Here is a 112,701-nt window from a genome sequence, read left to right as displayed (position 1 = left end):
CCTGCTTGGCCTGCTTGACCAGGCTGTCGTACTGCGGGTCGCACCACAGCGAGTAGTTGTTGCTGCCGATGGCGTCGCAGTTGTAGAGGGTGCCAAGCCAGTTGTCCGGGTCACCGTTGTCGCCGGTCCAGCCGATCAGGGCGATGTCGTGCTCGCCACTCTTCATGCGCTTGAGGTATTCGCCCCATTCGTAACTGACGATGCGCACCTTGAAGCCGAGCTTGTTCCAGTCGGCCTGGAGCATCTCGGCCATCAGCTTGGCATTGGGGTTGTACGGACGCTGCACGGGCATGGCCCACAGGGTGACCTCGGTACCCGGCTTGACCCCGGCCTGCTGCAGCAGCTGCCTGGCCTTTTCCGGGTCGAAGTGGGCGTCTTTGAGGCTGCTGTCATAGGACCACTGGGTCGGCGGCATGGCGTTGACCGCCAGCTGGCCGGAGTCCTGATACACCGCCTGGATGATCGCTTTCTTGTTCACCGCCATGTCCATGGCCTGGCGCACTTCCAGGCGGTCGAACGGTGGGTGCTGGGTGTTGTAGGCGATGTAGCCGAGGTTGAAGCCCGGCTGCTGCATGACCTGCAGCTTGCCATCGGCCTTGAGCGCCGGCAGGTCGGCCGGGCGCGGGTGCAGGGTGACCTGGCATTCATTGCGGCGCAGCTTCTGGATGCGCACCGACGGGTCGGTGTTGATCGAGAACACCAGGTTGTCGATCTTCACTTGCTCCGGCGCCCAGTAGTTCTTGTTCCCCTTGAAGCGGATCTGCGAGTCCTTCTGATAACGCTGGAACACGAACGGCCCGGTGCCGATCGGTTGCTGGTTGATGTCGCTGGGGCGACCGCTGGCCAGCAACGTTTCGGCGTACTCGGCCGAGAGTATCGAGGCGAAACTCATGGCCAGGTTCTGGATGAAGGCGGCATCGACCTTGTTCAGGGTGAATACCACGGTCAGCGGGCCAGTTTTCTCGACCTGGGCGATGTTCTTGTCCAGGCCCATGCTGACGAAGTAGGGGAATTCGGTGGGGTAGGCCTTACGGAACGGCTGGTCCTTGTCGAGCATGCGGTTGAAGGTGAACAGCACGTCGTCGGCATTGAAGTCACGGCTCGGCGTGAAGGCCTTGTTGGCGTGGAACTTCACCCCGGGGCGCAGGTGGAAGGTGTAGCGCAGGCCATCGTCGGAGACTTCCCATTTTGTCGCCAGCGCCGGGTGCACGGCCGTGCCGCCGCGCTCGAACTCCACCAGCCGGTTGTAGATCGGCTCGGCGGCGTCATTGTCGGTGGCACTGGTGTACTGGGCGGTGTCAAAGCCGGCCGGGCTGCCTTCGGAGCAGAACACCAGGTTCTTGGCTTGAAGGGCAGGGGCCTGGCTCAGCAGGCCGAGGGCGAGCAGGGTCGAAAGGCGGGTGACGTGGCGCATGGCGGTTCCTTTTCCAGCTGTTCAAGCCGCTTCGGGGTACGAATGGCGGCAACAGTTTCCCGACCCCGTCGCGGGTAGCGTCGGAGCGGGTGTGCAGTGCTTGGTTGCGGTGAAACGGCCCCCGCCGCGGTCGGGCGGGGGCCGGGATCTACCCTATTTGTCCACGCTGACCCCGTAGAAGGAGTTCAACGCGAACGGGCTGATCTTGAAGTCCTTCACCTTGGCGCTCATCGGCTGGTACACCGTGGAGTGGGCGATCGGGGTGATCGGCACCTGTTCCTTGAGGATGTGCTGGGCCTTCTGGTACAGCTCGGTGCGCTTGGCCTGGTCGGACGTGGCCTTGGCCTGCTTGATCAGGTCGTCGTAGGGCTTGTAGCACCACTTGGAGAAGTTGTTGCCGTCGATGGCGTCGCAGCCGTAGAGGGTGCCGAGCCAGTTGTCCGGGTCACCGTTGTCGCCGCTCCAGCCAATCAGCATGGCGCCCTGTTCGCCGCCTTTGGAGCGCTTGATGTACTCGCCCCATTCATAGCTGACGATCTTCGCCTTGATGCCGATCTTGGCCCAGTCCGACTGCAGCATTTCGGCCATCAGCTTGGCGTTAGGGTTGTATGGGCGCTGCACCGGCATGGCCCACAGGGTGATCTCGGTGCCTTCCTTGATGCCGGCTTCCTTGAGCAGTTGCTTGGCCTTTTCTGGGTCGTACGGCGCGTCCTTGATGCTGGTGTCATAGGACCACTGGGTCGGCGGCATGGCGTTGACTGCCAGCTGGCCGGCGCCCTGGTAGACCGATTCGATGATCTTCTTCTTGTCCACGGCCATGTCCAGCGCCTGGCGGACTTCCAGCTTGGCCATCGGGTTGGGCTCGTTGCTGCCCTTGATCTTGTCCATCACGTTGTAGGCGATGTAGCCGAGGTTGAAGCCGGCCTGCTGTGGCATCTGCAGGTTCTTGTCGGCTTTCAGCGGCTCGATGTCGGCCGGCCGTGGGAACAGGGTGACCTGGCACTCGTTCTTTTTCAGCTTCTGCATGCGCACCGAGGCGTCGGTGGTGATGGCGAAGATCAGGTTGTCGATCTTCACGTCTTCGGGCTTCCAGTAGTCCTTGTTGCCCTTGAAGCGGATCTGCGCGTCTTTCTGGTACTTGCTGAACACGAACGGGCCGGTGCCGATCGGCTTCTGGTTGATGTCGGCGGCCTTGCCGTCCTTGAGCAGCTGATCGGCGTATTCGGCGGACTGGATGGAGGCGAAGCTCATGGCCAGGTTCTGGATGAACGCGGCGTCCACTTCATTGAGGGTGAACTTCACCGTGTGATCGTCGAGCTTCTCCACCTTGGCGATGTTCTTGTCCATGCCCATGTCGGTGAAGTACGGGAACTCGGTGGGGTAGGCCTTACGGAACGGGTGGTTCTTGTCGAGCATGCGGTCGAAGGTGAACAGCACGTCATCGGCGTTGAATTCGCGGGTCGGCTTGAAGTAGTCGGTGGTGTGGAACTTGACCCCTTCGCGCAGGTGGAAGGTGTAGGTCTTGCCGTCGTCGGCCACGTCCCATTTCGTTGCCAGGCCCGGGATGACCGCGGTACCGCCGCGTTCGAACTGGGTCAGGCGGTTGAACACGGTCTCGGCCGAGGCGTCGAAGTCGGTTCCGGTGGTGTATTGCCCCGGGTCGAAGCCGGCCGGGCTGCCTTCGGAGCAGAACACCAGGTTGGACGCGGCGTGGGCTAGGGGAGCGCCGGCGAGCAAGCCTGCACCGAGCAGGAACGGAATGACTGCGTGTTTAAGCATGGTGGCCTCATTGTTGTCATTTTTGGTTTGAGGTGGCCTCGTGAGCCGACCTGCGGATACTTATGCAGGGGGTATTCCCAATGCAACAGGCAGAAGGATAGTTGGCGCCAGAAAAGTAGTACGAGCGTACATGGATGTCGCATTCGTATAACTTTCAGCGAAGTTGAACGTTTGCGAGGGCAAAATGATGGCTTTTTGCGGGATGTTTCGGGGCAGGAAAGGGTGTAGGAAGCACCTCAATGGTGCGTAGGAAATTTCTCGGTAGTTTGAATTTGACGCGGTCCCTGTGGGAGCGGGCATGCCCGCGAACACGGGCAGAAGCCCGTGCCATCCACTGCGGTGGCTTCTTCGCGGGCATGCCCGCTCCCACAAGGTACTTCGTGGCTTTACGGCATCTGCACTTCGATCAGGCCATCGGCATTCATGCTGACTTCACTGGTACCCGCCTCGATATCCGGCGCGGGCGCCGCCTCGTCTGCCGCCTTCGCCATCATCGCCATTGGCGCGCTGCGCAGGTAAGGGCGCGGGTAGCCGGAACTGTTGAGGTTCAGGCTGACCACTTTATAGCCTTTGCCGCCTAGTGCCTCGGTGGCGAGCTGCGCACGGGCCTTGAACGCATTCACCGCATCCTTGAGCAACTCGTCTTCGCTGGCCTTGCGCGTGGCCGGGGCAATGGAGAAGTCCATGCCGCCCATTTTCAGGTCCTGCAGCAGGTCGGCGGTGAGCTGGGACAGGGCCGGGAAGTCGGCACCTTCCAGGCGTAGCTCGGCGCGCTCGCGCCAGCCGGTGATCTTCTGGCCTTTGCTGTCATACACCGGGTAGCTGTTGCGGCTGCCCTGGCTGATCTTCACGTCCTTGACCTGGCGCGCCTGCTGCACGGCCTTGTTCATGGTTTCGGTGATCTGCTTGGCGAGCTTGCCCGGGTCGGTATTCTGCGCTTCGCTATAGAGGGTCACGACCATCAGGTCGCGCGCCACTTCCTTGCTGACTTCGGCGCGCAGCGATACCTGGTTGTAGCGCGGTTCGTCGGCCGCCAGGGCCGGCAGGCTGGCGAGCAGGCCGCAGGACAGAATCAGGGCCGCGCCGCGACGTGGAATGTGCATGTGTTACTCCTTGGCAATAATGGGCGTGGGTTCTGGCCATCCATCCCTCGCATGGCCCATCAGACCGGGACCAGTGTAGTGGGTTCAAAAGTGCCACTATGAACTTGTGACAAAGTGTGGCGCTTTGCCGCATCGCTGCAGCGGGGCGCCCGGCTTCGGTATACTCCAGCCGATTTTCCTGGAGCACTCATCGGGAGAGCGCATGCTCGCCGCCGCACAACCGTTGTCCGCAACACGCCAGAACCTCTGGCGCCTGACTGTCATTCGCGTTCTGGTCCTGGCTGCCCAGGCAGGCTCCGTGGGCGTTGCCTACTGGACCGACCTGCTGCCGCTGCCGTGGCTTTCGCTGGCCGCGACCCTGGCCCTGTCGTCGCTGCTCTGCGCCTTCACTGCCTTGCGCCTGCGCCTGTCACTGCCGGTCACCGAGACCGAATATGCCTTGCAGCTGGCCTGCGACCTGTTGATCCACAGTGCCTTGTTGTACTACTCAGGTGGCTCGACCAACCCATTCGTGTCCTATTACCTGGTGCCGCTGGCAATCGCTGCGGTGACCTTGCCGTGGCTGTATTCGCTGATCCTCTCGGGCATCGCCCTGACGGCCTACAGCCTGCTGCTGGTGCAGTTCTACCCGCTCGAAGGGCTGCCGATGGCGCGGGACAAGATGCAGGTCTACGGCATGTGGCTGAGTATCGCCCTGGCCGCCGCCGTGATTACCTTCTTCGCCGCACGCATGGCCGAGGAGCTGCGCCGCCAGGAGCAACTGCGTTCCGAACGCCGCGAAGAAAGCCTGCGTGATGAACAGCTGCTGGCCGTGGCCACCCAGGCTGCCGGTGCGGCCCATGAGCTGGGCACGCCCTTGGCGACCATGAGCGTGCTGCTCAATGAAATGCGCCAGGACCACACCGACCCACTGCTGCAGGAAGACCTGCAGATCCTTCAGGACCAGGTCAAGCTGTGCAAGGAAACCCTGCAGCAGCTGGTGCGCGCCGCCGAGGCCAACCGCCGCCTGGCCGTGGTCGAACAGGACGTCACCGCCTGGCTCGACGAGGCGCTGAACCGCTGGCACCTGATGCGCCCGGAGGCCAGCTACCGCTTCCAGCGCCTGCGCGACGGCCAGGTTCCGCGCCTGACGCCGCCACCGGATTTGACCCAGGCGCTGCTGAACCTGCTGAACAATGCTGCCGATGCCTGCCCCGATGACCTGCAGGTGACCCTTGACTGGGACGCCCAGGACATCCTGATCAGCATCCGCGACCATGGCCCCGGCGTGCCGCCGGCCATTGCCGAAGCGATCGGCAAACCCTTCATTACCACCAAGGGCAAAGGCTTCGGCCTGGGCCTGTTCTTGAGCAAGGCCAGCGTGACCCGTGCGGGCGGTTCGGTGAAACTCTATAGTCATGAACAGGGTGGCACCCTGACCGAACTGCGCCTGCCCCATGGCAAGCGAGGAGATGAATGATGAGCGAAGAAAACCAGGTCGAAGGCGAAGAACTTCCGCACCTGCTGCTGGTGGACGATGACGCCACCTTTACCCGGGTCATGGCCCGCGCCATGAGCCGCCGTGGTTTCCGCGTAAGCACTGCCGGCTCCGCCGAGGAGGGCCTGATCCTGGCCCAGCAGGACCTGCCGGACTACGCCACGCTGGACCTGAAGATGGAAGGCGACTCGGGCCTGGTGCTGCTGCCCAAGCTGCTGGAGCTGGACCCGGAGATGCGCGTGGTGATCCTCACCGGTTACTCGAGCATCGCCACCGCTGTCGAGGCGGTCAAGCGTGGCGCCTGCAACTACCTGTGCAAGCCGGCCGACGCCGACGATGTGCTGGCAGCGCTGCTGTCGGAGCATGCCGACCTGGACTCGCTGGTGCCGGAAAACCCGATGTCGGTGGACCGCCTGCAGTGGGAGCACATCCAGCGCGTGCTGAACGAGCACGAGGGCAATATCTCCGCCACCGCGCGGGCGCTGGGCATGCACCGCCGGACCTTGCAGCGCAAACTGCAGAAACGCCCGGTCCGCCGCTGAGTCAGCGTTGGCTTCTTCGCGGGCGCGCCCGCTCCCACAGAGATCGCGTAACCCTGTGGGAGCGGGCGTGCCCGCGAAGAAGCCGGTGCAGACAGAAACATGTTTAAAGTCCCGCTCGATCCCCGCAATTCCTGACGCGTTGGCGTATCATTAGCCGCCTAACGGCAACCCCATCAGGACCGCTTGCGCATGCTCGCCCTTCTTATCCAGACGCTGAACATCACGGCGCCCGTCTTCGCCATGCTGTTCATGGGCGTGTTGCTCAAACGCATCCACCTGATCGACGACAATTTCAACCGCGTCGCCTCGCAGCTGGTGTTCAACGTCTGCATGCCAGCGTTGCTGTTCCTCGGCATCTACCACGCCGACCTGGCCACGGCGGTGCAGCCCAAGGTCATCCTCTACTTCGTCGCCGCCACCCTGGTCGGCTTCGCCGTGTCCTGGGGCATGGCAATCTGGCGCAGCCCGCTGGCTGACCGCGGTATCTACACCCAGGGCGCGTTCCGCGGCAACAACGGCGTGATCGGCCTGGCCCTGGCTGCCAGCCTTTATGGCGATTACGGCATCTCCCTCGGGGCGGTGCTCGCCGGCCTGGTTATCCTCATGTACAACTCGCTGTCGTCGGTGGTGCTGGCGGTGTACAGCCCGGATCTCAAGTCCGACCCCTGGAGCATCTGCAAGAGCATTTTCAGCAACCCGCTGATCATCAGCGTGCTGGTGGCCACGCCGATGGCTTACGGCCAGGTGCCGTTGCCCAACTGGCTGCTCACCTCGGGTGACTACCTGGCGCAGATGACCCTGCCGCTGGCGCTGATCTGCATCGGCGGCACCCTGTCGCTGGCGGCGCTGCGCGACAGCGGCAGGCTGGCCATCGATGCCAGCCTGGTGAAGATGGTCTGGCTGCCACTGATCGGTACCCTGGGGGCCTGGTTGTGCGGTTTCCGCGGAGCCGAGCTGGGCATCCTGTTCCTCTACATCGGCAGCCCGACGGCGGCGGCCAGTTATGTCATGGCCCGCGCCGCCAACGGTAACCATGAACTGGCGGCCTCGATCATCGTGATTACCACGCTAATGGCGGCGATCACCACCAATATTGGTATTTTCATCTTGCAGTGGGGCGGATGGATCTAGATCCTTGACTGCAAAACAACAGCAATAACACTGCCTCACTGAGCCAAAGGACACTTCATGCAAGACCAGAGCACGCCCGAGCCGCTGAAGCGCGGGTTGAAGAATCGCCATATCCAGCTGATCGCGCTGGGCGGTGCCGTCGGCACCGGGCTGTTTCTGGGCATCGCCCAGACCATCCAGCTGGCCGGCCCCTCCGTTTTGCTGGGCTACGCCATCGCCGGCCTGATGGCCTTCTTCATCATGCGCCAATTGGGTGAGATGGTGGTCGAGGAGCCGGTCGCCGGCAGCTTCAGCCACTTCGCCCACCAATACTGGAGCGAGTTCGCCGGTTTCGTCTCCGGTTGGAACTACTGGGTGGTGTACGTGCTGGTCGGCATGGCCGAACTCACGGCCGTGGGTATCTATGTGCAGTACTGGTGGCCGGAGTTCCCGACCTGGGCCACGGCGGCGATCTTCTTCGTGGCAATCAACCTGATCAACCTGACCCAGGTGAGGGTCTACGGCGAGATGGAGTTCTGGTTCGCCCTGGTCAAGGTGGTGGCCATCGTCAGCATGATCGGCTTCGGTGCCTGGCTGCTGGCCAGCGGCCACGGCGGCCCGGATGCCAGCGTGGCCAACCTGTGGCAATACGGCGGGTTCTTCCCCAGTGGCGTGACCGGGCTGGTGATGGCGCTGGCGGTGATCATGTTCTCGTTCGGTGGCCTGGAGCTGGTCGGTATCACCGCCGCCGAGGCTGACAACCCGCGCCAGAGCATCCCCAAAGCCACCAACCAGGTGGTCTACCGCATCCTGATCTTCTACATCGGCGCCCTGGCCGTGCTGCTGTCGTTGTACCCCTGGCAGAAAGTGGTGCAGGGCGGCAGCCCGTTCGTGATGATTTTCCACGAACTGGACAGCGACCTGGTGGCGACCATTCTCAACATCGTGGTGCTGACTGCCGCGCTGTCGGTGTACAACAGCTGCGTGTACGCCAACAGCCGCATGCTGTTCGGCCTGGCCAGCCAAGGCGATGCGCCACGCCAGCTGCTCAAGGTGAGCCGCAGCGGTGTGCCACTGACGGCGTTGGGCGTTTCGGCCTTTGCGACCGGCCTGTGCGTGCTGATCAACTACCTGATGCCCGGTGAGGCGTTCGGCCTGTTGATGGCTCTGGCGGTGTCGGCGCTGGTGATCAACTGGGCCAGCATCAGTATTACCCACCTGAAGTTCCGCAAGGCCAAGCTGGCGGCCGGGATCACCCCGTTCTACCAGAGCTGGGGGCACCCGCTGACCAACTACCTGTGCCTGGCGTTCATCGTGCTGATTCTGGTGGTGATGTACCTGACCCCACCGATCCGCATCTCGGTGATGCTGATTCCGGGGTGGATTGCGGTGCTGTGGGTGGCCTTCAAGCTGAAGAAGGCTCGCCAGGCCCAATAAGCAAGACAGGTCCGGCCTCTTCGCGGGCACGCCCGCTCCCACAGGTGCAGTGCAGTACTTGTGGGAGCGGGCGTGCCCGCGAAGAGGCCGGACCTGAAAAGGCTAAATCAGGCCTGATAGCTGTCGATGACTTCCTGCGCGGCCCTGAAAGCATCGATCGCCGCCGGCACTCCCGCATAGACTGCGCAATGCAGCAATGCCTCGCGAATCTCCTCCACCGTACAGCCATTGTTCAACGCCCCGCGCACATGTCCCTTCAGCTCCTGCGGGCACTTGAGCGCCGTCAGGGTGGCCAGGGTAATCAGGCTGCGGGTTTTCAGCGGTAGCCCGTCACGTGACCAGACACTGCCCCAGGCATGCTCGTTGACGAAGTCCTGCAGGGGCTGGGTAAAGTCGGTGGCATTGCCCAGGGCGCGGTCGACGAAGGCATCGCCCATCACCTGGCGGCGAATCTGTTCGCCGGTCTTGTTGCTCTCAGCCATGTTGTTTTCCTTAGTGTTGGCGGCGCCAGGCACGCACGGTGGTAAACAACAGCACCACGACGAGCACTGGCAGAACGTAGAACAGCATCAACCGCTCCAGGCGGCCGGCCAGCGGCATGCCCATGGTGAAGGCTGCCACATGCAGGCCATAGACCAGATACAGGCAGAGAAACACCAGCCCCTCGACGCGGGTGACACGGTAGCCGGAGTAGAAAACGGGCAGGCTCAGGGCTGCGACACCCAGCATTACCGGCAGGTCGAACGCCAGCGCATTGGGCGAGATGCTCAGCGGCTCAGGGGTGATCAGCGCCGTCAGGCCGAGCACTGCCAGCAGGTTGAACAGGTTGCTGCCGATCACCGTACCTACCGCAATCTCTCGCTCGCCGCGAATGGCGGCGATCAGCGCGGCGGCAAGCTCAGGCAGGGATGTGCACACGGCCACAACCGTCAGGCCGATGACGCGTTCGGACAGGCCGAGATCGGTGGCCACTTCAACGGCCGCTTCCAGTAGCAGGTGGCCGGCCAGGCTCAACAGGCCAAGACCGAACAGCACCTGCAGCAGTGTTCCGGACCAGAAGCGCCCGGCGCTGGCAGCCCCGGCATGCTGGGCGGGATAGGTGCGGGCATAGTGGCGAGACTGGTGCCACAGCATGGCCAGGTAGCCGGCCAGGGCGAGCAGCAGCAACAACCCTTCGGCCCGGCCCAGGTGGCCATTGGCACAGAGCGCATACACCAGGCCGCTGGCAACGATCATCAACGGGATGTCCAGGCGCACCAGTTGGCGTGATACCCGCAGCGGGATGATCAGCGCGGCCAGGCCGAGGATGACCAGCACGTTGAAGATGTTGCTGCCGATCACGCTGCCCACGGCCACGTCGGGCGCACCTTGATAGGCGGCCTGCAGGCTCACGGTCAGCTGTGGCGCGGTACTGCCGAAGGCCACCAGGCTCAGGCCGATGATCAGTGGTCGCACGTGCAGGCGCTGGGCCAGGCGCAGGGCGGCGCGCACCAGGAGTTCGGCTCCGGCGATCAGCAGCAGCAGGGCAACGCCCATTTGCAGCAGGCTGAAGGTGGGGAGGGTGGCCAGGTCGAAAATAATCGGGCTCCAGTCAGGACGGGTATCAGGTCAGTCGCTCAGACCTTGTACCCGGACGCGCGCCGTTCCGCTACGGAGCATGCCGATTTTTTCTGCTGCGGCACGTGACAGGTCGATCAACCGGCCTCGGGTATGCGGGCCGCGGTCGTTGATGCGGACCACTACGCTGCGGTCGTTGGCCAGGTTGGTGACCAGCACCCGGCTGCCGAATGGCAGGCTGCGGTGGGCGGCAGTGAGGCCGTGCTGGTTGAACGGTTCGCCGCTGGCAGTGCGTTTGCCGTGGTGGCGCGAGCCGTAATAGGAAGCGGTGCCGGTTTCGTTGTAACCGCGCGGGTCGATGTCGTGGCTGGCGCAGCCGGCCAGGAAGGAGAACAGGGCCAGGGTGCCGAGGGATCGTTTTAGCAAGTCAGGTGCTCTCCTATATGGCCATTCGCGGGCGCGCCCGCTCCCACAGGTACATCGCCGCATGTGTTAGCGGCGCTGCACCTGTGGGAGCGGGCGTGCCCGCGAACGAGGGCGAAGCCCTCGCAAGAGTCAGAGGGGTAAAACAATCACCCTTCGAGCTTGGCCTTGAGCAATTGGTTCACCTGCCCCGGGTTGGCCTTGCCTTTGGACGCCTTCATCGCCTGGCCGACGAAGAAGCCGAACATCTTGCCGCGCTTGGCCTCGTCGGCGGCGCGATACTGTTCGACCTGTTCGGCGTTGGCTGCGAGCATCTCGTCGAGCATCTTGTCGATCGCACCGGTGTCGGTGACCTGCTTGAGGCCTTTGCTCTCGATGATGCTGTCGGCATCGCCTTCACCGGCGGCCATGGCCTCGAACACGGTCTTGGCAATCTTGCCGCTGATGGTGTTGTCGCGAATGCGCAGCAGCATGCCGCCCAGGTGCGCGGCGCTGACCGGCGCCTGGTCGATCTCTATGCCCAGCTTGTTCAGCAGGCTGCCCAGTTCGACCATGACCCAGTTGGCGGCCAGTTTGGCGTCGCCACCGATCTTCACCACTTCTTCGAAGTAGTCCGCCTGTTCGCGGCTGGATGCCAGCACGTTGGCGTCGTAGGCCGACAGGCCGTATTGGCTCTGGAAGCGCTCGACCTTCTGTGGCGGCAGCTCCGGCAGGCCGGCGCGGACGGTTTCGAGGAAGCTGTCCTCGATCACCACCGGCAGCAGGTCCGGATCGGGGAAGTAACGGTAGTCGTTGGCCTCCTCCTTGCTGCGCATGGAGCGGGTCTCGTCCTTGTTCGGGTCGTACAGGCGGGTTTCCTGCACCACCTTGCCGCCGTCCTCGATCAGGTCGATCTGGCGCTGGATCTCGCTGTTGATCGCACGCTCGATGAAGCGGAACGAGTTGACGTTCTTGATCTCGCAGCGGGTGCCGAACTCGGCCTGGCCTTTCGGGCGGATCGACACGTTGCAGTCGCAGCGCAGCGAGCCTTCGGCCATGTTGCCGTCACAGATGCCCAGGTAGCGCACCAGGGCGTGGATGGCCTTGACGTAGGCCACGGCTTCCTTGGCGCTGCGCATGTCCGGCTCGGAGACGATTTCCAGCAGCGGCGTGCCGGCGCGGTTCAGGTCGATGCCGGTAGAGCCGCTGAAGTCTTCGTGCAGGCTCTTGCCGGCGTCTTCTTCCAGGTGCGCGCGGGTAACGCCGATGCGCTTGATGGTGCCGTCTTCCAGGGCGATGTCCAAGTGGCCCTTGCCGACGATCGGCAGGTCCATCTGGCTGATCTGGTAGCCCTTGGGCAGGTCGGGGTAGAAGTAGTTCTTGCGCGCGAACACGTTGCGCTTGCAGATCTCGGCATCGATCGCCAGGCCGAACATGCAGGCCATGCGCACGGCTTCCTGGTTCAGCACCGGCAGTACGCCGGGCATGCCCAGGTCAACCAGGCTGGCCTGGGTGTTCGGCTCGGAGCCGAAGGTGGTGGCGCTGCCGGAGAAGATCTTCGACTGGGTGGCCAGCTGGGTATGAATCTCCAGCCCGATCACAACTTCCCATTGCATGTGTGAATTCCTCAGAAGCCGTTAGGGGCGCGGGTGTGCCAGTCGGTGACTTGCTGGTAACGGTGCGCGACGTTGAGCAGGCGGCCTTCCTGGAAGTACGGGGCCAGCAGCTGCACGCCGACCGGCAGGCCATCGACGAAGCCGGCTGGCATCGACAGGCCCGGCAGGCCCGCCAGGTTGGCGGTGATGGTGTAGACGTCTTCCAGGTAGGCGGCGACCGGGTCGCTGCTCTTGGCGCCAAGCTTCCAGGCCGGGTTCGGCGTGGTTGGGCCGAGGATCAGGTCGACATCGTTGAAGGCGGCCATGAAGTCGTTCTTGATCAGGCGGCGGATCTGCTGCGCCTTGACGTAGTAGGCGTCATAGTAGCCGGCCGACAGGGCGTAGGTGCCGACCATGATACGGCGCTGCACTTCGGCGCCGAAGCCTTCGCCACGGGAGCGCTTGTACAGGTCGGTCAGGTCTTTCGGCTCTTCGCAGCGGTAGCCGAAGCGCACACCGTCGAAGCGCGACAGGTTGGAAGAAGCTTCGGCCGGGGCGATCACGTAGTACGCCGGGATCGCGTGCTGCATGTTCGGCAGGCTGATTTCCTTGACTACCGCACCGAGCTTTTCCAGCTCCTTGACGCTGGCCTGGACCAGCTCGGCGATGCGCGGGTCGAGGCCGGCACCGAAGTACTCCTTCGGCAGGCCAATGCGCAGGCCCTGCAGCGAGCCGTTGAGTGCAGCGCTGTAATCCGGCACGGGCTCGTCGATGCTGGTGGAATCCTTGGCATCGAAGCCGGCCATGCCTTGCAGCAGCAGGGCGCAGTCTTCGGCGGTGCGTGCCAGTGGGCCACCCTGGTCGAGGCTGGAGGCGTAGGCGATCATGCCCCAGCGTGATACGCGACCGTACGTCGGCTTGAGGCCGGTGAGGTTGGTCAGAGCCGCTGGCTGGCGGATCGAGCCACCGGTGTCGGTGCCGGTGGTGGCCGGCAGCAGGCGCGCTGCCACGGCCGCAGCCGAACCACCGGACGAGCCGCCAGGCACGTGCTCGAGGTTCCACGGGTTCTTCACCGCGCCGTAGTGGCTGGATTCGTTGGCCGAACCCATGGCGAATTCGTCCATGTTGGTCTTGCCCAGGGTGACCATGCCGGCTTCTGCCAGTTTGGCGACCACGGTGGCGTCGTACGGCGCCTTGAAGTTGTCGAGCATCTTCGAGCCGCAGCTGGTGCGTACGCCGAGGGTGCAGAACAGGTCCTTGTGGGCGATCGGTGCACCGAGCAGTGCGCCGGTCTCGCCAGCGGCGCGGCGGGCGTCGGCGGCACGCGCCTGGCCCAGGGCCAGCTCTTCGGTGACGCTGATGAAGCTGTTGATCTGTGGGTCGATCTGCTTGACGCGCGCCAGCAGGGCGCCGGTCAGCTCTTCGGAGGAAAACGACTTGTCGGCGAGTCCGCGGGCGATCTCGGCCAGGGTCAATTCATGCATGGCAGGCTCTATCCCTTACTCGATGACTTTCGGAACCAGATACAGACCGCTTTCGGTCGACGGTGCGATCGCCTGGTAGGCGTCGCGCTGGTTGCTTTCGGTGACCTGGTCGGGACGCAGGCGCTGGCTGGCCTCCAGGGGGTGGGCCAGGGGCTCGATGCCGGTGGTGTCAACCGCTTGCATCTGGTCGACCAGGCCGAGAATGCTGTTCAGGGCGTCAGTAATGCGTGGCAGTTCGCCTTCATTCAGGCCCAGGCGGGCCAGATGGGCGATCTTTTCCACGTCGCTGCGTTCAAGCGCCATGGTGATCTCCAGGGGAAACAAAGAACCGAATAGGGTCCGCGGTGAGGAACATGTCAGCATTTTGGCGGTCCAACGGCCGCGATCATCTGCTGGCGTGCTCGGAAAAACAGCCAATTTAACATATTGGCTCCTTGCCCAAAATCCCTGCCATTGTTAGAGTTTGCCGCACTTTTTTACCCACGCTTTCCCCAGGGTCACTTTCCCATGTTCAAGAAACTGCGTGGCATGTTTTCCAGCGATCTTTCCATCGACCTGGGGACTGCCAACACCCTTATTTACGTGCGTGAGCGCGGTATCGTCCTGAATGAGCCCTCGGTTGTTGCCATCCGTACCCACGGCAACCAGAAAAGCGTCGTCGCCGTCGGTACCGAAGCCAAGCGCATGCTGGGCCGTACGCCAGGTAACATTGCTGCCATTCGTCCGATGAAGGACGGCGTCATCGCCGACTTCAGCGTTTGTGAAAAAATGCTGCAGTACTTCATCAACAAGGTTCACGAGAACAGCTTCCTGCAGCCGAGCCCACGTGTGCTCATCTGCGTACCGTGCAAATCGACCCAGGTAGAGCGCCGCGCCATTCGCGAGTCGGCCCTGGGCGCCGGTGCCCGTGAAGTGTTCCTGATCGAAGAGCCGATGGCCGCTGCCATTGGTGCCGGCCTGCCGGTCGAAGAAGCCCGTGGCTCGATGGTCGTCGATATCGGTGGTGGTACCACCGAAATCGCACTGATCTCGCTGAACGGCGTGGTCTATGCCGAATCCGTCCGCGTTGGCGGCGACCGCTTCGACGAAGCCATCGTCACCTACGTACGCCGTAACTACGGCAGCCTGATCGGCGAATCCACCGCCGAGCGCATCAAGCAGGAAATCGGCACCGCCTACCCGGGCGGCGAAGTGCGCGAAGTCGATGTGCGCGGCCGTAACCTGGCCGAGGGCGTACCACGCGCCTTCACCCTGAACTCGAACGAAGTCCTGGAAGCCCTGCAGGAATCCCTGGCGACCATCGTCCAGGCGGTCAAGAGCGCCCTGGAGCAATCGCCGCCGGAGCTGGCCTCCGACATCGCCGAGCGCGGTCTGGTGCTGACCGGTGGTGGTGCACTGCTGCGTGACCTCGACAAGCTGCTGGCCCAGGAAACCGGCCTGCCGGTGATCGTCGCCGAAGACCCGCTGACCTGCGTCGCCCGTGGCGGCGGTCGCGCTCTGGAGATGATGGACAAGCACGCGATGGACCTGCTCTCCAGCGAGTGATCCGCGCTGCTTTCGAAAGCCCGGTTTACAGGTAGCACGTGCAGTGCTACCTGTATGCGCTGGGCTGGCGTCCATCCGGGCGTCGTTTCCGTCAACCCGCAACCAGGCTGGTGCGTTGTCCCATGTCCAATGACCTCCTGAGTCGTCCACGAGGAACGGCCCATTAAACCGCTTTTCTCCAAGGGCCCTTCGCTGGGCGTTCGCCTGCTGGTACTGGTGGTGCTGTCGGTCGCGTTGATGGTTGTCGATGCGCGTTTCGACGTGCTCAAGCCGGTGCGTAGCCAGATGGGCCTGGTGCTCATGGAATCGTACTGGATCACCGACCTGCCGCAGCGAGCGTGGCAAGGCGTGGCCGGCCAGTTCGGCAGCCGCACCGAGCTGATCGCCGAAAACGAAAAACTCAAGACCGAAGCCCTGCTGCTGCAGGGGCGCCTGCAGAAGCTGGCGGCCCTGACCGAGCAGAACGTGCGCTTGCGTGAGCTGCTCAACTCCTCGGCGCTGGTCAACGAAAAAGTCGAAGTGGCCGAGCTGATCGGCGTCGACCCCAACCCGTTTACCCACCGCATCCTCATCAACAAGGGTGAGCGCGATGGCGTGTTCCTTGGCCAGCCGGTGCTCGATGCCCGTGGCCTGATGGGCCAGGTGGTCGAACTGATGCCATATACCTCGCGGGTACTGCTGCTGACCGACACCACCCACAGCATTCCGGTGCAGGTCAATCGCAACGGCCTGCGCGCCATCGCCAGCGGCACCGGCAACCCGGAGCGCCTGGAGCTGCGGCATGTCGCCGACACCGCCGACATCAAGGAAGGTGACCTGCTGGTGAGCTCCGGCATGGGCCAGCGCTTCCCGGCCGGCTACCCGGTGGCTACGGTCAATGAAGTGATCCACGATTCCGGCCAGCCGTTTGCCATCGTCCGCGCCATTCCGACCGCCGCACTCAACCGCAGCCGCTACATGCTGCTGGTGTTCAGTGACCGCCGGACCCCGGAGCAGCGTGCCACCGATGCAGCGATTGCCCAGGAAGAGGCCGATCGCAAAGGCACTGGCCAACCTGCCGCCAATGCCGAGCACCCGGCAGCGGCCCCAGCCCCGGCACAGCCGGCGGCTCCGGCGGCTCCGGCTGTGCCGGCAGCTGCGGGGCAGGCGCCTGCAGCCCCCGCCGCCGCACCGGCGGCTCCCGCCCATCCACGGAGGCAATGATGGCCAAGTCGCGCCGTAACCACGGTTGGGTCATCTGGCTGACGTTCGCCATCGGCCTGCTGCTCAGCGTTTCGCCCATGCCGCAGTTCCTCGAAGTGTTCCGGCCCATGTGGCTGGCGATGCTGGTGTCGTTCTGGACCTTGAACGTGCCGAACAAGGTGGGTATGACCACTGCTTTCGTTCTAGGGCTGGCCGAGGACGTGCTGTATGGCACCTTGCTGGGGCAGAACGCGCTCATCCTCACCCTGATCACGTTCCTCGTGCTGTCGCTGCAGCAGCGCCTGCGCATGTTCCCGCTGTGGCAGCAGAGCCTGGTGATCCTGGTGATCTTCGGAATCGCCCAACTGATCCAGCTGTGGCTGAGCGCGCTCACCGGCAACCGCCTGCCAACCCTGGCGTTGGTCTGGTCAGCCGTGATCAGTGCGTTGCTCTGGCCGTGGATCAGCTTCGCGCTGCGCGACCTGCGCCGACGTTTGCGTATCAACTGACGGCGCTGCCACTGACAGGGAGATGTCTAGATGAAACCACTCTACCTCGCCTCCGGCTCACCGCGCCGGCGTGAACTGCTCGGCCAGATCGGCGTGCCGTTCACCGTCGTCAGTGCACCCATCGATGAAACCCCGCTGCCCGGCGAAAGCGCCGAGGCCTATGTCGAGCGCCTGGCCCGGGCCAAGGCCGAAGCCGGCCTGGCCACGCTTGAAGGCCCGGCCGTGGCGCTGGGCGCCGACACGGCGGTGGTGCTCGATGGTCGTATTCTCGGCAAGCCGGAAAACCGTGAACATGCCCTGTCGATGCTGGCCGACCTGGCCGGCCGCGAGCACCAGGTGCTGACCGCCGTGGCCTTGAGCGATGGCCAGCACTGCGAGAGCCTGTGCGTCAGCAGCACGGTGCGTTTTCGCCCTGTCGATGCCGCAGAAGCCGAGCGCTACTGGGCCAGTGGCGAACCTGCGGACAAGGCAGGGGGCTACGCCATCCAGGGCCTGGGCGCGGTGTTCGTCACCGCGCTCGAGGGCAGTTACTCGGCGGTGGTTGGCCTGCCCTTGAGCGAAACGGCCGACATGCTCGCCCGGTTCGGTATCGCCTGCTGGCAGGTACCGGCGCTTTTGCCAGAGGTAACAAACCAGCGGTAGCCAGCTCGGCATGCGCGATCCATCATTACCGAAGACCTTTGACGAGAGCCTGCCATGAGTGAAGAGATCCTGATCAACATCACCCCGATGGAATCGCGTGTGGCGGTGGTGGAAAACGGGGTGCTGCAGGAAGTGCATGTCGAGCGCACCCAGCGCCGCGGCATCGTCGGCAATATCTACAAGGGCAAGGTGGTGCGGGTGCTGCCCGGCATGCAGGCGGCATTCGTCGACATCGGCCTGGAGCGCGCGGCGTTCATCCATGCGTCGGAAATATCCCAGCGCGAAGGCTCGGCGGTGGAGAACATCACCGCGCTGGTGCATGAGGGCCAGGCGCTGGTGGTGCAGGTGACCAAGGACCCGATCGGTACCAAGGGCGCACGCCTGACCACGCAGCTGTCGATCCCCTCGCGTTACCTGGTGTACATGCCACGCAGCAGCCATGTCGGCATTTCCCTGAAGATCGAAGACGAAGCCGAACGTGAGCGCCTCAAGCAGGTGGTCAGCAGCTGCATGGACAGCGAGAACATCAAGGACGCCGGGGGCTTCATCCTGCGTACCGCTGCCGAGGGCGCGCGGGCTGAAGAAATCCTCCAGGACATCCGCTACCTGCGCCGCCTGTGGGAGCAGATCGGTAGCCAGATCCAGACCTGTGGCGCGCCCACGGTCATATATGAAGACCTCGGCCTGGCCCTGCGCACGCTGCGTGACCTGGTCAACCCGAAGATCGAGAAAATCCGCATCGACTCGCGGGAAACCTTCCAGAAAACTACGCAGTTCGTCGCCGAACTGATGCCGGAAATCGCCGATCGCCTGGAGCATTACCCGGGTGAGCGGCCAATCTTCGACCTGTATGGGGTCGAGGACGAAATCCAGCGCGCCCTGGAGCGCAAGGTGCCGCTCAAGTCCGGTGGTTACCTGGTGGTCGACCCGGCCGAGGCGATGACCACCATTGACGTCAACACCGGTGCGTTCGTCGGGCACCGCAACCTCGAAGAAACCATCTTCAAGACCAACCTCGAAGCTGCCACGGCCATCGCCCGGCAACTGCGCCTGCGCAACATTGGCGGGATCATCATCATCGACTTCATCGACATGGAAGACGAGGAGCACCAGCGCCAGGTATTGCGCACCCTGGAAAAGCAGCTGGAACGCGACCACGCCAAGACCAACATCATCGGCATCACCGAGCTGGGCCTGGTGCAGATGACCCGCAAGCGTACCCGCGAGAGCCTCGAACAGGTCCTCTGCGAGCCGTGCATCGCCTGTCAGGGGCGCGGCAAGCTGAAAACCCCCGAGACTATCTGTTACGAGATCTTCCGCGAGATCCTCCGCGAGGCCCGTGCCTACCAGGCGGAAGGTTATCGCGTGCTGGCCAACCAGAAAGTGGTCGATCGCCTGCTGGACGAGGAGTCCGGCAACGTTGCCGAACTGGAAACCTTCATTGGCCGAACCATTCGCTTCCAGGTCGAGTCGATGTATTCGCAGGAACAATATGATGTGGTGCTGCTCTGAGGCTTTCTGATACCTGCCGCGGATGGCGCTGGCTGGCAAAATCGGTACGTCGGGCCATCATGGATAAACGACCTGGAGGGCCATGGCCATGGGACGTCTGAACCGCGTTCTTGTCGCCTTGACCCGCTGGGGGCTGGGCATCTGTGCCCTGCTCGCGGTGCTGGTGGCGTTGTATGTCAGCCTTGGCCGCGAGCTGGTGCCGCTTGTGGCCGAATACCGTGCCGACGTCGAGAGCAAGGCCGAACAGGCGCTGGGCCTGCCTGTGCACGTGGGCGCTCTGGAAGGGCGCTGGAGTGGCCTGGCGCCAATATTGCGCGTGCGTGACCTGCAACTGGGCGAGGGCGCATCGGCCCTGCGCCTGGATGAGGTGAAGGTGGTGCCTGACCTGTGGGCCAGCCTGACCTCCCGTGAAGTGCGCCTGGCGCGCATCGAACTCGGCGGCCTGCAACTGATTCTGCGCGAAGACGAGCAGGGTGGCTGGGCCTTCGAAGGGGTGCCGAAAAAGGACGACGCGCCGCTGGACCCTGCCGAGCTGTTGCAGCGCTTGCGCCAATTGGGCCGCATCGATGTGTTCGACAGCCAGGTTACCCTGCAGCCCTGGCAGCGTGACCCGCTGACCCTCACCTATGTCAGCGTTGGCCTGCAGGCCGGGGCATCACGCCAGGCCCTCGACCTGCGTGCGACCTTGCCCGACGGCCAGCCGCTGGCAGTCAGTGTGCGCAGCCGGGCAAATGCCAAGGCCTGGCGCGATGGCGAGGTCGAGGCCTACCTGAGCCTGCCGCAAAGCGACTGGGCGCAGTGGCTGCCGCCTGCCTTGCTGGGCCAGTGGCGGGCTGAAGCGTTGAAGGCCGGTGGCGAGTTCTGGGTCGACTGGAGCGAGGGTCAGTTGCAGCAGGCGATGGTCCGCCTCAATGCCCCGCAACTGCGCGGTGCCTACGCCGAGCGCAAGGCCGTGGACTTGGACAATCTGGCCTTGGCCGCCTGGTTCCAGCGCCGCGATCAGGGCTTCGATGTGGTGGTCGATTCACTTGCCGCGAGCATCGGCAAGACCCGTTGGGAATCGCACCTGCAAGTGAACCAGCGCCTGGGTGATGACCCAGCGGACGAAACCTGGCAAGTGCAGGCCGACCGCCTAGACCTCACCCCGTTGACCCCCTTGATCGACGCCTTGGCGCCCTTGCCGGACAAGCTCATGACCGTGGTCGATGCGCTGAAGGTCACCGGGGCACTGCGCAACGTTCGCCTGGAAGCACGGCCAAAAGCCGAGGGCGACCAGCGCCTGCAGTTCGCCGCCAACCTGGAGCGGGTCGGTTTCGATGCTTATCACGGTGCACCCGCGGCCGGTAATGTCAGCGGCAGCATCAGCGGCGACCTCGGGCATGGCGAGCTGCGCCTGGATACCGACGCATTCATGCTGCACCTGTATCCGATCTTCGCCAAACCCTGGCAGTACCAGAAAGCCAATGCGCGCCTGACCTGGGCGCTCGACAAGCACGGCTTCACCCTCATCGCACCCTACCTCAAGGTGCTGGGCGATGAAGGCAAGATTGCCGGCGACTTCCTGATTCGCCTGCTGTTCGATGAAGGCGCTGAAAGCTACATGGACCTGCGCGTCGGCCTGACCGAAGGCGATGGCCGCTACACCGCCAAGTACCTGCCCGAAGTGCTGAGCCCGGCCCTCGACGAATGGCTGCGCAGCGCCATCGTCAAAGGCAACGTCGACCAGGGCTACTTCCAGTACCAGGGCTCGTTGAACCACGGTGCTACCCCGGAAGCACGCAGCATCAGCCTGTTCTTCAAGGTTCACGACGCCGCACTGGACTTCCAGCCAGGCTGGCCGCAGGTGCAACAGGTGGACGGCGATGTGCTGATCGAAGACAGCGGCGTGCGCATCAAGGCCAGCAAGGGCCTGCTGCTCGATACCAAGGTCAGCGACGTAAGCGTGAATATTCCCCATGTCGACAGTGGGCAGCACAGCCACCTGTACCTCGACGGCGATTTCGACGGCAGCCTCGGCGATGGTTTGAAGATTCTCAAGGAAGCACCAATTGGCACTGGCGAGATCTTCGCCGGCTGGGAAGGCGAGGGCCCGCTCAAGGGCAAGCTCAAGCTTGACGTACCGCTGGCCCACGGCGAGCGGCCAAAAGTGCTGGTGGACTTCGCCACTGCCGATGCACGCCTGAAGGTGGCCCCGCCGAGCCTGGACCTCACGCGCCTGAAAGGTGACTTCAGTTTCGACCTCGACAAGGGGCTAAGCGGCAAGAACATCAGCTTGCAAGTGTTCGGCAAGCCCGTCACTGCGCAGATCAGTGCCGAAGGCCAGCCAGGGCAGATGCAGACGCGCATCAACGCCAGTGGCCAGGCTTCGCTGAAGTCCCTGACCGACTGGCTGCAGTTCAAGCAGACCTTACCCGCCTCCGGCGATCTGCCGTACCAGTTGCAGGTCAATCTGGGCAGCCGTGACAACAGCTTGAATGTCAGCTCTTCGCTCAAGGGGCTGACCATCGACCTGCCGGCCCCCTTCGGCAAGGCAGCGGCGGATACCCGTGACACCCGTTTCAGCATGAATCTGCAAGGGCCTGAGCGGCGTTTTGATGCGGCTTACGCCGACCTGGCCCGTTTCGCCTACGCCGCACCGGCCGACAAACTCGGCCAAGGTCGTGGCGAATTGCTGCTTGGCGCCGGGCAGGCGCAGCTGCCTGCGGCTCAGGGGCTGCGGGTGAAGGGGCGGCTGGAAAGCCTCGATCTGGGCCCTTGGCAGGAACAGGCCGCACGCTTTGCCGGGGACGACCCCGGTGGCAATGCCCGGCAGAACCTGCAAAGTGTCGACCTGAGCATCGGCCAGCTGAAAGCCTTCGGCATGAGCCTGAACCAGGCCGTGGTACGCCTGACCCGTGGTGGCCCAGCCTGGGATCTGCGCCTGGACAGCAAGGAAGTCATCGGTAACGCGCGCGTGCCGGATGCCAAGGCTGCACCGATGGTCGTGCGCCTGCAGACCCTGCGTCTGCCGCCTGCCGACCCGGCTGAAGCGCAGTCGGAAGAGGGCCCAGACCCGCTGGCCTCGTTCGACCCGCGCAAAGTGCCGGCCCTGGACCTGAGCATCGACAAGCTGTACCGCGGCGACGACCTGTTCGGCAATGCCGCACTGAAGCTGCGCCCGACTGCACGGGGTGTGACAGCGCAGGATATCGACCTCGACTTCAAAGGCCTGCATGTCGATGGCACTGGCGGTTGGGAAGGTGAAACGGGCGCTACCAGCAGCTGGTACAAAGGCCGGCTCGATGGCAAGAACCTCGCCGATGTGCTCAAGGCCTGGGGGTTCGCCCCGACCGTCACCAGTCGCGATTTCCGCCTGGATGTCGACGGCCGTTGGCCCGGTTCGCCGGCCTGGGTCGGCCTCAAGCGCTTCTCGGGCAGCATGGATGCCGCATTGCGCAGCGGTCAGTTCGTCGAAGTGGAAGGTGGCGCTCAAGCCCTGCGAGTGTTCGGCCTGCTCAACTTCAACTCGATTGGCCGGCGCTTGCGCCTGGACTTCTCCGACCTGTTCGACAAGGGCCTGGCCTACGACCGGGTCAAGGGCCTGCTGGTGGCCAGCAGTGGTGTCTACGTGACCCGCGAGCCGATCACCGTGACCGGGCCGTCGAGCAATTTCGAACTTGATGGCACTCTGGACCTGGTGCGTGATCGGGTCGCTGCCAACCTCCAGGTGACCCTGCCGGTGACCAACAACCTGCCATTGGCTGCGCTGATCGTCGGTGCGCCAGCGGTCGGGGGGGCGCTGTTCCTGGTCGATCGGTTGATCGGCGACCGGGTGTCGCGTTTCGCCAGCGTGCACTATCGCGTCGAGGGCCCGGTGAAAGAGCCTAAAATCACCTTTGTGAAACCGTTCGATAAATAATTTCGGGAGTGCCCATGAAGGCAGCGGTCATCCAGATGGTCAGCCAGGACGATGTGCTGGCCAACCTGCAGCGTGCAGGCGCCTTGCTCGAACAGGCGGCCTTGGGCGGTGCGCGGCTGGCGGTGCTGCCGGAAAACTTCGCGGCAATGGGGCGCAAGGATGCCGCGGTCATCGGCCGCGCTGAAACCCTGGGCGAGGGCCCGATCCTGCCATGGTTGAAACGCACCGCACGCGACCTCAGATTATGGATTGTTGCCGGTACCTTGCCGCTGCCGCCACAAGGCCAGCCAGACGCCAAGGCCCATGCCTGCTCACTGCTGATCGACGAACACGGCGAACTGGCGGCGCGTTACGACAAGCTGCACCTGTTCGACGTGGATGTGGCCGACAACCGTGGCCGCTACCGCGAGTCCGATGACTATGCCCATGGCGCCCAAGTGGTGGTAGCCGATACACCGGTAGGGCGCCTGGGGCTGAGCGTGTGTTATGACCTGCGCTTCCCCGAGCTGTACAGTGCCTTGCGCAGTGCCGGCGCGGAGCTGATCACGGCACCGGCTGCCTTTACTGCGGTCACAGGAGCAGCGCATTGGGAAGTGCTGATCCGTGCCCGGGCCATCGAGACCCAGTGTTATGTGCTGGCGGCGGCTCAGGGCGGTACCCATCCAGGCCCGCGGGAAACCCACGGGCATGCGGCGATCGTCGACCCTTGGGGGCGGATCGTCGCAGAACAGGCGCACGGCGAAGCGGTATTGCTCGCCGAGCGCGACATTGATGAACAGGCGTCCATCCGGGCGCGCATGCCGGTCACCACGCACCGGCGCTTTTTCTCGCAGGACGCCTTGCGGCCTGCGCACACCTCGGAGTGACTATGAGCCAGATGTTATCCACCGTCAGCGAGCAGCTCCTGGCCCCGGGCGGACTCACCCTCGACAGCCTGCAGAGCGTGCTGGGCGAACTGGCCGGCCCCGGCATCGACGCCGCGGACCTGTATTTCCAGGGCCAGATCTCGGAAACCTGGGCGCTGGAGGACGGCATCGTCAAAGAAGGCAGCTTCAACCTTGACCAGGGCGTGGGTGTGCGTGCCCAGTCCGGTGAGAAGACCGGCTTTGCCTACAGCAATGCGATCAACCTCGAGGCGCTGACCTCGGCGGCACGTGCTGCCCGTTCGATTTCCCGTGCTGGCCAGAACGGCACGGTGCAGGCGTTCCGCAGCCAGGACGTGGCAGCGCTGTATGCCCCTGACAACCCGCTGGATGTGCTCAGCCGTGCCGAAAAGGTCGAGCTGCTCAAGCGTGTCGATGCCGCCACCCGTGCCCTCGACCCGCGTATCCAGCAGGTCAGCGTAAGCATGGCCGGGGTCTGGGAGCGCATCCTGATTGCTGCTGCCGACGGTAGCCTGGCCGCCGATGTGCGCCCACTGGTGCGTTTCAACGTCAGTGTCATCGTCGAACAGAATGGCCGCCGCGAGCGCGGCGGGCAGGGCGGTGGCGGGCGTACCGACTACCGCTTCTTCACGGAAGACCGGGTCATGGGCTATGCCCGCGAAGCGCTGCGCCAGGCGCTGGTCAACCTCGAAGCTATCCCGGCCCCGGCCGGCACGTTGCCGGTGGTACTGGGTTCCGGCTGGTCGGGCGTGCTGCTGCACGAAGCGGTCGGCCATGGCCTGGAAGGCGACTTCAACCGCAAGGGCAGCTCGGCATTCAGCGGGCGGATCGGCGAGAAGGTCGCTTCGGAACTGTGCACCATTGTCGACGACGGCACCCTCGAAGGTCGCCGCGGCTCGTTGAGCGTCGATGACGAAGGCACGCCGACCGAATGCACCACGCTGATCGAAAACGGCATTCTCAAGGGCTACATGCAGGACAAGCTCAATGCACGCCTGATGGGCATGGCGGTTACCGGCAACGGTCGCCGCGAGTCCTATGCGCACCTGCCGATGCCGCGCATGACCAACACCTACATGCTGGCCGGCAAGAGCGATCCGCAAGAAATCATCGCTTCGGTGAAGAAAGGCATCTACTGCGCCAACCTCGGCGGTGGCCAGGTCGACATCACCAGTGGCAAGTTCGTGTTCTCGACCAGCGAAGCCTACCTGATCGAAGACGGCAAGATCACTGCCCCGGTGAAAGGCGCGACCCTGATCGGCAACGGGCCGGAGGCCATGAGCCGGGTGTCGATGGTCGGTAACGACCTGGCGCTGGACAGTGGTGTGGGTACGTGCGGCAAGGATGGGCAATCGGTGCCGGTAGGCGTCGGGCAGCCGACCTTGAAGCTGGACGCGATTACCGTGGGCGGAACTGGCGCGTGAGAATCGTCCCGGGGCTGCAAGCCAGCCCCAGGCGGCGTGAATCAGCGCAGACCGCGCTGCATCTCGTCGAGATCGCGGATGTACTTGAACACCTTGCGCGCAGCGGCAGGCGGTTTGTTCCGCGCCTTTTCGTGCTGGGCATGACGGATCAGCGAGCGCAGCTGCTGGCGATCGGTCTCGGGGTATTCGTTGACGAAACGCTCGAGGTCTTCGTCGTTGCCGTCGATCAGGCGGTCGCGCCAGCGCTCCAGGTTGTGGAAGCGCTCGTTGTACTGGCGGCTGGAGCTGTCGATCTGCTCGAGCACGGCGTGGATGGCGTCCAGGTCCTGGTCGCGCATCAGCTTGCCGACGAACGACATGTGGCGTTTGCGTGCGCCATGGGCGGTGTGCTTGCTGGCGTCGGCCAGGGCCTTGCGCAGCTCGTCGGTGAGCGGCAGGCGCGCCAGGGTGTCGGCCTTGACCGTGGTCAGGCGTTCGCCGAGTTCGACCAGCGCATGAAGCTCGCGCTTGATCTGGGTTTTGCTTTTTTCGCCGTCGAAGGCGTCGTCGTATGAATCAACCATGGTGGCAGTCCGCTTGGGTTGTATGAAAAGTCGCCGAGCGGCGATCAGGCAAGGCGAAAACAGGCGAGGAAGCGGAGTTTACTGACTGTAAATGAGCATTCCGAGCCTGTTTTCAACGCAGCATGAGCGTCGCGCAGGCACTTTTCGTACAAGGCATAGAAATTGCCGCCATCATAACCAGTCGGGGGCCGCTTGTCCGGCCCGGTCGCTGAATGACCCTCAGCCGAACGCAGAATTTGAGTGGAGAAAACCATGAGTGCAGTCCAGAGCGTAGGCCCCAAGGACCTGCCAGCGTTGCAGGAGCAGGTCGAAGCGATCATTGCAGAAGCACGCAAGCAAGGCGCCAGTGCCTGCGAAGTAGCGGTATCGCTGGAGCAGGGCCTGTCCACCACGGTGCGCCAGCGCGAGGTCGAGACGGTCGAGTTCAACCGCGACCAGGGCTTTGGCATCACCCTCTATGTAGGCCAGCGCAAGGGTTCGGCCAGCACCTCGGCCAGTGGCCCGGATGCCATCCGCGAAACCGTGGCCGCCGCTTTGGCGATTGCCAAGCATACCTCCGAGGACGAATGTTCGGGCTTGGCTGACGCCGCGCTGATGGCCCGCGAGATCCCCGACCTCGACCTCTATCACGACTGGGATATCGAGCCGGAGAAGGCCATCGAGATGGCGCTGGCCTGCGAGGCGGCGGCATTCGATGCCGACAAGCGCATCCTCAATGCCGATGGCACCACCCTGAACACTCATCAGGGGTGCCGCGTGTACGGCAACAGCCACGGCTTCATCGGTGGCTACGCCTCGACCCGGCACAGCCTCAGCTGCGTGATGATCGCCGAAGGCGAAGGGCAGATGCAGCGTGACTACTGGTATGACGTGAACCGCCAGGGCAACCTGTTGGCCGACCCGCGCAGCATTGGCGTGCGCGCCGCCCAACGTGCCGCCAGCCGCTTAGGTGCGCGGCCGGTGCCGACCTGCGAAGTCCCCGTGCTGTTTTCTGCCGAGCTGGCCGGTGGCCTGTTCGGCAGTTTCCTGTCGGCCATCTCGGGCGGCAACCTGTACCGCAAGTCTTCGTTCCTCGATGGAACCATCGGTCAGCGCCTGTTCCCATCCTGGCTGACCCTCGACGAGCGTCCGCACATTCCGCGTGCACTGGGCAGCGCCGCATTCGACGGTGACGGCCTGGCGACCTATGCGAAGCCGTTCGTCGACAAAGGCGAGCTGGTGTCATACCTGCTGGGTACTTACTCCGGGCGCAAACTGGGCTTGCCGAGTACCGCCAACGCCGGGGGCGTGCACAACCTGTATGTCACCCACGGTGTGGAAGACCAGGCGGCGTTGATCCGGCGCATGGGCCGTGGCCTGCTGGTGACCGAGCTGATGGGCCATGGCCTGAACATGGTGACCGGTGATTACTCTCGTGGTGCGGCGGGCTTCTGGGTCGAGAATGGCGAGATTCAGCATGCTGTGCAGGAAGTGACCATTGCCGGCAACATGAAGGATATGTTCCAGCAGATTGTCGCGATTGGCAGCGATCTTGAGACTCGCAGCAATATTCACACAGGCTCGGTGCTGATCGAGCGGATGACGGTCGCCGGCAGCTGATCACTGCCAGAACAGCCAGTGACATTGAAACCCGGCCATCGCGCCGGGTTTTTTCTTTCATCACCTGGCACTTGAAGTGATTCTGTTTATCACTTAATAATGAATATCATTATCCAGTAACTCGGCGATGATGTTCATGAAACCCGTCCTCCGCGAACTGCCCTACCTGGAAAACTGGCGCTGGCTCAGCCGGCGCATCCGCTGCGCGCTCGAACCCGACGAGCCGCGCCTGATCGAGCACTACCTGGCCGAAGGCCGTTACCTGGTGTGCTGCACCGAAACCTCGCCATGGACCGTGGCACTGACCTCCTTCCGTCTGCTGCTGGATACCGCCTGCGACCGCATGTTGCCGTGGCACTGGCGCTGCCTGTGCCTGGACCAGGCCTGGCGCCCACTGCTCGACCTGCGCAACCTCGATCGCCGCGAGCAGAACCAGCGCTGGCAGCCTTACGCCTTGCAGCTGGCCAACTGCCGGCTGCTGCCGTCGATTTCTCCCGATGAACTGATGCAAGGATTTGAAGATGAGTGATACCCGTATCGAGCGTGACAGCATGGGTGAACTGCAGGTGCCGACCAAGGCTCTATATGGCGCCCAGACCCAGCGCGCGGTCGACAACTTCCCGATCAGCGGCCAGCGTATGCCAGCCCAGTTCATCCGCGCCCTGTTGCTGGCCAAGGCCGCCGCCGCCAAGGCCAACATCGAGCTGGAGCAACTGTCGGCAGGGCAGGGCCAGGCTATCGTCAAGGCGGTCGAGCAATTGCTGGCCGAAGATTTCATCCAGCACTTCCCGGTGGATGTGTTCCAGACCGGCTCGGGCACCAGCTCGAACATGAACGCCAACGAGGTGATCGCCACCTTGGCCAGCCGCGTGCTCGGTGAGCCGGTCAATGCCAACGATCACGTCAACTGCGGCCAGAGCAGCAACGACATCATACCTACCACCATTCATGTCAGCGCCGCCCTGGCACTGCATGAGCAGCTGCTGCCGGCGCTGAGCCACCTCGTTCAGGTGATCGAGGCCAAGTCGTCTCAGGTGCATCAGTATGTGAAGACCGGCCGTACCCACCTGATGGATGCCATGCCGGTGCGCATGAGCCAAGTGCTCGATGGCTGGGCTGCGCAGATCAATGGCGCCAAGGCACACCTCGAAGCGACCCTGCCGAGCCTGCAGGCACTGGCCCAGGGCGGTACCGCCGTGGGCACCGGGATCAATGCCCACCCGCAGTTCGCCGCCGGCTTCGCGCGTCAACTGAGCGGGCTCACCAAAGTCGAGTTCACCCCCGGCCATAACCTGTTCGCCCTGATCGGCTCCCAGGACACCGCCGTGGCACTGTCAGGCCAGCTCAAGACCACTGCCGTAGCACTCATGAAGATTGCCAACGACCTGCGCTGGATGAACTCAGGCCCCTTGGCTGGTCTGGGTGAAATCGAGCTCCAGGGCCTGCAGCCGGGCTCATCGATCATGCCGGGCAAGGTTAACCCGGTAATCCCGGAAGCGACTGCCATGGTTGCCGCCCAGGTGATCGGCAATGACGCCACCATCGCTGTGGCCGGCCAGTCGGGCAACTTCGAACTGAACGTGATGCTGCCGGTGATCGCCCGCAACCTGCTGGAGAGCATCGAACTGATGGCCAATGCCAGCCGCCTGTTGGCCGACAAGGCCATTGCCAGCTTCAAGGTCAACGAGGGCAAGCTCAAGGAAGCCTTGGCCCGCAACCCGATCCTGGTCACCGCGCTGAACCCGATCATCGGCTACCTCAAGGCTGCCGAAATCGCCAAGACCGCCTACAAACAGGGGCGCCCGATCATTGATGTAGCACTTGAGCACACCGACCTGTCGCGCGACCAGCTCGAAGCACTGCTGGATCCGGAAAAGCTCACCGCAGGCGGCATCTGACACGCCGTAGCGCCCAGAGGAAACAACGTCATGCAGCACTGGAAACGCACGACCGAGACGGCCAACCGCCTGTTCGAACAGGGCGAGCTGGTCGACGCCCGAGAGCATTACCTGCAAGCACTGGCTTTGGCACAAGTGCTGTTCGAGCGCTGGCATGACGTCGACGAGGCGGTGGCGGCCCTGGTCATCGCCCATCACAACCTGGCCGATCTGCACCTGCGCCTGAACCAGCCGCACGAGAGCGCCGACTACCTGTGCGCCGCGCATCAGCGCTTGCTCCAGGCCAGCCAGGAGGCGCGCTTGCCGCAGGCGCTGCGTGATGCAGCACTGCGCCACAGCGGGCGCACCTACACCGAACTGCTGAGTTTCATCGCCGAATACGGCCAGTATCCACGTACCGAGTGCCTACTCAACCGCCACGGCGCCGGGGCCAGCGAACTTGCTGCACAGCCAGACGTGGCGCCCAGTACCCATACCTACGGAATCCATTGATATGCCGCATACCTTGCCTGCACTGACTTACGCCTACGATGCGCTGGAACCGCACATCGATGCGCAAACCATGGAAATCCACCACACCAAGCACCACCAGACCTACGTCAATGGCCTGAACGCGGCCATCGAGGGCACGGAGTGGGCCGAATGGCCAGTCGAGAAGCTGGTCGGCGCAGTCAAGCAACTGCCCGAAAACCTGCGCGGTGCGGTCACCAATCACGGGGGCGGCCACGCCAATCACAGCCTGTTCTGGTTGGTCATGTCGCCCAAGGGCGGTGGTCAGCCACTAGGTCCGCTGGCCAAGGCCATTGATGCCGAACTGGGTGGCTTCGAGGCATTCAAGGAGGCGTTCACCAAGGCGGCGCTGACCCGATTCGGCAGCGGCTGGGCCTGGCTCAGCGTCACTCCAGAGAACAAGCTGGTGGTGGAAAGCAGCGGCAACCAGGACAGCCCGCTGATGCACGGCAATACGCCGATCCTCGGCCTGGACGTTTGGGAGCATGCCTATTACCTGAAGTATCAGAACCGTCGCCCGGAATACATTGGCGCTTTCTACAACGTGATCGACTGGGCGGAAGTGGATCGCCGCTATCACGAAGCCCTGAAGTGAGTCGGCCCGGTATGCGTTCTGAGGTGATGTCTGTCGGCAGTGTGCGTCTGTTCCGGCTGGCGCTGGGCACCTTGCTGTTACTGGCCGGCACGGCGTTGCTGCTGGCCCGTGGCATCGCCTGGCTGGACCTGGAACCGCGCATGCTGCGCGCCCTGGAGGGTGGCGCCCTGTGCGCGTTGGGTACGGCATTGGGCGCGGTACCGGTGCTGGTGATTCGCAATATGCCGGTAGCCCTGGCCGATACCTTGCTGGGCTTCGGGGCCGGGGTGATGCTGGCGGCCACGGCGTTCTCGCTGATCATCCCTGGGCTGGATGCCGCCCAGGCCATCGGTTTCAGCCCTTGGGGCGCCGGTGGCCTGATCAGCTTCGGCCTGATGCTCGGCGCCCTGTGCCTGTTCCTGGTCGATCTCAAGGTCTCTGGTGCTTCACCGGAAGCGCTGGTAGGCACCGAAAATCAGCCGGTGATCGCCGCAAGGATCTGGTTGTTCGTGATCGCCATCATCGCCCACAACATTCCCGAAGGCATGGCCATCGGTGTGTCTGCCGGCGGTGGCATGGCCGACGCCGATAGCCTGGCCATGGGCATCGCCTTGCAGGATGTGCCTGAGGGACTGGTGATAGCCCTGGTGCTGGCAGGCGCGGGGATGCCACGGTTCAAGGCGTTCCTGATCGGTGCCGCCTCTGGCCTGGTCGAGCCACTGGCTGCGGTGATCTGTGCCTGGCTGGTGAACATGGCGGAGTTGCTGCTGCCGGTGGGCCTGGCCTGTGCGGCCGGGGCGATGCTGCTGGTGGTGACCCAGGAAATCATTCCCGAGTCGCGCAGCAACGGGAATCACCGTCTGGCCAGCCTGGGGTTGTGTATCGGCTTTTGCTTGATGATGGTGATGGATACGGCAATGTCGTGATTCGCCGAGAGCCCGGCGCGCGCCGGCAGGTACCGCGCCGTCTAGGGATTACTCGCCTTCGTCGAAGTAGTTGTTGATCAGCGCCACCAGCGCTTCCAGGGCGTCGGTGTCCTGCTCGCCCTCGGTCAGCAGGTGCACCTGGGTGCCTTTGCCTGCCGCCAGCATCATCACCGCCATGATGCTCTTGCCGTCCACCATCTTGTCTGGCGCGCGGCCGACGCGGACCTGACAGGGGTATTTGCCGGCCACGCCGACGAACTTGGCTGCCGCCCGGGCATGCAGGCCCAGCTTGTTGATGATGGTGATTTCGCGGGCGGGCATCGTGCGGTGGATCCTGTGGGCTAGAGGTCGCGGTGGCGAACCTGGACGTTTTTCAGGGATTGCTGCAACAGCTGGCCGAGGCGTTCGGTGATGTAGACCGAGCGGTGGTGGCCACCTGTGCAGCCAATGGCGATGGTGACATAGGCGCGGTTGCTGGCGGCAAAGCGTGGCAGCCATTTGAGCAGGTAACTGGAAATGTCGTTGAACATTTCTTCGACGTCCGGCTGTGCGGCGAGGTAGTCGATGACTGGCTGCTCCAGGCCGGAATGTTCGCGCAGTTCCGGTTTCCAGTACGGGTTGGGCAGGCAGCGTACGTCGAACACCAGGTCAGCATCGACCGGCATCCCGCGCTTGAAACCGAACGATTCGACCAGGAAGGCGGTGCCGGGCTCGGGCTGGTTGAGCAGGCGCAGTTTGATCGTATCGCGTAGCTGGTAGAGGTTGAGGCTGGTGGTGTCGATCTTCAGGTCGGCAAGGTCGGCAATCGGCCCCAACAGCTCGCTTTCAACCCGGATCGCTTCGGCCAGCGAGCGGTCGGCATTGGTCAGCGGGTGGCGACGGCGGGTTTCCGAGAAACGCTTGAGCAGCGTGTCTTCGTCGGCATCAAGATAAAGCACATCACACTGGATGTGGCGTGCACGGGCTTCCTCGAGCAGTTCGGGGAAGCGTGACAGATGGCTCGGCAAGTTGCGTGCATCAATACTGACCGCGACCCGTGGCTGCAACAGCTCGGTGTTAATCAGCGCGTTCTCTGCCAGCTGTGGCAGCAGCCCGGCCGGCAGATTGTCAATGACATAGAAACCGTTGTCTTCCAGGACATCGAGGGCGGTGCTCTTGCCGGAGCCGGACCGGCCGCTGACGATGATCAGGCGCATGTTCAGTGCTCGTTCTGTGCGTTCAGGACAACCTGGTACAGGGCCTCGCTGCTACCGGCGGCACGCAGCCGATCACGGACCTCCTTGCGATCAAGCATGCTGGCGATCTGGCGCAGCAGTTCAAGATGGGCATCGGTGGCCGCCTCGGGCACCAGCAGGACGAACAGCAGATCCACCGGTGCGCCATCGATGGCGTCGTAGTCGATCGGCGCGTCCAGGTGCAATAGTGCACTTACTGGGGCAGCGCAGCCTTCAAGTCGGCAGTGGGGAATGGCAATGCCATTGCCAAAGCCGGTCGAGCCCAGTTTTTCGCGAGCGATGAGCTTTTCGAAGACGTCTTGCATCGCAAGCTCGGGTACTTGCTCGGCAATCAGGTTGGCGACCTTTTCCAGGGCGCGCTTCTTGCTGCCGCCCGGCACGTTCACCAGGGAACGGCCGGGGGTCAGGATGGTTTCAAGTCGGATCATGGATGAGAGGGATCAGCGGGCGGCTGCACCTTGCAGCAGGCTTTGCTGTTTTTCCTTGTGTTTTTTCAGTTGGCGGTCGAGCTTGTCGGCCAAGGCGTCGATCGCTGCATACATGTCTTCGTGTTCGGCGTTGGCAACCACTTCACCGCCGGGAATCTGCAGGGTCGCCTCGACCTTCTGCTGCAGCTTCTCGACTTTCATGATGACCTGCACGTTGGTGATCTTGTCGAAGTGACTCTCCACGCGAGCGAGCTTTTCAAGCACATAATCGCGCAGTGGCTGGGTGACTTCGACATGCTGTCCACTGATATTGACTTGCATACAGCTTCTCCTTTGTTGCCCGTGCATAAAGAGGCAGGTCTTGCACCTGCCCCACAAACGCTGTGGCACATCCGGGGGCTACATCAGTCGCTTGCGCTCGCTCGACGGTGCGATGCCGAGGGACTCGCGGTACTTGGCGACGGTGCGACGGGCTACCTGGATGCCTTGTGCCTCCAGTAAACCAGCGATCTTGCTGTCACTCAATGGCTTTTTCTGATTTTCCGCGGCAACCAGTTTCTTGATGATCGCGCGGATCGCCGTAGACGAGCATTCTCCGCCTTCGGCGGTGCTGACGTGGCTGGAGAAAAAGTATTTCAGTTCGTAGATGCCACGCGGGGTGTGCATGTATTTCTGCGTGGTCACCCGCGAAATGGTCGACTCATGCATGCCTACGGCTTCGGCGATGTCATGCAGGACCAGCGGCTTCATCGCTTCGTCGCCGTGGTCAAGGAATCCACGCTGGTGCTCGACGATCTGTGTGGCGACCTTCATCAGCGTTTCGTTGCGGCTTTGCAGGCTCTTGATGAACCAGCGCGCCTCTTGCAACTGGTTGCGCATGAAGGTGTTGTCGGCACTGGTATCGGCGCGGCGGACGAAACCGGCGTACTGCGGGTTGACCCGCAGGCGCGGGATCGCCTCCTGATTCAGCTCGACCAGCCAGCGGTCGCTGTCCTTGCGCACGATCACGTCGGGCACCACGTATTCCGGTTCGCTCGACTCGATCTGCGAACCGGGCCGCGGGTTGAGGCTCTGCACCAGCTCGATCACCTGGCGCAGTTCGTCTTCCTTGAGCTTCATGCGGCGCATCAGCTGGCTATAGTCGCGGCTGCCGAGCAGGTCGATGAAGTCGCTGACCAGGCGCTGGGCGTCGCTCATCCACGGCGTGCTGGCGGGCAGCTGGCGCAATTGCAGCAGCAGGCACTCGCCCAGGGTGCGGGCGCCGACGCCAGCCGGCTCGAACTGCTGGATGCGATGCAGCACCGCCTCGACCTCGTCGAGTTCGATGTCCAGCTCCGGGTCAAAGCCTGCGCAGATTTCTTCGAGGGTATCTTCCAGGTAGCCCTGGCCGTTGATGCTGTCGATCAGGGTGACGGCGATCAGGCGGTCGGTATCGGACATCGGTGCCAGGTTCAGCTGCCACAGCAGGTGGCTCTGCAGGCTCTCGCCGGCAGATGTACGGGTGGTGAAGTCCCACTCGTCGTCATCGTTGCTCGGCAAGCTGCTGGCGCTGGTCTGGTAGATGTCTTCCCAGGCGGTGTCGACCGGAAGCTCGTTAGGGATTCGCTCGTTCCACTCACCATCTTCCAGGGTCTCGGCACTGGTGGTGCTTTCCTGGAAGCTGTTGTCCTGGACTTCGGCGGCCGGCTTGTTCTCGGCGTTGTCCGCCATCGGGTCGCTGTTGTCGAAGTCGTCGCCGTCTTCCTGGCGTTCGAGCATCGGATTGGACTCCAGCGCTTCCTGGATTTCCTGCTGGAGGTCCAGGGTGGAGAGCTGAAGTAGGCGGATGGCCTGTTGCAACTGCGGGGTCATCGTCAGTTGCTGGCCCATTTTTAGGACGAGCGATGGTTTCATGGCTGGGGCTTAATACCTTGTTCGCCGGCGCGCATGCGCCATCCACTACACGAGGGCGCCAAAGCGCCAAATTCAAGCAAGTTTTATGCCTCAAATTGTAGCGTTTGCCTAGAGCGCTGTAACAACTTAAGCCCCTGCAGGGCATAAATGCCAGTGCTCCAGGCAGGGCCCGAAGGTCAGAGCCGGAACTCGTGACCCAGGTAGACTTCCTTGACCAGCTCGTTGGCCAGGATGGTCTCGGCGTCTCCTTCGGCGATCAGTCGACCGTCGTTGACGATGTAGGCGGTCTCGCAGATATCCAGGGTTTCGCGGACGTTGTGGTCGGTGATCAGTACACCGATACCCTTGGCCTTGAGGTGGTGGATGATCTGCTTGATGTCGCCTACGGAAATCGGGTCGACACCGGCAAAAGGTTCGTCCAGCAGGATGAACTTCGGCGCGGTGGCCAGGGCGCGGGCGATTTCGACACGCCGGCGTTCACCACCGGAAAGGCTCATGCCGAGGTTGTCGCGGATGTGGCTGATGTGGAACTCCTGCAGCAGGCTTTCCAGCTCTTTGCGCCGGCCTTCACGATCGATGTCCTTGCGGGTCTCGAGAATGGCCATGATGTTGTCGGCCACCGACAGCTTGCGGAAGATCGAAGCTTCCTGCGGCAGATAGCCGATACCGGCGCGGGCGCGGCCGTGCATGGGCTGGTGACTGACATCGAGGTTGTCGATCAGTACGCGCCCCTGGTCGGCCTGGACCAGCCCCACGATCATGTAGAAGCAGGTGGTCTTGCCGGCGCCGTTGGGGCCGAGCAGGCCGACAATCTGCCCGCTGTCGATCGACAGGCTGACATCGCGCACGACTTGCCGCCCCTTGTAGCTCTTGGCCAGGTGCTGGGCTTTGAGGGTTGCCATTTACTCGGCCTTCTTCTTCGGCTGGATCACCATGTCGATGCGCTGACGTGGTTGAGTCACGTTGCCACCACGACCGGCGGTCGCAACCTGGGTCTTGGTGTTGTAGATGATCTTCTCGCCTTCGGTGGTGTTGCCTTCATTCTCGACCTTGGCGCGGTCGGTAAGGATTACCGTGTCTTTTTGCGCCTGGTACTGGATGGTCACCGCCCAGCCTTTCATCTTGTCGGGCTTGGCCGTGCTCTGCTGCTGCTCGAAGTAGGCCAGGTTACCCACCGAGGTCACCACGTCGATGTCGCCATTGGCGGCACGGGTCATGGTCACGGTGTTGCCTTTGATCATCATCGAGCCCTGGGTGATGATGACATCGCCGGTATAGGTGGCCACGCCTTGCTTGTCGTCCAGGTGCGCGTTGTCGGCCTGGATGCGGATAGGCTGGTCACGGTCGGTCGGCAGGGCGAAGGCGCTCGCGCTTCCCAGTGCTGCGCTCAGGCTGAGCAAAAGGGGGAGGGTTTTAACGAGCCTCATACTGTCCTCTTACGTTAGAGAGCAAGTCCATCTTGCCTTCTTTCAAATACGCTTTCATTCCTTTGCCCGTAGTTGTGCCACCGGCGCCGTCGATTCTAACGGCTTGCTCGGTCTGCGCATATTGCTTCTGCGGGAATACGGTCATGCGGGAGCTGGTAACGATAAGTTCACGCTGCTTTTCGTCGATGCGTTGTACGCGGACATTGTCGATCAGCTCGACCTCGGTGCCGTCCGGGTTGACCTCGGCACGTTCGCTCTGCACGTGCCAAGGGTACTCGGTGCCCCGGTACATGTGCAGGTCGGGCGTGGTCAGCAGGGTGACTTCGCTGGCCCTGAGGTGCTCGACCTTGTCGGCCGTCATTTCGTATTGCAGCTTGCCGTCGGGCATGAACTGCACGCTGTGCGCGTTGATCGCGTAATAGTCGATCGCGCTTTCGTCAACCTGGGCCACCGGCTTTTCGAGGAAGCTTTCGGGGCTGACATTCCAGTAGCCGATTGCCACCAGCAGGGCGGCAATCACCGCGAGCAGCGCAATATTGCGGGCTTTCTTGCTGAACATGGGCAGCCTTAAAGGTAGTTGGCGTTGGCAGCGTCCAGGGTGCCCTGGGCGTGCATGATCAATTCGCAGAACTCGCGTGCAGCCCCTTCGCCACCGCGTGCCTGGGTTACGCCGTGGGCGTGCTGGCGAACGAACGGCGCGGCGTTGGACACCGCCATGCCCAAGCCTACGCGGCGGATCACCGGCAGGTCGGGCAGGTCGTCGCCCAGATAGGCGACCTGTTCATAGCTTAGGCCCAGTTCGGCGAGCAGGCCGTCGAGCACGACCAATTTGTCTTCGCGGCCCTGGTAAAGGTGGGGGATGCCGAGGTTTTTAGCCCGGCGCTCCACTACTGGGGTCTTGCGTCCGCTGATGATCGCCGTGGTTACGCCCGAGGCCATGAGCATCTTGATGCCCTGGCCATCAAGGGTATTGAAGGTCTTGAATTCGCTGCCGTCTTCAAGGAAGTACAGGCGGCCATCGGTCAGCACGCCATCGACGTCGAAAACGGCGAGCTTGATCGCCTTGCCGCGTTGCATGAGATCTTCGGTCATCGGTTCGTTCTCTTTTACATCACGCCAGCGCGCAGCAGGTCGTGCATGTTCAGGGCGCCGGTCGGGCGGTCGTCCTTGTCCACGACCACCAGGGCGCTGATCTTGTGGTCTTCCATGATCTTCAGGGCCTCGGCGGCAAGCATCTCGGCACGAGCAGTCTTGCCATGCACAGTCATCACCTGATCAATCAGTGTGGTGTGCACGTCGATGTTGCGGTCCAGGCTGCGGCGCAGGTCGCCGTCAGTGAAGATCCCGGCCAGCTTGCCATCGGCACCCACGATCACGGTCATGCCCAAACCTTTGCGGGACATCTCGAGGAGCGCGTCCTTGAGCAGTGTACCCAGCTGTACCTGGGGCAGTTCGTCACCGGCGTGCATGACATTCTCGACTTTGAGCAGCAGGCGGCGGCCCAAGGCACCGCCAGGGTGCGAGAAGGCGAAGTCCTCGGCGGTGAAGCCGCGGGCTTCGAGCAGGGCGATGGCCAGCGCGTCACCCAGCACCAGTGCCGCAGTGGTGGAGGAGGTCGGGGCGAGGTTCAGCGGGCAGGCTTCCTGAGCGACGCTGGCGTCGAGATTGACCTCGGCGGCCTGGGCCAGGGGCGAGTCCGGGTTGCCGGTCAGGCTGATCATCTGGATACCCAGGCGCTTGATCAAAGGCAGCAGGGTCACAATCTCGGCGGTGCTGCCCGAGTTGGACAGGGCCAGTATGACGTCGTCGCGGGTGATCATGCCCATGTCGCCATGGCTGGCTTCGGCCGGATGCACGAAGAACGCTGGCGTGCCGGTGCTGGCCAGGGTGGCGGCGATCTTGTTGCCGATATGCCCCGATTTGCCCATGCCGACCACCACGACCCGGCCCTTGCTCGCCAGGATCAGCTCGCAGGCCTTGACGAAATTGGCGTCGATGCGGGCCACCAGGCCTTCTACGGCCTCGAGTTCCAGGCGCAGGGTGCGCTGGGCGGAGTGGATCAGCTCGCTGGATTGGCTCATGTCGAAAAGCAATGCCTGATTAAAAGGCGGCGATTATAGCCGCAATACAAGAAAGCCTCATCATTTCGATTGCCCTGTGAAATGTCATGAAAGCCTGTCGTTGGCCTGAACGACCTGTTCCATACCCTTGGGGGCGTGCGGTCAGCAGTGCTATAGTTCGCCGCTATTCGGCCTGCCAAGGGTGCGTGTGTCTTCACGATGAAGGCCAGCGTCCATTAGTGCGAGGCTGCACTAGCAAGGAGTCTAGATGAGTGTGGATAGCGCCTACGCGGTCGAGTTGAAGGGAGTCACCTTCAAGCGCGGTTCGCGCAGCATTTTCAGCAACGTCGACATCCGTATCCCGCGTGGCAAGGTCACCGGGATCATGGGGCCGTCGGGTTGCGGCAAGACCACGCTGTTGCGCCTGATGGGCGCGCAGCTACGGCCGTCGAGCGGTGAAGTGTGGGTGGCCGGGCAGAACCTGCCGAGCCTTTCGCGCAGCGACCTGTTCGACGCACGCAAGCAGATGGGCGTACTGTTCCAGAGCGGTGCGCTGTTCACCGATCTCGACGTGTTCGAGAACGTCGCTTTTCCTTTGCGCGTGCATACCCAGCTTTCGGACGAAATGATCCGTGACATCGTGTTGATGAAACTGCAGGCAGTTGGCCTGCGGGGTGCCATCGACCTGATGCCTGACGAACTGTCCGGCGGCATGAAGCGCCGGGTGGCGCTGGCCCGGGCGATTGCCCTGGACCCGCAGATCCTGATGTACGACGAACCGTTCGTCGGCCAGGACCCGATTGCCATGGGTGTGCTCGTACGGTTGATCCGTCTGCTCAACGATGCCTTGGGCATCACCAGTATCGTGGTTTCCCACGATCTGGCCGAAACCGCCAGTATTGCCGATTACATCTATGTGGTCGGTGATGGCCAGGTGCTGGGCCAGGGTACGCCCGACGAATTGATGGGCTCGGACAATCCGCGCATTCGCCAGTTCATGAAAGGCGACCCGGACGGCCCGGTGCCATTCCACTTTCCTGCGCCTGACTACCGCGCCGATCTGCTGGGGGCGCGGTGATGCGCAAAAAATCCTTACTCGAACGTATTCGCCTGCTCGGGCGCTCGGCGATCGACGTGCTGGCCGTGCTCGGGCGTTCGTGCCTGTTCCTGTTCCATGCGCTGATCGGCCGTGGCGGCATTGGCGGCGGCTTCCAGCTGCTGACCAAGCAGCTTTACTCGGTGGGTGTGCTGTCGCTGGCGATCATTGTCGTTTCCGGCGTGTTCATCGGCATGGTGCTGGCCCTGCAGGGCTACAGCATCCTGACCAAGTACGGATCCGAACAGGCGGTCGGGCAAATGGTTGCCCTGACCCTGCTGCGTGAGCTCGGTCCGGTGGTCACCGCGTTGCTGTTCGCCGGCCGCGCAGGTTCTGCACTGACTGCCGAAATCGGCAACATGAAGTCCACCGAGCAGCTGTCGAGCCTGGAAATGATCGGCGTCGACCCGCTCAAGTACATCGTTGCGCCACGCCTGTGGGCCGGTTTCATCTCGCTGCCGCTGCTTGCGCTGATCTTCAGCGTGGTCGGCATCTGGGGTGGTTCGTGGGTCGCAGTCGACTGGCTGGGCGTTTACGAAGGCTCGTTCTGGGGCAACATGCAGAACAGCGTTTCCTTTACCGACGACGTGCTCAACGGGCTGATCAAGAGCCTGGTGTTCGCCTTCGTCACGACCTGGATTGCCGTATTCCAGGGGTATGACTGCGAACCCACCTCAGAGGGGATCAGCCGTGCCACCACCAAGACCGTGGTCTATGCCTCGTTGGCAGTACTGGGTCTGGACTTTATTTTGACCGCCTTGATGTTTGGAGATTTCTGATGCAAAACCGCACCCTGGAAATCGGTGTCGGCCTGTTCCTCCTGGCCGGGATCCTGGCACTGCTGCTGCTGGCCCTGCGTGTCAGCGGGCTGTCGGCCAGCCCGAGCAGCGATACCTATAAAGTTTATGCGTACTTCGACAATATCGCCGGTTTGACGGTCAGAGCTAAAGTGACCATGGCCGGTGTAACGATCGGCAAGGTCACCGCCATCGATCTGGACCGTGATTCCTACACCGGTCGGGTGACGCTGCAGCTGGACAAGTCGGTCAACAACCTGCCGACCGACTCTACTGCTTCGATCCTGACCGCCGGCTTGCTTGGCGAGAAGTACATCGGTATCAGCGTGGGCGGTGAAGAAGACGTGCTCAAGGATGGCTCGACCATCCATGACACACAGTCGGCGCTGGTGCTGGAAGATCTGATTGGCAAGTTCCTGCTCAACTCCGTTGGCAAGGAACCCAAAGAAGCGCAACCGGCTAATTAAGGAGTTTCCATGATTTCGATCCTGCGACGTGGCCTGCTGGTGCTGCTGGCGGCCTTCCCCCTGTTCGCCATGGCTGCACAGTCGCCGCACGACGTGGTTCAGAGCACCACCACTGCGCTGCTCAGCGACCTCAAGGCCAACAAGGAGCAATACAAGTCCAACCCGAATGCCTTCTACGATGCGCTCAATCGCATCCTTGGGCCGGTGGTGGACGCTGACGGCATTTCCAAGAGCATCATGACCGTCAAGTACTCGCGCAAGGCCACGCCCGAGCAGATGCAGCGCTTCCAGGAAAACTTCAAGCGCAGCCTGATGCAGTTCTATGGCAATGCGCTGCTGGAGTACAACAACCAGGGCATTACCGTCGATCCGGCCAAGGCCGATGACGGCAAGCGTGCCAGTGTCGGCATGAAGGTCACCGGCAACAATGGTGCCGTGTACCCGGTGCAGTACACGCTGGAAAACCTGGGCGGCGAGTGGAAGGTGCGTAACGTCATCGTCAACGGCATCAACGTTGGCAAGCTGTTCCGCGACCAGTTCGCCGATGCCATGCAGCGCAATGGCAACGACCTGGACAAGACCATCGACGGCTGGGCTGGCGAGGTGGCCAAGGCCAAGGAAGCCGCCGACAACTCGCCAGAGAAGACCGTCAAATGAGCGAGACCGCTGTAACCATGGCCGAGCCAGGCGTGCTATGCCTGGCCGGCGAACTTGATTACCGCAGCGGGCCGGCCCTGCGCAAGCAGGGCAACGCGCTGATTGGCGCCTGTCGTGAGTCGCGTCTGGTGCTGGACTGCTCGGCCGTGGCGCGCTCCACCAGTGTTGGCCTGTCGCTGCTGCTGGCGTTCATCCGTGACGCCCAGGCAGCCGGCAAGGCCGTCGAGGTGCGCGGCATGCCTGACGACATGCGGGAAATCGCCGGGGTCTACGACCTTGATGAGGTGCTGGCAAGCTGATGGCTTGGCAGTGATGAGAAGCCCCTCGGTCGCGCGCCCTTTCGTTGGGCTTCGCAGGCGAGGGGCTTTTTTGTATGATGGCCGACCCGTGCGCATCGGGCGCCGATTGAGGTTGAGCATGCAGGCCGTAGAAGTTAAGAGCTTCCTTGAAGAGAAATTGCCGGGATCCCGGGTCGAAGTTGAAGGCGAAGGCTGCAACTTCCAGTTGAACGTGATCAGCGACGAGTTGGCTGGCCTGAGCCCGGTCAAACGTCAGCAGGCGATCTATGCTCACCTGAATCCGTGGATCGCCAATGGCAGCATCCATGCGGTAACCATGAAATTTTTCAGCAGCGCAGCCTGGGCTGAGCGCACCTGAGCCAACTTGGCGGCGAGACACCAATGGACAAACTGATTATTACTGGCGGCGCTCGTCTCGACGGCGAGATCCGCATTTCCGGCGCGAAGAACGCGGCTCTGCCGATCCTGGCGGCGACCCTGCTGGCCGATGGCCCGGTCACCGTGGGCAACCTGCCGCACCTGCACGACATCACCACCATGATCGAGCTGTTCGGGCGCATGGGCATCGAGCCTGTGATCGACGAAAAGCTGGCGGTGGAAATCGACCCGCGCACCATCAAGACCCTGGTAGCCCCCTACGAGCTGGTCAAGACCATGCGCGCCTCGATCCTGGTGCTCGGCCCCATGGTCGCACGCTTCGGCAAGGCTGAAGTGGCCCTGCCAGGCGGCTGCGCCATCGGTTCGCGCCCGGTCGACCTGCACATCCGCGGCCTCGAGGCCATGGGTGCGAAGATCGAAGTCGAAGGCGGCTACATCAAGGCTGAGGCCCCTGAAGGCGGCCTGCGCGGTGCGCACTTCTTCTTCGACACCGTGAGCGTCACCGGTACCGAGAACATCATGATGGCCGCTGCCCTGGCCAAGGGCCGCAGCGTTCTGCAGAACGCCGCGCGCGAGCCTGAAGTGGTCGACCTGGCCAACTTCATCAACGCCATGGGCGGCAAGGTTCAGGGCGCCGGTACCGACACCATCACCATCGATGGCGTCGAGCGTCTGGACAGCGCCCACTACCGCGTCATGCCCGACCGTATCGAGACCGGCACCTACCTGGTCGCCGCTGCCGTGACCGGCGGTCGCGTCAAGGTCAAGGACACCGACCCGACCATCCTTGAAGCTGTGCTGGAGAAGCTGAAGGAAGCGGGCGCCGACCTGACCACCGGTGAAGACTGGATCGAGCTGGACATGCACGGCAAGCGGCCGAAAGCCGTCAACCTGCGCACCGCTCCGTACCCGGCGTTCCCGACCGACATGCAGGCGCAGTTCATCTCGCTGAACGCCATCGCCGAAGGCACTGGTGCAGTCATCGAGACGATCTTCGAAAACCGCTTCATGCACGTGTACGAAATGCACCGCATGGGCGCGCAGATCCAGGTCGAAGGCAACACCGCGATCGTCACTGGCGTGCCGGCACTCAAGGGTGCTCCGGTGATGGCCACCGACCTGCGTGCATCCGCCAGCCTGGTACTGTCGGCGCTGGTCGCCGAAGGCGATACCCTGATCGACCGCATCTACCACATCGACCGTGGTTACGAGTGCATCGAAGAAAAACTGCAGATGCTCGGCGCAAAAATCCGCCGCGTACCGGGCTAGTTGCCCGCTGGCACAAGGACGTGTCATTCGAATTGAATGCGGTCGGGCTGTAGCAGCCCGGCCGGCAGTAGCCGCTTAAGGACCGACGTTCCAATGTTGACCATCGCGCTTTCCAAAGGCCGTATTCTCGACGATACCCTGCCGTTGCTGGCCGAGGCCGGTATCGTGCCGACCGAGAACCCGGACAAGAGCCGCAAGCTGATCATCCCCACCACGCAGGACGACGTGCGCCTGCTGATCGTGCGTGCCACTGACGTGCCGACTTATGTCGAGCATGGTGCCGCCGACCTCGGTGTGGCTGGCAAGGACGTGCTGATGGAGTACGGCGGCCAGGGCCTGTATGAACCGCTGGACCTGCAGATTGCCAAGTGCAAGCTGATGACCGCCGGTGCGGTCGGTGCGCCCGAGCCCAAGGGCCGCCTGCGTGTCGCCACCAAGTTCGTCAACGTGGCCAAGCGTTACTACGCCGAGCAGGGCCGCCAGGTCGACATCATCAAGCTGTACGGCTCGATGGAACTGGCCCCGCTGATCAACCTCGCCGACAAGATCATTGACGTGGTCGACACCGGCAACACCCTGCGTGCCAACGGCCTCGAACCCCAGGAACTGATCGCCACGATCAGCTCGCGCCTGGTGGTCAACAAGGCCTCCATGAAGATGCAGCACGCCCGCATCCAGAGCCTGATCGACACGCTGCGCAAAGCAGTCGAGTCGCGACACCGCGATTGACCTCTGCGCGCGGCCTTCGCTGTCGCGCCCGTCTATCCGCGTCATAGCCATTTTTCTCGGGTGCCCGCGCGGATGGACTGGTAGCCTAGGGCGCCTGAGCATTCGCTAATAATCGAGGCCCTCGCCATGACCGTGTCCACTGCAATTGCCCGTCTCAACGCTGCTGATCCGGATTTCGCCCGACATCTGGATCATCTGCTGAGCTGGGAAAGTGTGTCCGATGACGCGGTCAACCAGCGCGTGCTCGACATCATCAAGGCCGTGCGCGAGCGCGGTGACGCCGCGCTGGTGGAATTCACCCAGCGCTTCGACGGTGTTGACGCCAAAAGCATCGATGACCTGATCCTCGGCCGTGAGCGCCTGGAACTGGCCCTGACCCGTATCACCGAAGCCCAGCGTGAAGCCCTGGAGAAAGCCGCCAACCGTGTGCGCCTGTACCACGAGCGGCAGAAGCAGGACTCGTGGCAGTACACTGAAGCCGACGGTACCGTGCTCGGCCAGAAGGTCACTCCGCTGGACCGTGCCGGCCTGTACGTGCCGGGCGGCAAGGCGTCGTACCCGTCGTCGGTGCTGATGAACGCCATTCCGGCCAAGGTCGCTGGCGTCACCGAGGTGGTGATGGTGGTACCGACCCCGCGTGGCGAGGTCAATGAACTGGTGCTGGCCGCAGCCTGCATCGCCGGTGTCGACCGGGTGTTCACCGTTGGTGGTGCCCAGGCCGTAGCCGCCCTGGCCTATGGCACTGAAAGCGTGCCACAGGTAGACAAGATCGTCGGCCCAGGCAACATCTACGTAGCCACCGCCAAGCGCCACGTGTTCGGCCAGGTCGGTATCGACATGATCGCCGGTCCGTCGGAAATCCTCGTGGTATGCGACGGCCAGACCGACCCGGACTGGATCGCCATGGACCTGTTCTCCCAGGCCGAGCACGACGAAGATGCCCAGGCCATCCTGGTCAGCCCGGATGCCGCTTTCCTCGACCGCGTTGCCGCCAGCATCGACAAGTTGCTGCCGACCATGGAGCGTGCCGAGATTATCGAGAAGTCAATCAACGGTCGTGGCGCGCTGATCCAGGTGCGCGACATGCAGCAGGCCATCGAAGTGGCCAACCGCATTGCCCCCGAACACCTGGAGCTGTCGGTCGCCGACCCGCAAGCCTGGCTGCCACAGATTCGCCACGCCGGTGCGATCTTCATGGGTCGCCACACCAGCGAAGCGCTGGGTGATTACTGCGCTGGCCCCAACCACGTGTTGCCGACCTCCGGTACCGCGCGTTTCTCGTCGCCGCTGGGGGTGTATGACTTCCAGAAGCGCTCGTCGATCATCTTCTGCTCCGAACAGGGCGCATCCGAGCTCGGCCACACCGCCTCGGTCCTGGCCCGTGGCGAGTCGCTGACCGCCCACGCCCGCAGTGCTGAATACCGTATCCTGACCCAAGACAAGGGGAACTGAGCATGAGTCGATTCTGGAGCCCCTTCGTCAAGGCGCTGGTGCCTTACGTGCCGGGTGAGCAGCCCAAGCTGGCCCGCCTGGTCAAGCTGAACACCAACGAGAACCCGTATGGCCCGTCGCCCAAGGCGCTGGAAGCCATGCGCGGCGAACTGAACGACAACCTGCGCCTGTATCCGGACCCGAACAGTGATCGGCTCAAGCAGGCGGTGGCCGAGTATTACGGTGTCACCACGGCCCAGGTTTTTGTCGGCAATGGCTCGGATGAAGTGCTTGCGCACATCTTCCACGGCCTGTTCCAGCACGATCGCGGGCCACTGCTGTTCCCGGATGTCAGCTACAGCTTCTATCCGGTCTACTGCGGCCTGTATGGCATTCCATTCGAGCAGGTGGCGCTGGACGAGCAGTTCCAGATCCGCATCTCCGACTACGCCAAGCCCAACGCCGGGATCATCTTCCCCAATCCCAACGCGCCAACCGGCTGCCTGCTGCCGCTGCAAGCAATCGAGCAGCTGCTGCAATCCAACCGCGATTCGGTGGTGGTGGTGGATGAAGCCTACATCGACTTTGGTGGCGAAACTGCCATCAGCCTGGTGGACCGCTACGACAACCTGCTGGTGACCCAGACCCTGTCCAAGTCGCGTTCGCTGGCCGGGCTGCGCGTCGGCCTGGCTGTCGGCCATCCGGACCTGATCGAGGCTCTGGAGCGGATCAAGAACAGCTTCAACTCCTATCCACTCGACCGCATGGCCATCGTCGGTGCGGCAGCGGCGTTCGAAGACCAAGCCTACTTCGAGGAAACCTGCCGCAAGGTGATCGACAGCCGTGAAACGCTGGTCGAGCAGCTGGTTGCAAAAGGCTTCGAAGTGCTGCCATCGGCGGCCAACTTCATCTTCGCCCGCCATCCGCAGCAGGACGCGGCCCAGTTGGCAGCACGCCTGCGCGAACAAGGCGTGATCGTGCGTCACTTCAAGCAGGAGCGGATCGCCCAGTTCCTGCGTATCACCATTGGCACGCCGGACATGAACCAGGCGTTGGTCGATGCGCTGAGCTGATCACGGCCATTTGCAGGAGCGAGTTAGCTCGTTCCTGCAGGTGATCCCGTGTGCATAGTTGCTGCTTTCCTCGATGACGAATGGCTTGCTGACTGGCCGGGTGCGCACCCCTACGGGTGTCTCATCCAGTTCGAGCACATAGTCGCTGGCCTGGCGCATGCCCTGCGGATCAGTCCATTGCTGCAGGTTGGCCTGCACGGTTGCGACCAACTGACCATTTCTGTGAATGGTCACGGTGCCTTGTGAATCGCTGTTCCACAGCAACTTGGCTTCGCCTTCAATGGCCCGTGCCTTGCGTACTCCGGTTGCACCCAGCAGCGGCGTGCCATCGAGCTTCCATTCCGGCAGCAGGTCGAGCCCCATGTGCCGGAGCACGGTCGGGGCCACCGATGTCTGCGCTGCATAGCCATACAAATTGTTGGGGCCCGGGTTGTCCTCTGGAGTGCTCGGTTGGTTCAACTCTTCGTTCAAAGGCTTGTTGCTGGCGATGAACACCGTCTTCTCCTGCTCGGTCACACCACCATGGCCTGAGCCCCAGTAATCACGACCGTGGTCGGTACAGACGATCACCAACCAGTCCTCCTGCGGGTGCTTGTAGGCACGCTGCTCGACTTTGTCCAACAGGCGCCCCAGCTTGTCGTCGGCTTCGCGCAGTGCGAACTGGTAGGCCGGGCCGAAGCCACTGGCGTGGCCGATTTCATCGGGCTCATCAAGCTGAATGAAGGTGAAGTCGGCAGGTGTGTTTTCGAGGATCTCCAGGGTTCGGGCGGTTACCTGCTCATCGCTCAGGCCGCTTTCGCGCACATTGTTGCCTTGCGCGTCTTCCAGCAGGAAGGCCGTGTTGATCGGTGACCAATTGACGATGCTGGCGAGATAGGCGTTCGGCAGGGCATCACGCAGTCGTTTGAACAAGCTGGGGAACTGCGGGTCGACCCGCAAGGATTCGGTATTGGAAATGACCCCGTGCTTGTTGGCCCATACCCCGGTGAGCAAAGTCATCCAGCCCGGCCCACTGATAGTCGCCTGTTCGCTGGCGCGGCCGCTGATGCCTCCGGCATAGGCCTTGCCGTAGATCAGGCGCTTTTGCAAGTTAGTATCGCCGCCCAGTTGCTCATAGTGCTGCAGTTGCACGCCGTCCATTCCGATGATGAGCGTCTTGGGCTGCATTGGCGGTTGTCTGGCGTCGCACCCTTTGAAGAGCAGGACCAGCAGCAGGCCGGTTGCAGTCAGGGCAATCAACCGCAATGTTTTGGATATGGGCATGAATGGGGCCTTGATGGAGTCGTGCCCAGCGTTGCAACAAGCCACTCAGCTGACAACTGGTAGAAATGCCAGTTGATTTGATGTCTGGAAGGCGTTCCATTAAGCTCCGAAAATTCATCGGATGATTGGTTGAGTGAAATGAGCAGCGAATTGACCAAGCGCTCTTTGGTCGAACTTGCGGTCGATCGCATGCGGGAGCGCATCCTGCAAGGGGACTGGCAAGTCGGGCAGCGCCTGCCGACCGAGCCGGAGCTGGCGCTGGAACTGGGCATCAGCCGCAATACCGTGCGCGAGGCCATGCGCGTGCTGGCATTCAGCGGCCTGGTGGAAATCCGCCAAGGGGACGGCAGCTACCTGCGCACCTGCCAGGATCCGCTGCAAGCTGTGCAGGCCATGTCGCGCTGCACCCTGGAGCAGGCCCGCGAGACACGGCACATCCTCGAGTCCGAGGCGATCGGCCTGGCGGCGTTGCGCCGTACCGACGAGGACCTGCAAGGCCTGCGCGCAGCATTGACAGGCAGTGCCGAGCATTTTCACGGCGATGTCGATGCCTATGTCAGTTGCGACCTGGTGTTTCACCAACGCCTGATCGACGCCGCGCACAACCCGGCACTGAGCGAGCTGTACCGCTACTTTTCCGGCGTGGTGGCAGCCGCGCTGCAACACAACATGGCGACCGTGCCACGCAGCCAGGCGACCTTCGACCTGCACGGGCAGATCCTCGACGCCATCGAACAACGCGATCCGGAGCGGGCCAAGGCCCTGAGCCGGACCCTCATCGAATCCTGAGACGAGAAGGCCATGGCTGAACCATTGACCCGAGATACGCCTGTCCGCGAGCGAGAACTGGAACAACTGCTGATCGACGCCGAGGCCGACGATGCCCATGTGCAACAACAACCGCCGGCCCTGCAGCGGCCCTGGTTGTTGCTGCTGGGCCTGGTGCTGGTGGCACTGAACCTGCGCCCGGCGTTGTCGAGCATGGCACCGGTGCTCGGGCAGGTCTCTGCAGGGCTGGGCCTGAATGCCTCCGAAGCGGGTCTGCTGACCACCTTGCCGGTGCTCTGCCTGGGGCTGTTCGCACCGCTGGCACCGCTGCTGGCGCGGCGTTTCGGCAGCGAGCGGGTGATCCTGGGCATCCTGCTCACCCTGGCGTTGGGGATCGTGGTGCGTAGCGCGTTGGGGGGCGTCGGCGTATTCATCGGCAGCGTCATGGCCGGGGCCAGCATCGGCATCATCGGTGTGCTGTTGCCCGGTATCGTCAAGCGCGACTTCCCGCAGCATGCCGGCACCCTGACCGGGGTCTACACCATGGCCCTGTGCCTGGGCGCGGCCATGGCAGCGGGGGCTACCGTGCCGCTGACCCAGCATTTCGATGACAACTGGGCGCTTGGCCTGGGCTTCTGGATGCTACCGGCGCTATTGGCCATGCTCATCTGGTTGCCGCAAGCGCGCCAGGGCCATGGCCTGCACAAGGCCGCCTACCGGGTGCGCGGGCTGTGGCGTGACCCGCTGGCGTGGCAGGTAACGCTGTACATGGGGCTGCAGTCATCGCTGGCGTACATCGTGTTTGGCTGGTTGCCGTCGATCCTCATTGGCCGTGGCCTGAGTCCGACCGAAGCGGGCCTGGTGCTGTCCGGCTCGGTCATCGTGCAGCTGATCAGCTCGCTGGGCGCCCCCTGGCTGGCGACCCGTGGCAAGGACCAGCGGCTGGCGATCGTGATCGTGATGCTGGTGACCTTGGCGGGGCTGTTCGGTTGCCTGTATGCCCCCATCGACGGGCTGTGGGGCTGGGCGGTGCTGCTGGGGCTGGGGCAGGGCGGTACTTTCGCCTTGGCCCTTACGCTGATCGTGCTGCGCTCGAAGGATGCCCATGTGGCGGCGAACCTGTCGAGCATGGCCCAGGGGGTGGGTTATACCTTGGCGTCCATGGGGCCGTTCGCGGTTGGCCTGGTGCATGACCTGACTGGGGGTTGGGCGGCGGTGGGCTGGATCTTTGCCGTGCTGGGCATCGGGGCGATCGTCTTCGGGCTGGGTGCCGGGCGGGCTTTGCATGTGCAGGTGACCAGCGAAAAACTCTGAAGCCTGTGCTGGCCTCTTCGCGGGCATGCCCGCTCCCACAGGTACTGCGCAGACCTTGATGCTTGCGAGGAACCTGTGGGAGCGGGCGTGCCCGCGAAGAGGCCGGCACTGGCGTATGCAGGTGGGGCAGATTATTGTGCTGCTTCCCACTCCCAGGACGGACCTGCTTCCATGACTGACACCAACCGTGACCTGATCACTCGCTTCTACCAGGCCTTTCAGCGCCTGGATGCCGAGGCCATGGTGGCCTGCTACAGCGGCGACATCGTCTTCAGCGACCCGGTGTTCGGTACGTTGAACGGTCGCGACGTTGGTGACATGTGGCGCATGCTGACCACCCGCGCCAAGGACTTCTCGCTGACTTTCGACCAGGTGCGTGCCGACTCGCACAGCGGCTGCGCGCACTGGGTGGCAACCTACCTGTTCAGCCAGACCGGCCGCACCGTAGTCAACGACATCCAGGCGCGCTTCGTCATTCGCGATGGGTTGATCTGCCAGCACGACGACAGCTTCAACCTGTGGCGCTGGTCGCGTCAGGCGTTGGGTGCGCCAGGGCTGTTGCTGGGTTGGTCGCCGATGCTGCAGAACAAGGTGCGTCAGCAGGCTTACAAAGGGCTGCGCGCGTTCCAGCAGGCGAGCTGAGCGGTTAAGCTATCGGCCATGAACATCGTCAACGAAGCCGCCGAAACGCCGCTATGCAAACCGTGGTACGTGTATCTGGTGCGGGCTGCCAATGGCTCGCTGTACTGCGGTATCAGCGATGACCCGCAGCGGCGTTTCGTTGCCCATCAGAAAGGCCAGGGTGCCCGCTATTTCAAGACCAGCCCGGCACAGGCGCTGGTCTATGTCGAGCAGTGGCCGGACAAGGGCGAGGCGCTGCGTCAGGAGCGCCTGGTGAAGAAGTTGCGCAAGTCGGCCAAGGAGGCGCTGGTCGCCTCCTATGTGGCCGTCTGATCAGTCCTTGCGGCGCTTGAGCTGATCAACCAGGGTGGTCGGCAGGCCTTTGATGATCAGGGTGCCAGCGGCCTCGTCATACTCTACCTTGTCACCCAGCAGGTGCGCTTCGAAGCTGATCGACAAGCCTTCGGCACGCCCGGTGAAACGGCGGAACTGGTTGAGCGTGCGCTTGTCAGCGGGGATTTCCGGCGACAGGCCGTAGTCCTTGTTGCGAATGTGGTCGTAGAACGCCTTCGGGCGGTCTTCGTCGATCAGGCTCGACAGCTCTTCCAGGGTCACCGGCTCACCCAGCTTGGTCTGGGTGGTGGCGTACTCGACCAGGGTCTGGGTCTTCTCGCGGGCGGCTTCTTCCGGCAGGTCCTCGCTTTCGACGAAATCGCTGAAGGCCTTGAGCAGGGTGCGTGTCTCGCCCGGGCCGTCAACACCTTCCTGGCAGCCAATGAAGTCGCGGAAGTAGTCCGAGACCTTCTTGCCGTTCTTGCCCTTGATGAACGAGATGTACTGCTTGGAATTCTGGTTGTTCTTCCACTCGGACAAGTTGATGCGCGCCGCCAGGTGCAGCTGGCCGAGGTCGAGGTGGCGCGACGGTGTCACGTCCAGCTCGGCGTTCACCGCCACGCCTTCGCTGTGATGCAGCAGGGCGATGGCCAGGTAGTCGGTCATGCCTTGCTGGTAGTGGGCGAACAGGATGTGACCGCCAGTGGAGAGGTTGGATTCTTCCATCAGCTTTTGCAGATGCTCGACCGCAACCCGGCTGAAGGCGGCGAAGTCCTTTTCGTCTTCCAGATACTGCTTCAACCAGCCGCTCAGTGGGTAGGCACCAGACTCGCCGTGGAAGAAGCCCCAAGCCTTGCCTTGCTTGGCGTTGTAGCTGTCGTTGAGGTCGGCCAGCAGGTTTTCGATGGCGTCCGATGCGCCCAGCTCGGTATCCCGTGCATGGAGCACGGCGGGGCTGCCATCGGGCTTCTTGTCGATCAGGTGAACGATGCAATGACGGATTGGCATGGAATTCTCGGTGAGTCTGGGGCGGCCACAGGCCGCGCTGCAAAAGTCGTCCAGTTTACCCCAGACAACAGGCGCTGCAGTGGCCGGATGTTGGCAGAAATGTCGGTTGTTCGTTTTTTGTTCAAATTTGTGGGTTTTCGGCTGAAACCCCCGAAAAACCTGCACTAAATCGAAGCGGGTAGCGGATATTTATCCATTCCTGTGGTAGCTTTGCGCGGTCTTGCGCCCCTCGTGTGGCGCATTGCTGGCAGCGTGCTCATGCCGTGTCGAACCAAACGCCGATTTACGCATCTACATGCGCGATTGGCGCGGCCCTCCAGAACTCAGGGGCTGGCCCGATAACGTCGTAGAACGCTGCATAACCACTGATTTAGATAGGGAAGGAACACCACCATGGCATTGACCAAAGACCAACTGATTGCCGACATCGCTGAAGCCATCGACGCGCCAAAAACCACCGCTCGTAACGCACTGGAGCAACTGGGCCAGATCGTTGCCGACCAACTGGAAAACGGCGCTGAAATCACCCTGCCAGGCATCGGCAAGCTGAAAGTCACCGAGCGTCCTGCCCGTACCGGCCGCAACCCTTCGACTGGCGCTGCCATCGAAATCGCTGCCAAGAAAGTCGTCAAGTTCGTTCCGGCCAAAGCCCTGAACGATTCCATCAACAAGTAATTGTTGATGCGTTGACCAGAACCGCGCCCGGCTTGCTCGGGCGCGGTTTTTTCATGCCTGCGATTTGCGCCCGGCATGCCAGGCCTGGCGTGCGATGTCGTCGTGGAAGCTCCAGGCGACCATGCGGCTCTGCTTCTGGCCCTGGCCCATCTCGGCGATGCGCACGGCCTTGGCGCCGGCCTTCTTCAGCGCTGCCTCGATACCAGGCAGGTTGCTGGCCTTGGACACCAGGCTGGTGAACCACAGCACCTGCTGTGCGTACTGCGCGCTTTCGTCGACCAGTTGGGTGACGAAGCGGATCTCGCCGCCCTCGCACCACAGTTCGTTGTTCTGCCCGCCGAAGTTGAGCACCGGCAGCTTGCGCTTGGGGTCTTGCTTGCCGAGGTTCTTCCACTTGCGCTGGCTGCCGCGGGTGGCCTCTTCGCGCGAGGCGTGGAAGGGCGGGTTGCACAGGGTCAGGTCGAAGCGCTCATCCGCTTGCAGCAGGCCGCTGAGGATGTGCTTGCGGTTGGCTTGCAGGCGCAGGCTGATGCCCTTGCCCAAACTGTTGGCCTGGACAATGGCCTTGGCCGAGGCCAGCGCCACCGGGTCGATGTCCGAGCCGAGAAAGCGCCAACGGTAATCGCTATGGCCCAGCAGCGGGTAGATGCAGTTGGCACCTACGCCGATGTCCAGCGCACGCACCTGGGCGCCTCGGGGCACCTCACCGGCATTGTCCTCGGCCAGCAGGTCGGCGGCCACGTGGATGTAGTCGGCGCGGCCGGGGATTGGCGGGCACAGGTAGTCGGCAGGAATGTCCCAGTGCTGGATGCCGTATTGCGCCTTGAGCAGGGCACGGTTGAACACCCGCACGGCTTCAGGGTTGGCGAAGTCGATGCTGGGTTTGCCGTGGGGATTGGTGATGGTGAAGCGAGCCAGGTCAGGGTGGGCCTTGATCAGGCTGGGGAAGTCGTAGCGGCCCTGGTGGCGGTTGCGCGGGTGCAGGGTGGGTTTATTCGGAGTCATGTCAGTGTCCAGCCCTATACGAGCGGTGGCTTGAGGAGCCTGGGGCCGCTTCGCGCCCCTTTCGCGACACAAGGCCGCTCCCACAGGATAGCGGCGCCTTCAGGTTTGGCGCCGTCCTGTGGGAGCGGCCTTGTGTCGCGAAAGGGCCGCGCAGCGGCCCCAACGGTCTCTCTAGTGATTAAAGCGCTGCAATCCGCGCATGCTGCTCGGTGAAGTTGGCCAGGGCCTGTTCGGACTCGGCCAGCTTGGCGCGTTCCTTCTCGATCACGGCAGGCGGTGCCTTGTCGACGAAGGCGGCGTTGGACAGCTTGCCGCCCACGCGCTGGACTTCACCCTGCAGACGCTGGATTTCCTTGTTCAGGCGAGCCAGCTCGGCGTCCTTGTCGATCAGGCCGGCCATCGGCACCAGCACCTGCAGGTCGCCAACCAGAGCGGTGGCCGACAGCGGTGCTTCGTCGGCATCGCCGAGCACGGTGAACGACTCGACCTTGGCCAGCTTCTTCAGCAGGGCTTCGTTTTCCTGCAGGCGACGCTGGTCGTCGGCATTGGCGTTCTTGAGGAACAGCGGCAATGGCTTGCCCGGGCCGATGTTCATCTCGGCGCGGATGTTGCGCAGGCCGACCATCAGCTCCTTGAGCCACTCGATATCACCTTCGGCGGCGGCATCGATGCGGCTTTCATTGGCCACTGGCCACGGCTGCAGCATGATGGTCTTGCCTTCGATGCCGGCCAGCGGCGCAATGCGCTGCCAGATTTCTTCGGTGATGAACGGCATGAACGGGTGCGCCAGGCGCAGCGCCACTTCCAGCACGCGGACCAGGGTGCGACGGGTGCCACGGGCGCGCTCGACCGGGGCGTTCTCGTCCCACAGCACCGGCTTGGACAGCTCCAGGTACCAGTCGCAATACTGGTTCCAGATGAACTCGTACAGCGCCTGGCTGGCCAGGTCGAAGCGGAACTGCTCGAGCTGGCGGGTCACTTCGGCTTCGGTGCGCTGCAGCTGCGAGATGATCCAGCGGTCAGCCAGCGACAGCTCGCAGGCTTCGCCGTTCTGGCCGCAGTCTTCGCCCTTGTCCAGCACGTAGCGGGCGGCGTTCCAGATCTTGTTGCAGAAGTTGCGGTAGCCTTCGACGCGGCCCATGTCGAACTTGATGTCGCGGCCGGTCGAGGCCAGCGAGCAGAAGGTGAAGCGCAGGGCGTCGGTGCCGTAGCTGGCGATGCCTTCCGGGAACTCGGCCTTGGTCTGCTTGGCGATCTTCTCGGCAAGCTTGGGCTGCATCATGCCGCTGGTGCGTTTTTCCAGCAGGGCATCGAGGGTGATGCCGTCGACGATGTCCAGCGGGTCGAGCACGTTGCCCTTGGACTTGGACATCTTCTGGCCCTGGCCGTCACGCACCAGGCCGTGCACATACACAGTCTTGAACGGTACCTGCGGGGTGCCATCCTCGTTCTTGATCAGGTGCATGGTCAGCATGATCATGCGCGCAACCCAGAAGAAGATGATGTCGAAGCCGGTCACCAGTACGTCGGTGGAGTGGAACTTCTTCAGGAACTCGGTCTGTTCCGGCCAGCCCAGGGTGGAGAAGGTCCACAGGCCCGAGCTGAACCAGGTGTCGAGGACGTCGTCGTCCTGGCGCAGGTTCACTTCGCTGCCGAGGTTGTGCTTGGCACGCACTTCTTCTTCATTGCGCCCGACATAGACCTGGCCGGCCTCGTCGTACCAGGCCGGAATGCGGTGGCCCCACCACAGCTGGCGGCTGATGCACCAGTCCTGGATGTCGCGCATCCAGGAGAAGTACATGTTCTCGTACTGCTTGGGCACGAACTGGATGCGGCCATCTTCCACGGCTTCGATGGCAGGTTCTGCCAGCGGCTTGGTGGAGACATACCACTGGTCGGTCAGCCACGGCTCGATGACGGTGCCGGAACGGTCGCCTTTCGGCACTTTCAGGGCGTGGTCGTCGATGCTTACAAGCAGGCCCTGGGCGTCCAGGTCGGCAACGATCTGCTTGCGCGCGATAAAGCGGTCGAGGCCGGCGTACTGGGCAGGCAGGCTGGTGTCGATCTGCTCGTTGAGGCTGCCATCGAGGTTGAAGGCCTGGGCGGCGGACAGCACCAGGGCGTTCTTGTCGAAGATGTTCAGCAGCGGCAGGTTGTGGCGCTTGCCGACTTCGTAGTCATTGAAGTCGTGGGCCGGGGTGATCTTCACGCAGCCGGTGCCGAATTCAGGGTCGCAGTAGTCGTCGGCGATGATCGGGATGCGACGGCCGACCAGCGGCAGTTCGACGAACTTACCGATCAGGGCCTGGTAGCGCTCGTCGGTCGGGTTGACGGCAACGGCGGCGTCACCCAGCAAGGTTTCCGGACGGGTGGTGGCGACTACCAGGTAGTCCTTGCCTTCAGCGGTCTTGGCGCCGTCGGCCAGCGGGTAGCGCAGGTTCCACAGGTGGCCTTTCTCGTCGTGGTTTTCCACTTCGAGGTCGGAAATGGCCGTGTGCAGCTTGGTGTCCCAGTTGACCAGGCGCTTGCCGCGGTAAATCAGGCCATCTTCGTGCAGGCGCACGAAGGCTTCCTTGACTGCCTCGGACAGGCCGTCGTCCATGGTGAAGCGCTCGCGGCTCCAGTCGACCGAAGAGCCCAGGCGGCGGATCTGACGGCTGATGTTGCCACCCGATTGATCCTTCCATTCCCAGACCTTCTCCAGGAACTTGTCACGGCCGAGGTCGTGGCGGTTCTGGCCCTTGGCTTCGAGCTGGCGTTCGACCAGCATCTGCGTGGCGATACCGGCGTGGTCGGTACCTGGCTGCCACAGGGTGTCGCGGCCTTGCATGCGGCGGAAACGGATCAGGGCGTCCATGATCGCGTTGTTGAAGCCGTGGCCCATGTGCAGGCTGCCCGTCACGTTCGGTGGCGGGATCATGATGGTGTAGGACTCACCTGCACCTTGTGGAGCGAAATAGTTTTCGGACTCCCAGGTGTTGTACCAGGAAGTTTCGATGGCGTGCGGCTGGTAGGTCTTATCCATGCGCGGCGGGACCCTGTGCATTTATTCGGGAAAGCCGAAAAGTATAACGAAGGCACAGGGTTTAGGCGACAGCCCGGGGGCTGCTTTGCAGCCCTTTCGCGACACAAGGCCGCTCCCACAGGAGGAATGCGTTCAACTGTGGGAGCGGCCTTGTGTCGCGAAAGGGGCGCAGAGCGCCCCCAGGGTTTACTCGGAGCGCTTGATCAAACGCTCGATCCGCGCATCCAGGCGGCGCTTGATCTCGTTCTCGATGTGCGGGGTGAAGTCGTTGATCACGTCCTGCATGATCATCTGCGCGGCGGCGCGCAACTCGCTCTCCAGATGCAGCAGGGTGTCCTGGCGGCGGGTCTGCGGATCATCCTCGGGCTCAGCGGCCACAGGCTCGGCTACAGGCGCTGGCGCCGGGTTACCTGCGGGCACATCGAGCAACAACGGAATCTGCTCGACGGTTTCGGTCAGCAGCGGCGGCTGCAGGTCGGCATCGCCGAGCAGTTGGCGAATCGACTCCAGATCGTCCAGCAGATGAGCGGAATCGGGTAGGGCGGAAGGCTTGTCCATCGTCGTTAAAGTCGCTGTAAGCGGTGGTCTTGCAGAGCATAGCCCTGTTCGCGGTAGAAACGGAACCGCTCGCGGGCCGATTGGCGAATGCCGGGCTCCTCGACAACGATCTCGGCAACCCGCTCGAACTGGCCGACGAACCCCGGTACACCGGCACCCAGGTTGATCAGCAAGTCACGGTGTTCGCCGGCATTGTCGGCGAGACCCAGGGCTACCCTGGCATCCGCGTGCACTTCAGCCAGGTCATGGGGCACGAAGGCTTCGCCCTTGAAGTGCCACAGGCGCTGATCCAGCTCGTTGCGCTGCTCGGCATCCTGGCAATGGAGATAGACCCGGTGGCCGAGGCGCCAGGCCTTCTCGCACAGCTTGCAGGCGAAGTCCAACCGCGCCGACAGCGAGTCGGTGGGCAAGATATAGAAATCGACTTTGCTCATGGTGTGGTCTGCCAGCCGGCGGCACCTGGAGCGCCGCCGGCTTCACGGCATCAGGCGCCAGCGCGGTCGAGCAGGTACTGAGTCAACAGCGGGACCGGGCGACCGGTAGCGCCCTTGTCCTTGCCGCCGCTGATCCAGGCCGTGCCGGCGATGTCCATGTGCGCCCAGTTGTAGGCCTTGGCGAAGCGCGACAGGAAGCAGCCCGCGGTGATGGTGCCGGCTTTCGGCCCACCGATGTTGCCCATGTCGGCGAACGGGCTGTCCAGTTGCTCCTGGTACTCGTCGAACAGCGGCAGCTGCCAGGCACGGTCATCGGCACGCTTGCCGGCGTCGAGCAGTTGGCCGACCAGTTCGTCGTTGTTGCCCATCAGGCCCGAGGTGTGGCTGCCCAGGGCGACGATGCAGGCGCCGGTCAGGGTGGCAATGTCGATCACCGCCTGCGGCTTGAAACGCTCGGCGTAGGTCAGGGTGTCGCACAGCACCAGGCGGCCTTCGGCGTCGGTGTTGAGGATTTCGACGGTCTGGCCACTCATGGTGGTGACAATGTCGCCCGGACGGGTGGCGCCGCCGCTCGGCATGTTCTCGGCGCAGGCCAGCAGGCATACCAGGTTGATCGGCAACTGCAGTTCGAGGACAGCGCGCAGGGTGCCGAACACGCTGGCGGCGCCGCACATGTCGAATTTCATTTCATCCATGCCGGCGCCTGGCTTGAGGCTGATGCCGCCGGTATCGAAGGTAATGCCCTTGCCCACCAGCACGAACGGCTTGTCGGCCTTCTTGCCGCCCTGGTAGTTGAGCACGATCAGGCGCGGCGGTTGGTCGCTGCCCTGGCCCACGGCATAGAACGCGCCCATGCCCAGGTCCTTGATCTTCTTCTCGTCCAGTACTTCGACCTTCAGGCCCTTGTGCGCCTTGCCCAGTTCCTTGGCTTGCTCGGCCAGGTAGCTCGGGTGGCACAGGTTAGGAGGCAAGTTGCCCAGGTCGCGGGTGAAGGCCATGCCGGTGGCGATGGCGCTGGCGTGCTTGACGGCGCGCTCGACCTCGGCCAGACCGGCCTTGTCGGCCAGCAGGGTGACCTTCTTCAGGGCGCGCGGCTCGGCCTTCTGGCTCTTGAAACGGTCGAACACGTATTCGCCGTCAAGCAGGGTCTCGGCCAGCAGGCGGTATTTGCCGTAGTGGGCGTCGCGGTTGTTGACCGCGATGTCGTCCAGGGCCAGCACGGCATCGCTGCCGTTCAGGCCCTTGAGCACGCCGGCCACGCTGGCGACCAGTTTGCGCCATGCGCGGTCACCCAGGGCTTCGTCCTTGCCGCTGCCGACCAGCAGCACGCGTTCGGCCTTCAGGCCCGGCACGCTCTGCAGCAACAGGGTCTGGCCAGGCTTGCCGGCCAGGTCGCCACGCTTGAGCACCGCGCTGATGGCGCCTTCGCTTGCTTGGTCGACGGCCTTGGCTACGGTACCGAGCTTGCGCCCTTCACCGACCGGTACGACCAGAGTGGCGGTTTTTACGGATGCAGCAGCTACGCTTTTTACAACCAGTTCCATGTCAGGGTCCCCGAATGATCTATGCAGTTGGCGCTATGCGATTTCGCGCTCTGGACGGGCCTGGCCGCGTTGTCGCGTGCCAGTTGAAAAGCTGCCAGTTTGAGCCTCCCGCAAGCGTGCTGACAACCCCGATATTGGCCTTCATGCGCCGCCAAGTGACAGGCGCGGCCAATCACAGGATAATGCGCGCACTTTACATGGAGGTTCGCCCTAGGCGAACCGGCTTTGGTCCTGGCTGTCACAGGCCAATGTTTGGCAGTCCGCCCCTGACAACCCAGGAGTGTCTGGTTTGATCGTCTTTCGTTATCTGTCCCGCGAGGTCCTGGTGACCTTGAGCGCCGTCAGCGCCGTGCTGCTGGTGATCATCATGAGCGGGCGCTTCATCAAGTACCTGGCCCAGGCGGCTCAGGGCATTCTCGACCCGGGTGTGCTGTTCCTGATCATGGGCTTCCGCATGCCAGGTTTCCTGCAGCTGATTTTGCCGCTGGGCCTGTTCCTCGGCATTCTCCTGGCGTACGGCCGGCTGTACCTGGAAAGCGAAATGACCGTCCTGTCGGCGACCGGCATGAGCCAGCAGCGCCTGCTGGGCCTGACCATGGCGCCGGCGGCCCTGGTCGCCCTGCTGGTCGCCTGGCTGAGCCTGAGCCTGTCACCGCTGGGCGTTGCCCAGGTGCAGAAGATCGTTGCCCAGCAGGATGCCATGACCGAGTTCGATACCCTGGTGCCGGGCCGCTTCCAGACCCTGCGCGACGGTTCGCGGGTCACTTACACCGAGCAGCTGTCGGACGACCGCGTCAAGCTGGCCGGAGTGTTCATTTCCGAGAAGCGCTTCAACCAGGACAAGACCAAGGATCGTGCGCCTTCGGTACTGGTCGCCGAACGGGGCCACCAGGAAATCCAGGCCGATGGCAATCGCTACCTGGTGCTGGAGAACGGCTACCGCTACGACGGTAACCCGGGGCAGGCCGACTACCGTGCCATCAAGTACGACACCTATGGTGTCTTGCTGCCCAAGCCTGAAGTCGCCGAAGACGTGACCGATCGCGAAGCCATCCCGACCCTTGAGCTGTTCGGCAAGACCGACCTGCGCGAGCGTGCCGAGCTGCAATGGCGCCTGTCGCTGCCGATCCTGGTGTTCATCGTGACCTTGATGGCGGTGCCACTGGCCAGGGTCAACCCGCGCCAGGGTCGCTTCCTCAAGCTGTTACCGGCAATTCTTCTGTACATGGCTTACCTGACAATGCTGATTTCCGTACGCGGCGCCCTGGAGAAGGGCAAATTGCCGATCAGCCTGGGCATCTGGTGGGTGCATGGCCTGTTCCTGCTGATCGGCCTGGCCTTGATGTATTGGGAACCGCTGCGCCTGAAAATGGCTGCCCGTCGTGCGGAGGTGGCCCATGGGTAAGCTCGACCGCTACATCGGCATGAGCGTGCTGCTGGCCATCCTGGCCGTGCTGGGGATCATTCTCGGCCTGGCCTCGCTGTTCGCCTTCATCGACGAGATGGGTGAACTGAGCGATACCTACACCTTGCTGGACGCGGGCAATTTCGTTCTGCTGACGGCACCTCGGCGCCTGTACGAAATGCTGCCGATGGCGGCACTGATCGGCTGCCTGATCGGCCTCGGCAGCCTGGCCAGCAACAGTGAGCTGACCATCATGCGCGCCGCCGGTGTCTCCATCGGCCGCATCGTCTGGGCGGTGATGAAGCCGATGCTGGTGCTGATGCTGGTTGGCCTGCTGATTGGTGAGTACGTAGCCCCGGTCACTGAGAACAAGGCCCAGGCCGACCGTTCCCTGGCCCAGGGTGGTGGTGAAGCGCAAAGCTCCAGGCATGGCATGTGGCACCGCCAGGGCGAGGAGTTCGTGCACATCAACTCTGTGCAGCCCAATGGCCTGCTGCTGGGTGTGACCCGTTATACCTTCGACAGCGAGCGCAAGATCCAGACCTCGAGCTTTGCCCGGCGTGCCCAGTACAACAACGACCACTGGACGCTCAGCGACATCAACACCACTTTCTTCCGCGGTGACCATACCGAAGTGGTGAAGACGCCGACCGAGCGCTGGGACGTTTCGCTGACGCCGCAACTGCTCAATACCGTGATCATGGCCCCTGAGTCACTGTCGATCACCGGGCTGTGGGACTACATCCACTACCTGTCCGATCAGGGCCTGAACAACGCCCGTTACTGGCTGGCGTTCTGGACCAAGGTGATGCAGCCGCTGGTAACTGCAGCGCTGGTGCTGATGGCGATTTCCTTCATCTTCGGCCCGCTGCGTTCGGTCACCCTCGGCCAGCGCGTCTTCACGGGTGTGCTGGTGGGCTTCGCGTTCCGCATTGGCCAGGACCTGCTGGGCCCGTCGAGCCAGGTGTTCGGCTTCCCGCCGCTGCTGGCGGTGGTGATACCGGCGGGCATCTGTGCCTTGGCTGGCGTGTGGTTGTTGCGTCGGGCCGGTTGACGGCTTGAGCAGCTGAAAAAGCCGACCCAAGGGTCGGCTTTTTCGTGCCTACTTTTTCTGCTTCGGCAACCGCACCAGCTGGGTTTCCGAATAGATGTCGTGCCAGCCGCGTTTGCGCTTGTCGATCAGTGACCAGAAGAACCCGAGCCCCAGGCACAGCCAGGAAGCAATCGATACCACGAAGCGCAACAGTGCCTGCCACAGGCTGATCGCGCTGCCATCGGCGTTCTGCACGCGCACGCCCCACACCTGCATGCCCAGGGTCTGACCGCCATGGGTCCAGAACTTGGCAAAGAAGCCGAACAGGGCAAACAGCAGAACGGTCGAGAGCAGCGGGTCGCCATCCAGCGCGCCGGCTTCGGTCAGTTCTCGCATGCGGGCTTCGCCGATGATTGCCATCTGGATCAACTTGTAGGCACCGGCGGTGACGATCAGCAGTGCCGTGCACAGCAGGAAGTCGTAGAACATCGCCGCCAGGCGTCGGCCCAGGCCGACCGGTGGGAAATCACCCTGGGGGGAGAGCAGAGGCTTGGACATGCAGAACAGCTCCGAATGGCGAAGCCGCTATTCTACGGGCAAAAAAAAGCCCCTGCACATGGCAGGGGCTTTTTAGGAGTCTGGCTTTTGCTTAGCCGACAGGCTGGACTTTGTCAGCCTGCATGCCTTTCTGGCCTTGGACTGCTTCGAAGGTGACCTTCTGGCCTTCTTTCAGGCTCTTGAAGCCGTTGCCTTCGATGGCACGGAAGTGCACGAACAGATCCGGACCGCTTTCTGGGGTGATGAAACCGTAACCTTTTTCGTCATTGAACCACTTGACGGTACCGTTCTGACGCTCAGCCATTGTCTTATTTCCTATGAAGCTTAAATTTTGATGACAGTTTCTTTCACGTTATATATGAGTGAAAGATTACTGGGCTGGGTTGCAGGAAAGTAAGAGACGTCGAACGGGTTGTAGCAAATCTCGGCTACTGGCCCAGGTCACGAACTGTTGCGACCCATGCAAACACAGTGCAGTGACTCTACGCCAACTCTCAAGAAAAAAACAAGCCCTTGGTCGTATAGAAAATCGGCGTTTTGCCGATAACCGACAGCTTTGTCGGAAACGGCGTGGCGCCTGGCCTGGCGGCATGTTCAAAAGTTATTGAGCAGGTTCGAAATCGAATATTTAGAACCTGCCCGTACACCTCAGGCGCTACCTTCAACCGCGGTAGTAACGCTGTGCAACGAAAGGCATTTTGCTGACTTTCAGGGCAACCTTCTTGCCCCGCACCACGGCAAACAGTGGCGTGTCGATTGCCGCATGTTCACTATCGATATAACCCATTGCTACAGGTGCGCCGAGTGTCGGGCCAAAGCCGCCACTGCACACTTTGCCTACTGATTTGTCGTTTGCATCGACAATATCGGCGCCTTCACGTACTGGCGTACGTTCCTGAGGTAACAAGCCCACACGTTTGCGTGCCACGCCATCGCGCTGATGGGCAAAGATGGCCTCGGCACCGGGGAAGCCGGCGGCACGCGCGCCATCGGCACGGCGTACTTTGGAAATCGCCCACAGCAGGCTGGCTTCGATCGGGGTGGTTTCGGTGTCCATGTCGTGGCCATACAGGCACAGGCCGGCTTCCAGGCGCAGCGAGTCGCGCGCACCCAGGCCGATAGGCTGTACTTCAGGCTCGGCCAGCAGGCGACGGGCCAGGGCTTCGGCAGCGCCGACCGGCACCGAGATCTCGTAGCCGTCTTCGCCCGTGTAGCCCGAGCGGCTGACGAAGCAGTCTTTACCCAGCAGTTGCACCGGGCGGAACTGCATGAAGGTCATGCCCGCCACTTCCGGCGCCAGGCGCTCCAGCACCTTCACCGCCGCGGGGCCTTGCAGGGCGAGCAGGGCACGCGCCTCGAACAGCGGCTCCACCTCGCATCGTGCGCCGATGTGTTTCCGCAGGTGGGCGAGGTCCTGCTCCTTGCAGGCGGCATTGACCACCAGGAACAGGGTATCGTCACCGAGGTTGGCGACCATCAGGTCGTCGAGGATGCCACCGTGCTCGTTGGTGAACATGGCATAGCGTTGCATACCCACTGGCAGATCGATGATGTCCACCGGTACCAGCGACTCCAGGGCTTTGGCTGCCTCAGCGCCACGCAGGACGATCTGGCCCATGTGCGAGACGTCGAACAGGCCGGCTTGTTCGCGGGTATGCAGGTGTTCCTTGAGCACGCCCAGCGGGTACTGCACCGGCATGTCGAAGCCGGCGAACGGCACCATGCGCGCGCCCAGTTCCAGGTGCAGGGCGTGCAGCGGGGTCTTTTGCAGTGTTTCGGACATCGGTGACTCCTTGGTTTTTTATTGGGTCAACATTCGATGATGTTGACGGCCAGACCGCCGCGGGCGGTCTCCTTGTATTTGCTTTTCATGTCGGCGCCGGTCTGGCGCATGGTCCGGATCACCTTGTCGAGCGACACGTAGTGCTGCCCGTCACCGCGCAGGGCCATGCGTACGGCATTGATGGCTTTCACCGAGCCCATGGCGTTGCGCTCGATGCACGGCACCTGAACCAGGCCGCCGATTGGGTCGCAGGTCAGGCCGAGGTTGTGCTCCATGCCGATTTCAGCGGCGTTTTCCACTTGCTGCGGGGTGCCGCCCATGACTTCGCACAGGGCGCCTGCGGCCATCGAACAGGCCACGCCAACCTCGCCCTGGCAGCCGACCTCGGCGCCGGAGATCGAGGCGTTTTCCTTGTAAAGGATGCCGATCGCGGCAGCGGTGAGCAGAAAGCGCACCACGCCGTCCTCGCTGGCGCCAGGGACGAAGCGCATGTAGTAGTGCAGCACCGCAGGGACGATGCCCGCAGCGCCATTGGTCGGTGCGGTGACCACGCGCCCGCCGTAGGCGTTCTCCTCATTGACTGCCAAGGCGTAGAGGTTGACCCAGTCGAGTACCGACAGGGCATCGCGCAGGCTGGCTTCCGGGTGGCGGCTGAGTTGCCGGTACAACGCCGGAGCACGGCGCTTGACCTTGAGCCCGCCGGGCAGGATGCCCTCGTGGCGGCAGCCGGCCTCGACACAGTCCTGCATGACCTGCCAGATGCGCAGCAGCCCGGCGCGGGTCTCGGCTTCCGGGCGCCAGGCCGCCTCGTTGGCCAGCATCACCTGGCTGATCGACAGGTGCTGCGCGGTGCAGTGGCCGAGCAGCTCCTTGGCGGTCTTGAACGGCAAGGCCAGCACGGTGCTGTCCTCGACGATGCGGTCCTGGCCGGCGGCGTCTTCGTCAACCACGAAACCGCCGCCCACCGAGTAATACTCGCGGCTGCGGATTTGCAAGCCGGCGGCATCGAAGGCGCGGAAGATCATGCCGTTGGGGTGATAGGCCAAGGGTTTGCGGATCATCGCCAGGTGCTGCTTCTCAACGAAGGCGATGGTCTGCTCACCCAGCAGGCTGAGCTGGCCGCTGGTGCGGATGGCCTGCAGGCGGGCGGGGATGGACTCGGTGTCGACGGTATCAGGGTGCTCGCCTTCCAGGCCAAGCAATACCGCCTTGTCGCTGCCGTGGCCTTTACCGGTGGCGCCGAGCGAGCCATACAGCTCGGCCTTGACGCAAACGGTGCTGGCCAGCAGGCCATCGCGGCGCAGCCCTTCGGCGAAGCGCGCAGCGGCGCGCATCGGGCCGACCGTGTGGGAGCTGGAGGGGCCGATGCCGATCTTGAACAGGTCGAAGACGCTCAGTGACATGGTGGATCCTCCTGAAGATCTTTGGGACTGCTACGCAGCCCTTTCGCGACACAAGGCCGCTCCCACAAAGAGCGGCGCGGTCCCTGTGGGAGCGGCCTTGCGTCGCGATTGGGCCGCAAAGCGGCCCCAGCTTCCGAAAGGCCGCCTCAGGCGTCCTGATAGTTCTCGATCGACGGGCAGGCGCAGACCAGGTTGCGGTCGCCGAACACGTTGTCGACCCGACCGACCGGTGGCCAGTACTTGCCTTCCACCAGGCTCGGCAGCGGGTACACCGCCTGCTCGCGGCTGTAGCCATGGGTCCATTCGCCAACCAGCTCGGCCGCGGTGTGCGGGGCGTTCTTCAGCGGGTTGTCGTCCTTGTCCAGGCTGCCGGTTTCCACCGCGCGAATTTCTTCGCGAATCTGGATCATCGCATCGCAGAAGCGATCCAGTTCTTCCTTGGACTCGCTTTCGGTCGGTTCGATCATCAGCGTGCCGGCCACCGGGAACGACATGGTCGGTGCATGGAAGCCGAAGTCGATCAGGCGCTTGGCCACGTCATCGACGCTGATGCCGCTGGTGTCCTTGAGCGGGCGCAGGTCGAGGATGCATTCGTGGGCGACCAGGCCGTTGCCACCGGTGTACAGGACAGGATAGTGCTCTTCCAGGCGGCGGGCGATGTAGTTGGCGTTGAGGATCGCCATCTGCGAAGCGCGCTTGAGGCCGGCACCGCCCATCATGCGAATGTACATCCAGGTGATCGGCAGGATGCTGGCGCTGCCGAACGGCGCGGCGCATACCGCGCCCTCGGTGTTTTCAAGCTGCGCGTGGCCTGGCAGGAACGGCGCCAGGTGTGACTTCACGCCAATCGGGCCGACGCCCGGGCCGCCACCGCCGTGGGGGATGCAGAAGGTCTTGTGCAGGTTCAGGTGCGACACGTCACCGCCAAACTTGCCCGGGGCGCACAGGCCGACCATGGCGTTCATGTTGGCACCGTCGATGTAAACCTGGCCGCCGTTGTCGTGGATGATCGCGCAGATTTCGCCGATCGCTTCCTCGAAGACGCCATGGGTCGAAGGGTAGGTGATCATGATCGCGGCCAGGCGCTCGCGGTGTTCGATGGCCTTGGCTCGCAGGTCCTCGACATCGACGTTGCCACGGGCGTCACAGGCGGTAACCACCACGCGCATGCCGGCCATGTGGGCGGTCGCCGGGTTGGTGCCGTGGGCCGAAGACGGGATCAGGCAGATGTCGCGGTGGCCTTCGCCACGGCTGCGGTGGTAGGCACGGATGGCCAACAGGCCGGCGTACTCACCCTGGGAGCCGGCGTTGGGCTGCAGCGACACGGCGTCGTAGCCGGTGGCGGCGCAGAGCATGGCCTCCAGCTCGCTGGTCATCTGCAGGTAGCCCTGGCTTTGCGCGGCCGGGGCGAACGGGTGCAGGTTGCCAAACTCGGCCCAGGTCACCGGGATCATTTCGCTGGCAGCGTTGAGCTTCATGGTGCACGAGCCCAGCGGGATCATGCTGCGGTCCAGCGCCAGGTCCTTGTCGGCCAGGCGGCGCAGGTAGCGCATCAGCTCGGTTTCGCTGTGGTAGCGGTTGAACACCGGGTGCTCGAGGATCGCCGACTGGCGCAGCAGGGCGGCCGGCAGGCGCGAGCCGCTGCTGGCGGCCAGGGCGGCGAAGTCAGGCTGGGCCTGGTCAGCGCCGAACAGCTGCCAGAGGGCTTCGACGTCGGCCTGGGTGCTGGTCTCGTCGAGCGACAGGCCCAGGTGAGCGGCGTCAATCTGGCGCAGGTTGATGCGCTGGGCGCGGGCCTTGTCGTGCAGGCTGGCGGTGGCGCTGCCAGTGGCCAGGGTCAGGGTGTCGAAGGCGGTTTCGCCAACCACTTCCAGGCCCAGGGTTTTCAGGCCGGCTGCCAGAATCGCGGTCAGGGCGTGGGTGCGTTCGGCAATGCGCTTGAGGCCGGCCGGGCCGTGGTACACGGCGAACATGCTGGCGATGTTGGCCAGCAGCACCTGGGCGGTGCAGATGTTGCTGGTGGCCTTCTCGCGGCGGATGTGCTGTTCGCGGGTCTGCATGGCCAGGCGCAGGGCGGTCTTGCCGAAGCGGTCGATCGACACGCCGACCAGGCGGCCTGGCATGTCGCGCTTGAAGGCATCGCGGGTAGCGAAGTAGGCCGCGTGCGGGCCACCGAAGCCCAGTGGCACGCCGAAGCGCTGGGCACTGCCGATGGCCACGTCGGCGCCGAACTCGCCCGGTGGGGTCAGCAGGGTCAGGGCCAGCAGGTCGGCGGCAACGGCGACCAGGGCGTTGGCGGCGTGGAAACGCTCGACCACTTCGCGGTAGTCGAACACTTCACCATTGCTGGCCGGGTACTGCAGCAGCGCGCCGAAGAAGGCGCTGACGTCGCCCAGCTCACGCTCGTCGCCAACCACGATCTCGATGCCCAGCGGTTCGGCACGGGTGCGTAGCACGTCGAGGGTCTGCGGGTGGCAGTGCACGGAGGCGAAGAACGCGTGGCTGGCCTTGTTCTTCGACAGGCGTTTGCAGAAGGTCATGGCTTCGGCAGCCGCGGTGGCTTCGTCGAGCAAGGATGCGTTGGCGATCGGCAGGCCGGTGAGGTCGCTGATCAGGGTCTGGAAGTTCAGCAGCGCTTCCAGACGGCCCTGGGAAATTTCTGGCTGGTACGGGGTGTAGGCGGTGTACCAGGCCGGGTTTTCCAGCAGGTTGCGCAGGATCGGTGCCGGGGTGTGGGTGTTGTAGTAGCCCTGGCCGATGTAGCTCTTGAACAGTTCGTTCTTGCCGGCGATGGCTTTCAGCGCAGCGAGGGCATCGGCCTCGCTCTGGCCGTCTTCCGAGCCGAGCACGCTGGTGCCCTTGATGCTGTCGGGGATGACGGCGGCGCTCATGGCTTCCAGCGAGTCGAAGCCCAGGGTGGCGAGCATGGCCTGCTCGTCAGCGGCGCGCGGGCCGATGTGACGGGCGATGAATTCGTTGGCGGTGCCGAGGTTGATGGTCATGGTCGGATTCCTCAGGCGTCGTCGTTGGCTTTGATCAGGCGGTCGTAGGCGTCCTGGTCGAGCAGGGCTTCGACTTCGGCCATGTCGGCAGGCTTGAAGCGGAAGAACCAGCCTTCGCCCAGCGGGTCTTCGTTGACCAGTTCGGGGCTGTCGTTGAGGTCGTCGTTGACGGCGACCACTTCACCGGCCAAGGGCATGTACACGCCGCTGGCGGCTTTTACCGATTCGACGGTGGAGGCTTCGGCACCTTTTTCGTACTGCTGCAGCTCGGGCAATTGCACATAGACCACATCACCAAGGGCGTTCTGGGCGTAGGCAGTGATGCCCACGGTGACGCTACCGTCGGCTTCGACGCGCAGCCATTCGTGATCTTCGGTGAAACGCAACTCGCTCATGGGGAATCCTCGGGAAGCAGGGCGTTGGGCGCGGTGCGTCCGCGCTCTTGGGTTGAGGTTCTCTAAGCAATAATGCGGCCATTCTTTAAAAATGTTTAAAAATCAATGAGATACTGTCTGTTCGTGTGCTGGCATTCGAAGGTGTGTAATGAAATCGTTCCGGTGGCTGCTTGAGCTGAAACATACATTGGAATCATGGCCTTGCCATTGCTGGGCGCAGTTCGCGTGTAATGAATTCATTACGCTGTAATAAAATCGATACGTTCGTGTGGCGTCAGTTCCATTTTGAAAGGATGAATAACTTTTAAGTGCATTGATTAGTTGTAGGAGTCTTCTATTCTCTCTGTGTCTGATTTACTACCAGGTTCTACTGGTTATATTTATCTCTCTTTGAATTGGTAGCGTTGCCTGCTGCGACACGCTGTTGTTCTTGATGCAGATTCTATGCTGGCTGCTGAGGGACGGTTACGTGGTTGAAGTGTTGTGCAAGTGGCCAAACGTGCCGGATATTTCAAGCAGCTGCACATTCGAACACACGTTTCTGAGGAAAAACGGATGTCTAGAAAGCGCAGGCAAATCGAGTTGCCCCATAGTTATGTAGAGGGAAGGCCACCTGAGGGTGAACCTTCAATTCCTCCCGGCTATTCTGGGCCGCTGCCACCCCTGGGTAACAACCCGCATGGCGATTGGTTCAGGGATTTGAAATCTGGCAGTAAAGAAGCAAAGGAACAGCAGGCACTTTTCAATAAAGCGCCTTATGCCATGAAAGCCGCTGATGATGAGGCGAAAAGTGAGTATGTTACACAGTTGGCGATGGTGGCACAGCGCATTGAATTGGATGCGCAAGCACTTCGCCAGAGTTTGGGTGGGCAGCCACAAGCTCATATTGAAGTGCTCAGGCAGGACGTCAATGTACGGAATATGCTTGTTGAGCGAAAAACTCTGGATTTAAACAGGCATCGCACGGCCGCAAACAGTTATTTTGGCTCGACCCCATTCGGGAAAAGCCCCGTTGAATATGCGGTTGCAACTTATCGCTTGAGCGTGCAGATGCGTTTGCGACCTCCAGCCTTGGAACAAGCACTGAAAAGTTCTTATCGCGCTGCTTACTCGGCTCAGTTGAGTGAAGCTGAGATACAGATACTTCAGGCGCAGATCGGAATGTTACACCAGGCCATTGCCAATGCCGAATCACAAGCTCTTGCTCAAGCCCAGGCAGAGGCAGAAGCCGCGGCTCGGGCCCAGGCAGAGGCAGAAGCTGCGGTTCGGGCCCAGGCAGAGGCAGAAGCTGCGGCTCGGGCCCAGGCAGAGGCAGAAGCTGCGGCTCGGGCCCAGGCAGAGGCAGAAGCTGCGGCTCGGGCCCAGGCAGAGGCAGAAGCTGCGGCTCAAGCCCAGGCAGAGGTAGAAGCTAACCGACTGGCAAACACTTTTACCATGTCGGGGTCCATCGCTATCGGGGGGCCACTCGTTGTCACTGCTGTCGGGCATGTTGTTTCAACAGCATTGAACATGAGTCTTTCAGCTTCAATTGGAGCAGCATTGGCGGCTCTTCGCGGGGCTGCTGCTGGCGTGGTGGTCCCGTTTGTCGCCGGAGCCTCTGCACTCTTGTATTCCTCTCGCTTAGGCAACGGTGAACTGCCGGATCGCTACGTTCTGCAAATGCCTCTGGAGACGCTGGATCTTCAAATTGGTTTGGCACTGGCGCCGGGTAATGCGATTGGTAGTCATGCAGAACTTCCATATCGCTTCAGCTCTCAAGCCACCGAGGATGGTGATTCGGAAATACTCGTCGTCAAGACCGACGGGCAAGTCGTGCCTTCGCAAGTGCGTGTCCTGGCTGCTACTCATGACCTAGAGCGTAATCTCTATAACGTCACTACTGCGGATGTGCCCCCCCGGACCTTTACCTGGACACCGATCAAAAAAACGGCCAATGCCTCGACCAACTTGCCTGCTGAGCAACCGGAACCAGCGATATACGAAGGGGCTACGCTGACACCGGTCGAGGTGAGGATCGACGACTACCCAGGTGTCGCCGACGCAAGCCTGGATGACTACATCATCGTTTTTCCGGCAGACTCGGGGTTGCCGCCGCTGTATGTGATGTTCAAGGACCGGCGGGAGGAGCCTGGTACGATGACTGGCTTCGGCCAACCCGACGCAACTATCTGGTTGGCAGGTGCCAATCAAGGTCAGGGAGTAGCCATCCCTCCTCGCATTGCTGACAAATTGAGAGGAAGGAATTTCAGTAATTGGAGGCGTGCACGTGAAGCAATATGGACTGCCGTCAGTGAGGATGCGATTTTGATGAGTCAGTTTAGCAAGTCAAATCAAACCCTCTTGCGTAATGCCTATGCGCCGAGCGCAATTCCTAGCGAGCACGCCGGGTCAAATAGAGTCTTTGAAATCCATCACGTGATCCCTTTGAAAGATGGCGGCGCTGTTTACGATATTGACAATTTAAGAATTACAACCCCGAAGAATCACGTGCGGATTCACAGAAATAAAGGTGCCAATCAATGATCCTCAAGAGCAAAATTGAAGAATATTCAGAAGCTGAATTTACTGAGTTCCTGAATGAATTTTTCGAGAACCCTAGTAGACTCAAAGGTGATGCTCTGGGGGCGCATATCAATCGTTTGTCCGAGCATTTTGAAAGCCTTACCGATCACCCTGATAAAAGCGGTTTGATCTTCTATCCTGCAGACGGAGTAGAAGACAGCCCGGCCGGAGTGATTTCAGTATTGAAAACCTGGCTCGCGGCAAATGGGAAACCTGGGTTCCGTGAGAGTTGAATGACCGCCAACCTGTTTCCGTAATTCAGATAAAAATCCCCCTTTGCTGCGCGAGCCGCGAAGGGGGATGGTTACATGATAACTATCATAGCTTAGAGCTTATTCCCAATTCGCTCCTTGATGGAGTTCAACCCGTTTTCGATCAGCTCGCCGCAAAAAACGGCAACGCCAGGTACAGCTTGATGACGATGACATTGATGATGTCGATGAAGAACGCTCCCACCATCGGCACCACCAGAAACGCCAGATGCGAAGGCCCGAAGCGGTGGGTTACGGCTTGCATGTTGGCGATGGCGGTTGGCGTGGCCCCCAGGCCGAATCCGCAATGCCCGGCTGCCAATACCGCAGCATCGTAATTGCTGCCCATGACCCGAAAGGTGACGAAGATCGCGAACAGCGCCATGAGCAATGTTTGTGCCGCCAGGATAATCAGGAAAGGCAGGGCCAGGGCCGCCAGGTCCCACAACTTGAGCGACATCAGCGCAATGGCCAGGAACAGTGACAGGCTGACGTTGCCCAGTACGGAAACTTCGCGCTCGAACACCTGATACACCCCCAGTGCAGAGAGCCCGTTGCGTAACAAGACGCCAACAAACAACACGCAAACGAATGTCGGGAGTTCGAATGCCGTGCCCTGCAGTTGGCTATTCAACAAGGTACCGCCAAGCAGGCTGACCGAGATGAGTGCCAATGTCTCGATGAATGAGAACGGCGTAATCAGGCGTTCTTTTTCAGGCTCTTCAAAACCTTTTGGCAAGTGCGTTATCGACTGATCCAGGCCGGGTGTCTGCACGCGCTTGATCAGCAGGCGGGCGACCGGGCCGCCGATCAGGCCGCCCAGCACCAGACCAAAGGTGGCGGAGGCCAGGGCCAGTTCCGAGGCGGAGGGCAGGCCATATTTTTCGCTGAAGGTGCTGCTCCAGGCCGCGCCCGTGCCATGGCCGCCGGACAGCGTGATGGAGCCGGTCAGCAGACCCATCAGCGGGTCCAGCCCCAACGCTGTGGCCAGGCCGATGCCCATGGCGTTCTGCACCAGCAGCAAGCCGGTCACCACGACCAGGAAGACTCCGACCACGCGCCCGCCCTTTTTCAAACTGGCGAAGTCCGCGTTCAGGCCGATGGTGGCGAAGAACGCCAGCATCAATGGTGCTTGCAATGAAGTGTCGAACTGCACTTTCAGGTCGAAACTGCGTAACACCAGCAAGATCAGGGCAACGACCAGGCCGCCTGCTACAGGTTCGGGGATATTGTAGGTTCGCAGGACAGCAACACGTGTCACCAACCCATGGCCCAATAACAGTACCAGTGAGGCGGCGACCAATGTGCCATAGAAGTCGAGTTCAAGCATGAGAGGCGCTCTCTCTCCATCAACAGTGAAGAGCGCCATTTTCGCAGCAGTACTTGTTGAAGTATTGGCCTGACCTGTAGGGATAATCTGAAATCAAGCGGTATAAAGTTTTAGCTTCTTCCCGGAATACCGTATTTGCGCAAGCGTTGCGCAATGGCGGTGTGCGAAGTTTGCAGTCGCCCGGCCAGTTGCCGGGTCGAGGGGTAGCTGGCGTACAGGCGCTGCAGCAGTTCACGCTCGAAGTCCCCCACCGCCTGCTCCAGGCTCGCCACGTCGCCATCCTGCCCGCGCGCCACCGAAGTCCCGGCGATATCCAGGTCGCCAATATCCACCAGGTTGCTTTCGCAGATGGCCGCCGCACGGAAGATCACGTTCTGCAGCTGGCGCACGTTGCCCGGCCAAGGGTTGGCCAATAATGCCGAATGCGTGGCCGGGGTCAGGCGACAAGGTGGACGCTGGATCTGCGTGCAGGCCTGCTGCATGAAGTAGTGCGCCAGCATCAGGATGTCCTGGCCACGATCACGCAGCGGCGGTACCTGCAGGTTGAGCACATTCAGGCGGTAGAACAGATCCTCACGGAAGCTACCTTCGGCGACCATGCGTTCGAGGTCGCGGTGAGTGGCGCTGATGATGCGCACATCCACCTTCACCTCGCGGTCGCCGCCCACCCGGCGGAAGCTGCCGTCGCTGAGAAAGCGCAACAGTTTGGCCTGCAAGTAGGGAGACATTTCGCCGATCTCGTCGAGAAACACCGTGCCCTGGTTGGCCAGCTCCATCAGCCCCGGCTTGCCGCCGCGCTGGGCACCGGTGAAGGCACCAGGTGCGTAGCCGAACAGTTCGCTCTCGGCCAGGCTCTCGGGCAGCGCGGCGCAGTTGAGGGCGAGGAATGGCGCAGTGTGGCGGCTGCTGATGGCATGGCAGGCGCGGGCCACCAGTTCCTTGCCGGTACCGGTTTCGCCGTGCACCAGCAGCGGTGCATCGAGGGCCGCCACGCGCAGGGCGCGGGCCTTGAGCGTGCGAATCGCCGGTGACTCGCCAAGCAGTGCGTCGAAGCCTTCTGCATGGTCGTGGTGCAGGGCCGACAGGCGTTCGCCCATGCGGTTGGGCGCATACAGCGTCAACAGGCCGCCGGCGTTGGTGATCGGCGAGGCGTCCAGCAGCAGGCTCTGGCCGTTGAGCTGCATCTCGCGCATCGGCAGGTGGAAGTTGTTGTCCAGCAGCGCCTGCAGCAGGTCGGGGTCGTTGAACAGTTCGCCTACCGTGCGCCCGGCGGACTCGCGGCCGCACAGGGCGATCAGCGCCGGGTTGGCCAGCAATACCTTGCCGGCGCTGTCGACCGCCAGCACCGGGTCGCTCATGGCCGCCAGCAGGGCGTCGAGCTGCAGGTGGCGGCGCTGGCCGGGGAGGATGTCGACCACGTCCACCGATTGCACGCCACGGACTTCGAACAGCGCGTCGTGGAGTTCTTCGAGGACCGCCGGGCTGAGGGTCGGGGCGTCGATGTAGACGTTTGGCGGGACCATCTCCACGGCGTCCAGGTTGAGGTTGCGGGCACCGAGCAGGGCGAGGACTTCCTGGGTGATGCCGACGCGGTCGATGAAGCTGACGTGGATGCGCATGGGGGAGGCGGGGGTTGTGGCCGGGGAGGGCAGTAGTATGCCTTAACATCGCCGGGGCCGCTTTGCGGCCCTTTCGCGACACAAGGCCGCTCCCACAGGTACAGCGTGGATTTCACAGGCTGTGCTGTACCTGTGGGAGCGGCCTTGTGTCGCGAAAGGGCTGCGAAGCAGCCCCAGGTTCTCGAATCACTCCAGATGTTCAGGCTTGATCGGGTCGCCCGACTTCACATCGAGCTTTTCGCGAATGTCCTTGAACATCCAGTCATAGATCTTGTGCGGCGAACCCAGGTTCTCGAATTTCTTCGGGGGCGGCAGGTATGACTGGGCTCTGCGAGACAATTGCATGAGGAAACTGGGTAGTACTTGATCCTTGGCCAGGAAGAACTTTTCTTCTACCGACTTGCCTTCGATGCTGCCGTGCATGTGGAACTGGATACCCCTGCCTTCCTTGGGGTCCGAGACCGCTTCGTAATCGACCTTGAGGTCGTAACTGTGATCAGCCGGGTTCAGCGCGGTGCGCTCGATGTGTACATGACCTGGCTCGTACTTGGCCATGGCAGACTCCTTGGGAAGGTGAAAATGGCGGGCCCCGTAAGCCCGCCCACTGCAATCAACGGTAGCTGATACCCGGCTTTTCGGTACTCACGCGGGTACCAGCGACACCTTTGACGATGCCCTCGATATTTTCCAGCGAGCTGATCACCGCCACCTTGCCGGTGTGGCGGGCAAAGTCGCAGGCTGCCTGCACCTTCGGCCCCATGGAGCCGGCGGCAAAGCCGAGGCGTTCGAGTTCGTCTGGGTGGGCCTGGGCGATGGCTTTCTGGGTCGGCTTGCCCCAGTCAATGTAGGCGCCATCGACGTCGGTGGCGATTACCAGAAGGTCGGCTTCCAGCTGTTCGGCCAGCAGCGCCGAGCACAGGTCCTTGTCGATCACCGCCTCGATGCCTTTGAGCTTCTTGTTCTCGTCGTACATGGTGGGGATGCCGCCGCCACCGGCGCAGATCACGATGCTGCTCTTCTCCAGCAGCCACTTGATCGGGCGGATTTCAAAGATGCGCTTGGGTTTCGGGCTGGCGACCACGCGGCGGTACTTGTCGCCGTCGGCCTTGACCACCCAGCCTTTTTCCTTGGCCAGGCGCTCGGCCTCTTCTTTGCTGTAGACCGGGCCGATGAACTTGCTCGGGTCCTTGAAGGCCGGGTCGTTGGCGTCCACTTCCACCTGGGTCAGCAGGGTGGCGAACGGCACTTCGAAGGCCAGCAGGTTGCCCAGCTCCTGTTCGATCATGTAGCCGATCATGCCTTCGGTTTCGGCACCGAGCACGTCGAGCGGGTAGGCTTCGTCGGGCTTGTAGGCCATGCCCTGGAGCGACAGCAGGCCGACCTGGGGGCCGTTGCCGTGGGCGATGACCAGTTCGTTGCCGGGGTGAATCTTGGCGATCTGCTCGGTGGCGGTGCGGATATTGGCGCGCTGGTTGTCAGCGGTCATGGGCTCGCCACGGCGCAGCAGGGCGTTGCCGCCCAATGCAACAACGATACGCATGGGGAATGTCCTTTAACGAAGAGGGAAGGGCGCCGCCCCCATGGGCAAGGGCGGCGCAGCCGGCTTACAGGTCAGCCAGGGTCGAAACCAGGATCGCCTTGATGGTGTGCATGCGGTTTTCCGCCTGCTCGAAGGCGATGCACGCCGGCGACTCGAACACGTCATCGGTCACTTCGATGCCGTTGGCCAGGTCCGGATACTGTTCGGCAATCTGCTTGCCGACCTTGGTCTCGGAGTTGTGGAACGCCGGCAGGCAGTGCATGAACTTGGTCCGTGGGTTGCCGCTGGCCTTCATCAGATCCTTGTTCACCTGATAGGGCTTGAGCTGCTTGATGCGCTCGCCCCAGGCTTCGATCGGCTCGCCCATCGAGACCCAGACGTCGGTGTGGATGAAGTCGACGCCCTTGACTGCGGCCTTGGGGTCTTCGGTCAGGGTGATGCGCGCGCCGCTTTCTTCGGCGTACTTGTGGCAACGCTCGACCAGGTCGTCATGTGGCCACAGCGCCTTCGGCGCGGCGATGCGCACATCCATGCCGAGCTTGGCGCCGATCAGCAGCAGCGAGTTGCCCATATTGTTGCGGGCGTCGCCCAGATAGGCGTAGCTGATGTCGTGCAGCGGCTTGTCGCTGTGCTCACGCATGGTCAGCACGTCGGCGATCATCTGGGTCGGGTGGTATTCGTCGGTCAGGCCGTTGAACACCGGCACGCCGGCAAACTTGGCCAGCTCTTCGACGATTTCCTGCTTGAAGCCGCGGTACTCGATGGCATCGTACATGCGCCCGAGCACGCGGGCGGTGTCCTTCATGCTTTCCTTGTGGCCGATCTGAGAGGAGTTGGGGTCGATGTAGGTGACGTTGGCGCCCTGGTCATAGGCGGCGACTTCGAAGGCGCAGCGGGTGCGGGTCGAGGTCTTCTCGAAGATCAGGGCAATGTTGTTGCCCTTCAGGTGCTGCTGCTCGGTGCCGGTGTACTTGGCGCGCTTGAGGTCGCGGGACAGGTCCAGCAGGTAGCGCAACTCGCGGGTGGTGTGGTGTTCGAGGCTGAGCAGGTTGCGGTTGTGAATGTTGAACGCCATGACTTTTCTCCTTGAATTCGGTGATGTCCCGGCCGCCACTTCGTGAGTGCGGCCGGGCGTGATGGGCGTTAGTAGTCGATTGGGTCGCGCACGATCGGACAGGTCATGCAGTGGCCGCCGCCACGGCCCCGGCCCAGCTCGCCGGCGCTGATGGTGATGACCTCGATGCCGGCCTTGCGCAGCAAGGTGTTGGTGTAGGTGTTGCGGTCGTAGCCGATGACCACGCCTGGCTCGATGGCCACCACGTTGTTGCCGTCATCCCACTGTTCGCGTTCGGCGGCGAAGCTGTTGCCGCCGGTCTCGACCACGCGCAGGCCATTCTTGAGCCCAAGTTGCTCGCCGACCACTTCGATGAACGACTTGTTGATGCGGCGCACGTCCATGCCGTAGGGCTTGCTTTCGTCTGGACGAATGATGAACGGCACGATCTCTTTCACCACTTCCGGGAAGACCGTGATCAGGTCGCGGTCGCAGAAGCTGAACACGGTGTCCAGGTGCATGGCGGCGCGGGACTTCGGCAGGCCGGCGACGATGACTTCCCTGACCGCGCCCTTGGCGAACAGGTTGCGGGCCAACTGGCCGATGGCCTGACGCGAGGTACGCTCGCCCATGCCGATCAGTACGATGCCGTTGCCGATTGGCATCACATCGCCACCTTCGAGGGTGGACGAGCCATGCTCCTTGTCAGGGTCGCCGTACCAGACTTCGAAGTCGGCGTTGGTGAACTCCTTGTGGAACTTGTAAATGGCGGTGGTCAGCAGGGTTTCCTGGCGACGTGCTGGCCAATACATCGGGTTCAGCGTCACGCCTCCATAGATCCAGCAGGTGGTGTCGCGGGTGAACTGGGTGTTGGGCAGCGGCGGCAGGATGAAGCTGGAGTGGCCCAGGTAGTCGTTGTACATCTTGACCACATCGGCGCCTTCGCTCTGTGGCAGGTCCTGGCCTGCCACACCGCCGATCAGGAACTCGGCCAGGTGGCGCGGATCGAGGCCTTCGAGCCAGCTGCGCACTTCGTTTTTCAGGCCCACGCCGACGGTGTCATCGGTGATCTTGCGGTCGAGGATCCACTTCAGGGCCTCGGGTTGCTGGACGATGTCGGTCAGCAGGTTGTGCATTTCCAGCACGTCGACGCCGCGCTCGCGCATCTTGGTGACGAAGTCGAAATGGTCACGCTTGGCCTGGTCGACCCAGATCACGTCGTCGAACAGCAGCTCGTCACAGTTGCTTGGCGTCAGCCGCTTGTGCGCCAGGCCCGGTGCGCAAACCATTACCTTGCGCAGTTTGCCGGCTTCGGAGTGGACACCGTACTTCTGTTTTTCAGCGGACATGGTTTCATTCCTCCAATTGAACGAAGACGTGGGTCAAAGGGTCAGGAAGCCGTCATACAGGCCGAAGGCTGCCACCAGGGCGCCGATGACCACGGCTGCGAAGATCAGTTTTTCCACGTTGGTGAAGATCGGTTGGCCTACTTCACGCTTGGCCTTGGCGAACAGGATCACGCCAGGGGCATAGAGCAGGGCCGAGAGCAGCAGGTATTTCACGCCGCCGGCATACAGCAGCCAGATGGCGTATAACAGCGCGATGCCGCCGATGATCAGGTCCTTCTGCCGCTCGGCAAGGGCCTGCTCGTAGGTTTCGCTGCGCAGTGCCAGCAGGAAGGCATAGCCAGCCGACCACAGGTAAGGCACCAGGATCATCGAGGTGGCGAGGTAGATCAGCGACAGGTAGGTACTGCTGGAGAACAGGGTGATGACCAGGAAGATCTGCACCATGGCGTTGGTCAGCCACAGGGCGTTGGCCGGCACATGGTTGGCGTTCTCGCGGCGCAGGAACTCCGGCATGGTGTGGTCCTTGGCGGCGGCGAACATGATCTCGGCGCACAGCAGCACCCACGACAGCAGGGCCCCGAGCAGCGAGATGATCAGGCCGACGCTGATCAGCACCGCGCCCCAGTGACCGACCACGTGCTCAAGCACGGCGGCCATCGACGGGTTCTGCAGCTTGGCCAGTTCCGGTTGGGTCATGATGCCCAGCGACAGCACGTTGACCAGGACCAGGAACAGCAGCACGGTGACGAAGCCGATGACCGTGGCCTTACCGACGTCGGAGCGTTTTTCCGCCCGGGACGAGAAGATGCTGGCGCCCTCGATGCCGATGAACACCCACACGGTGACCAGCATCATGTTGCGCACCTGGTTCATCACGCTGCCCAGGTCTGGCGTGCCCACCGCCCAGATGTCGGCGGTGAAGATGTCGAGCTTGAAGGCGAACAGGCAGATCAGGGCGAACAGCACCAGCGGCACGACCTTGGCCACGGTGGTGACCAGGTTGATGAACGCCGCTTCCTTGATGCCACGCAGTACCAGGAAGTGAACGGCCCAGAGCAGCACCGAGGCACCGATGATCGCCGCCGGGGTGTTGCCTTCACCGAAGATCGGGAAGAAGTAACCGAGGGTGCTGAACAGCAGCACGAAGTAACCGACGTTGCCCAGCCAGGCACTGATCCAGTAGCCCCAGGCTGAAGAAAAGCCCATGTAGTCGCCGAAGCCGGCCTTGGCGTAGGCGTATACGCCGCCGTCCAGGTCAGGCTTGCGGTTGGCCAGGGTCTGGAACACGAACGCCAGGGTCAGCATGCCGACCGCAGTGATCGCCCAGCCAATCAGTACCGCACCAACCCCTGCACTGGCGGCCATGTTTTGCGGCAGCGAGAAGATTCCGCCGCCAATCATCGAACCGACTACGAGGGCAACTAACGCGCCGAGTTTTAGTTTTCCGGATGAATCAGACATTTAACAACTCCTGCCAGGAGAAAGTTGACGACAGAATAAATCTGACGCCTGTGCGATGAGCTGACTCAGGTCATGTCATCGCGACGTGAGGGTAGGAAATTTCCCACACGTTACTCCTGGAGAGTGCCGACAGCTCTGCTGCAGGCCTTGCGCGCTGGCACCTCCATGTCCTACTAGAGCAAACGCTCTGTTTGGCCTGCGAACACTGAAACTAGCCGCTTTTGCCGCTTTCGCAAATTTTTGACAAGAATTTCGAGTTTTATCAGATTCTTTTCTAGTTGCTTGGCAGCTGCTAGTTTTTACAGGGATGTGGCGATAGACATTATGGTTATTAATGCTATAGGTTTAATGGCTTTGGCCATATAAGTAACAGCATTTATATGGCGCCCATGGCTGTTGCAAACACATGACAGCACGGAAAAAAGGAAGCCCCATGAGCGAACCGGGACAAAAGCTGCGACTGGGTGCATTGATTGCCCTGGTGGTGGGCTCGATGATTGGTGGCGGCATCTTCTCGCTGCCACAGAACATGGCCGCCCGTGCCGATGTCGGCGCTGTGCTGATCGGCTGGGCAATCACGGCGGTAGGCATGCTGGCGCTGGCCTTCGTGTTCCAGACCCTGGCCAACCGCAAGCCCGAGCTGGACTCTGGGGTGTACGCCTACGCCAAGGCCGGCTTCGGCGAGTACATGGGGTTCTCATCCGCCTGGGGTTACTGGATCAGCGCCTGGCTGGGCAACGTGGGTTACTTCGTGCTGCTGTTCAGCACCCTGGGCTTCTACTTCCCGGTGTTTGGCGAAGGCAACACGCCGATTGCCATCGGCTGCGCTTCGTTACTGCTGTGGGCGGTGCACTTTTTGGTGCTGCGTGGCATCAAGGAAGCGGCGTTCATCAACCAGGTGACCACCGTGGCCAAGGTGGTGCCATTGCTGATCTTCGTGGTCATCGCCGCCTTTGCCTTCCGTGCCGATATCTTCACCCGTGATATCTGGGGCCTGAGCAACCCGCAGTTCGGCAATGTGCTGGACCAGGTACGCAACATGATGCTGGTCACGGTGTTCGTGTTCATCGGTATCGAGGGCGCCAGCGTGTATTCCGGGCGGGCGCAGCGCCGCTCCGATGTCGGCAAAGCCACGGTGATCGGTTTTCTCGGCGTGCTGGCACTGCTGGTGCTGGTCAACGTGCTGTCGCTGGGGGTGATGACCCAGCCGGAGCTGGCCGGATTGCAGAACCCGTCGCTGGCCTCGGTGCTGGAGCATATCGTCGGCCCTTGGGGGGCCTTGCTGATCAGCATTGGCCTGGCGGTCTCGTTGCTGGGTGCCTTGCTCTCGTGGGCACTGTTGTGTGCCGAGATCCTCTATGCCACAGCGCGTGACAAGACCATGCCGCGCTTCCTGGCCAAGGAGAACGTCAACCACGTGCCGGCCAACGCCCTGTGGCTGACCAACTGCATGATCCAGGGCTTCCTGCTGATCACGCTGGTTTCAGAGGGCACCTACACCAGCCTGATCTACCTGGCATCATCGATGATCCTGGTGCCGTACCTGTGGTCGGCGGCCTATGCCGTGCTGCTGGCCTGGCGCGGGGAAAGCTACGAAGGGCAGGCAGGGCTGCGGCGCAAGGACCTGCTGGTGGCCGCGCTGGCGCTGCTGTATGCGGTGTGGCTGCTGTACGCGGGCGGCCTCAAGTACCTGCTACTGTCGGCATTGCTTTATGCCCCAGGGGTGATCCTCTTTGCCCGGGCCAAGCACGAGCAAGGGCAGACGCTGTTCACCACCTGGGAGAAGCTGATTTTCGCGGCAGTGCTGGCGGGGGCGGCACTGGCTGCCTACCTGCTCTATTCAGGGCTGTTGAGCTTGTGAGGCAGCGGGGCAGGGCTGTTCGGGGCGCGACCAGATCCACAGGTTGCCCAGGGTCATGCCGGCAATCGCCAGAAACACCGGCCAGTGGTGCTCGAGGAAGACCAGCATCAGGCATGCACAAAGCAGCATGCTGACGGTGGCGCTGACCTTGGCACGACGCTGGATCACCTTGCCGTTGCGCCAGTTGTACAGGATCGGCCCGAACAGCCGATGGTTCTCCAGCCAGGCAGACAGGCGCGGCGAACTGCGCGTCGCGGCCCAGGCAGCCAGCAGGATGAACTCGGTGGTCGGCAGGCCGGGGATGACGATGGCGACCAGGCCTATCCCCAAGCTTACGTAAGCCAGGATGCCATACAGCAGGCGGGACAGTTTCGAGCGGGCGGGTCGGGTCATGGTCTCACTGCAAAAAACGTCCGGCCACCGGAGAGGTGGCCGGTTGATGCGTCTCAGGCCAGCGCGGCGTCGGCGGCGTAGGCATGCTTGAGCAGTTCGGTGAAGCGCTCGAAGGCGGCAACCGCCGCACGCTCGGCGGCGGCGTCTTCCTCGGGCGACAACTCCAGGCCATCAAGGATACGGGTGAACTGCTTCCAGCCTTCGGCACGGCCACCGGCCGGCTCGCCGAGGTGGCGGGCACCGAAACTGTCGGACAATTCCAGCGCCACGGCACGCTTGATCAGAAACGCAGCGCCAAGTTTGGAGCCTTCCGAGACGAAGATCCAGCCCATGGCTTCACCCAGGGTCGGATTGTGCAGGGCGCCGGGCACGGCGGCCGGGACTTCGGTGTTCAGGTCGGCGAGGTCCAGGCGGGCTTGATCGGCGCGGCAGCGCTCGGCCAGGTCAGGGACGATGGCGATCAGTTGCGGGTCGTTGTACAGGGCCTGCAGTTCGGCCTGGAACAGGTATTGGGCGACGACGAAGCGGGCGAAGCTTTCGCGGCTGTCGAATGGCGCGTGGGATTTGACCAGGGCGTCGAGCTCACTGTGCGGAGCGTGGGTGGCCTGGTTCAGGCGTTGCGAGCGCAGGGCTGGGCGGTCGGTCATAGGGGTGTCCTTGGTAAATGAGGGCGTCTAGTGACAAGACGAAACAGCGGGGCGGGGACAGTAAAAAAACTGGGATTTTGTGGTGTTTCGCGATGACAGGCTCTTGTAGGAGCGGCCTTGTGTCGCGAAAGGGCCGCAAAGCGGCCCCAGGGTCTTGCAGTGCTACGGAATCATCTGGGGCTGCTGCGCAGCCCTTTCGCGACACAAGGCCGCTCCTACAGTCAGATATCCCACACCACATTGACGGCGAAGTTGCGCCCCGGCATGGTCAGGCGGTCGAGGTTGGCCGGCTGGGTCACGCCAGCTTCACCCTGGCCGTCGTAGCCACGCACCGAATCCCACTGCCAGTATTTCTTGTCGGTCAGGTTGTACAGCCCGGCGTTGACGGTGACGTCGTCGGTCACCTTGTAGAAGCCGCTCAGGTCCAGTACGCCGTAGCCCGGGGTGCGGAATTGCGAACTCTGGCCGTCCGGCGCAAAGAACGTGGTGTCGTCGACACGGGTCTTGCGCTTGACCAGGGTCCAGCTCAGCAGGCCACCATAGTTCGGCTGCTCGTAACCCAGGCCGAACACGCCGGTCAGTGGGTTGACGCTGTTCAGCGGCTGGCCGTTGTCATCGTTGCGGCCATAGGCGTAGGCGATCGAGCCCTGGGTGTACAGCCCCTGCGGCGCACCGAAGTGGTCGAGGTTCAGGCGGCCCTTGATCTCGGCGCCCTTGATGGTGGCGTGCTTGATGTTGTTGGCCTGGAACGTGGTTTCCAGGTTGGCCGACTGCACGGCATCTTCGTCGATGAAGTCGCGGTACTTGTTGTAGAACACCGCCACGTCGAAGTTACCGGCGTCAAAGTTGCCGCGCAGGCCGGTTTCGTAGCTCTTGCTCTTTTCCGGTTCGAGCCCGGGGTTGCCCTGCACGCTGTAGCCCAAGGTCGGGTTTTCAAAGCGCCCGTACATCGACTTGGCCGTCGGGGTGCGGAAGCCTTCGGCGTACTGGCCGTACCAGGTGTAGTTGTCGTTGAAGGCGTAGGTCAGGCCGAACTTGGGCGAGACGCGGTGCCACTTCTTGTCCGAGTCGTCGAGGCTGCTCGGGGCGGTGCCTGAGCCCTGGATGCCACGCAGGAACTCCTCGGTGAACTTCGGCTCCATGCGTGTGTAGTCGTAGCGCGCGCCGGGCATGAAGGTCCAGTTGTTCCAGCGGATTTCATCCTGCACGAACAGGCTGTAGGTGTTCACGGTCGGGTCCGGGAAGTCGCTGACCAGCGCCTGGGCATCGCTGGTGCTGACCTGGCCGATGGCGCGGCAGGTGCCACCGACTGCCAGGCAGGTGCCGGTGCCACTGCGCGAACCGGTGACCTTCTCGTGCTTGAGGGTGGTGCCGTAGGTCAGCAGGTGGTCGGTGGTGCCGATGCTGAAGGCCTTGTCCAGCTGGGCGTCGAACACCCACTGGCGGTCCTTGTAGGTGGTGTCGCGGGTGCGCAGCACGGTGCGGCTGAACGGGAAGTAGACTTCCTCGGTGCTCTGGTCGGTCTTGGCCACCTGGTAGTTCAGGCTCCATTTGATGTGGTCGGCGACCAGCGAATCCAGGCCGAACTCATGGTTGATGCCGAAGCGTTCGCGGGTCACGGTGTCGTTGCCGGTGCGGCTGCGGTACATGCCCAGGCCGGTGCCGTTGGTGAACGGGCCCCCGACGGCGCTGAGGATGTTCTGGTCGCGGTCATCCTTGTAACGCTCGTAGGTCAGCCCCAGGCGGGCATCGTCGGCGTAGTTCCAGCCGAGCTTGGCCAGCACGTTGGTGGTGCGCACGTCTTCCGGGTTGGCCTCGGTGCGCGACAGGCCGGTGCCGCCGTGGCTACCGTAGGATTCGGTCTCGTGACCGTTGCGCTGGCTCAGGTGCAGCAGGCCGTCGAAATCACCCGTGCGGCCAGCCACGGTAGCCGAGGTCAGCCAGCTCTCATCGGCCGAGCTGTAGCCGGTCTTCAGGCGTGCGCCCACATCTTTGCCAGGCTTGATGATGTCGTCCGGGTCGAGGGTGAAGTAGCTCACCGCGCCGCCGATGGCATTGCTGCCGTACAGCACCGAAGCCGGGCCGCGGAGAATCTCCACGCGCTTGACGATTTCGGGGTCGACGTAGTTGCGCTGGGTCTGGGCGTAAGGGCCGTAGAAGAAGCTGTCGGGGATCGACACGCCATCGACCTGGGTGAGCACACGCTCACCGTCGATACCGCGAATGTTGTAGCCGTTCAGGCCACTGCGCTGACCGGTGCCCCCCACCGACACACCCGGTTCGTAACGCACCAGTTCCTGGATATTGTTGACGTTCTGCCGGTCCAGTTGCTCGCGGGTTTGCACGCTCACGGTGCTCGGCACCTGGCTCACGTCCTGGGCGCTGCGGGTGGCGCTGACGGTCATCTGCTGCAGTGCAATGACGTTGCCCGCCGACTGGCGTTCGAGCACCACGTTGCCGTTGCTGATCTTGCGGAAGCCCAGGCCGGTGCCCTGGAGCAGGCGCTTGAGTGCGGCTTCCGGCGCCAGCGAACCCTGTACACCCGGCGATGCCACGCCGTCGGCCAGTTCGGCGCTGAAGCCGACTTGCCAGCCAGTGACCTTGCTGAAGGCATTGATCGCTTCGACCAGCGGCTGCTGGGCGATGCTGAAGCGGTAGTCGCCCATGCGCGGGCTGCTGGCCTGGGCCGGTTCGGCGGCCAGCGCCGGCAGGCTGCAGGCACCGCTGGCGAGCAGAGCCAGTGTCAGCAGCGACAGCTGGCCGGTACGGCGGGGAAGGGTGGACGGGCGAGATGGACCTGTGGACATCGAAAGCGCTCCCTGACGCGCGAACTGTTATAGGTGATGACCGTTCTTGCTTTGAAACAAGAATCAGTTGCATTGGCTATAACGAGACGGGCGGGGCTACGCGATCGCGTAAAAAAACTTACAGGTCAGTTGATGATCACCACTGCAGGGAATTCGTGCAGCTGTGCCGAGGTGATGTGGGCCAGGGCGCGTAGCGTTTCCAGCGGCTGGTCGAGGCGGTAGTTGCCGGTGACCGCCATGTCGCCGAGGTGATCGTTGCGGTTGATGATCCAGCCGGGGTAATAGCGCCGCACTTCGGCCAGCACCTGGCTCAACGGGCAATTCTCGAACACCAGGCGGCCGTCGACCCAGGCCAGGTCCTTGTGCATGTCCGGGCGCTGGCGCTGGCCGAAGCCCTGCGGGCCGACACTGATGCTGTCGCCGGCACTGAGGCGGATGCGCTGGTCGAGGGTCCCCTGCAGGTCGACGTCGCCGCGCTGCACGCGAACCTGTGCCTCGCCGTCAAGGTAGCGCACGGCGAAATCGGTGTCGCGCACCTGTGCACGCACGGGGCCTGCCTGCACTTCCAGCGGCAACTGGGCGCCACCGGGCACCTGGAAGTACGCCTCGCCTTGCAGCAGGCGTGCGACCTGACGGCCACCTTGTTGATCGCTGGCGAAGGCGGAATTGGTGTTGAGCAGGACCTTGGCGCCGTCATCCAGCTCCAGGCGCTGGCGTTCACCAACCACCGTCAGGTGGTCTGCCTGCAGGCGCACCGGCAGGTTGCCGAAGGTAAACAGCCCGACCAGCAGCACGGCGGCGGTCGCCAGTGGTTTCCAGTGCGCGCGCAGGCGACCGCGCAGCGAGCGGCGCTGGTGCTGGTGCATGTGCATGGCGGCCTGGCGCAGCGGGGTGCCGTTCCACAAGGCTTCGGCCTCGACATAGGCCTCGGCGTTTTCGGGGGCTGCGCTGAGCCATTGCTCGAAAGCGAGGGTGTCGGCTTCGCTGGCGCACTGCAGGCGAACGAGCCAGTCCAGCGCCTCGTCCAGCGCACGGGCGCGGGCGTCGGGCCCGGTGGCTGGCGGGCGAGTGACGGGGCTGTCGGTCACGGTGGGTCCTTGCAGGTATTTTTGCGAATGATCAAGGCTTGGGCGAAGCATGGCAAGCGCCATGCCGCATTTGGCACGCCTGCGGTCGGCTCATTTGAGACGGTCGGCCACGCCCATGCAGATCGCCATGATCAGTTTCAGTTCCTTCTGTACCGTGCTGGCCGAGACCTGCAGTTGCTCGGCAATTTCCAGGTAGCTGGCGCCATGCAGGCGGCTGAGGATGAAAATACGCTGCTGGCGCTCGGTCAGCTGGTTGAGGCTGACGCTCAGGTGCTTGAGCAGTTGTTCGGCGTGGGCGGCGTCCTCGCTGCTGCCCAGCGGGGAGGCGACATTGTGCAGCACCTCGTCGGGCACATCGTCGACCAGCATGCGCGACTGCACCCGCCGCGTGCGCAGGTGGTCCAGGGCGAGGTTGCGGGCGGTCTGGAACACGAAGGGCTCGAGGTGTTCGATGGGCCGTTCGCCCAAGGCGCGGGACACCCGCAGGTAGGTTTCCTGCAGCAGGTCCTCGGCGGTGCTGGGGTTGCCTACCATGCGTTGCAGGGTGCGCAGCAGGGAAAGGCGCTGGACGAGGAAGACGGAGTTGAACCGGGACTGACTCACGGGGTGACCTGGCCGACGAAAGGTTAATGATAATGCTTATCATCTCGTGGTCAGGTCAAGCCTGGAATTGTTAGGAAAAGGTAAAGATTGTGAGTAGGCGGATAGTCGCTTTGCTTTGTGTGGGAGCGGCCTCGTGTCGCGAAAGGGCCGCAAAGCGGCCCCCAGGCATCAGCAGCGGTGCAAATAATATGGGGCTGCTTTGCAGCCCTTTCGCGACACAAGGCCGCTCCCACAAAGGCAGCTCCATCCTGCAGGTTCAGCGGGCGTTGGCCAAGGCCAAACAGTTGTCCAGCATCCGGTTGGAGAACCCCCACTCGTTGTCATACCAGGCCAATACCTTGAGCATCCGCCCGTTGGCGCGGGTATGGTTGGCATCGAAGATCGACGACAGCGGGTTGTGGTTGAAGTCGCACGACACCAGCGGCAGGGCGTTGTAGCCGAGGACCTTGGAGTGCCGGCTGGCTTCGAGGAACAGTTGGTTGACCTGCTCGGCGGTGGCCTCGCGCTTGAGGTTGACGGTCAGGTCGACCAGCGACACGTTGATCACTGGCACCCGCACGGCCATGCCGGTGAGCTTGCCGGCCAGTTCCGGCAGCACCAGGCCCACGGCCTCGGCTGCGCCAGTCTTGCTCGGGATCATCGACTGGGTAGCCGAGCGGGCGCGGTACGGGTCGCTGTGATAGACGTCGGTCAGCACCTGATCGTTGGTGTAGGCGTGGATGGTGGTCATGAGCCCCTGTTCGATGCCGAACTCGCGGTGCAGCACCTGGGCGACCGGTGCCAGGCAGTTGGTGGTGCACGAGGCGTTGGAGATCACCTGGTGCGAAGCCCGCAGGATATCGTGGTTGACCCCGTACACCACGGTGGCATCGACGCCCTTGCCCGGCGCCGAGACGATCACTTTGCCGGCGCCGGCGGCCAGGTGCGCGGCGGCCTTGGCACGGTCGGTGAACAGTCCGGTGCATTCGAACACCACGTCGATCGCCTCGGCCTTCCAGGGCAGTTCGGCCGGGTTGCGGATGGCGCTGACCGCGATACGGTCACCATTGACCGTCAGGCTTTCATGGTCGGCCTCGACCAATGCATCGAATGTGCCGTGCACGCTGTCATATTTGAGCAGGTGGGCGTTCATCGCGCTGTCACCCAGGTCGTTGATGGCGACGACCTGCAGGTCCTGGCGGTAGCCTTGGGTATACAGTGCGCGCAGGACATTGCGCCCGATGCGGCCGAATCCATTGATGGCGATACGTAGGGTCATGGCAGTACCTCTGGCGGTCCGAGTGAAACCTGTGGCAAAAAGGCGCTTCACTGAAACGGTTTTGTTGTTGGAATTACAAGATTATTCACCTGCCGATAGAAAACAAGCCTTTTTGATGGCAGTATTTTGTTTAAACATACAACGAGTGGTTGGGCGCAGTGCCTCCCCCGATATCGCGATCCCCTCTACCTTGAGCCTAGGCCGCAATCGTTTGGAGGGGAAATGCCCGGTAAACCGCCCTTACAATTAGCCTGGAGTCCAGTACATGCATCCGCGCATCCTTGAGGTCACCCAGCGGCTGATCGAACGCAGCCGAGCCACCCGCGAACGCTACCTGCAGCTGATTCGTGGCGCGGCCAGTGACGGGCCCATGCGTGCCAGCCTGCAGTGCGCCAACTTCGCCCATGGCGTGGCCGGTTGCGGCGCCGAGGACAAGCAGACCCTGCGCTTGATGAACGCGGCCAACGTCGCCATCGTCTCGTCCTACAACGACATGCTCTCGGCGCACCAGCCGTACCTGCATTTCCCTGACCAGATCAAGCAGGCCCTGCGCGAGGTCGGCTCGGTCGGCCAGTTTGCCGGTGGCGTGCCGGCCATGTGCGATGGCGTGACCCAGGGTGAGCCGGGCATGGAGCTGGCGATCGCCAGCCGCGAAGTGATCGCCATGTCCACTGCGGTAGCGCTGTCGCACAACATGTTCGACGCAGCGTTGATGCTCGGCATCTGCGACAAGATCGTCCCCGGCCTGATGATGGGGGCGTTGCGCTTCGGCCACCTGCCGACCATCTTCGTCCCGGGCGGGCCGATGGTCTCCGGTATTTCCAACAAGCAGAAAGCCGACGTGCGCCAGCGCTATGCCGAAGGCAAGGCCAGCCGCGAGGAACTGCTGGAGTCGGAAATGAAGTCCTACCACAGCCCTGGTACCTGCACCTTCTACGGCACCGCCAACACCAACCAGCTGGTGATGGAGGTCATGGGCCTGCACCTGCCAGGCGCCTCGTTCGTCAACCCGTATACCCCGCTGCGCGATGCCCTGACCGCCGAGGCGGCGCAACAGGTCACGCGCATGACCAAGGCCAGCGGCAGCTTCATGCCGCTGGGCGAGATCGTCGACGAGAAGGCACTGGTCAACTCCATCGTGGCGCTGCACGCCACTGGCGGCTCGACCAACCACACCCTGCACATCCCGGCGATCGCCCAGGCGGCCGGCATCCAGCTGACCTGGCAAGACATGGCCGACCTGTCCGAGGTGGTGCCGACCCTGTCGCACGTCTACCCCAACGGCAAGGCCGACATCAACCACTTCCAGGCCGCTGGCGGCATGGCCTTCCTGATCCGTGAACTGCTCGACGCCGGCCTGCTGCACGAAGACGTCAACACCGTGGCTGGCCACGGCCTGCGCCGCTACACCCAGGAGCCGTTCCTCGACAATGGCAAGCTGGTGTGGCGCGAAGGGCCGCAGCAAAGCCTGGACGAGAGCATCCTGCGCCCGGTGGCGCGGCCGTTCTCGGCCGAAGGCGGCCTGCGGGTGATGGAAGGCAACCTTGGCCGTGGCGTGATGAAGGTCTCGGCAGTAGCGCCTGAACATCAGGTGGTCGAAGCGCCAGCACGGGTGTTCCATGACCAGCAGTCGCTGGCCGACGCTTTCAAGGCCGGTGAACTGGAGTGCGATTTCGTGGCCGTGGTGCGCTTCCAGGGCCCGCGCTGCAACGGCATGCCCGAGCTGCACAAGCTGACGCCGTTCCTCGGCGTGCTGCAGGACCGTGGCTACAAGGTCGCGCTGGTGACCGACGGGCGCATGTCGGGGGCCTCGGGCAAGATCCCGGCGGCCATCCACGTCTGCCCTGAAGCGTTCGACGGTGGTCCGCTGGCACGCGTGCGCGATGGTGATATCGTGCGGGTCGATGGCGTCGAAGGCACGCTGCGGGTGACGGTGTCGGCAGAAGAACTGGCCAGCCGTGACCTGCCGCCCGCGCCCCAGGGCAACGACCTGGGCTGCGGCCGTGAGCTGTTCGGCTTCATGCGCATGGCGTTCAGCCCGGCAGAGCAGGGCGCGAGCGCCTTCACCTCGGCCTTGGAGAACCTAAAATGAAGGACCTGCTGGTTGGCGACATCGGTGGCACCAATGCCCGCTTTGCGTTGTGGCGTGACAACCAGCTGTGCCAGGTGAAGGTCTTCGCCACAGTGGACTACACCAGCCCGGAACAGGCCATCGAGGCTTACCTGCAAGGCCACGGCATTGCCCGTGGCGGCCTGGCGGCGGTGTGCCTGGCGGTGGCAGGGCCGGTCGATGGCGATGAATTCCGCTTCACCAACAACCACTGGCGGCTCAGCCACAAGGCGTTCTGCCAGACCTTGCAGGTCGAGCGCCTGCTGTTGATCAACGACTTTTCTGCCCAGGCCCTGGGCATGACCCGTCTGCAACCCGGTGAGTACCGTGAGGTCTGCGCGGGCCAGGCGGACCCGGCGCGGCCTGCACTGGTAATCGGCCCGGGCACCGGCCTGGGCGTCGGCAGCCTGTTGCGCCTGGGCGAGCAGCACTGGCAGGCGCTGCCGGGTGAAGGCGGGCATGTCGACCTGCCGGTGGGCAATGTCCGCGAAGCAGCGATCCATCAGCAGATGCACAGCCAGATCGGCCATGTCAGCGCCGAGACCGTACTCAGCGGCGGTGGCCTGGTGCGCTTGTATCAGGCCATGTGCGCGCTTGACGGCGACACGCCCCGACACACATCCCCGGCGCAGATCACTGATGCGGCGCTGGGCGGCGAGCCACGGGCGCTGGCGGTGATCGAGCAGTTCTGCCGATTCCTCGGGCGCGTGGCCGGTAACAATGTGCTGACCCTGGGCGCGCGTGGTGGGGTCTATATTGTCGGCGGCGTGATCCCACGCTTTGCCGAGCTGTTCCTGCGCAGCGGTTTTGCTGCCAGCTTTGCCGACAAGGGCTGCATGAGTGGTTACTTCGCGGGTGTGCCGGTGTGGCTGGTAACTGCGGAATTTTCTGGACTGCTGGGTGCGGGGGTGGCATTACAGCAGGCGCTGGAACACTGACTGGGGCCGCTTTGCGCCCCTTCGCGGGCGCGCCCGCTCCCACAGGTTCTACGCCAGACCATGTGGGAGCGGGCGTGCCCGCGAAGGGGCGCGAAGCGGCCCCAACAGCAGGCGACGAAGACCTGTGACAACAATGAGGGCGGGATACCTTGAGCACTGCCGGAAAGTCCATCCTGATGGTCGACGACGATCAGGAAATTCGTGAACTGCTGCAAACCTACCTGAGCCGGGCCGGCTTCCAGGTCCACGCCGAGGCTGACGGCCAGGGCTTTCGCCGCGCTTTGGAAAACACCCCCTGCGACCTGGTGATCCTCGACGTCATGCTGCCCGACGAAGACGGCTTCAGCCTGTGCCGCTGGGTGCGCCAGCACCCGCGCCAGTCAAGGGTGCCGATCATCATGCTGACCGCCAGCTCCGATGAAGCTGACCGCGTCATCGGCTTGGAGCTGGGTGCCGATGACTACCTGGGCAAGCCGTTCAGCCCACGTGAACTGCAGGCGCGGATCAAGGCCCTGTTGCGCCGCAGCGAGTTCGGCCAGGCGGCGCCGGTCAGCGCCGTGCTGGCCTTCGATGACTGGCGTCTGGATACCATCAGCCACCGCCTGTTCCACCGCGATGGTGAAGAGGTGATTCTGTCCGGTGCCGACTTCGCCCTGCTCAAGCTGTTTCTCGATCACCCGCAGCAGATTCTTGACCGCGACACCATCGGCAACGCCACCCGCGGCCGCGAGCCGATGCCGCTGGACCGCATCGTCGACATGGCGGTCAGCCGCCTGCGCCAGCGCCTGCGCGACACCGACAAGCCGCCGCGGTTGATCCGCACCGTGCGTGGCAGTGGTTACCTGCTGGCTGCCCATGTCTGCTGCGCTTCCTGAGCGGCGCTGGCGCCTGCTGCCGCGCTCGCTGCTGGGGCGCATGCTGCTGCTGACCTTGCTCGTGGTGCTGTTGGCCCAGGGGCTGTCGAGCCTGATCTGGGTCGCCCAGCTGCGTGCCAGCCAGTTGCAGGGCCTGCGCGCCAGCGCCGGCAGCCTGGCCCATTCCATGAGCGCCAGCGTCAGCTACTTCCGCTCGTTGCCGGTGGCCTATCGGCCGATGGTGCTAGATCAATTGCGCAACATGGGGGGGACGCGCTTTTTCGTGTCGCTCAACGACAAGCCGCTGGACATGCCGGTGTTGCCCATCACGCCACGCAAGCAGGCGGTGATCGACGTGTTCCAGCAAGTGCTGCACGAACGCCTCGGCGAGCAGATGGAAATCACCGTCGAATTCGTCGCTCCCGATGACCTGCGCATCTTCAACAGTGGCTTGAAGCTCGATGAGCTGCCGCGCTCGTGGGCCCATTACTCGCTGACCCTGGAGCCGCTCAACCCGCCGGTGCTGGTGACCCAGATCCGCCTGGGCCAGGGCGAATGGCTGTATATCGCCTCCTTGCTGCCCGAGCCCTACACCAGCCTCGAATCCGAACGCCTGCCGCGTCAGCAGATCGGCTTCATCGTCCTGACCACCGCCTTGTTGCTGTTGTTCATCGGTTTGCTGGTGCACTGGCAGAGCTGGCCGCTCAAGCGCCTGGCACGCGCTGCGCGTGAACTGTCGTTGGGCGCGGATGTTGCGCCGGTGGCCGAGGGTGGCGGCAGCGAGGTGGTCGAAGTGGGGCGGGCATTCAACAGCATGCGCGAGCGCATCAGCCGTTACCTGACCGAGCGTTCCCAGTTGTTCAGCGCCATTTCCCACGACCTGCGCACACCCATCACGCGCTTGCGCCTGCGTGTGGAACTGCTCGAGGACGAACGTCTGCAGGCCAAGTTCAGCCAGGACCTCGACGAGCTGGAGCTGCTGGTCAAAGGGGCCCTGCAGTGCGTGAAGGACACCGACATCCACGAAAACATCGAGCCGGTCGACCTCAACCAGGTACTGGAGATTCTCGCCGAGCCGTACCTGGGCGATGGCCGTATTACCGTCGAAGGGTGCGCCATGTCACCGTACCCGGGTAAGCCACTGGCCCTGCGCCGTTGTATCGGCAACCTGATCGACAATGCCATCAAGTATGGCGAGCGGGCACACCTGCGCATCATCGACAGCGCCGAGGGCTTTGCCTTGCAGGTGGATGACCAGGGTCCCGGCGTGCCGCAGCAGCAGATGGAGCAGGTGTTCGAGCCGCATTTCCGCCTGGCCGGCAAGCAACAGGGCTACGGGCTGGGCCTGGGCATCGCGCGCAATATTGCCCATAGCCATGGCGGCGAGGTGAGCTTGCTCAACCTGCGCGAAGGTGGCTTGCGAGTGACGCTCTATCTGCCAAGAGGTGCGGATTGAGCGGTGTCACAAGTTGGTGACACAGCCGCCCCCCTTTGTGACATCCCGGCCAGGACGGCTGGCTAGACTTCCCCGACGACACGCAAGGAACGCGCTATCCCATGAAGACCCCCGATCTGGCCCCCGGCAGTTGGCTGGGCTCCACCGTGCATGCCGCTTGGCTGCAGGCAGAAGGGCAACGCCTACTGGCGTTTGCCAGGGCTTCGCAGCTGCCTGACGGCTTCGGCAGCCTCGATACAGAGGGTTGCCTGCAGCCCATGGCTGGCAGCGAAACCCTGCAGACCACGCGCATGACCCACAGCTTCGCCCTGGCTCATCTGCAAGGTGTGCCCGGCTACCTGCCGTTGGTCGAGCACGGCGTCACCGCCTTGCGCGGTGCCTTGCATGACACCCGTCACGGTGGCTGGTTCGCGCGCCCGCAAGGGCAGGGCGACAGCACCAAGGCCGCCTACCTGCATGCCTTCGTCGCGCTGGCTGCGAGCTCTGCAGTGGTTGCGGGCGCCGTGGGTGCTCAGGGGCTGCTGGTGGATGCCATTCATACCCTCGAAGCGCGGTTCTGGAGCGAGGAACAGGGCGCCTTGCGTGAGTCGTTCTCCAGCGACTGGCAGCAGGCGGAGGCCTATCGCGGCGCCAACAGCAACATGCACGCCACCGAGGCATTCCTGGCCCTGGCCGATGTCACTGGCGATACGCTGTGGCTCGATCGCGCCCTGCGCATCGCCGAGCGCATCATCCACATTCATGCCGCAGCCAACGACTATTGGGTCGTCGAGCATTTCGACGCGCACTGGCAACCACTGCCGCACTACAACCGCGATGATCCCGCCGACCACTTCCGACCGTTTGGCACCACGCCTGGCCATGCCTTCGAGTGGGCGCGGCTGCTGCTGCATCTGGAAGCTGCTCGCGAACTGGCCGGCCTGCACGCACCGTCATGGCTGCTGGAGTGTGCCCGTGGTCTGTTCGACAGTGCCTGCCGCGATGCCTGGAGCGTCGATGGCAGCCAAGGCATCGTCTACACCCTGGACTGGGACAATTGCCCTGTAGTGCGCGAGCGCCTGCACTGGGTGCACGCCGAAGCCTGTGCCAGCGCGGCGGCTTTGCTGCGCCGTACTGGCGAAGCGCAGTACGAGCGCTGGTACCGTTGCTTCTGGGGCTTCATCGACTGCCATTTCATCGACCGGGTAGCGGGTAGCTGGCACCACGAACTCGACCCGGGCAACCGGCCTGCCGCGACCATCTGGGCGGGTAAACCGGATCTCTATCACGCTTATCAGGCAGTTCTGCTGCCGGGTTTGCAACTGGCCCCCAGCCTGGCGACGGCCATTTCGCGTTATGTAACCAAACGATGACATTCGCGCATCGCTTCGTTACCTGACGATGCGGGCGCGCTGATTAGACTCCATGCAATGCAAGCGACCGACTTGCCCGGCATAACAACAAGAAAGGTACTCCGATGAATTCCACTCTCCGCCTCGCCGCCGCGATCTCCCTCGCCTCGCTCCTGCCGCTCAGTGCCTCCGCCGCCGAATCCAAAGGCAGCGTCGAAGTTGTCCACTGGTGGACCTCCGGGGGTGAAAAAGCGGCTGTCGATGTGCTCAAGGCCCAGGTCGAGAAAGACGGCTTCACCTGGAAGGACGGCGCTGTCGCCGGTGGCGGGGGCGCCACGGCCATGACCGTGCTCAAGAGCCGCGCAGTGGCGGGCAATCCGCCTGGCGTCGCGCAGATCAAGGGGCCGGACATCCAGGACTGGGCCGCCACCGGCCTGCTCGACGCCGATGTGCTCAAGGACGTCGCCAAGGAAGAAAAGTGGGATTCGCTGCTCGACAAGAAAGTCGCTGACACCGTGAAGTACGACGGCGACTATGTCGCGGTACCGGTCAACATCCACCGCATCAACTGGTTGTGGATCAACCCAGAGGTCTTCAAGAAGGCCGGCATCGACAAGGCACCGACCACCCTCGACGAATTCTACGCCGCTGCCGACAAGCTCAAGGCTGCCGGTTTCATTCCACTCGCCCATGGCGGCCAGCCCTGGCAGGACAGCACGGTCTTCGAGAGTGTGGTGCTGGCGGTGATGGGGGTGGAGGGTTACAAGAAAGCGTTGGTCGATCTGGACGAAAAAGCCCTTACCGGCCCCGAGATGGTCAAGTCGCTCGCCGAACTCAAGAAAGTCGCCACCTACATGGACCCTGACGGCAAGGGCCAGGACTGGAACCTCGAAGCAGCCAAGGTCATCAACGGCAAGGCCGGCATGCAGATCATGGGCGACTGGGCCAAGAGCGAGTGGACCTTGGCCAAGAAGACCGCCGGCAAGGATTACCAGTGCGTGCCGTTCCCCGGCACTGACAAGGCATTCCTGTACAACATCGACTCGCTGGTGGTGTTCAAGCAGAACGACAAGGGCACGGCTGCCGGCCAGCAGGACATCGCCCGCAAGGTCCTGGGCGAGGACTTCCAGAAGGTCTTCAGCATCAACAAGGGCTCGATCCCGGTGCGCAACGACATGCTTGCCGACATGGGCAAGTACGGCTTTGACGCCTGCGCCCAGACCTCCGCCAAGGACTTCCTCGCCGACGCCAAGACCGGCGGCCTGCAGCCGAGCATGGCGCACAACATGGCCACCACGCTGGCCGTACAGGGCGCCTTCTTCGATGTGGTGACCAACTACATCAACGACCCCAAGGCCGACCCGGCCGATGCGGCGAAGAAGCTGGCGGCGGCGATCAAAGCAGCCAAGTAAGCGACTTCAAGGCTTGCGCGGTCTGGATTGTGGGAGCGGCCTTGCGTCGCGAAAGGACCGCAGAGCGGTCCCCAAACCAGGCAGCGCAGTCCTTTCAGAACACTTCGCTCATCCGGCCCCGGGGCTGCTACGCAGCCCTTTCGCGACGCAAGGCCGCTCCCACAAAGAGTGCGGCAGCGCCTGAAAGGTGACCCATGACAACAGCAACCGCCCAACTGCGGGCTTCCCCCCTGGACGCTCTGCAGCGCTGGCTACCGAAACTGGTGCTGGCGCCGAGCATGTTCATCGTCCTGGTGGGCTTCTACGGCTACATCCTGTGGACCTTCGTCCTTTCCTTCACCACCTCGACCTTTCTGCCGACCTACAAATGGGCAGGCCTGGCGCAGTACGCCCGGTTGTTCGACAACGACCGCTGGTGGGTGGCAAGCAAGAACCTGATGCTGTTCGGTGGCCTGTTCATCGCCATCAGCCTGGCCATCGGCGTGCTGCTGGCCGTGCTGCTGGACCAGCGCATCCGCCGCGAAGGCTTCATCCGCACCATCTACCTGTACCCCATGGCGCTGTCGATGATCGTCACCGGTACCGCCTGGAAATGGCTGCTCAACCCCGGCATGGGCCTGGACAAGTTGCTGCGCGACTGGGGTTGGGAGGGTTTTCGCCTGGACTGGCTGATCGACCCTGACCGGGTGGTGTACTGTCTGGTGATCGCCGCCGTATGGCAGGCCTCGGGCTTCATCATGGCGATGTTCCTCGCCGGCCTGCGCGGGGTCGACCCGTCGATCATCCGCGCCGCGCAGATCGACGGTGCCAGCCTGCCGCGCATCTACTGGACCGTGGTGCTGCCCAGCCTGCGCCCGGTGTTCTTCAGCTCGCTGATGATTCTTTCGCACATCGCCATCAAGAGCTTCGACCTGGTGGCGGCGATGACCGCCGGTGGCCCGGGCTACTCCTCCGACCTGCCGGCGATGTTCATGTACTCCTTCACCTTCAGCCGCGGCCAGATGGGCATGGGCTCGGCCAGTGCCATCCTGATGCTCGGGGCGATCCTCGCGATCCTCGTGCCGTACCTGTACTCGGAACTGCGGAGCAAGCGCCATGCATAGCCTTTCGGAAAAACCAGCGCTGAGCCTGAGCCGCATCGCGATCCATGCGGTGCTGCTGATCGCCGTGCTGCTCTACCTGGTGCCGCTGGTGGTGATGCTGCTGACCAGCTTCAAGTCGCCGGAAGACATCAGCACCGGCAACCTGCTGAGCTGGCCCGCCGTGATCACCGGCATTGGCTGGGTCAAGGCCTGGGGCACGGTCAGTGGTTACTTCTGGAACTCGATCATGATCACCGTGCCGGCGGTGCTGATCTCTACCACCATCGGCGCGCTGAATGGCTACGTGCTGTCGATGTGGCGCTTCCGCGGCTCGCAGCTGTTCTTCGGCCTGCTGCTGTTCGGCTGCTTCCTGCCGTTCCAGACGGTGCTGCTGCCGGCGTCGTTCACCCTCGGCAAGCTGGGCCTGGCCAGCACCACCACTGGCCTGGTGCTGGTGCACGTGGTCTACGGCCTGGCCTTCACCACGCTGTTCTTCCGCAACTTCTACGTGAGCATCCCCGATGCCCTGGTCAAGGCTGCGCGCCTGGACGGCGCCGGCTTCTTCACCATCTTCCGCCGCATCATCCTGCCGATGTCGACTCCGATCATCATGGTCTGCCTGATCTGGCAGTTCACCCAGATCTGGAACGACTTCCTGTTCGGCGTGGTGTTCTCCAGCGGCGACTCACAGCCGATCACCGTGGCCCTGAACAACCTGGTCAACACCAGCACCGGGGCCAAGGAATACAACGTCGACATGGCGGCGGCGATGATCGCCGGCCTGCCAACCCTGCTGGTCTACGTGGTGGCAGGCAAATATTTCGTCCGCGGGCTCACGGCCGGCGCGGTCAAGGGGTAAGTCATGGCAACGCTCGAACTTCGCAATGTGAACAAGACCTACGGCAGCGGCCTGCCAGACACGCTCAAGGACATCCAGCTGTCGATCAAGGATGGTGAATTCCTGATCCTGGTCGGCCCCTCGGGCTGCGGCAAGTCGACCCTGATGAACTGCATCGCTGGCCTGGAGAACATCACCGGCGGCGCGATCCTCATCGATGACCAGGACGTCAGCGGCATGAGCCCCAAGGATCGCGACATCGCCATGGTGTTCCAGTCCTACGCGTTGTACCCGACCATGAGCGTGCGCGAGAACATCGAATTCGGCCTGAAGATCCGCAAGCTGCCGCAGCCGGCCATCGATGAAGAAGTGGCGCGGGTGGCCAAATTGCTGCAGATCGAGCACCTGCTCGCACGCAAGCCGGCGCAGCTGTCCGGTGGCCAGCAACAGCGCGTGGCCATGGGCCGGGCGCTGGCGCGGCGGCCGAAGATCTACCTGTTCGACGAGCCGCTGTCCAACCTCGATGCCAAGCTGCGGGTCGAGATGCGCACTGAAATGAAACTGATGCACCAGCGCCTGAAAACCACCACGGTGTATGTCACCCACGACCAGATCGAGGCCATGACCCTGGGCGACAAGGTGGCGGTGATGAAGGACGGCATCATCCAGCAGTTCGGCACGCCGCAGCAGATCTACAACGACCCGGCCAACCAGTTCGTCGCCAGCTTCATCGGCTCGCCACCGATGAACTTCGTTCCAGTGCGCCTGGCCAAGCAGGATGGGCGCCTGTTGGCGGTGCTCGACAGCGGCCAGGCACGCTGCGAACTGCCGTTGGGGCCGGCCAATGATGACCTCGACGGTCGCGAGATCATCCTCGGCATCCGCCCCGAGCAGATTGCCCTGGGCGCAGGCGAGGGCAACGGCCTGCCGGGTATCCGCGCCGAAGTGCAGGTGACCGAGCCCACCGGGCCGGACTTGCTGGTGTTCGTCACCCTCAACCAGACCAAGGTGTGTTGCCGCTTGGCGCCGGACATCGCCTGCCGGGTAGGCGACAGCCTGAACCTGCAGTTCGACCCGGCACGGGTGCTGCTGTTCGACGCCGACAGCGGCGAGCGTTTGCACCTGGCCAGCAGCAATACCGCCGTAAAGGACAACGTGGCTCACTTCAAGGGCCGCTAACCCGTCTACACCATCAATAAGAAAAAAGAGGACGCAAAGGGATGGAACAGCGCAATCGCATCAGGACCTTGGGTTCACTGGCCCTGCTCGCCGTGGTCGGCAGCAGCGGCGTGCAAGCTGCCGAGGCATTTTCCAGCGAGTCGAAATGGATGACCGGCGATTGGGGCGGCACCCGCACCGAATTGCTGGACAAGGGCTACGATTTCACCCTCGACTACGTGGGCGAGGTGGCCGGCAACCTGCATGGCGGCTACAACGACGACAAGACCGCGCGCTACAGTGACCAGTTCGCCCTTGGCGCCCACCTGGACCTGCAGAAGATCCTCGGTTGGCACGATGCCGAGTTCAAGCTGGCGATCACCGAACGCAGTGGCCGCAACCTGTCCAACGACCGCATCAGCGACCCGCGCGCCGGGCAGTTCAGTTCGGTGCAGGAAGTGTGGGGCCGTGGCCAGACCTGGCGCCTGACGCAGATGTGGGTCAAGCAGAAGTACTTCGACGGCGCGCTGGACGTGAAAGTCGGCCGCTTCGGTGAAGGTGAGGATTTCAACAGCTTCCCTTGCGACTTCCAGAACCTGGCCTTCTGCGGTTCGCAGGTGGGCAACTGGGTCGGCGGCATCTGGTACAACTGGCCGGTCAGCCAGTGGGCACTGCGGGTCAAGTACAGCATCACCCCGGAATTCTTCGTACAAGTCGGCGCCTACGAGCAGAACCCATCGAACCTGGAAACCGGCAACGGCTTCAAGCTCAGTGGCAGCGGCACCAAGGGCGCAATCCTGCCGGTCGAGATGGTCTGGTCGCCCAAGGTCAATGACCTTCCGGGTGAATACCGCCTGGGTTACTACTACAGCACGGCCAAGGCCGATGACGTGTTCGAGGACGTCAACGGCAACCCGCAGGCGGTCACCGGTCAGGACTTCAAGTCGCATTCGAGCAAGCACGGCTGGTGGGTGGTGGCGCAGCAGCAGGTCACCGCCCATGGCGGCGACATCAATCGCGGCCTGAGCCTGTTCGCCAACTTCACCGTGCATGACAAGGCCACCAACGTGGTCGACAACTACCAGCAGGTCGGCCTGGTCTACAAGGGCGCCTTCGATGCCCGGCCCAAGGACGACATCGGTTTCGGTGTGGCGCGCATTCATGTGAATGACGATGTGAAGAAGCGTGCCGAGCTGCTCAATGCCCAGAGCGGTATCGACGACTACGACAACCCAGGTTTCGTGCCGCTGCAGCGCACCGAGTACAACGCCGAGCTCTACTACGGCTTCCACGTCACCAACTGGCTGACCGTGCGGCCCAACCTGCAGTACATCAAGAGCCCGGGCGGTGTCGACGAAGTGGACAACGCGCTGGTCGCAGGTTTGAAGATTCAGTCGTCTTTCTAAGCCCACTTGTTGTAAATTTACGCCAATCCAAATTCGGCTCCCGGCACCCACTGGCTTGCAGTGGTTGTCGGGGATAGGCCGAGACAGCGCTATCTCAAACAACAAGAGCCTGGAACCATGCCCGAACATCCGCTACATCGCTTCTTTTCCTCGCAGCGGCCGCGGCCGACATTCGAGTGGGAGCGTTACCAGCAGCGCGATGTGCTGATCATCGACCATCCCCGATGCCAGGCGGTGTTCAGCCGCCAGGGCGCGCAACTGCTGCACTTCCAGCCGGCCGGCGAGCGGCCCTGGCTGTGGTGTGCCGAACAGTGGCCGCAAGTGGGTGCCATTCGCGGTGGCGTGCCGGTGTGCTGGCCCTGGTATGGCCGCCACCCCAGTGAAGACCTGTGGCCGGCCCATGGCTGGGCACGCTTGCTGGACTGGAAGCTGGTGGACAGCCGCGAGGACGAGGAGGGCGTCAGCCTGAAGTGGCGGCTGGACCTGTGCGACTGGCAGGTAGACCTGCACGCCAGGCTCGGTAACCGCATGGAACTGAGCCTGAGCACCGAGCACCAGGACAGCGAACCTTGCCAGCTGAGCCATGCGCTGCTGGCCTACTGGCGTATCAGTGACGTGTCCGAGATAGCGCTGTCTGGGCTTGAGGATATCGAAGGCTATGACCGCCTGAGCCGCCAGGCCTGCCGTGAAGACGGCGCGCTCAAGCTCAAGGGCGGCTGCCAGAAGGTCTACCCGGGCACGCCACGGGTGCAGTTGCAGGACCCGGCCTGGGAGCGGGAGCTGTGCATCGACACGGGTGACAGCGATGACACCGTGGTCTGGCACCCGGGCAACCGGCCGCTGATGGGCGTCAGCGGCCGTGAGTGCCAGGGCTTCGTCTGTGTCGAGGCGGCCAGCGGCAGTGGCGAGGGCCTGAGCCTGGCGCCGGGGCAGCGTGCACACCTGCGCTTGCAGGCGCACCGGCTCAGTTGAGCTCGTCGTCCTCGATCGGGTAGCGGCTGGCGTTGAGGCTTTCCTTGATCTTGCGCAGGTGCGGCTGGAAGTCCACGCCGCGGCGCAGGGTCATGCCGGTGGCCAGCACGTCGAGCACGGTCAGCTGGATGATCCGCGAAGTCATCGGCATGTAGATGTCGGTGTCCTCCGGCAGCGGGATGTGCAGGCTCAGGCTGCAGGCCTGGGCCAGCGGCGAGCCGGCAGCGGTCAGGCCGAGCACCGAGGCGCCGTTTTCCCGGGCCAGCCGTGCCACTTCGACCAGTTCGCGGGTGCGCCCGGTGTAGGAGATGATCACGAACAGGTCGCCGGTGTGTGCCACCGAGGCCAGCATGCGTTGCATCAGCACATCGGCATGAGCCGATACCGCAAGGTTGAAGCGGAAGAACTTGTGCTGGGCATCGAGGGCCACTGGCGCCGAGGCGCCGAGGCCGAAGAAGTGGATCTGCCGGGCCTGGATCATCATGTCCACGGCGCGGCTGACCTGTTGCGGGTCCAGTTGCTGGCAGGCGCTGTCGAGCGAGGCGATGGCGCTGCCGAAGATCTTCTGGGTGTAGGCTGCCGGGTCGTCGTCGGCTTCCACCGCGCGGCTGACGTAAGCCGCGCCGCTGGCCAGGCTCTGCGCCAGTTGCAGCTTGAGCTCCGGGTAGCCGCTGACGCCGAACGAACGGCAGAAGCGGTTGACGGTCGGTTCGCTGACCTTGGCTGCCTGGGCCAGCGCGGCGATGCTGAAGCGGGTGGCTTGTTGCGGGTTGAGCAGGATGACTTCGGCGACTTTGCGTTCGGCCTTGTTCAGCTCGTCGAGGCGTCCCTGGATCTGTTCCAGGAGGTTTCGCACGCGGTCCATGGGTGTGTCCTTGGGTCGGGAAGACAGCCGGCTGTGGGAGCAGCAGGCTTTTTGCACGGTCGTCTATCGTACTGTCGGTGCGATTGGCGTACCACTTGTCTGTAACGCTTGTGTGTAATGTTGTGGTTTTTACTACATTATCCCTTGAAAACCGTGTGTGAAAGCGGTATTCCTAGACCAACTTTAGGAAAGAACCAACATCATGGCTGCGATCAGTGTCGAACCTTGCACCTTTGCCCTGTTTGGCGCCCTTGGCGACCTGGCATTGCGCAAGCTGTTTCCCGCGCTCTACCAGCTCGACCGTGCCAACCTCCTGCACGCGGACACCCGCTTGCTGGCGCTGGCCCGCGAGGCCGGCAGCGCCGAGGATCACCTGAACACCATCGAAACGCACCTACGCCGGCATGTGGCCGAGGCTGAAATCGAGCCCGCCGCGTTGGGGCGTTTCCTCGGCCGCCTGCGCTACCAGCACTTGGACTTCCTGCAGCCCGAGGGCTACCAGGCCCTGGCCGAACAACTGTCTGCCGACCAGCCGCTGATCGCCTACTTTGCCACGGCGGCGGCCGTCTACGGTGCCATCTGCGAGAACCTCGACAAGGCTGGTCTTGCCGCGCGCACCCGGGTGGTGCTGGAAAAACCCATCGGCCATGACCTGGAGTCTTCGCGGCGGGTCAACGATGCCGTGGCGCGTTTCTTCCCGGAAAACCGGGTCTATCGCATCGACCACTACCTGGGCAAGGAGACGGTGCAGAACCTGATCGCCCTGCGTTTTGCCAACAGCCTGTTCGAAACCCAGTGGAACCAGAATTCCATCTCCCACGTGGAGATTACCGTGGCGGAGAAGGTCGGCATCGAGGGCCGCTGGGGCTATTTCGACAAGGCCGGCCAGCTGCGCGACATGATCCAGAACCACCTGCTGCAACTGCTCTGCCTGATCGCCATGGACCCGCCCAGCGAGCTGTCGGCCGACAGCATCCGCGACGAGAAGGTCAAGGTGCTCAAGGCGCTGGCACCGATCACTGGCGAAGGGTTGAGCACCAGCGTGGTGCGCGGCCAGTACATCGCCGGCTACAGTGACGGCAAGCCGGTACCGGGCTACCTGGAAGAAGACAATTCCAATGCCCAGAGCGACACCGAAACCTTCGTCGCCCTGCGCGCCGACATCCGCAACTGGCGCTGGTCGGGCGTGCCGTTCTACTTGCGTACCGGCAAGCGCATGCCGCAGAAGCTGTCGCAGATCGTCATCCACTTCAAGGAAACGCCGCACTACATCTTCGCCCCGGAACAGCGCTTGCAGATCGGTAACAAGCTGATCATCCGCCTGCAACCGGACGAAGGCATATCCTTGCGGGTGATGACCAAGGAGCAGGGCCTGGACAAGGGCATGCAACTGCGCAGTGGCCCGCTGCAGCTGAATTTTTCCGACACCTGGCGCAGTGCGCGGATTCCGGATGCCTACGAGCGCTTGCTGCTCGAAGTGATGCGCGGCAACCAGAACCTGTTCGTGCGCAAGGACGAGATCGAGTATGCCTGGAAGTGGTGTGACCAGTTGATCGCCGGCTGGCGTAACGCGGGCGATGCGCCCAAGCCTTACGCAGCGGGCTCCTGGGGGCCGATGAGCTCGATTGCATTGATCACCCGTGATGGGAGGGCGTGGTATGGCGATATCTGAATTGAAGCTGCCAGCGACCGTGCAAGTGCACGACCTGGCGGATGCCAAGGCACTGGCCGCAACCCTGGCCCATGACGTGGCTGAACGTCTGCGCGCAGCGATTGCCGCCAATGGGCAGGCCTGTGTGGTGTTGTCTGGCGGTCGCAGCCCGGTGCCGTTCCTCGAGAAGCTGGCCAGCGAGCAACTGGACTGGGCCAAGGTCACCGTGAGCCTGGCCGACGAGCGCTGGGTGCCGGTGGAACATGCCGACAGCAACGCCGGGTTGCTCGCCCGCCACTTGCTCAAGGGGGCTGCCGCCAAGGCGCGCTTCGTGGGCCTCTACCAGCAGGCTGAGAACCTGGATAGCGCAGCGGTCGATACCGACCAGGCCCTGGCCGAGTTGCCAGCTATCGACGTACTGGTGCTGGGCATGGGCGACGATGGCCACACCGCCTCGCTGTTCCCCAATAGCCCGAACCTCGCCGAAGGCCTGGACCCGAACGGCAAGCGCCGTTGCCTGCCGATGCTGGCCCCAAGCGTGCCGCATCAGCGCCTGTCGATGACGCGCTCGCTGCTGGCCAGCGCGGCATTCATCGCGCTGTCCGTGCAAGGCCCGGGCAAACTCGCTACCCTGCGCGCCGCGCTGGCGGGCAACGACCTTTCCGAAATGCCGATTCGCGCCTTTCTTCACGACCCCCTGAGCATCTACTGGTGCCCATGAGCCAAGGATCCACTGTCATGACCACCCTTGAACGCCCACAGCCCAAGCTTTCGATGGCGGATAAAGCCGCCCGGATCGATGCCGTCTGCGAAAAGGCGCGCATCCTGCCGGTAATCACCATCGCCCGTGAGCAAGACATCCTGCCATTGGCTGACGCCCTGGCTGCTGGCGGTATCCGCACCCTGGAAGTGACCTTGCGTTCGCAGCATGGCCTGAAGGCCATCCAGGTGCTGCGCGAGCAGCGCCCGGAGCTGTGTGTCGGTGCCGGTACCGTGCTCGATCGCAGCATGTTCGCGGCGGTGGAAGCCGCTGGCGCGCAGTTCGTGGTCACCCCGGGCATCACCCAGGACATCCTCGAAGCCGGTGTCGACAGCGAGATCCCGCTGCTGCCAGGCATCAGCACACCGTCGGAGATCATGATGGGCTATGCCCTGGGCTACCGCCGCTTCAAGCTGTTTCCGGCGGAAATCAGCGGCGGCGTGGCAGCTATCAAGGCCTTTGCCGGCCCGTTCGGTGACATTCGCTTCTGCCCGACTGGCGGCGTGAACCCGGCCAACGTGCGCAACTACATGGCACTGCCCAATGTGATGTGCGTGGGCGGCACCTGGATGCTCGACAGCAGCTGGATCAAGAACGGCGACTGGGCGCGGATCGAGGCGTGCAGCGCCGAGGCGATGGCACTGCTGGACGCCAACTGAATCTGTTGTGTGCTTTACGGCTTATGGGGGCGCTTGGTCGGCGCCCCTTTTTTTTACCGCCAGCTAGCGGGTCACTGCTTCGAGCTTCACCACCAGGGCGAAGGTGCCGATGAGCAGCGCCGCACGAAACAGCAGTACCGCGATGCGCCCTTGGTGCATGATCAGCCAGCACAATGAGCGGCACCGGCGAGACAGCCCGGGGGCCTTGAACACCAGGCGCTCGGCGAAGAATGCCCGCACCCCCTGAGCGATCAGGGCGTCGTCGCAGACAATGCCCTGGGCCTGGTAATACGTGCGGATACGTTCAGCCACTTCTTCGCGGCGGCGCGGCAGGTCCAGGTGGTCCTGAACCTGCCGATGCTGCAGGCGCAGCTGGTCGACGAGGGCCATGGCCCCCATCTGTTCGCTGAGCGAGCCTTGCTTCACTGCGCAGCCTTGGTCAGAAGGTTGGAGAAGGCGCGCTTGGCGTCTTCAACGGCGTTGGAGATGTCCTGCGCAGCCTTGGTCGACTCGGCGCGGTAAGTCTCGGTCAGGCCTTTCATGTCGTTCTGGAAGTCCAGGGTGGCCTGGGCCAGTGCACGTACCGATTCGACCCGCAGGGTCGAGCCGTAGCTGGCTTTCATCGCTGCGCCGAGCTGCTTGTTGCCCAGTTCGCCCAGCGCCTCGAGGCCCTTGTTGATGCCTGCAGTGGTGGCGTTGAGCGTGTGGGTGGCTTCGGCCATGCCCTGGTTGGCGGTGAACGACACGGCCAGGCTGGTGAGCACCACTTCGTTGGTGGAGAAGAACGAGATCATGCGCTGGTACTGGCGCTCCTTGACCACGTGCACCTGGCTGATGCGGGCGAACACCATCTCGGCAGTGTTGTAGCCAACCCGCAGGTCGTCGGCGATGTCCTTGACGATCTGGTAGCTCTTGTCTTCGTTTTGCAAGGCGCGTACCGCCTCGTCACGGGCCAGCTCCAGGGCTGCCCGCTGGGCCGGCTCCTGGCCTTCGGCGGCGGCCACGGTAGCGTTGGCGGCATCCAGGGCCTGGGTGCGCTGCTGCAGCGACTGCCCGGCGAGAGTCAGCACCTGCTGGGCATCGATCTCGGCATTCTTCATGGCCAGGCGGAAATCCATGTACGACTCGAGGATCAGGCCTTCCCGGGTGATCTGGTCACTGGCGGCTTCGCACACATCCAGATAGTGCTTGCGGATGTCCTCGAAACGGCTCGGGATCGAGCCGCGGCGCATGTTCATCCAGGCCATCTTCAAACGTTCGACGGTGTCCAGGCGCCCGTCGTCCATCCACGAGGCCATCGCGGCAGCATCCTCGCGGATCGAGGTGAAGCTGTCGGTGATGTTCATGTAGCGGTGCGAGATGTCCATGCCGGCGATCTGTTCGCGCACGGTCTGGTTGAACAGGGTCGCCTGTTGCAGCACTGCGGCAATGCCGGTGACGCGTTGTTCGTCGTAGTGCGCGACCTTGTCCAGCAATACCAGCACCGGGGCCGGTTGGGTCGGCTGGCTGAAGGAAATACCGAGTTGGCGCAGGCCGTCGAGGGCGCGTTGGAGGTATTGGCTCATGGGTGTCCTTGCCTGAGTGGTTGTCTGGGTTGGCTGGGGAATGTGTCAGAAACTGTCGGTAGTGCGGAAGCCGCCGCCACCTGAACTGTGGGTGGTTTTGAAACCCCCGCCACCTGAACTGCTTGAGGTGTGGAAAGTACTACTGGATGAGCTGCGCGAACCGGCAAAGTCGCCCGAGGTGTAGGTCGATGCGGAGCCCCACTGGTGGTTCCTGGCATCGCCGCGGCGGTGCAGCGGCACGTACTGGCGGTTTTCGTCGAGGAGCTTCTGCACGGCGTACGTGTCGAACTGGCCTTGCATGTAGCCCGCCAATACCTGCTCGATCGGCTGGGGCAGCTCGTATTCGTTGCTCGGATCGCGGTAATGGTCGTCGCGCAGTGCATATTCGAGGGTCTTGGCGCGCTCGTAGCGGCGGCGCTGGTCGGCGGCCTCGTCGCGTGCGGCCTTCAGGCGCTGCTGCAGTTCCCGCAGGCGGGCGTGCAGCAGTTGCAGGTCGCCGACCAGTACATCGTCACGCTCGTCCGGGGTCTTGGCCGCTTCGACAATCAGTTCGGCCAGTGGCCGCTCCTTGAGTCGCTCGGCGATCGCCTGGCGCAGTTGCTGCAGGTGCGGGTCACGCTGCTCGTTGAAGGCGGCCAGTTGCGCGTGCAGTGCGCTGGCCTGGGCCTTGGCCTCGCCGAGCTGGGTGTCGAGGTCTTGCTCCTGGGTCATCGACGCCTGCATGCCGAGGCTCTCGCGAGCCTTGTCCAGCTGTTGCTGGTGCTGTGCCTGCAACTGCTGCCGCGCCTCGGCGAGGGTCTGGGCGAGGGTCTCGTTGCGGGCCTGCATGGCCAGCAGGATCTGCTCGTTGGCATGGTTGACGCGAAAGTCCACCTTGCGGGCCAGGTAGTCGTCCAGCGCACGCTGGAAAAGCTTGGGGCGGTACTGCTCGGTACCGTACTGGCGCGCCTTGAGGAAGCAGTACAGCGGGTGAGTGGCGTAGCCTTGCAGCTTGCTGGCGCATTCGTCACGGATTTCCGCGTAGCCGGCCTGGGCTTGCCGTTCGGCCAGGTCGGCGGCGTCGAGCTGCTCGAGCAAACGACGATGCGCCGGGTCCTGTTCCAGCAAGGCCTGGGCCTTGGCATCCAGTTGGCCAAGGTCCTGGCGTATCGCCTGCTGTTTCGCCAGGGTACTGGCGATGGACCGTTCGACCTGCTCGAGTTGCTGGCCGAGCGCTTTACGCTCCAGCTCGCGCTGTTCGAGCAGTTGTCGGGTGTGTTGGTCTTGCGCGGGGTTGGCTTCCAGTTGCAGGCCGGCGATTTCGCTCAGTTTCGACGCGATCAGGTGTTCGAGCCGGGTTTCCTGCTCGGCCTCGGCGTACAAGGCCTCCTCGGCCTGGCGCAGGTGTTTCTCGGCCTGGCGCGAGTTTTTCTCAAGTGCTTTGGCGAGGGCTGTCGGGGTCATGGCGTCACCATTGCAGGATCATGTCAGGGTTCGAGCTGGTGCGCTGGGTGAAGCGCAGGGCCAGGGTGTTGGCGGGCTTGTCGCCGATGACTCGTTGGTTGATATGGCCATCGTCGAGCTTGTCCTGGCGCAGCTTCTGGTATTCGTCATGGCTGACGCGCACGCCGAACTGGTCGGCCCAGCGGGTCTTGCCATCCTCGACGCTGGTCACCGGCACCTGGGTTGGCTTGCCGGTGGCGTCCAGGGCCTCGACGATCAGGTACCAGCTCTTGCCACGCAGGCTGTTCGGACTGCAGCCTGCTGCTTCATAGCAGCGTTCCACGCCGGATTTGACGCCGGGACGGTCGACCAGTGAGAGGGTCAGAGGCTCGGCGGCGTAGTCCAGGTAGTCATCCAGCACACCGAGCGTGTTTTCCGCTGCTTTGAGCTTCTGGTTGGCGATGTCTTTCCCGGCCTGTACGGCCCAGCCCGTCAGTGCCTGGCGATCCTCCGTGGGGAGAGTCACTGCCTTCAGGCGCTCGAGCATCTGTTGTTGGCGGTGCTGCAGGGCCTGGCTGTGCGTTGCCAGTTGCGTGGCATCTCTTTGCGCGCGGATGTTCTCCGACCAGTTCAGGCCCAGCAGCAGGGCCAGCGTCACGGCGACGATTACGGTGATCTTCAGCAGCGTGCCGCGGGCCATGTTCAGGCGTACCAGCAGGCGCTGGGTCAGGTTGAGCGTGGGGGCCTCGAACACCAGGCGGCGCGAGAAGAACAGGCATACGCCTTCTTCGATCGTTGCGTCATCGAAGGCGATGCCATTGTTCTGGTAATAGCTGCGGATCCGCTCTGCCACTTCGGCGCGACGCTGGGGCAGGTTCAGGTGTTCCTGAATCTCCATCTCGCGATGACGCAGCTGGTCGACGAGGCCCATGGCCCCGATCTGTTCGCTCAGCGGGACGCTCATCGGTTGCATTCCTGACGGCGGCTCATGGTGCTCCTTGCATGAGTTGAATTTGGCTGGCGCAGTATACCCAAACCGCAAGGCAAAATAGTGGCCAGCTCCTATCGGCGGCAAACAGGTAAAAAAAAGCCCGCATCGAGGATGCGGGCCTGGTGTACCGGAGGCTGCTTATGCGGCCTTGGCTTCCTGTTGGCTCAGCGAGCGGTTCAGCGCGCTGAACAGGGCCTTGAAGCTGGCCGTGGTGATGTTCTCATCGATACCCACGCCATGCACCGGACGACCGCCAGCCACGCGCAGTTCGATGTAGGCTGCCGCCTTGGCGTTGGTGCCTGCACCGATGGCATGCTCGTTGTAGTCCATGATCTCCACCGATACCGGCAGGCCGGCGACCAGGGCTTCCAGGGCGCCATTGCCCTTGCCGCGCCAGTGCAGGGTGGTTTCGCCTTCGCCGGCGACTTCCACTTCTACGGCACTGTTGCCGTTTTCTTCCTGCAGGCGGTGGCTGACCAGCGCATACGGGGCGTTGGCCTGGAGGTATTCCTTGTGCAGCAGGCTGTAGATCTGCTGGGCGGTCATTTCCAGGCCCAGGCGGTCGGTTTCGCCCTGCACGACCTGGCTGAATTCGATCTGCATGCGACGTGGCAGGCTGATGCCGTATTCCTGCTCAAGCAGGTAGGTGATGCCGCCTTTGCCCGACTGGCTGTTGACGCGGATCACCGCCTCGTAGCTGCGGCCGATGTCGGCCGGGTCGATCGGCAGGTACGGCACTTCCCACAGCTCGCCTTCCTGCTGCTTGGCGAAGCCCTTGCGGATGGCGTCCTGGTGCGAACCGGAGAATGCGGTGTGGACCAGGTCGCCGACATACGGGTGACGTGGGTGCACCGGCAGCTGGTTGCACTCTTCGACTACCTTGCGCACGCCGTCGATGTCGGAGAAGTCCAGCAGCGGGTCGATGCCCTGGGTGTAGAGGTTCAGTGCCAGGGTCACCAAGTCGACGTTGCCGGTGCGCTCGCCGTTGCCGAACAGGCAGCCTTCGGCACGGTCGGCGCCGGCCATCAGGCCCAGTTCGGTGGCGGCGATGCCGGTACCACGGTCGTTGTGGCAGTGCAGGCTGATGATCACGCTGTCGCGACGGCTGACATTGCGGCAGAACCATTCGATCTGGTCGGCGTAGATGTTCGGCGTGGACACTTCCACGGTGGCCGGCAGGTTGAGGATGATCTTGTGCTCGGGGGTCGGGTTCCAGACTTCGATGACCGCGTCACAGACTTCTTTGGCGAACTCCATCTCGGTGGCGCTGAAGGTTTCTGGCGAGTACTGGAAGGTCCACTGGGTTTCCGGCTGCTGGGCGGCATATTTGACGAACAGCTTGGCCGCGTTCACCGCGATGTCCTTCACGCCTTGCTTGTCCTGGTTGAAGACGATGCGGCGGAACGACGGGCTGGTGGCGTTGTACAGGTGGACGATGGCCTTCTTCGCGCCGCGCAGCGACTCGAAGGTACGGGCGATCAGGTCTTCACGGGCCTGGGTGAGCACCTGGATGGTGGTGTCGTCCGGGATGTGGCCGTCTTCGATCAGCATGCGCACGAAGTCGAAGTCGGTTTGCGAGGCCGATGGGAACGAGGCTTCGATTTCCTTCACGCCCACCTGCACCAAGGTCTTCCAGAAGCGCAGCTTCTTCTCCGAGTCCATCGGCTCGATCAGCGACTGGTTGCCATCACGCAGGTCGGAACTGCACCAGATCGGCGCCTCGGTGATGGTCTTCGACGGCCAGGTGCGGTCAGGCAGGTCGATGGTCGGGAAAGCGCGGTATTTCTTCGATGGGTCTTTGAGCATGGTCATGGAAGCAATCCTTTTGTGTGCGGCCGAGATCGGGCCTGCCGAGCTGTAACAAGATGAAGAGGCGAGGCGACGCGAATCAGCCTGGTAGTCGGGCGCTGACCAGGCAGAGGCTGCGATGTTGTCGGAGCAGGATGAGGGTGCTGAAGGTTTTCATGCCCTCAACCCTAACCAGTGGGGTGGGGGATGGCAAGCGTTCGAAAAAAATTGAGAGGAATGCTTAAAAAAAGCTAATTGGCGAGATTTTATAGCTGGAATTTCTATGGTGCTTACTAAGGCTTGCGCAGTATTTTTCTACAGCGCAACACGTCGGATTTGATGTTGGCAGTGCTGGCCTCTTCGCGGGCTCGCCCGCTCCCACAGGTACGGCGCAGCCTTCGGGCGCGGCGCGATCCCTGTGGGAGCGGGCTTGCCCGCGAAGCAGGCGGCGCCGATCTCAGGGCTGGAACGCGCCAATGAAGATCGCCGGATCCACCCGCGCATCGTTCAGGCTGACGTTCCAGTGCATGTGCGGCCCGGTGGCCCGCCCGGTCGAACCCACGCGCCCGACCACATCGCCGCGGCGCAGCTGCTGGCCAACCTGCACATCGATCTTCGACATGTGGCAGAACATGCTGATGAACCCCTGCCCATGGTCGACGAACACCGTACGGCCATTGAAGAAGTA

At 63.0% G+C, this 112,701-nt stretch carries 106 protein-coding genes (2 of these 106 only partly in view); 52 read left to right on the top strand and 54 right to left on the bottom strand.

Features of this window, described 5'->3' with window-relative positions:
* The 3 genes from N430_RS14100 to N430_RS14090 form a co-directional block, all read right to left on the bottom strand.
* Window positions 1-1,414, bottom strand: the 5' portion of a protein-coding gene (locus N430_RS14100; protein WP_110637493.1) for an ABC transporter substrate-binding protein. Its footprint begins 179 nt before the window's first position; the window shows 1,414 of its 1,593 coding nt (coding positions 1-1,414); its start codon is at window positions 1,412-1,414; its stop codon lies off the left edge, out of view.
* 153 nt (window positions 1,415-1,567) lie between these two features.
* Entirely contained in the window at window positions 1,568-3,193 is a 1,626-nt protein-coding gene (locus tag N430_RS14095; RefSeq protein ID WP_110637492.1) for an ABC transporter substrate-binding protein, read from the bottom strand.
* A 386-nt stretch (window positions 3,194-3,579) separates the two neighbouring features.
* Window positions 3,580-4,296 (bottom strand): SIMPL domain-containing protein, encoded by a 717-nt coding sequence (locus N430_RS14090; RefSeq protein WP_110637491.1) that lies wholly within the window; start codon window positions 4,294-4,296, stop codon window positions 3,580-3,582.
* A 202-nt stretch (window positions 4,297-4,498) separates the two neighbouring features.
* Between N430_RS14090 and N430_RS14085 the strand changes: the two genes are divergently transcribed.
* From N430_RS14085 to N430_RS14070, 4 genes are all read left to right on the top strand, one after another.
* Window positions 4,499-5,755, top strand: a complete 1,257-nt coding sequence (locus N430_RS14085) for an ATP-binding protein (RefSeq protein WP_027920241.1) — start codon at window positions 4,499-4,501, stop codon at window positions 5,753-5,755.
* On the top strand, window positions 5,755-6,315 hold the full coding sequence (locus tag N430_RS14080) for a response regulator transcription factor (protein WP_079229623.1): 561 nt from the start codon (window positions 5,755-5,757) through the stop codon (window positions 6,313-6,315). The genes N430_RS14085 and N430_RS14080 overlap by 1 nt, the downstream gene beginning before the upstream one ends.
* A gap of 189 nt (window positions 6,316-6,504) precedes the next feature.
* Window positions 6,505-7,446 (top strand): AEC family transporter, encoded by a 942-nt coding sequence (locus N430_RS14075; protein ID WP_110637490.1) that lies wholly within the window; start codon window positions 6,505-6,507, stop codon window positions 7,444-7,446.
* Between the two features lie 57 nt (window positions 7,447-7,503).
* Window positions 7,504-8,862 carry an amino acid permease gene (locus N430_RS14070; protein ID WP_110637489.1) on the top strand — a complete coding sequence of 453 codons (1,359 nt, stop codon included), beginning with the start codon at window positions 7,504-7,506 and terminating at the stop codon, window positions 8,860-8,862.
* 107 nt (window positions 8,863-8,969) lie between these two features.
* On the opposite strand, the gene N430_RS14065 is transcribed toward N430_RS14070, so the two are convergent.
* The 6 genes from N430_RS14065 to gatC all read right to left on the bottom strand — a co-directional run bounded on the left by N430_RS14065 (window position 8,970) and on the right by gatC (window position 14,203).
* Window positions 8,970-9,344 carry a carboxymuconolactone decarboxylase family protein gene (locus tag N430_RS14065; protein WP_110637488.1) on the bottom strand — a complete coding sequence of 125 codons (375 nt, stop codon included), beginning with the start codon at window positions 9,342-9,344 and terminating at the stop codon, window positions 8,970-8,972.
* Between the two features lie 10 nt (window positions 9,345-9,354).
* Window positions 9,355-10,398 carry a calcium/sodium antiporter gene (locus tag N430_RS14060; protein ID WP_110637487.1) on the bottom strand — a complete coding sequence of 348 codons (1,044 nt, stop codon included), beginning with the start codon at window positions 10,396-10,398 and terminating at the stop codon, window positions 9,355-9,357.
* 72 nt (window positions 10,399-10,470) lie between these two features.
* Window positions 10,471-10,845, bottom strand: a complete 375-nt coding sequence (locus tag N430_RS14055) for a septal ring lytic transglycosylase RlpA family protein (protein ID WP_082433675.1) — start codon at window positions 10,843-10,845, stop codon at window positions 10,471-10,473.
* Between the two features lie 146 nt (window positions 10,846-10,991).
* Window positions 10,992-12,437 carry an Asp-tRNA(Asn)/Glu-tRNA(Gln) amidotransferase subunit GatB gene (gene gatB, locus N430_RS14050; RefSeq protein WP_110637486.1) on the bottom strand — a complete coding sequence of 482 codons (1,446 nt, stop codon included), beginning with the start codon at window positions 12,435-12,437 and terminating at the stop codon, window positions 10,992-10,994.
* Window positions 12,438-12,448: 11 nt separating this feature from the next.
* Window positions 12,449-13,900 carry an Asp-tRNA(Asn)/Glu-tRNA(Gln) amidotransferase subunit GatA gene (gene gatA, locus N430_RS14045; protein ID WP_110637485.1) on the bottom strand — a complete coding sequence of 484 codons (1,452 nt, stop codon included), beginning with the start codon at window positions 13,898-13,900 and terminating at the stop codon, window positions 12,449-12,451.
* Between the two features lie 15 nt (window positions 13,901-13,915).
* Window positions 13,916-14,203, bottom strand: coding sequence for an Asp-tRNA(Asn)/Glu-tRNA(Gln) amidotransferase subunit GatC (gatC, locus tag N430_RS14040; protein ID WP_110637484.1), 288 nt, complete (start codon window positions 14,201-14,203; stop codon window positions 13,916-13,918).
* Between the two features lie 204 nt (window positions 14,204-14,407).
* Here gatC and mreB point away from each other — a divergent pair, with 204 nt between their 5' ends.
* The 8 genes from mreB to tldD all read left to right on the top strand — a co-directional run bounded on the left by mreB (window position 14,408) and on the right by tldD (window position 25,496).
* A complete protein-coding gene (mreB, locus tag N430_RS14035) occupies window positions 14,408-15,445 on the top strand; it encodes a rod shape-determining protein MreB (RefSeq protein ID WP_003255163.1) in 1,038 nt (345 codons plus the stop codon).
* 162 nt (window positions 15,446-15,607) lie between these two features.
* Window positions 15,608-16,648, top strand: a complete 1,041-nt coding sequence (gene mreC, locus N430_RS14030; protein WP_110637483.1) for a rod shape-determining protein MreC — start codon at window positions 15,608-15,610, stop codon at window positions 16,646-16,648.
* Window positions 16,648-17,136 (top strand): rod shape-determining protein MreD, encoded by a 489-nt coding sequence (gene mreD / locus N430_RS14025; protein ID WP_060511328.1) that lies wholly within the window; start codon window positions 16,648-16,650, stop codon window positions 17,134-17,136. The genes mreC and mreD overlap by 1 nt, the downstream gene beginning before the upstream one ends.
* Window positions 17,137-17,166: 30 nt before the next feature.
* Window positions 17,167-17,778, top strand: a complete 612-nt coding sequence (locus N430_RS14020) for a nucleoside triphosphate pyrophosphatase (RefSeq protein ID WP_110637482.1) — start codon at window positions 17,167-17,169, stop codon at window positions 17,776-17,778.
* 54 nt (window positions 17,779-17,832) lie between these two features.
* Window positions 17,833-19,290, top strand: a complete 1,458-nt coding sequence (gene rng, locus N430_RS14015) for a ribonuclease G (RefSeq protein ID WP_110637481.1) — start codon at window positions 17,833-17,835, stop codon at window positions 19,288-19,290.
* A gap of 82 nt (window positions 19,291-19,372) precedes the next feature.
* Window positions 19,373-23,188 carry a YhdP family protein gene (locus N430_RS14010; RefSeq protein ID WP_110637480.1) on the top strand — a complete coding sequence of 1,272 codons (3,816 nt, stop codon included), beginning with the start codon at window positions 19,373-19,375 and terminating at the stop codon, window positions 23,186-23,188.
* A 14-nt stretch (window positions 23,189-23,202) separates the two neighbouring features.
* Window positions 23,203-24,054: a carbon-nitrogen hydrolase family protein gene (locus N430_RS14005; protein WP_110637479.1), complete on the top strand. Its 852-nt coding sequence runs from the start codon at window positions 23,203-23,205 to the stop codon at window positions 24,052-24,054.
* A 2-nt stretch (window positions 24,055-24,056) separates the two neighbouring features.
* Window positions 24,057-25,496, top strand: coding sequence for a metalloprotease TldD (gene tldD / locus N430_RS14000; RefSeq protein WP_110637478.1), 1,440 nt, complete (start codon window positions 24,057-24,059; stop codon window positions 25,494-25,496).
* 41 nt (window positions 25,497-25,537) lie between these two features.
* Here the strand turns inward: tldD and yjgA are convergent, their stop codons facing one another.
* Window positions 25,538-26,059 carry a ribosome biogenesis factor YjgA gene (gene yjgA / locus N430_RS13995; RefSeq protein ID WP_027920225.1) on the bottom strand — a complete coding sequence of 174 codons (522 nt, stop codon included), beginning with the start codon at window positions 26,057-26,059 and terminating at the stop codon, window positions 25,538-25,540.
* 44 nt (window positions 26,060-26,103) lie between these two features.
* Window positions 26,104-26,313: a hypothetical protein gene (locus tag N430_RS29300; protein WP_133248853.1), complete on the bottom strand. Its 210-nt coding sequence runs from the start codon at window positions 26,311-26,313 to the stop codon at window positions 26,104-26,106.
* Here N430_RS29300 and pmbA point away from each other — a divergent pair.
* The 6 genes from pmbA (at window position 26,312) to N430_RS13965 (ending at window position 31,566) form a co-directional block, all read left to right on the top strand.
* Complete coding sequence (gene pmbA, locus N430_RS13990; RefSeq protein ID WP_110637477.1) at window positions 26,312-27,658, top strand: metalloprotease PmbA; 1,347 nt, start codon at window positions 26,312-26,314, stop codon at window positions 27,656-27,658. The two genes, N430_RS29300 and pmbA, sit on opposite strands and share 2 nt — an antisense overlap.
* A 127-nt stretch (window positions 27,659-27,785) precedes the next feature.
* Window positions 27,786-28,187: a hypothetical protein gene (locus N430_RS13985; RefSeq protein ID WP_060484655.1), complete on the top strand. Its 402-nt coding sequence runs from the start codon at window positions 27,786-27,788 to the stop codon at window positions 28,185-28,187.
* Entirely contained in the window at window positions 28,180-29,556 is a 1,377-nt protein-coding gene (locus tag N430_RS13980; protein WP_110637476.1) for a lyase family protein, read from the top strand. The genes N430_RS13985 and N430_RS13980 overlap by 8 nt, the downstream gene beginning before the upstream one ends.
* Before the next feature lie 30 nt (window positions 29,557-29,586).
* On the top strand, window positions 29,587-30,048 hold the full coding sequence (locus N430_RS13975) for a hypothetical protein (protein WP_110637475.1): 462 nt from the start codon (window positions 29,587-29,589) through the stop codon (window positions 30,046-30,048).
* A 1-nt stretch (window position 30,049) separates the two neighbouring features.
* Window positions 30,050-30,661, top strand: coding sequence for a superoxide dismutase (locus N430_RS13970; RefSeq protein WP_110637474.1), 612 nt, complete (start codon window positions 30,050-30,052; stop codon window positions 30,659-30,661).
* Window positions 30,662-30,672: 11 nt separating this feature from the next.
* On the top strand, window positions 30,673-31,566 hold the full coding sequence (locus N430_RS13965; protein WP_110637473.1) for a ZIP family metal transporter: 894 nt from the start codon (window positions 30,673-30,675) through the stop codon (window positions 31,564-31,566).
* 48 nt (window positions 31,567-31,614) lie between these two features.
* Here the strand turns inward: N430_RS13965 and N430_RS13960 are convergent, their stop codons facing one another.
* From N430_RS13960 to N430_RS13915, 10 genes are all read right to left on the bottom strand, one after another.
* A complete protein-coding gene (locus tag N430_RS13960; RefSeq protein ID WP_103445568.1) occupies window positions 31,615-31,887 on the bottom strand; it encodes an HPr family phosphocarrier protein in 273 nt (90 codons plus the stop codon).
* 20 nt (window positions 31,888-31,907) lie between these two features.
* Window positions 31,908-32,762 (bottom strand): RNase adapter RapZ, encoded by an 855-nt coding sequence (gene rapZ, locus N430_RS13955; RefSeq protein WP_110637472.1) that lies wholly within the window; start codon window positions 32,760-32,762, stop codon window positions 31,908-31,910.
* Between the two features lie 2 nt (window positions 32,763-32,764).
* Window positions 32,765-33,229, bottom strand: coding sequence for a PTS IIA-like nitrogen regulatory protein PtsN (gene ptsN / locus N430_RS13950; protein WP_110637471.1), 465 nt, complete (start codon window positions 33,227-33,229; stop codon window positions 32,765-32,767).
* 12 nt (window positions 33,230-33,241) lie between these two features.
* Window positions 33,242-33,550: a ribosome hibernation-promoting factor, HPF/YfiA family gene (hpf, locus tag N430_RS13945; RefSeq protein WP_003255135.1), complete on the bottom strand. Its 309-nt coding sequence runs from the start codon at window positions 33,548-33,550 to the stop codon at window positions 33,242-33,244.
* Window positions 33,551-33,628: 78 nt separating this feature from the next.
* Window positions 33,629-35,122, bottom strand: a complete 1,494-nt coding sequence (locus N430_RS13940) for an RNA polymerase factor sigma-54 (protein ID WP_110637470.1) — start codon at window positions 35,120-35,122, stop codon at window positions 33,629-33,631.
* A 176-nt stretch (window positions 35,123-35,298) separates the two neighbouring features.
* Complete coding sequence (gene lptB / locus N430_RS13935; protein WP_110637469.1) at window positions 35,299-36,024, bottom strand: LPS export ABC transporter ATP-binding protein; 726 nt, start codon at window positions 36,022-36,024, stop codon at window positions 35,299-35,301.
* Entirely contained in the window at window positions 36,025-36,549 is a 525-nt protein-coding gene (gene lptA / locus N430_RS13930; protein ID WP_079229603.1) for a lipopolysaccharide transport periplasmic protein LptA, read from the bottom strand.
* Window positions 36,536-37,108 (bottom strand): LPS export ABC transporter periplasmic protein LptC, encoded by a 573-nt coding sequence (gene lptC / locus N430_RS13925; RefSeq protein ID WP_110637468.1) that lies wholly within the window; start codon window positions 37,106-37,108, stop codon window positions 36,536-36,538. The genes lptA and lptC overlap by 14 nt, the downstream gene beginning before the upstream one ends.
* 8 nt (window positions 37,109-37,116) lie before the next feature.
* Window positions 37,117-37,641, bottom strand: a complete 525-nt coding sequence (locus N430_RS13920) for an HAD family hydrolase (protein ID WP_110637467.1) — start codon at window positions 37,639-37,641, stop codon at window positions 37,117-37,119.
* A gap of 14 nt (window positions 37,642-37,655) precedes the next feature.
* Window positions 37,656-38,630 (bottom strand): SIS domain-containing protein, encoded by a 975-nt coding sequence (locus N430_RS13915; RefSeq protein WP_110637466.1) that lies wholly within the window; start codon window positions 38,628-38,630, stop codon window positions 37,656-37,658.
* A 247-nt stretch (window positions 38,631-38,877) separates the two neighbouring features.
* On the opposite strand from N430_RS13915, the gene N430_RS13910 reads away from it, so the two are divergent.
* The 10 genes from N430_RS13910 (at window position 38,878) to hisC (ending at window position 46,805) form a co-directional block, all read left to right on the top strand.
* A complete protein-coding gene (locus tag N430_RS13910; protein WP_043213285.1) occupies window positions 38,878-39,687 on the top strand; it encodes an ATP-binding cassette domain-containing protein in 810 nt (269 codons plus the stop codon).
* The gene (gene mlaE, locus N430_RS13905) at window positions 39,687-40,484 is read left to right on the top strand and encodes a lipid asymmetry maintenance ABC transporter permease subunit MlaE (protein ID WP_110637465.1); all 798 of its coding nucleotides are present in this window, start codon (window positions 39,687-39,689) and stop codon (window positions 40,482-40,484) included. Before N430_RS13910 ends, mlaE begins: the two co-directional genes overlap by 1 nt.
* Window positions 40,484-40,969, top strand: coding sequence for an outer membrane lipid asymmetry maintenance protein MlaD (gene mlaD / locus N430_RS13900; protein ID WP_110637464.1), 486 nt, complete (start codon window positions 40,484-40,486; stop codon window positions 40,967-40,969). Before mlaE ends, mlaD begins: the two co-directional genes overlap by 1 nt.
* A 9-nt stretch (window positions 40,970-40,978) precedes the next feature.
* Entirely contained in the window at window positions 40,979-41,626 is a 648-nt protein-coding gene (locus N430_RS13895; RefSeq protein WP_110637463.1) for a phospholipid-binding protein MlaC, read from the top strand.
* On the top strand, window positions 41,623-41,925 hold the full coding sequence (locus N430_RS13890; RefSeq protein WP_110637462.1) for a lipid asymmetry maintenance protein MlaB: 303 nt from the start codon (window positions 41,623-41,625) through the stop codon (window positions 41,923-41,925). Before N430_RS13895 ends, N430_RS13890 begins: the two co-directional genes overlap by 4 nt.
* A 118-nt stretch (window positions 41,926-42,043) precedes the next feature.
* On the top strand, window positions 42,044-42,283 hold the full coding sequence (locus N430_RS13885) for a BolA family protein (protein ID WP_003255121.1): 240 nt from the start codon (window positions 42,044-42,046) through the stop codon (window positions 42,281-42,283).
* A 23-nt stretch (window positions 42,284-42,306) separates the two neighbouring features.
* The gene (gene murA, locus N430_RS13880) at window positions 42,307-43,572 is read left to right on the top strand and encodes a UDP-N-acetylglucosamine 1-carboxyvinyltransferase (protein ID WP_110637461.1); all 1,266 of its coding nucleotides are present in this window, start codon (window positions 42,307-42,309) and stop codon (window positions 43,570-43,572) included.
* A 93-nt stretch (window positions 43,573-43,665) separates the two neighbouring features.
* On the top strand, window positions 43,666-44,301 hold the full coding sequence (gene hisG / locus N430_RS13875; RefSeq protein ID WP_110637460.1) for an ATP phosphoribosyltransferase: 636 nt from the start codon (window positions 43,666-43,668) through the stop codon (window positions 44,299-44,301).
* Window positions 44,302-44,427: 126 nt separating this feature from the next.
* Complete coding sequence (hisD, locus tag N430_RS13870) at window positions 44,428-45,753, top strand: histidinol dehydrogenase (RefSeq protein WP_110637458.1); 1,326 nt, start codon at window positions 44,428-44,430, stop codon at window positions 45,751-45,753.
* Between the two features lie 2 nt (window positions 45,754-45,755).
* Window positions 45,756-46,805, top strand: a complete 1,050-nt coding sequence (gene hisC / locus N430_RS13865) for a histidinol-phosphate transaminase (RefSeq protein WP_110637456.1) — start codon at window positions 45,756-45,758, stop codon at window positions 46,803-46,805.
* Here hisC and N430_RS13860 read toward each other — a convergent pair whose 3' ends face one another.
* The gene (locus tag N430_RS13860) at window positions 46,806-48,068 is read right to left on the bottom strand and encodes an alkaline phosphatase family protein (RefSeq protein ID WP_371922776.1); all 1,263 of its coding nucleotides are present in this window, start codon (window positions 48,066-48,068) and stop codon (window positions 46,806-46,808) included.
* A gap of 138 nt (window positions 48,069-48,206) precedes the next feature.
* Here N430_RS13860 and N430_RS13855 point away from each other — a divergent pair, with 138 nt between their 5' ends.
* The 4 genes from N430_RS13855 (at window position 48,207) to N430_RS13840 (ending at window position 51,104) form a co-directional block, all read left to right on the top strand.
* A complete protein-coding gene (locus N430_RS13855) occupies window positions 48,207-48,857 on the top strand; it encodes a FadR/GntR family transcriptional regulator (RefSeq protein WP_110637454.1) in 651 nt (216 codons plus the stop codon).
* Between the two features lie 12 nt (window positions 48,858-48,869).
* Window positions 48,870-50,150, top strand: a complete 1,281-nt coding sequence (locus tag N430_RS13850) for an MFS transporter (RefSeq protein WP_110637452.1) — start codon at window positions 48,870-48,872, stop codon at window positions 50,148-50,150.
* A gap of 171 nt (window positions 50,151-50,321) precedes the next feature.
* The gene (locus tag N430_RS13845; RefSeq protein ID WP_110637450.1) at window positions 50,322-50,792 is read left to right on the top strand and encodes a nuclear transport factor 2 family protein; all 471 of its coding nucleotides are present in this window, start codon (window positions 50,322-50,324) and stop codon (window positions 50,790-50,792) included.
* A gap of 18 nt (window positions 50,793-50,810) precedes the next feature.
* Window positions 50,811-51,104: a GIY-YIG nuclease family protein gene (locus N430_RS13840; RefSeq protein WP_110637448.1), complete on the top strand. Its 294-nt coding sequence runs from the start codon at window positions 50,811-50,813 to the stop codon at window positions 51,102-51,104.
* Here N430_RS13840 and yejK read toward each other — a convergent pair whose 3' ends face one another.
* Window positions 51,105-52,112 carry a nucleoid-associated protein YejK gene (gene yejK / locus N430_RS13835; RefSeq protein WP_060511262.1) on the bottom strand — a complete coding sequence of 336 codons (1,008 nt, stop codon included), beginning with the start codon at window positions 52,110-52,112 and terminating at the stop codon, window positions 51,105-51,107.
* 393 nt (window positions 52,113-52,505) lie between these two features.
* Here yejK and N430_RS13830 point away from each other — a divergent pair, with 393 nt between their 5' ends.
* Window positions 52,506-52,787 (top strand): HU family DNA-binding protein, encoded by a 282-nt coding sequence (locus N430_RS13830; protein ID WP_110637446.1) that lies wholly within the window; start codon window positions 52,506-52,508, stop codon window positions 52,785-52,787.
* Between the two features lie 51 nt (window positions 52,788-52,838).
* Here N430_RS13830 and rlmF read toward each other — a convergent pair whose 3' ends face one another.
* The 5 genes from rlmF to N430_RS13805 form a co-directional block, all read right to left on the bottom strand.
* The gene (gene rlmF / locus N430_RS13825; protein WP_110637444.1) at window positions 52,839-53,792 is read right to left on the bottom strand and encodes a 23S rRNA (adenine(1618)-N(6))-methyltransferase RlmF; all 954 of its coding nucleotides are present in this window, start codon (window positions 53,790-53,792) and stop codon (window positions 52,839-52,841) included.
* A 178-nt stretch (window positions 53,793-53,970) separates the two neighbouring features.
* Window positions 53,971-56,817, bottom strand: coding sequence for a valine--tRNA ligase (locus N430_RS13820; protein ID WP_110637442.1), 2,847 nt, complete (start codon window positions 56,815-56,817; stop codon window positions 53,971-53,973).
* Between the two features lie 186 nt (window positions 56,818-57,003).
* A complete protein-coding gene (locus N430_RS13815) occupies window positions 57,004-57,375 on the bottom strand; it encodes a DNA polymerase III subunit chi (protein ID WP_110637440.1) in 372 nt (123 codons plus the stop codon).
* Window positions 57,376-57,380: 5 nt separating this feature from the next.
* The gene (locus N430_RS13810; protein ID WP_110637438.1) at window positions 57,381-57,809 is read right to left on the bottom strand and encodes a DNA polymerase III subunit chi; all 429 of its coding nucleotides are present in this window, start codon (window positions 57,807-57,809) and stop codon (window positions 57,381-57,383) included.
* A 50-nt stretch (window positions 57,810-57,859) separates the two neighbouring features.
* A complete protein-coding gene (locus N430_RS13805; protein ID WP_110637436.1) occupies window positions 57,860-59,353 on the bottom strand; it encodes a leucyl aminopeptidase in 1,494 nt (497 codons plus the stop codon).
* Between the two features lie 289 nt (window positions 59,354-59,642).
* Here N430_RS13805 and lptF point away from each other — a divergent pair, with 289 nt between their 5' ends.
* Both lptF and lptG read left to right on the top strand, forming a co-directional pair.
* Window positions 59,643-60,758 carry an LPS export ABC transporter permease LptF gene (gene lptF, locus N430_RS13795; RefSeq protein ID WP_110637432.1) on the top strand — a complete coding sequence of 372 codons (1,116 nt, stop codon included), beginning with the start codon at window positions 59,643-59,645 and terminating at the stop codon, window positions 60,756-60,758.
* Complete coding sequence (lptG, locus tag N430_RS13790) at window positions 60,751-61,812, top strand: LPS export ABC transporter permease LptG (RefSeq protein WP_110637430.1); 1,062 nt, start codon at window positions 60,751-60,753, stop codon at window positions 61,810-61,812. Before lptF ends, lptG begins: the two co-directional genes overlap by 8 nt.
* 48 nt (window positions 61,813-61,860) lie before the next feature.
* On the opposite strand, the gene N430_RS13785 is transcribed toward lptG, so the two are convergent.
* From N430_RS13785 to gcvH, 6 genes are all read right to left on the bottom strand, one after another.
* The gene (locus N430_RS13785; RefSeq protein ID WP_110637428.1) at window positions 61,861-62,349 is read right to left on the bottom strand and encodes an RDD family protein; all 489 of its coding nucleotides are present in this window, start codon (window positions 62,347-62,349) and stop codon (window positions 61,861-61,863) included.
* A gap of 91 nt (window positions 62,350-62,440) precedes the next feature.
* A complete protein-coding gene (locus tag N430_RS13780) occupies window positions 62,441-62,653 on the bottom strand; it encodes a cold-shock protein (protein WP_110637426.1) in 213 nt (70 codons plus the stop codon).
* 357 nt (window positions 62,654-63,010) lie between these two features.
* Window positions 63,011-64,132, bottom strand: coding sequence for a glycine cleavage system aminomethyltransferase GcvT (gene gcvT / locus N430_RS13775; RefSeq protein WP_110637424.1), 1,122 nt, complete (start codon window positions 64,130-64,132; stop codon window positions 63,011-63,013).
* 26 nt (window positions 64,133-64,158) lie between these two features.
* Window positions 64,159-65,535, bottom strand: a complete 1,377-nt coding sequence (locus tag N430_RS13770) for an L-serine ammonia-lyase (protein WP_110637422.1) — start codon at window positions 65,533-65,535, stop codon at window positions 64,159-64,161.
* 146 nt (window positions 65,536-65,681) lie between these two features.
* The gene (gene gcvP / locus N430_RS13765; RefSeq protein ID WP_110637420.1) at window positions 65,682-68,537 is read right to left on the bottom strand and encodes an aminomethyl-transferring glycine dehydrogenase; all 2,856 of its coding nucleotides are present in this window, start codon (window positions 68,535-68,537) and stop codon (window positions 65,682-65,684) included.
* A gap of 11 nt (window positions 68,538-68,548) precedes the next feature.
* On the bottom strand, window positions 68,549-68,932 hold the full coding sequence (gene gcvH / locus N430_RS13760; RefSeq protein ID WP_110637418.1) for a glycine cleavage system protein GcvH: 384 nt from the start codon (window positions 68,930-68,932) through the stop codon (window positions 68,549-68,551).
* Between the two features lie 489 nt (window positions 68,933-69,421).
* Here gcvH and N430_RS13755 point away from each other — a divergent pair, with 489 nt between their 5' ends.
* Complete coding sequence (locus N430_RS13755; protein WP_133248852.1) at window positions 69,422-71,455, top strand: S-type pyocin domain-containing protein; 2,034 nt, start codon at window positions 69,422-69,424, stop codon at window positions 71,453-71,455.
* Window positions 71,452-71,727, top strand: coding sequence for a bacteriocin immunity protein (locus tag N430_RS13750; RefSeq protein ID WP_110637414.1), 276 nt, complete (start codon window positions 71,452-71,454; stop codon window positions 71,725-71,727). Before N430_RS13755 ends, N430_RS13750 begins: the two co-directional genes overlap by 4 nt.
* A 142-nt stretch (window positions 71,728-71,869) precedes the next feature.
* On the opposite strand, the gene gltS is transcribed toward N430_RS13750, so the two are convergent.
* From gltS to arcD (N430_RS13710), 7 genes are all read right to left on the bottom strand, one after another.
* Window positions 71,870-73,075 carry a sodium/glutamate symporter gene (gene gltS / locus N430_RS13745; RefSeq protein ID WP_110637412.1) on the bottom strand — a complete coding sequence of 402 codons (1,206 nt, stop codon included), beginning with the start codon at window positions 73,073-73,075 and terminating at the stop codon, window positions 71,870-71,872.
* 110 nt (window positions 73,076-73,185) lie between these two features.
* Complete coding sequence (locus N430_RS13740; protein ID WP_110637410.1) at window positions 73,186-74,694, bottom strand: sigma-54-dependent transcriptional regulator; 1,509 nt, start codon at window positions 74,692-74,694, stop codon at window positions 73,186-73,188.
* Between the two features lie 186 nt (window positions 74,695-74,880).
* Window positions 74,881-75,249: a DUF5064 family protein gene (locus N430_RS13730; RefSeq protein WP_110637406.1), complete on the bottom strand. Its 369-nt coding sequence runs from the start codon at window positions 75,247-75,249 to the stop codon at window positions 74,881-74,883.
* Window positions 75,250-75,304: 55 nt separating this feature from the next.
* Complete coding sequence (gene arcC / locus N430_RS13725; protein WP_110637405.1) at window positions 75,305-76,234, bottom strand: carbamate kinase; 930 nt, start codon at window positions 76,232-76,234, stop codon at window positions 75,305-75,307.
* A 64-nt stretch (window positions 76,235-76,298) separates the two neighbouring features.
* On the bottom strand, window positions 76,299-77,309 hold the full coding sequence (locus tag N430_RS13720) for an ornithine carbamoyltransferase (protein WP_110637403.1): 1,011 nt from the start codon (window positions 77,307-77,309) through the stop codon (window positions 76,299-76,301).
* A 68-nt stretch (window positions 77,310-77,377) separates the two neighbouring features.
* The gene (gene arcA / locus N430_RS13715; protein WP_110637401.1) at window positions 77,378-78,637 is read right to left on the bottom strand and encodes an arginine deiminase; all 1,260 of its coding nucleotides are present in this window, start codon (window positions 78,635-78,637) and stop codon (window positions 77,378-77,380) included.
* A gap of 33 nt (window positions 78,638-78,670) precedes the next feature.
* The gene (arcD, locus tag N430_RS13710) at window positions 78,671-80,098 is read right to left on the bottom strand and encodes an arginine-ornithine antiporter (protein ID WP_110637399.1); all 1,428 of its coding nucleotides are present in this window, start codon (window positions 80,096-80,098) and stop codon (window positions 78,671-78,673) included.
* 433 nt (window positions 80,099-80,531) lie between these two features.
* Between arcD (N430_RS13710) and arcD (N430_RS13705) the strand changes: the two genes are divergently transcribed.
* On the top strand, window positions 80,532-81,959 hold the full coding sequence (gene arcD / locus N430_RS13705; RefSeq protein WP_110637397.1) for an arginine-ornithine antiporter: 1,428 nt from the start codon (window positions 80,532-80,534) through the stop codon (window positions 81,957-81,959).
* Here arcD (N430_RS13705) and N430_RS13700 read toward each other — a convergent pair.
* The 6 genes from N430_RS13700 to gap all read right to left on the bottom strand — a co-directional run bounded on the left by N430_RS13700 (window position 81,939) and on the right by gap (window position 88,755).
* On the bottom strand, window positions 81,939-82,352 hold the full coding sequence (locus N430_RS13700) for a YbaN family protein (protein ID WP_110637395.1): 414 nt from the start codon (window positions 82,350-82,352) through the stop codon (window positions 81,939-81,941). The genes arcD (N430_RS13705) and N430_RS13700 overlap by 21 nt on opposite strands.
* 53 nt (window positions 82,353-82,405) lie before the next feature.
* The gene (locus tag N430_RS13695; RefSeq protein ID WP_110637393.1) at window positions 82,406-82,999 is read right to left on the bottom strand and encodes a biliverdin-producing heme oxygenase; all 594 of its coding nucleotides are present in this window, start codon (window positions 82,997-82,999) and stop codon (window positions 82,406-82,408) included.
* Window positions 83,000-83,220: 221 nt separating this feature from the next.
* Window positions 83,221-85,806, bottom strand: coding sequence for a TonB-dependent receptor (locus N430_RS13690; RefSeq protein WP_110637391.1), 2,586 nt, complete (start codon window positions 85,804-85,806; stop codon window positions 83,221-83,223).
* A 125-nt stretch (window positions 85,807-85,931) separates the two neighbouring features.
* The gene (locus tag N430_RS13685; RefSeq protein WP_110637524.1) at window positions 85,932-86,894 is read right to left on the bottom strand and encodes a FecR domain-containing protein; all 963 of its coding nucleotides are present in this window, start codon (window positions 86,892-86,894) and stop codon (window positions 85,932-85,934) included.
* A gap of 90 nt (window positions 86,895-86,984) precedes the next feature.
* A complete protein-coding gene (locus tag N430_RS13680; protein WP_085673511.1) occupies window positions 86,985-87,497 on the bottom strand; it encodes an RNA polymerase sigma factor in 513 nt (170 codons plus the stop codon).
* Between the two features lie 256 nt (window positions 87,498-87,753).
* A complete protein-coding gene (gap, locus tag N430_RS13675) occupies window positions 87,754-88,755 on the bottom strand; it encodes a type I glyceraldehyde-3-phosphate dehydrogenase (protein WP_110637389.1) in 1,002 nt (333 codons plus the stop codon).
* A gap of 265 nt (window positions 88,756-89,020) precedes the next feature.
* On the opposite strand from gap, the gene edd reads away from it, so the two are divergent.
* The 11 genes from edd to N430_RS13620 all read left to right on the top strand — a co-directional run bounded on the left by edd (window position 89,021) and on the right by N430_RS13620 (window position 102,312).
* Window positions 89,021-90,847: a phosphogluconate dehydratase gene (gene edd, locus N430_RS13670; RefSeq protein ID WP_110637387.1), complete on the top strand. Its 1,827-nt coding sequence runs from the start codon at window positions 89,021-89,023 to the stop codon at window positions 90,845-90,847.
* Window positions 90,844-91,803 carry a glucokinase gene (locus tag N430_RS13665; protein ID WP_110637385.1) on the top strand — a complete coding sequence of 320 codons (960 nt, stop codon included), beginning with the start codon at window positions 90,844-90,846 and terminating at the stop codon, window positions 91,801-91,803. The genes edd and N430_RS13665 overlap by 4 nt, the downstream gene beginning before the upstream one ends.
* A gap of 149 nt (window positions 91,804-91,952) precedes the next feature.
* Complete coding sequence (gene gltR / locus N430_RS13660) at window positions 91,953-92,678, top strand: two-component system response regulator GltR (RefSeq protein WP_110637383.1); 726 nt, start codon at window positions 91,953-91,955, stop codon at window positions 92,676-92,678.
* Window positions 92,659-94,113 carry an ATP-binding protein gene (locus N430_RS13655; RefSeq protein ID WP_110637381.1) on the top strand — a complete coding sequence of 485 codons (1,455 nt, stop codon included), beginning with the start codon at window positions 92,659-92,661 and terminating at the stop codon, window positions 94,111-94,113. The genes gltR and N430_RS13655 overlap by 20 nt, the downstream gene beginning before the upstream one ends.
* Window positions 94,114-94,214: 101 nt before the next feature.
* Entirely contained in the window at window positions 94,215-95,465 is a 1,251-nt protein-coding gene (locus tag N430_RS13650; RefSeq protein ID WP_110637379.1) for an AGE family epimerase/isomerase, read from the top strand.
* Window positions 95,466-95,569: 104 nt separating this feature from the next.
* Window positions 95,570-96,856 (top strand): ABC transporter substrate-binding protein, encoded by a 1,287-nt coding sequence (locus N430_RS13645; RefSeq protein ID WP_110637377.1) that lies wholly within the window; start codon window positions 95,570-95,572, stop codon window positions 96,854-96,856.
* Window positions 96,857-97,050: 194 nt separating this feature from the next.
* Window positions 97,051-97,959, top strand: coding sequence for a carbohydrate ABC transporter permease (locus N430_RS13640; RefSeq protein ID WP_110637375.1), 909 nt, complete (start codon window positions 97,051-97,053; stop codon window positions 97,957-97,959).
* The gene (locus N430_RS13635) at window positions 97,952-98,797 is read left to right on the top strand and encodes a carbohydrate ABC transporter permease (RefSeq protein WP_110637373.1); all 846 of its coding nucleotides are present in this window, start codon (window positions 97,952-97,954) and stop codon (window positions 98,795-98,797) included. Before N430_RS13640 ends, N430_RS13635 begins: the two co-directional genes overlap by 8 nt.
* Window positions 98,798-98,800: 3 nt before the next feature.
* Window positions 98,801-99,955 (top strand): ABC transporter ATP-binding protein, encoded by a 1,155-nt coding sequence (locus tag N430_RS13630; protein WP_110637371.1) that lies wholly within the window; start codon window positions 98,801-98,803, stop codon window positions 99,953-99,955.
* A 41-nt stretch (window positions 99,956-99,996) separates the two neighbouring features.
* Window positions 99,997-101,340, top strand: coding sequence for a carbohydrate porin (locus N430_RS13625; protein WP_110637369.1), 1,344 nt, complete (start codon window positions 99,997-99,999; stop codon window positions 101,338-101,340).
* 117 nt (window positions 101,341-101,457) lie between these two features.
* A complete protein-coding gene (locus tag N430_RS13620; RefSeq protein WP_103445509.1) occupies window positions 101,458-102,312 on the top strand; it encodes a D-hexose-6-phosphate mutarotase in 855 nt (284 codons plus the stop codon).
* Here N430_RS13620 and hexR read toward each other — a convergent pair.
* Window positions 102,305-103,168, bottom strand: a complete 864-nt coding sequence (gene hexR / locus N430_RS13615) for a DNA-binding transcriptional regulator HexR (RefSeq protein WP_177326722.1) — start codon at window positions 103,166-103,168, stop codon at window positions 102,305-102,307. The genes N430_RS13620 and hexR overlap by 8 nt on opposite strands.
* Before the next feature lie 211 nt (window positions 103,169-103,379).
* On the opposite strand from hexR, the gene zwf reads away from it, so the two are divergent.
* The 3 genes from zwf to N430_RS13600 are packed head-to-tail and all read left to right on the top strand — an operon-like array spanning window position 103,380 to window position 106,247.
* Window positions 103,380-104,849, top strand: coding sequence for a glucose-6-phosphate dehydrogenase (gene zwf, locus N430_RS13610; protein ID WP_110637367.1), 1,470 nt, complete (start codon window positions 103,380-103,382; stop codon window positions 104,847-104,849).
* The gene (gene pgl / locus N430_RS13605; RefSeq protein WP_110637365.1) at window positions 104,836-105,549 is read left to right on the top strand and encodes a 6-phosphogluconolactonase; all 714 of its coding nucleotides are present in this window, start codon (window positions 104,836-104,838) and stop codon (window positions 105,547-105,549) included. Before zwf ends, pgl begins: the two co-directional genes overlap by 14 nt.
* A 17-nt stretch (window positions 105,550-105,566) precedes the next feature.
* Window positions 105,567-106,247 (top strand): bifunctional 4-hydroxy-2-oxoglutarate aldolase/2-dehydro-3-deoxy-phosphogluconate aldolase, encoded by a 681-nt coding sequence (locus N430_RS13600; RefSeq protein ID WP_110637363.1) that lies wholly within the window; start codon window positions 105,567-105,569, stop codon window positions 106,245-106,247.
* A gap of 63 nt (window positions 106,248-106,310) precedes the next feature.
* On the opposite strand, the gene N430_RS13595 is transcribed toward N430_RS13600, so the two are convergent.
* From N430_RS13595 to N430_RS13570, 6 genes are all read right to left on the bottom strand, one after another.
* Entirely contained in the window at window positions 106,311-106,673 is a 363-nt protein-coding gene (locus N430_RS13595) for a DUF6384 family protein (RefSeq protein WP_110637361.1), read from the bottom strand.
* On the bottom strand, window positions 106,670-107,812 hold the full coding sequence (locus N430_RS13590) for a merozoite surface protein 3b (RefSeq protein ID WP_110637360.1): 1,143 nt from the start codon (window positions 107,810-107,812) through the stop codon (window positions 106,670-106,672). Before N430_RS13590 ends, N430_RS13595 begins: the two co-directional genes overlap by 4 nt.
* A gap of 45 nt (window positions 107,813-107,857) precedes the next feature.
* A complete protein-coding gene (locus N430_RS13585) occupies window positions 107,858-109,255 on the bottom strand; it encodes a hypothetical protein (RefSeq protein ID WP_110637358.1) in 1,398 nt (465 codons plus the stop codon).
* A gap of 4 nt (window positions 109,256-109,259) precedes the next feature.
* Window positions 109,260-110,198 carry a DUF6384 family protein gene (locus N430_RS13580; protein ID WP_110637356.1) on the bottom strand — a complete coding sequence of 313 codons (939 nt, stop codon included), beginning with the start codon at window positions 110,196-110,198 and terminating at the stop codon, window positions 109,260-109,262.
* A 165-nt stretch (window positions 110,199-110,363) separates the two neighbouring features.
* Window positions 110,364-112,037, bottom strand: a complete 1,674-nt coding sequence (leuA, locus tag N430_RS13575; RefSeq protein WP_103445505.1) for a 2-isopropylmalate synthase — start codon at window positions 112,035-112,037, stop codon at window positions 110,364-110,366.
* Between the two features lie 433 nt (window positions 112,038-112,470).
* On the bottom strand, window positions 112,471-112,701 hold the 3' portion of the coding sequence (locus N430_RS13570) for a M23 family metallopeptidase (protein ID WP_110637354.1). It continues 597 nt past the right edge of the window; the window shows 231 of its 828 coding nt (coding positions 598-828); the start codon falls outside the window, past its right edge; the stop codon is at window positions 112,471-112,473.

Source organism: Pseudomonas sp. CC120222-01a, from assembly GCF_003097235.1.
In the GTDB taxonomy this organism is placed as follows: Bacteria; Pseudomonadota; Gammaproteobacteria; order Pseudomonadales; family Pseudomonadaceae; genus Aquipseudomonas.
This window is presented reverse-complemented; position numbering and strand designations above follow the sequence as displayed.

What these genes read in the sequence shown, in the direction of transcription:
- N430_RS14095 (WP_110637492.1), bottom strand. Translation starts at nt 3,193, where the DNA reads ATGCTTAAACACGCAGTCATTCCGTTCCTGCTCGGTGCAGGCTTGCTC.
- N430_RS14090 (WP_110637491.1), bottom strand. Translation starts at nt 4,296, where the DNA reads ATGCACATTCCACGTCGCGGCGCGGCCCTGATTCTGTCCTGCGGCCTG.
- N430_RS14085 (WP_027920241.1), top strand. Translation starts at nt 4,499, where the DNA reads ATGCTCGCCGCCGCACAACCGTTGTCCGCAACACGCCAGAACCTCTGG.
- N430_RS14080 (WP_079229623.1), top strand. Translation starts at nt 5,755, where the DNA reads ATGAGCGAAGAAAACCAGGTCGAAGGCGAAGAACTTCCGCACCTGCTG.
- N430_RS14075 (WP_110637490.1), top strand. Translation starts at nt 6,505, where the DNA reads ATGCTCGCCCTTCTTATCCAGACGCTGAACATCACGGCGCCCGTCTTC.
- N430_RS14070 (WP_110637489.1), top strand. Translation starts at nt 7,504, where the DNA reads ATGCAAGACCAGAGCACGCCCGAGCCGCTGAAGCGCGGGTTGAAGAAT.
- N430_RS14065 (WP_110637488.1), bottom strand. Translation starts at nt 9,344, where the DNA reads ATGGCTGAGAGCAACAAGACCGGCGAACAGATTCGCCGCCAGGTGATG.
- N430_RS14060 (WP_110637487.1), bottom strand. Translation starts at nt 10,398, where the DNA reads ATGGGCGTTGCCCTGCTGCTGCTGATCGCCGGAGCCGAACTCCTGGTG.
- gatB (WP_110637486.1), bottom strand. Translation starts at nt 12,437, where the DNA reads ATGCAATGGGAAGTTGTGATCGGGCTGGAGATTCATACCCAGCTGGCC.
- gatA (WP_110637485.1), bottom strand. Translation starts at nt 13,900, where the DNA reads ATGCATGAATTGACCCTGGCCGAGATCGCCCGCGGACTCGCCGACAAG.
- gatC (WP_110637484.1), bottom strand. Translation starts at nt 14,203, where the DNA reads ATGGCGCTTGAACGCAGCGACGTGGAAAAGATCGCCCATCTGGCCCGC.
- mreB (WP_003255163.1), top strand. Translation starts at nt 14,408, where the DNA reads ATGTTCAAGAAACTGCGTGGCATGTTTTCCAGCGATCTTTCCATCGAC.
- mreD (WP_060511328.1), top strand. Translation starts at nt 16,648, where the DNA reads ATGGCCAAGTCGCGCCGTAACCACGGTTGGGTCATCTGGCTGACGTTC.
- N430_RS14020 (WP_110637482.1), top strand. Translation starts at nt 17,167, where the DNA reads ATGAAACCACTCTACCTCGCCTCCGGCTCACCGCGCCGGCGTGAACTG.
- rng (WP_110637481.1), top strand. Translation starts at nt 17,833, where the DNA reads ATGAGTGAAGAGATCCTGATCAACATCACCCCGATGGAATCGCGTGTG.
- N430_RS14010 (WP_110637480.1), top strand. Translation starts at nt 19,373, where the DNA reads ATGGCCATGGGACGTCTGAACCGCGTTCTTGTCGCCTTGACCCGCTGG.
- N430_RS14005 (WP_110637479.1), top strand. Translation starts at nt 23,203, where the DNA reads ATGAAGGCAGCGGTCATCCAGATGGTCAGCCAGGACGATGTGCTGGCC.
- tldD (WP_110637478.1), top strand. Translation starts at nt 24,057, where the DNA reads ATGAGCCAGATGTTATCCACCGTCAGCGAGCAGCTCCTGGCCCCGGGC.
- yjgA (WP_027920225.1), bottom strand. Translation starts at nt 26,059, where the DNA reads ATGGTTGATTCATACGACGACGCCTTCGACGGCGAAAAAAGCAAAACC.
- pmbA (WP_110637477.1), top strand. Translation starts at nt 26,312, where the DNA reads ATGAGTGCAGTCCAGAGCGTAGGCCCCAAGGACCTGCCAGCGTTGCAG.
- N430_RS29300 (WP_133248853.1), bottom strand. Translation starts at nt 26,313, where the DNA reads ATGGTTTTCTCCACTCAAATTCTGCGTTCGGCTGAGGGTCATTCAGCG.
- N430_RS13985 (WP_060484655.1), top strand. Translation starts at nt 27,786, where the DNA reads ATGATGTTCATGAAACCCGTCCTCCGCGAACTGCCCTACCTGGAAAAC.
- N430_RS13980 (WP_110637476.1), top strand. Translation starts at nt 28,180, where the DNA reads ATGAGTGATACCCGTATCGAGCGTGACAGCATGGGTGAACTGCAGGTG.
- N430_RS13975 (WP_110637475.1), top strand. Translation starts at nt 29,587, where the DNA reads ATGCAGCACTGGAAACGCACGACCGAGACGGCCAACCGCCTGTTCGAA.
- N430_RS13970 (WP_110637474.1), top strand. Translation starts at nt 30,050, where the DNA reads ATGCCGCATACCTTGCCTGCACTGACTTACGCCTACGATGCGCTGGAA.
- N430_RS13965 (WP_110637473.1), top strand. Translation starts at nt 30,673, where the DNA reads ATGCGTTCTGAGGTGATGTCTGTCGGCAGTGTGCGTCTGTTCCGGCTG.
- N430_RS13960 (WP_103445568.1), bottom strand. Translation starts at nt 31,887, where the DNA reads ATGCCCGCCCGCGAAATCACCATCATCAACAAGCTGGGCCTGCATGCC.
- rapZ (WP_110637472.1), bottom strand. Translation starts at nt 32,762, where the DNA reads ATGCGCCTGATCATCGTCAGCGGCCGGTCCGGCTCCGGCAAGAGCACC.
- ptsN (WP_110637471.1), bottom strand. Translation starts at nt 33,229, where the DNA reads ATGATCCGACTTGAAACCATCCTGACCCCCGGCCGTTCCCTGGTGAAC.
- hpf (WP_003255135.1), bottom strand. Translation starts at nt 33,550, where the DNA reads ATGCAAGTCAATATCAGTGGACAGCATGTCGAAGTCACCCAGCCACTG.
- N430_RS13940 (WP_110637470.1), bottom strand. Translation starts at nt 35,122, where the DNA reads ATGAAACCATCGCTCGTCCTAAAAATGGGCCAGCAACTGACGATGACC.
- lptB (WP_110637469.1), bottom strand. Translation starts at nt 36,024, where the DNA reads ATGGCAACCCTCAAAGCCCAGCACCTGGCCAAGAGCTACAAGGGGCGG.
- lptA (WP_079229603.1), bottom strand. Translation starts at nt 36,549, where the DNA reads ATGAGGCTCGTTAAAACCCTCCCCCTTTTGCTCAGCCTGAGCGCAGCA.
- lptC (WP_110637468.1), bottom strand. Translation starts at nt 37,108, where the DNA reads ATGTTCAGCAAGAAAGCCCGCAATATTGCGCTGCTCGCGGTGATTGCC.
- N430_RS13920 (WP_110637467.1), bottom strand. Translation starts at nt 37,641, where the DNA reads ATGACCGAAGATCTCATGCAACGCGGCAAGGCGATCAAGCTCGCCGTT.
- N430_RS13915 (WP_110637466.1), bottom strand. Translation starts at nt 38,630, where the DNA reads ATGAGCCAATCCAGCGAGCTGATCCACTCCGCCCAGCGCACCCTGCGC.
- N430_RS13910 (WP_043213285.1), top strand. Translation starts at nt 38,878, where the DNA reads ATGAGTGTGGATAGCGCCTACGCGGTCGAGTTGAAGGGAGTCACCTTC.
- mlaE (WP_110637465.1), top strand. Translation starts at nt 39,687, where the DNA reads ATGCGCAAAAAATCCTTACTCGAACGTATTCGCCTGCTCGGGCGCTCG.
- mlaD (WP_110637464.1), top strand. Translation starts at nt 40,484, where the DNA reads ATGCAAAACCGCACCCTGGAAATCGGTGTCGGCCTGTTCCTCCTGGCC.
- N430_RS13895 (WP_110637463.1), top strand. Translation starts at nt 40,979, where the DNA reads ATGATTTCGATCCTGCGACGTGGCCTGCTGGTGCTGCTGGCGGCCTTC.
- N430_RS13890 (WP_110637462.1), top strand. Translation starts at nt 41,623, where the DNA reads ATGAGCGAGACCGCTGTAACCATGGCCGAGCCAGGCGTGCTATGCCTG.
- N430_RS13885 (WP_003255121.1), top strand. Translation starts at nt 42,044, where the DNA reads ATGCAGGCCGTAGAAGTTAAGAGCTTCCTTGAAGAGAAATTGCCGGGA.
- murA (WP_110637461.1), top strand. Translation starts at nt 42,307, where the DNA reads ATGGACAAACTGATTATTACTGGCGGCGCTCGTCTCGACGGCGAGATC.
- hisG (WP_110637460.1), top strand. Translation starts at nt 43,666, where the DNA reads ATGTTGACCATCGCGCTTTCCAAAGGCCGTATTCTCGACGATACCCTG.
- hisD (WP_110637458.1), top strand. Translation starts at nt 44,428, where the DNA reads ATGACCGTGTCCACTGCAATTGCCCGTCTCAACGCTGCTGATCCGGAT.
- hisC (WP_110637456.1), top strand. Translation starts at nt 45,756, where the DNA reads ATGAGTCGATTCTGGAGCCCCTTCGTCAAGGCGCTGGTGCCTTACGTG.
- N430_RS13860 (WP_371922776.1), bottom strand. Translation starts at nt 48,068, where the DNA reads ATGCCCATATCCAAAACATTGCGGTTGATTGCCCTGACTGCAACCGGC.
- N430_RS13855 (WP_110637454.1), top strand. Translation starts at nt 48,207, where the DNA reads ATGAGCAGCGAATTGACCAAGCGCTCTTTGGTCGAACTTGCGGTCGAT.
- N430_RS13850 (WP_110637452.1), top strand. Translation starts at nt 48,870, where the DNA reads ATGGCTGAACCATTGACCCGAGATACGCCTGTCCGCGAGCGAGAACTG.
- N430_RS13845 (WP_110637450.1), top strand. Translation starts at nt 50,322, where the DNA reads ATGACTGACACCAACCGTGACCTGATCACTCGCTTCTACCAGGCCTTT.
- N430_RS13840 (WP_110637448.1), top strand. Translation starts at nt 50,811, where the DNA reads ATGAACATCGTCAACGAAGCCGCCGAAACGCCGCTATGCAAACCGTGG.
- yejK (WP_060511262.1), bottom strand. Translation starts at nt 52,112, where the DNA reads ATGCCAATCCGTCATTGCATCGTTCACCTGATCGACAAGAAGCCCGAT.
- N430_RS13830 (WP_110637446.1), top strand. Translation starts at nt 52,506, where the DNA reads ATGGCATTGACCAAAGACCAACTGATTGCCGACATCGCTGAAGCCATC.
- rlmF (WP_110637444.1), bottom strand. Translation starts at nt 53,792, where the DNA reads ATGACTCCGAATAAACCCACCCTGCACCCGCGCAACCGCCACCAGGGC.
- N430_RS13820 (WP_110637442.1), bottom strand. Translation starts at nt 56,817, where the DNA reads ATGGATAAGACCTACCAGCCGCACGCCATCGAAACTTCCTGGTACAAC.
- N430_RS13815 (WP_110637440.1), bottom strand. Translation starts at nt 57,375, where the DNA reads ATGGACAAGCCTTCCGCCCTACCCGATTCCGCTCATCTGCTGGACGAT.
- N430_RS13810 (WP_110637438.1), bottom strand. Translation starts at nt 57,809, where the DNA reads ATGAGCAAAGTCGATTTCTATATCTTGCCCACCGACTCGCTGTCGGCG.
- N430_RS13805 (WP_110637436.1), bottom strand. Translation starts at nt 59,353, where the DNA reads ATGGAACTGGTTGTAAAAAGCGTAGCTGCTGCATCCGTAAAAACCGCC.
- lptG (WP_110637430.1), top strand. Translation starts at nt 60,751, where the DNA reads ATGGGTAAGCTCGACCGCTACATCGGCATGAGCGTGCTGCTGGCCATC.
- N430_RS13785 (WP_110637428.1), bottom strand. Translation starts at nt 62,349, where the DNA reads ATGTCCAAGCCTCTGCTCTCCCCCCAGGGTGATTTCCCACCGGTCGGC.
- N430_RS13780 (WP_110637426.1), bottom strand. Translation starts at nt 62,653, where the DNA reads ATGGCTGAGCGTCAGAACGGTACCGTCAAGTGGTTCAATGACGAAAAA.
- gcvT (WP_110637424.1), bottom strand. Translation starts at nt 64,132, where the DNA reads ATGTCCGAAACACTGCAAAAGACCCCGCTGCACGCCCTGCACCTGGAA.
- N430_RS13770 (WP_110637422.1), bottom strand. Translation starts at nt 65,535, where the DNA reads ATGTCACTGAGCGTCTTCGACCTGTTCAAGATCGGCATCGGCCCCTCC.
- gcvP (WP_110637420.1), bottom strand. Translation starts at nt 68,537, where the DNA reads ATGACCATCAACCTCGGCACCGCCAACGAATTCATCGCCCGTCACATC.
- gcvH (WP_110637418.1), bottom strand. Translation starts at nt 68,932, where the DNA reads ATGAGCGAGTTGCGTTTCACCGAAGATCACGAATGGCTGCGCGTCGAA.
- N430_RS13750 (WP_110637414.1), top strand. Translation starts at nt 71,452, where the DNA reads ATGATCCTCAAGAGCAAAATTGAAGAATATTCAGAAGCTGAATTTACT.
- gltS (WP_110637412.1), bottom strand. Translation starts at nt 73,075, where the DNA reads ATGCTTGAACTCGACTTCTATGGCACATTGGTCGCCGCCTCACTGGTA.
- N430_RS13740 (WP_110637410.1), bottom strand. Translation starts at nt 74,694, where the DNA reads ATGCGCATCCACGTCAGCTTCATCGACCGCGTCGGCATCACCCAGGAA.
- N430_RS13730 (WP_110637406.1), bottom strand. Translation starts at nt 75,249, where the DNA reads ATGGCCAAGTACGAGCCAGGTCATGTACACATCGAGCGCACCGCGCTG.
- arcC (WP_110637405.1), bottom strand. Translation starts at nt 76,234, where the DNA reads ATGCGTATCGTTGTTGCATTGGGCGGCAACGCCCTGCTGCGCCGTGGC.
- N430_RS13720 (WP_110637403.1), bottom strand. Translation starts at nt 77,309, where the DNA reads ATGGCGTTCAACATTCACAACCGCAACCTGCTCAGCCTCGAACACCAC.
- arcA (WP_110637401.1), bottom strand. Translation starts at nt 78,637, where the DNA reads ATGTCCGCTGAAAAACAGAAGTACGGTGTCCACTCCGAAGCCGGCAAA.
- arcD (WP_110637399.1), bottom strand. Translation starts at nt 80,098, where the DNA reads ATGTCTGATTCATCCGGAAAACTAAAACTCGGCGCGTTAGTTGCCCTC.
- arcD (WP_110637397.1), top strand. Translation starts at nt 80,532, where the DNA reads ATGAGCGAACCGGGACAAAAGCTGCGACTGGGTGCATTGATTGCCCTG.
- N430_RS13700 (WP_110637395.1), bottom strand. Translation starts at nt 82,352, where the DNA reads ATGACCCGACCCGCCCGCTCGAAACTGTCCCGCCTGCTGTATGGCATC.
- N430_RS13695 (WP_110637393.1), bottom strand. Translation starts at nt 82,999, where the DNA reads ATGACCGACCGCCCAGCCCTGCGCTCGCAACGCCTGAACCAGGCCACC.
- N430_RS13690 (WP_110637391.1), bottom strand. Translation starts at nt 85,806, where the DNA reads ATGTCCACAGGTCCATCTCGCCCGTCCACCCTTCCCCGCCGTACCGGC.
- gap (WP_110637389.1), bottom strand. Translation starts at nt 88,755, where the DNA reads ATGACCCTACGTATCGCCATCAATGGATTCGGCCGCATCGGGCGCAAT.
- edd (WP_110637387.1), top strand. Translation starts at nt 89,021, where the DNA reads ATGCATCCGCGCATCCTTGAGGTCACCCAGCGGCTGATCGAACGCAGC.
- N430_RS13665 (WP_110637385.1), top strand. Translation starts at nt 90,844, where the DNA reads ATGAAGGACCTGCTGGTTGGCGACATCGGTGGCACCAATGCCCGCTTT.
- N430_RS13655 (WP_110637381.1), top strand. Translation starts at nt 92,659, where the DNA reads ATGTCTGCTGCGCTTCCTGAGCGGCGCTGGCGCCTGCTGCCGCGCTCG.
- N430_RS13650 (WP_110637379.1), top strand. Translation starts at nt 94,215, where the DNA reads ATGAAGACCCCCGATCTGGCCCCCGGCAGTTGGCTGGGCTCCACCGTG.
- N430_RS13645 (WP_110637377.1), top strand. Translation starts at nt 95,570, where the DNA reads ATGAATTCCACTCTCCGCCTCGCCGCCGCGATCTCCCTCGCCTCGCTC.
- N430_RS13640 (WP_110637375.1), top strand. Translation starts at nt 97,051, where the DNA reads ATGACAACAGCAACCGCCCAACTGCGGGCTTCCCCCCTGGACGCTCTG.
- N430_RS13635 (WP_110637373.1), top strand. Translation starts at nt 97,952, where the DNA reads ATGCATAGCCTTTCGGAAAAACCAGCGCTGAGCCTGAGCCGCATCGCG.
- N430_RS13630 (WP_110637371.1), top strand. Translation starts at nt 98,801, where the DNA reads ATGGCAACGCTCGAACTTCGCAATGTGAACAAGACCTACGGCAGCGGC.
- N430_RS13625 (WP_110637369.1), top strand. Translation starts at nt 99,997, where the DNA reads ATGGAACAGCGCAATCGCATCAGGACCTTGGGTTCACTGGCCCTGCTC.
- N430_RS13620 (WP_103445509.1), top strand. Translation starts at nt 101,458, where the DNA reads ATGCCCGAACATCCGCTACATCGCTTCTTTTCCTCGCAGCGGCCGCGG.
- zwf (WP_110637367.1), top strand. Translation starts at nt 103,380, where the DNA reads ATGGCTGCGATCAGTGTCGAACCTTGCACCTTTGCCCTGTTTGGCGCC.
- pgl (WP_110637365.1), top strand. Translation starts at nt 104,836, where the DNA reads ATGGCGATATCTGAATTGAAGCTGCCAGCGACCGTGCAAGTGCACGAC.
- N430_RS13600 (WP_110637363.1), top strand. Translation starts at nt 105,567, where the DNA reads ATGACCACCCTTGAACGCCCACAGCCCAAGCTTTCGATGGCGGATAAA.
- N430_RS13590 (WP_110637360.1), bottom strand. Translation starts at nt 107,812, where the DNA reads ATGAGCCAATACCTCCAACGCGCCCTCGACGGCCTGCGCCAACTCGGT.
- N430_RS13585 (WP_110637358.1), bottom strand. Translation starts at nt 109,255, where the DNA reads ATGACCCCGACAGCCCTCGCCAAAGCACTTGAGAAAAACTCGCGCCAG.
- N430_RS13580 (WP_110637356.1), bottom strand. Translation starts at nt 110,198, where the DNA reads ATGAGCGTCCCGCTGAGCGAACAGATCGGGGCCATGGGCCTCGTCGAC.
- leuA (WP_103445505.1), bottom strand. Translation starts at nt 112,037, where the DNA reads ATGACCATGCTCAAAGACCCATCGAAGAAATACCGCGCTTTCCCGACC.